Raw genomic sequence first — 115,343 nt, forward strand, 5'->3', positions numbered from 1 at the left:
CTTCCGATTTCCTGTTTTTATTTCCCGTTCCTTCCGAACAGGGTTGCAAAAGTAAGAAGATCTTTTCACCCCGCAAGAGAAATCTGAAAATATTTTTTTTTCTTTTTCCCTCCCCGAATTCCAGAATCAGATTCTATTCCTTTTCCAAATCTCTTCTACTCCCGATTTTCAATCTTACCCCCGTGCCGTTCGCGTCGTTTGGGAGTGCAAATATCTCCCTTTTTTTCTCCACAACAATAGCTAAGTAAGAAAAAACAGACATTTGCTTGTAATCAGTTGAAAATGATTGTGAAAAATTTCACAAAGACATTTAAAGATAATTGAAGGTTTTTCTGTTCTCTCATGACAAAAGTCACACAGGAAAATGAATAATATTTTGAAATACAATAGCTTGTCTAATACCTAAAGGAAGGAAGTGGTGAGTAATGCCTTTTTGCCTGATTTTTTGAAGAGAATACATACCGTATAGAAATTTCATGGGCTCCGCCGGTTCCATTTAATCCAAATTTTGATATCAGAAAATCAAAGCTGTAGCCCACATCCAAGCCTGATTCCAAACTAAGCCCAAGTAATGCAACCAAAGACTCATTGTTTGGCAATCCATATTTAGTGGGCAAGCCCCTATACCAAATCCCAAGGACTAGGGGTTCAAAGAAAAATTCGGTCCCAATATCCAATTGTGAAAATTGTCCCTGCATTTTGTAATTAAAACCTAGGGTAAAATACCTTTCCTGATCCGTATTGTTGAAAAAATCATTGATATCTCCCGGAGCAAGATCAAATCGATACCCACCATGGATCCCCGTTTTCATGGACAACTGATTAGTTCCCTCAGACAAATAACTTATTTCAGGCCTCAATAAATGAGCAACAGAAACACCGAACCAAACCTTATTCCCATAATAAATCAATCCGGCATTAGCGTCTGCAGCCCGAATTTGACTATCCCCTTCAAAGCTTTCCCCTGGTTGACCTATTATGATACCTTTATCAATATCCAATTGGCTACCTAAAATTACCTGATCAAAAAAAGCATCTCTTGACACAAAGCTGCCCTGTATACCTGCTTGTATAAAGTCGGTTTCAGATAGATTAAGACGATAACTGTACACTAACCCGATTTCTCTGGTGCTAGTCTGTGTGAAAGATTCGTTGGCTCCCTGAAGAATCAACCCAAACCCTGAATTAATTCTCTCTTCGTAGTGATCAAAATAAGCGGTATACGCTATAAATGTTTGGTCCAAACCTGGCCATTGATTTCTAAAATTGAGACCAAATCTACTTTTGTCTGTATTACCAGCCGTGGCTGGATTCAAATAGATGGGATTTGCATAATACTGACTGTATTGAATGTCCTGAGCTTCCGTCATCCCAAAAACCCAAATTGCCAATGAAAACAATAAAACTGATTTTTTCATCGGATTAACCTGAATTTACCACTCTCCCTGACTACCTCTCTGTCGATGGAGGTTCCGTTGAACCTAAAAAAATATACTCCTGCGTCTTGTAACTTTCCTTCAAAGGTTCCATCCCACCCTTTTGTCTCCAATTCATCGGATTGAAAGATAAGCTCTCCCCAAGTATTGAAAATCAATAACTCCAAATTTGCCAAGCCTTTCCATTTAGGCAAAAAAGTGGCATTTTGGGAGTCCAGTGGGGTAAATCCTGTGGGAAACATCACCCGATAACTTCGGTTAATGACTACTGTTTTTTCCACAGAAGCAGAACATCCCAGCGAATCCGTGACTGTCAATCTAACCCGAAATTCCCCTTTCTTACCAAAAACGTGAATGGGGTTTGCTTCTGTTGACGTTTTCCCATCTCCAAATTCCCAATTCCACTGGATAATTTCTGAATCTTCCAAAACTGAAAATTCGATGGGATCATCAGGAAAAATCCCTCCGCTTGAATCATCTTTGATATCTGTCCCTTCTACAGTAAAATCAAAATCAGCAATCAACTCCTCCTCTCTAATGACTACGGTCAATTGAACCGGTTCAGAATAGCAATCCAGACTTTTTAACTTCACCTGTAATTGATAAGTACCAGACCGATTTACTTTCCGCAACTCCAAATTGGAATAGCGTATTCCTTGTCCAGTCAATAAATAGTCATATTTCACAGGATCGAACCCAGGAATAATAGCTGTCACATCCAGTTCGGAGCCGGGAAGGCACGCCACCAAAGGATTGGAAAAAGTGAGCTCAGGAGTCTTAGGGTACTCCACCAGAATAGAGTTGGAAACCACCGGACAACCTTTAGCATTGAACGCACGAATTTCATAGCTCCCTCCTTCACTTACAAAGAGAGAAGAACCTGTTTGATTTGGTAGGATCTCCCCATTTTTCAACCATTCATACCGAACATACTCTTCCTCTCCAATACCCTCAAGAAAGGCGGTTTGGCTTGGACACAGTTGGACATTTTCTCTGATCTCATTTTCTCCCTGAATTAATAGGTTAATTGGCTTTGGAGATGCATTTATATCCAAGGTGATTGAATTACCCGAAGAAGTCTTACCATAATTATCCGTGATGGTATAATAGACTGTGACTTTCTTACCGATGAATTCTTCATTAGGGGTAAATGTAAATCCTCCCGCGTTGTCACTTGCCCGAAAAATACCCTCGGGTAAAACCAAAAATCTATTTTGCTCAAGACACCTTGCTTGGGTACAAACATCACCCTCATTGATCTCTATTTCCTCTTTAGACTTGAAAAACTGGAGGCATCTGATCGTACTGTTTTCATTAGGAAGAGTAACATCTTCATCTTTGATGAAAAACTGATTCTCCTGTCCGGCACAAGAAGTAAAATCCTGAAGATCGATACCTTGAGGATCCTTTAATTGATTATCGGCAGAAACCTCCACCTTTAGGTTTCTGATTTCATGAAAATTATTAAATCCTCCTGTTGATGCTGCAAATCCTATTTTCAAATTCTTAGGTGCAGGAAAGTAAAATGGCCTGTCAAAAATAGTGACCTCACGAGGGAGATTTTCTTGTGTAGTAACCAGCATCGACAATGACAAAAAAAATCCCACACCATCTGGATTGGGCTGGAGTTCTAGGTTTACCCTTCGGTATCCTGGAATCTTTGGGTCAGTCACTCGGGAAGTGCCTGATCCGCCTGAACTGATGGGGAATTGCGCCCCTGGATTGAAGCCATCTTTATCACTACCCACTTCCATGGTTTTTCTTCCCACAACAAAAGGATAACCATTAAGCCCGTTACCTGGACCTCGAAGTACTATTGAATTTGGAGCCCGGCCATTCTGATCCAAAGCGGAGAATCCACCTATCTTTCCTTCAATTGTGGTTCCAAAATTCCCAAATACATCAAATCCAACTCCCAAATAAGCATTTGACAAACCCGGTTCAGAACCTCTTTGAGCATAACCTAATGAACCACCAAATCCCCCTGGGAAAAAACTAGTTGCATCCCCGTCAAATAAAAACATCGAAAGCCCATCTGCCTGAAATAATCCAGTCCCTCCATAAATAAAAAACTCAAATTCAACTTTTAAACCATAAGTTGACGGAAAAGGAACATCAATATAAACAAAGCCCCGCTGGTCATTAATATTTTCTGTGAGCCTAAGCACTCCATTGATTAATCTGGCATTCCCCCCAAAAATTGTCTTGGCTTGAGTATTTGGAGTTTGAAAGCTCTCACAATAGGGAAACCCAATCTGAGAGAATGCCGGCGTCCCTCCAGCAATCCAAAAAATAATCCAGACGATAACTTTCAGTCCCTTCACTTCCTTTCAAAATATTTCTATAAATAAAATGAGAAGCCCTCTAAAAACAAAAGCTCTTGGACGTCATGGCCAAGAGCTTTCCTAGAAAATCGTGCTTTTACCTTATTTCATAATTGTCTGGACCCGATCTGGCCCTACTGAAACCAATTTGATCGGAACATTTAATTCACTTTCCAAATAAGAAACATATTCCTTTAATTCAGTTGGAAAATCATTATAAGATCTTACCTCCGCTAAGGAGCAATTCCATCCCTTCATAGTTCTGTAAACAGGTTTCACATCCATATCTGTGATTTCGAAGGTGAGCTTGTCAATTTTTTCACCATTGGGCAATTCATAGTGGGTACAAACCAGAATCTCTTCAAAAATATTCAGCACATCTGCTTTCATCATAAAGAGTTGGGTTACCCCATTGATCATGATGGAATATTTCAAAGCCGGCAGGTCAAGCCAACCACACCTACGAGGACGCCCTGTAGTACTTCCATACTCATTTCCCTCTTTCCGCATAGCCTCTCCGGTCTGGTCAAATAACTCTGTAGGAAAAGGACCGCTACCCACTCGGGTGCAGTAAGCCTTGAAAATCCCAAATACTTCTCCTATTCGCGAAGGAGCAACTCCTAATCCAGTACATGCCCCAGCTGTCATCGTATTGGAACTGGTCACAAAAGGATAACTACCAAAATCCACATCCAGTAAAGACCCTTGCGCCCCTTCGGCCAAAATCCTCTTATTGGAAGCTAAAGCTTCATTTACGACATATTCACTATCGATGAGGTTAAGGGTTTTGATAAAATCCACGGCTTCAAAAAACTGCTTTTCCATTTCATCCAATTGATCCGTGGGAAAATTGTAAAATGAAAGGGTAGTCTTATGTTTTTCAAGCAGAGCATCGTATTTTTCTCTGAACTCAGGGCTCAGGATATCACCAATTCTCAATGCAGAACGACCGATTTTATCCTGATAAGTGGGGCCGATTCCTTTTAAGGTAGATCCGATCTTTTTATCTCCTTTGGATTGTTCATAAGCAGCATCCAAAAGCTTGTGTGTAGGAATGATAATGGTGGCTTTCTTAGAGACCACCAGATTCTTCCTGTAATCAATGGAAAATTTCCCAAGTCCTTCAATTTCTTTTTTGAGAATAATGGGATCCAAAACGACTCCATTACCAATAATATTAAGGATTTGGGAACGGAAAATTCCGGAAGGAATCTGATGGAGCACGTGCTTGATTCCGTCAAACTCCAAAGTATGCCCTGCGTTTGGACCACCTTGGAAACGGGCAACCACCTCATATTGAGGAGCAAGCACATCCACAATTTTACCTTTTCCTTCATCTCCCCATTGGAGACCCAGCAATACATCCATCTTCATCTGATGTGAGATCTAAGCTTTTTATAAGAGTTTTTAAAGGCCGAAATTTGCGATAAGGGCAAAGAAAACCAAGTGAAAAACCCTATTTATTATATACGGTCTATATTTCCCATCAAAAAAGCCCCTTCCGGGGCTAAGATTAACTCTTGATTTTGAAATCTTCCACCGAATCAAAAACAGTGAAAATGTTATTTAGCTTGGTAATGATCAAAAGCTTTTTGACGTGGTCTGAAGGGGAAGTCAGATAAACTTCTCCACCCACATTACGCATTTTAGTAAGCATGGTGATCAAAAGCCCGATTCCACTGGAACTGATATATCTCACCCCGCTAAGGTCTATCACAAAGGTTCTGGCTCCTTCCTGAATGGCATCGGAAACCACTTCTACAAGTTTGGGGCCTACCTCATCTCCGATCAAATCACCTTGAATGTGAAGATAGTGTGCTTTTTCGTCTCTGCTTAGATCGTAAGTCAGTTTCATGCGAGTTCTTTTTTGTTTTGGCAATTTTCCTTGGTGCAGTTTCCATAGAGAATCAGAGAATGATGCAGCACCTGGAAGTTCAAAATCTCTCCTACGGTATTCTGGATGTTTTGGATACGCGGATCACAAAATTCCAAAACCTGATTGCAGTCCACACAGATCAAATGATCATGTTGCTTGTATCCATAGGATTTTTCAAACTGAGCCAAATTTTTCCCGAATTGATGTTTCGTCACCAAATCGCACTCTACCAACAAGTCCAAGGTATTATAAACAGTCGCTCTACTCACCCGGTAATTCTTGTTTTTCATGCTGATGTAGAGACCTTCTACATCAAAATGACCGGTCCTGCTGTAGATTTCCTCTAAAATCGCATAGCGCTCAGGGGTCTTACGGAGTTTTTGGGTTTCGAGATAAGCGGTAAATATTTTCTTAACTTCTTCGAAATGGGAGGTATTCAAAGACATGCTTTTGTTTTTTTCGAAATATAACTTTTATGATCAACAAAAGATTCAAGTTTAATCAAACCTGGTCACCTTAATGATTCCTTCGACCTGCTGAAGATTTTTGATCAAATGATCCAGATGCTCGGTACTGTTTACATAAAGCTTGATTGTGCCTTCGAAAATTCCAGCATCGGAATCTACTGTAATCGAACGCATGTTTACTTTAAGCTCATTGGAAATTACTTTGGTCACATCGTTGATCAAACCTACCCGATCTGTCCCAACAATCCGTAATCCTGCAAGGAAGGCGATTTCTTTTTGACTGGTCCATCTGGCTTTGATCACTCGATTTCCATGATTTGACAACAGTTCCAAGGCATTAGGGCAGGAAGTCCTGTGGATTTTGATTCCCTCATTCACCGTCACAAAACCAAAAACATCATCTCCTGGAATAGGATTACAGCACTTGGCCAGAATATAATCCACCACATCCATATCTTCCCCGATGAGCAGCTGGTCATGATCTGGACCTTTTAAATTCTTTATTTCCTTGGTAAAGGTAGATTCATCTTTAACCTTTTCTGTGGCTTTCGCCTTAAGCCTCTGGTTTTCCTTGAATTCCTTGAAAGATTTGATGGAAGTGGGATCGATGATTCCCTTGCCAACTCTGTAATAGAATTCATTGGCTGTTTTTAACTCAAAATAAGCCCTTAATTGTTCGACAACTTCAGATGTAAAATCCAACTTCATGGCTTTCAGCTTTCGCTGGACTATCTCTCGGCCATCCATGACAGCCGATTTTTTCTCCTCCCTTAATGCATCTTTTATTTTCGCCTTTGCCCGGGAGGTGACTACGTTATTTAACCAGTCTTCTGTGGGCTTTTGCTTATTGGAGGTAAGAATCTCAACCTGATCCCCATTTTTGAGCTTATGAGTAATGGGTACTAATCGTTGATTGACTTTGGCACCGATGCATTTAGCACCTATTTCAGTATGGATTTCAAAAGCAAAATCCAATGCTGTAGCTCCATGAGGCAGGACTTTCAGATCTCCTTTTGGAGTAAATACAAATACTTCATCGTGGAAAAGATTTCCGCGAAAGTCATCCATAAATTCAATTGCGTTGCCGTCATTGGACTCTAGCATACTTCTCACCTGATTGATCCATTCATCCAATCCCGAACCTGACTTTCCGGAGGAATCTTTATCCTTGTATTTCCAATGCGCGGCATATCCTCGTTCCGCAATTTCATCCATTCTAGTAGTTCGGATTTGCACCTCAACCCACTGCCCAGTATTACTCATTACGGTGGTGTGAAGGGATTCATATCCGTTAGATCTTGGCGTACTTATCCAGTCTCTTAACCGGTCTGGATTGGGACGGTAAAAGTCTGTAACAATAGAATACACCTGCCAACAGTCTGCTTTTTCATCATCGAGTTCACTGTCGAGAATAATTCGGATTGCGAAAAGATCATAGACTTCTTCAAAGGGAATCCCCTGCTTCTTCATTTTATTATAAATGGAGTACACAGACTTAGGACGTCCTTTGATGGCAAACTTAAATCCCTGCTTGGTCAACTCATCCTCAATAGGCTGGATGAAGTTCTTGATAAACTTATTTCGGTAGCTTTTCGACTCATTGATTTTTTTGACAATCTCCTTGTAGGTCTCGGTATCCGTGTATTTCAAATACAGGTCTTCCAATTCCGATTTAATGGCATATAAGCCAAGGCGGTGTGCCAGAGGAGCATATAAATACATGGTCTCCGAAGCAATTTTCAATTGCTTATTTCTAGGCATACTGGAGAGCGTTCTCATGTTGTTGAGTCTGTCGGCCAGTTTGATCAAAATTACCCTTACATCGTCAGAAAGGGTAAGCAGCATTTTCCGAAAGTTTTCTGCTTGCTGAGAGCTTCCATACTCAAACACTCCGGAAATCTTGGTTAAGCCATCAATGATGGTCATGACCTTATGCCCAAACTCCCTCTCAATATCCTCCAGCTCCATATCAGTGTCCTCGACCACGTCATGAAGCAAAGCAGATATAATTGAGGTAGTCCCCAAGCCGATCTCCTCCACACAAACCAAGGCAACTTCAAGTGGGTGATAGATGTAAGGTTCTCCGGATTTGCGCCGCATGTCCTTGTGTGCCTCCAGTGAAATGTTAAAAGCTTTTTTTATGAGCTTGGTATCTCCTGGTTTTAGGACTGGCTTTGCCTGACGAAGCAATTTTCGATAGCGTTTAAGAATCTCTTTTCGTTCTTCTTCGACATCCACTTGGATCATGTGAGGGAAATTTTAATTCAAATTTGGGGGTGATTGTACTTGATTCAACTTTTTCTGGAAATATTTTTTCACTGGCTTGCGAAAAATTAGAATATGTCTTTACCTTTGCAACCACAATTAGAAAGCGAGATCATTTGATCAAATAATCTCGGTCTGATTGAATCCAATGCGGATGTGGCGAAATTGGTAGACGCACTAGACTTAGGATCTAGCGCCGCGAGGCATGGGGGTTCGAGTCCCTCCATCCGCACAGCACAAGCCCTCAATCACTCCACTGTTTTGATCAGACAGGAAAGAGATTGGGGGTTTTTAGTTCAACATCTGTTTAATTCGATACACCTTGGAAATTACACTAGACAAGCATTCAGCAAATCAGGCTTCTATTAAAATTAAGCTAAATGAAGCAGATTATCAACCAAAGGTTGATGCCAAACTAAAGGACTATGCTAAAAAAGCCGTGATCAGAGGATTCCGACCCGGAAAAGCCCCTGTCGGAATGGTGAAAAATATGTACGGCGTATCTCTTTTGGTAGAAGAAATCAACACCATTTTGGGTGAGTCACTGAATAATTATCTGAAAGAACAAACTTTCAAAATCCTAGGTGAGCCACTTCCTGTAGAAAAAGAAGATAATTCAATTGACTGGAAAACTCAGAAAGAATTTGAATTTGAATACAAAATCGGATTTGTGGAAGGCATTTCTTTATCCTTGGACAATGCGACTAAGGGCACAAAATATTCCATCAAAGTCGATGAAAAATTGATTAATGAAACCATCGAGAACCTCAAATCTCAATATGGTGAAAGTTCAAATCCTGAATCGTCAGAGGCAGGAGATCATATCTATGGAGACCTGAAATCCATGGAAGGAGAATTATCCAAAACGCTTTCTTTAGATACCGACAAGGTATCAAAGAAACTTGCCGCAAAGTTCATAGGTGTCAGAAAAGATACTGTAGTTGAGTTTGAAGCAAAAGAAGTGAAGAAGGATGAGTGGTCAGAAGCATTCGGCCTTAGCGCTGAAGAAATTGAAAGCGCGAAAGGTGGATTTACCTTCACGGTAAAAAATATTAACAGAACCACCGAAGCTGAGCTGAATCAGGACTTTTTTGACAAGATCTTCGGACCTGACCAAGTTAAGTCAGAAGAAGAGTTCGTCAATAAGGTAAAAGAAACTCTTCAAAGCAGCTATGACCGTGAATCCAAGGTCTTCACTGAAGAAGAACTAAAGAAAGTACTCGTAGAAAAAGCCAATATTTCACTCCCTGATGACTTCCTCAAAGAATGGCTTCTCAGAGCAAATGAAGGAAAAGTGTCCCAGGCTGACGTAGAAAACGAGTATCCTATTTATGCGAAGCAACTGACTTGGTCTTTGATCTCCAATCAAATTGCAAAAGAAAATGGCATCCAGGCTGAGCATGCTGATGTCCTCGAAAAAACCAAAGAAATGATCCGAGAGCAGTTTGCATCTTCAGGACTTGGCTCCCAACTGGAAGCAAGTATGGATCTTTTTGTAGACAATTACCTAAAAGGAAACGAGGGCCAAAACTACATGAACATGCTTACTTCTGTGCAGAATGACAAAGTGCTTGCCCTAGTTCAGGAGAAAATCGATTTGAGCGAAAAGAGTATCACGATCGACGAATTCAAGGAACTTTTGGAAAAGTAAATCGATTATAGAACGTATATTAAAAAGTCCTTTTTTAAAGGACTTTTTTATTTTTGTTCACCACAACAAACTCAACAATGATCAACAAAGAAGAATTTAGAAAATACGCCATTCACAATCAAGGCGTAAGCGGGACGGCATTTGACCAATACACTACCCATATCGAAAACATGACCCGCGCGGTCATCGAGGAGCGTCCATCAAACTTTAGAGAAATCGATGTTTTTTCAAGACTGATCATGGACCGAATCATTTTCTTGGGAACTCCGGTGGACGACCATATCGCCAACATCATCATCGCTCAGCTCCTTTTCTTGGAATCGGTAGATGCTAAAAAAGACGTACTTCTTTACATCAACAGTCCCGGAGGGTCGGTAACAGCAGGTTTGGGAATCTATGACACCATGCAATACATCGGTCCTGATGTAGCAACGATCTGTACCGGAATTGCCGCATCTATGGGGGCTGTGCTCTTGGCAGGAGGAGCAAAAGACAAGAGATCTGCTCTTCAGCACTCTAGGGTAATGATTCACCAGCCATCGGGAGGAATGCAAGGCCAATCCAAAGACATGGAAATATCTCTAAAGCTGATTTTGGCTATGAGACAGGAACTTTATCAGATTTTGGCTAATCACACCGGAAAAACATTTGAAGAAATCGAGCGTGACTCCGACAGGGACTACTGGTTGAGAGCTCCTGAGGCCAAAGAATACGGCTTAATTGATGAAGTTTTGGTAAAAAAATCTAAATAATGGCTCAAGTTACCTGCTCCTTTTGCGGCAGAAATAAAAAAGATGTAGATCTGATGGTATCGGGCATATCTGCCCATATCTGTAATTTCTGCATCGAACAAGCTCATTTAATCCTTGGGGAAGAGGAAAAAACCAAGAAATCCACTTCAAAACCCAAGTTTAAACTCAAAAAACCAAAGGAGCTGACAGCCTACCTCGACCAATATGTCATTGGTCAGGAGGATGCCAAAAAAGTCCTTACTGTAGCGGTGTATAATCACTATAAGCGTCTCCAACAAAAGGAAGATCATGATGAAATAAAGATTGAAAAATCCAATATCATCATGGTGGGCGACACCGGAACGGGAAAGACCTATTTGGCGAAAACCTTGGCAAAAATCCTGGAGGTACCCTTCTGTATTGCCGACGCGACCGTTTTGACCGAAGCCGGCTACGTAGGTGAAGATGTGGAAAGTATTCTTACCCGTCTTCTACAGGCCGCCGACTATAATGTAGAAGCGGCAGAAAGAGGCATTGTCTACATTGATGAGATAGATAAGATCGCACGCAAGTCTGACAATCCTTCCATCACTCGCGATGTAAGTGGTGAAGGAGTACAGCAGGCTATGCTCAAACTGCTGGAAGGAACCGTGGTAAACGTACCTCCACAAGGCGGCCGAAAGCATCCTGATCAAAAAATGATCGCTGTAAACACAGAAAATATTCTATTTATCTGCGGAGGAGCATTTGACGGAATTGCAAGACATATCGGAAAGCGCCTGAACACCCAGCCTTTGGGATTCAGCAAAACTTCCGGAAGTTTGTCTGCAGACCGGGAAAACCTCCTTCAATATGTCACCGCACAGGATCTGAAGGCTTTCGGGCTAATTCCGGAATTGATTGGACGACTTCCTGTATTGACTCACTTAGATCCTTTGCACAAGGATGCTTTGAAGCGAATCCTCACTGAACCTAAAAACGCCTTGGTCAAGCAATACACCAAACTGTTATCTATGGAAGGTGTGACCCTGAAGTTTGAAGAAAGCGCTTTAGACTTCATCGTGGATAAAGCAGTAGAATATAATCTTGGTGCGCGTGGTCTCCGCTCTATTTGCGAAGCCATCATCACGGATGCGATGTATGAAGTCCCTTCAGATGAAAGCATCAAAGAGCTCGTAATCGACGAAGAATACGCAAAATCACAGTTTGATAAATCGAAATTCAAACGACTCCAAGTAGCCTAAAAACAGAAACCCCGGCATTGTCGGGGTTTTGTTGTTTTAGATCAGTTTTAAAGGAAGATTATTCAGCTCTTTTCCCTAAGATCAAGCTTGCCGTCGTATCTGATGCTGACTCCTCCCCTATTTTTTCTCTGATCAGATCATAACCTTGGAGCATTTCTCCTTTATATACCACATTGGTGAAAATCCGCTGAAGTTCGGCTCGAAGGTTTTCGATTGAAAAGTCATCTTGAATCAATTCCCTTACCACTTCTTTGCCCGCAATTAGATTGGGAAGTGAAATAAAGGGAACGCGAATCAGTCGCTTGGCAATCTGGTAAGAAATGGGGGAAGTCCTATAAACCACAATCTGAGGCACACGGAACAAAGCTGTCTCCAAAGTGGCTGTTCCGGAGGTCACTACCGCAGCAGTAGCATGAGAAAGCAAATCATACGTTTGGTCAAATACCAGCTTGATTCCTGCTTTTCTGGCAGGTTCATATACTTCTTTCGGCACACTGTCAACGCCAGCTACCACAAACTGGGAATTGGGAAACTCTTTAACTAAGGAAATCATTCTATCCAACATGGCATTAATTTCCTGCTTTCTGCTGCCAGGCAACAATGCGATAATAGGCTGATAGCTTAACTCATTCTTTTGAAAGAAAAAGTCATGGGGAGTAAACTTCCTGATTTCATCCAAAAGAGGATTGCCTACATAGTGAACCTTCATGCCAAACTTGGTAAAAAAATCAGGCTCAAAGGGTAGAATAGAATAAATCTGATCCGTAGTTTCTTTCAGCTTAAGTGCTCGCTTTTGGTTCCATGCCCAGACTTTAGGAGGAATATAATAATGCACCGCGATCCCATTTTTCTTCGCGAAAGCGGCAATTTTCATATTAAATCCTCCAAAGTCAACCAATATCAAGGTATTTGGCTTGTACTCTAAAAGGTCTCTTTTGACTAGATTGAGGTATTTCAACACTTTTCTAAACCCCAAAACAACCTCCAAAAAACCCATTAAGGCCACCTCTGAGTAATCTACAGCCAAGTCGACGCCTGCTTCACGGGAATAATTCCCTCCCATTCCACGAAACTTAATCGATGAATCTTGAGACTTAATAGCCCGAACTAGATTGGAAGCATGCAAGTCACCTGATCGTTCGCCTGATATGATGTAGATTTTGTTCATAGAACTAACCAAAATTGGGACTCTAAAAGAAAAGTAGGCTGAGGTGCCTACTTGAAATTAATCGTTACTCACCAAAATACTCTACAAAATTACGCGGAGTCTCATAGAGGGTCAATTTATACAATCCTCCCTGTTTGGTAATTTCTTTGACAGCAGGCGCGAGTATCTTCCAGAACTCCATAACCAAGGTCTCACAGCTGGCCAATTTCCCCTTCATAAAATCCACGTCCACATTCAGGTTTTTATGATCCACCTTGTCGATTACCAACAGTCTAATCAAGGTGCTTAATTTTTTTAAATCCACCACAAAACCCGTCTCTGGATCAGGAAGTCCTTTTACTGTCACAATCAGTTCGAAGTTATGACCGTGCCAATTGACGTTTGCGCATGGGCCAAAAACCTCAAAATTCTTTTCATCAGACCAACTGGGATTCCAAAGCTTATGGGCCGCGTTGAAATGTTCCTTACGGGAAACGTAAATCATCTTTTCTAAAACTAGTTGGCAAAAGTATAAAAAAAGTCCCTTAATGGAAATTAAGGGACTTGAGTATGAGAAAACAAGGCATTCTAATTCAGCTGTCTGATCAGCGCGACTACATCTGACTGGTTTTTTAAATTAAGTTTTTGGCTTTTGATGATCGTGTTGACTTTATCGACGTCATTGCCAAAAATCTTCTGCAGATCTTTTCCCTTGTTTTTCAAAAGGAAAATCTCTCCATCCTTTTCTATAAAGAACTCCTCTTGATTCTGAAAAACTTTGGCTCCCTGGGCTCCATAAGTAGCAGATACGTCATCCATCATCAATTTGTACTGATGAAGCAGCAAGGTATACTTGCCCTTTTCCAAAACCCTTAAAAACCGCTTTTTCGAAAGAGTCGGAATGGTAAATTCGGAGGTAAATTCAATCTTTTCACCTGATTCAGTTGAATAAAAAAATCCAGCTAATTTTTCCGGTGAGTAAGAAAACAAAGACCCTTCAAATTTATATTCCAGAGTGTTTTCATACCCATTCAATGCAATCTGCAAGCCATCGACAGTTTGACCATTGGGAAGAACCAAGGTTCCCATCCTGAATTCCTCAAAATATTGAGATCCTTTTACTTCTCTGTAAGCATTGGTCAAAATTGGATTACCTGTACCATTGTCTCTCAACACCGCAAGTTGGGCATTTGAAAGAACCGGCAAAAACAAAAGAAATGTAATCGTAATTATAAAACTAAATTTTCTCATGGTAGTAAGGGAAAAAAAGACCGGAAGAACCGGTCTTTTTGAATTAATAAAGATACAATTAGACCTTATGGATTTGGTCTGGTAATTCTGATTTGAACCTGATTGTGGTTTTGGCTGGATCCGATAGCAGCATTGCCATCCAATTGCAGCAACAAATCCACACTACCTCCAAGACGACCCGTATTGGCAATATTCACGGTCACTGTACCAAAGCTTGAGCCAGCTGGGATAGTCACAGTACCAGATGTGGTAAAGTCAGTCCCTGAAACAGCAGTAGTACCAGTTGGAACCACTGAATAAGCAATGGTTTCGTCACTTGTTCTGTGAGCACCGATCAAGTTAACTTGAAGACTCACTGTACCAACAGTATTGGCTACAGTAATTCTGGGATACTTTTGACCGGTAACTGGGGCCCTTACTACAGCATCCTGGAATTCAACCAAAGCACCTTCCCATACAGGGTAGTTCTGTTCAATACAGGAAGAGAAAACAAGAACTAAGGCCAGAGTTAATAAAGAAAATAACTTTTTCATGATTTCTGATTTTAGTAGCCTCTGTTTTGGTTAAGATTTGGATTACCGTCAACCTCTCTTTGTGGGATTGGAGGCAAGATTTTGAAGTCGTCGAATGGAAGATTCACAGCTGGAGTAGTCTTCACAATTGGTCTACCATTTCTTTTTAAATCAAAGAAACGCTGACCTTCGAAGGCGAACTCTTTAAATCTTTCCAAAAGGATCTCCTCAAGAAGCGCATCTCCGGAAAGGTTAACCGCTGTCAAACCTCTTAGGGCTTTGAATGCATTCAATTCATTAAGTGCATCGGTAGCATTACCCAATCTGAAATTAGCCTCAGCTCTGTTTAGATGCATTTCAGACTTTCTGATCACAGGCACATTGTCCGCATAGGCGAAACCTGATTTCGACATAAACTTGGTACACTCGATCTGACGGCCAGCACCTCTTACGGTGTTACCAGTAGTGTAAAGCTGTGCTCTTACGTCTGAGTTTCTGTTTACGTCCCAGTTGTTGTTATCTGAAGCTGGGTTACCAATCTGAAGTGGAGTCAATCCGAAGAAACCTCTAACAGTAGCATTTGGAATGAAATCACCCCAACCACCCTGAGAGTTCTTGTTTGACAAGTTCAATAGAGCAGTGTAGGAAGACTGAAGAGACTCATTCACACCAATGGATTCTTCTGCCAAAGCAAAACGAACTTCAAACATAGACTCTGGATTTACAGGAGTTCTCCATCCGTTTACGTAAGCAGAACCGGAAAGCACGGTGCCGACATTGCTGGAAAGAGCAGCAGTTGATTCAGCAACTACTTTTGCCCAATCACCTCTGTATAAAGCAACTCTTGAGAGCAATGCAGAAGCGGCACCACCGGATGCATACTGAACACCTCTTGATGTAAGAAGCCGTTTTGCATCTTCCAAATCGGTGTAGATCTGGGTATAAACCTGATCAATTGTGGCTCTTGGAGTCTGACGGTTAAGCGCATCTCCTGAGGTAATCACACCTTCTGTAACCAAAGGAATACCACCTTCATCTGTCACACCTGCCTGGAAAATAGCAGTTGGAATGTAAGAATATACCTTAACCAAATCGAAGTAGTAAAGCGCTCTTAAGAATTTCGCTTCACCTTCCCAACGGGCCAATTGTGCAGCAGAAGCACCCTGTACACCAGGTAATCCCGCTAAAATCAAGTTAATTTCATTGATAGCAAAGTAGGAGTTTTGCCAGAAACCTGCTTGAAAATGCGCGTTTGGTTGGTTGTTGTTCTCACCAATCAAACGTCCTGAGTTACTGGTCGTCTGACCCACATCTGCCAAGGCATCAGCCAAAGCGAACAAGTCTCGACCATAATTTCGAACAGATCTTAATCTCGCATAAACTGAGTTAAGAGCTGCATCTACCGCATCAGGGGTATTCAATGCACCATTGGCATCAATGGATTGCCTTGGATCTACCTGAAGCAGGCTATCGCAGGAACTAACCAGGAAAGTACCTGCAAGCGCCAGAGATAAGAAAGCTTTATTTATAAATTTCATGTTTTTTTTCCTTTAGGTGATTAGAAGCCTATTTGAACACCGATAGTGTAGTTCTTTGTCAAAGGGATCTGACCTGTACCTGCACCGGTAAATTCAGGATCATAACCAGGATAATCGGTGTATGTCCACAAATTCAGGCCTTGCGCATAAATTCTTGCTCTTGAAAGACCGATTTTGCTAACCAATGTAGGATTGAAGGTATAACCTACAGTCACCTGCGACAAACGGATGAAGTCTGCTTTAAGAAGGCCAGCTGAACCAGAGTTTCTACCTGCACCTCTGACTTCATTACCACCGTTAGTCTTTACGTCTCTTGGGATATCAGTAATTTGTCCAGGTTCAGACCATTTTCTGCTATCTACTTCTCTTAGAACGTTAAGCGCTAGTCGAGTACCATTTTCTCTCAAGAAACCATACTGTCCGTCGGATACTACAGCACCGTATTCATAAGTGAAGAACGCTGTCAATTCAAAGCCTTTGTAAGTGAACGTGTTGTTCAAACCACCAAAGTGAGTAGCAAGGTTAGAACCCTTGTATATTCGGTCCGCTGCCAAAGGAAGATACGTAATGTTTCTGTTGATATCATACCACATTGGACGACCGGTAGCTGGGTTAACACCTGCATATTCTGCCACAAACCATGCACCTGGCGCAGCAACCTGACCGTTAGGGTTACCTACCGGCTGGCCTACAGCAATACCTGGGTTAGCTGGAAGGAATTCCAAGCCATCATACAGGCTAATCACCTGGTTTTTAATGTAAGTGAAGTTGAAGCTAGTGTTCCATCTGAAACCGCTCTTATCGATATTCACAGTCGACACTTCAAATTCAATACCTTTGTTTTGGAGCTCACCCACGTTGTTAGCAATATCATTGAAACCGTTGGTCCACAATATTGGCTGGCTCAAAAGAAGATCTTTAGTTCTTCTGTCAAATACATCCACAGAGCCAGTTACTCTGTTTCCAAAGAATCCATAGTCCAAACCTAGGTTTAGAGTTGAGTTAGTTTCCCAACCCAAATTCAAGTTTGCAAGTGAAGTTGGACGGATACCGGCACTACCAGAGTAGTTACCTCCACCTCCATAAAGACCTCTTGCATCGAAGTTTCCGATTTGGTCGTTACCTGTCAAACCATAAGAGGCTCTTAACTTCATTTCAGAAACAACTGAGGAAGACTTAAGAAATTCCTCTTCTACCATGCTCCAACCTACTCTAATGGATGGGAACAAACCGTATCGGTTGTTTTCACCGAAGCGGGAAGAACCGTCATAACGAGCGGTAACAGTAGCCAAATACTTCTTCTTGTAGTCATAGTTTACAGAAGCAAAAGCTGAAGCTCTTCTGTATCCAGTCCAGAAACCGGTGATCGATTCAGGAGTAGCTGAAGATTGGATAGTTCTGAATTGGAAAGTTGGGAAACCGATACCTGCACCGGAAATACCTTCTCTGGTTTCAGACAAGTATTCCAAACCTAGAATAGCAGAAAGGTTGTGCACTCCATTGAAAGACTTATTCCAGTTCAAAGTCTGTGTGGTGATGAAACGAGTTCTCCAGTCAGACTGTACAGTGCTTCTACCTCTTACCCCTGCACCGTCTGGGGTACGTGGATCACGGTAGTTGTCACCCTGAAGCAATCTATAATCCAAACCGAACAAAGAACGGAATGAAAGATTGTCAAGGATTTTGTACGTTGTAATGATGTTACCTACCGCTGTGTTTGTTCTTTGAACACCTGAATTATATTCATTTACAAGCACAATATTTTGACCCAAAACACCGCGAATTGCAGTATTGAAGGTGCCATCTTCATTATAGATTGCGTTGTGAGGCAAAACAGCAGATGCGGAGAATGCAGGGTTACCCAAGAAAGCACCGTCTATTGAGAAAGGTACATTCTGCTGGAAGGTGGATAAGTTGATATTTGTCTCAATATTCAATCTATCGTTAGCCTGATGGGATAGGGCCACTCTTACAGTTCCTCTTTCAAAGTCCACAGGTCTGAAGGAAGATTCCTGATAGTTGTAAGATCCAGAAAGGAAGAAAGTCGTTTTGGCATCACCACCAGACACAGACATTTCATAGTTCTGAAGTCTACCTCTACCCATTACCTCTCTCTGCCAGTCATAAGTTGGAAGACCCAAACCGATATTATTCAATTCGTCTCTGGAAAGAGTCTGCCAGTTAGATGGCAATACACCCATACTATTTAGGGCATTAGCTTCTGGGTTTGCGTTTCCTGAGTTAATCCAAGCAGTTCTTTCTCTATCATACCACTCAGAACCGCCTAAAACGTCCAAAAATTTCATTGGCTGTGTTTCACCGGCGAAAGCATTGAATTCAAACTTAGCCTTTCCTTGCTTACCTTTTTTGGTCGTAATGATCACTACCCCGTTTGCAGCCTGAGAACCATAGATTGCTGCAGAAGCAGCATCTTTCAAGATCTCCATAGACTCGATGTCGTTAGGGTTCAAGAAGGCCAATGGGTTGGATTGAGTAAAGGCAGCATTGGACTGGTTGTTCAACTGTACACCATCCACAATAAAGAGTGGCTCGTTACCCGCGTTGATGGAGCCTACCCCACGGATACGGATGTTAACAGCACCACCTGGAAGACCGTTGGAAGATCTTACCTGCACACCTGCTGCCCGACCTTGCAAGGCACGGTCAAAAGATTGCAAAGGCAGGTTTTGGATGGCTTCACCTTTCACGGAAGAAACCGCACCGGTTACCTCACGCTTGGGTTGAGTACCATAACCTGTCACAATCACTTCCCCAAGAGCCGTTACATCGGATTCTAGAGCCACATTGATTGTGGTTCTGTTGCCGATGGTAACCTCTTGAGATCTTAGCCCCACAAATGTGAAGACCAAGACGTTGCTTCCGGCAGGGACGCTGATTGAATACTTACCATCAATATCAGTGGCAGTACCAATTGTGGTTCCCTTAACCAGAACTGTTGCACCTGGCACACCCAGACCATCTTCGGTCGAGGTCACTGTACCAGTGATCACGCGATCCTGAGCGAATGCCAACGCACCGGTCATGAAAAGCATGAGTCCTAGAAGTAAAACTTTCCTCATATTGGTTAAATTTTGGTTTAATAAACTCAATGATATTCCGAAATATTGAATATCTCAAATCGATTACCACGAACGGTGATGAAAAGTTTTAAGCATTGAAGGAGTCAAAAAACTCAGTTTTAAGATTAAAACAGAATAATATTTTGAATGGAAATTTAACACTATGTTAATCCTTTCATTATTCTGAGAAATCAACTTTTAACAAAAATTAATTTTTATATTTTTTTTTACTTTTTTTCTAAAAAAAATGGATTGAAATGAGGTGATTTTTCCTGTGTGCCTCAAAAAATCCTCTTTTTTTAGATTTTCTTTAATTATCAGGCCTTTTCTCTTTGATTAATTCCTATCCTTTTTTGAATCAGTAAAACAATATTTTTGAATCAATTATATAAACAAAAAAATATTATATCATTCAGCTATTGTATAATATTATAAGTCAAAAAAGGCTATTTGATCAAAATATTATTTCTTGTTTAAAGAACTTTAATAGTAATTCTCCTATTTAAAGCTTGATTTTCGGGAGTGGTATTTGGCACCATGGGTTCCTTGTCTCCTTTTCCCTCCACCAAGACTCTTCCAGGGTGCAATCCCTCCTTCACCAAAAATGACTGAACACTTTTAGCCCTTTGAAGACTTAGATTTTGGTTATAAGCAGGACTTCCTACATTATCGGTGTGACCAGAGATAAGAATATTCACATTGGGATTTTCCAAAAGGAATTTTTTTAGTCTTTTCAAAGAGGTAAGCGATTCAGGCTTCAGATCAAACTTGTCGAAATCAAAAAATACGTTTTCAAAAACAAACTCCTCCCCAGTGGAAACTGGGACCAACTCTACCTTCAGATCTTTCACATTTTTAATGTTGTCCCTTTCCACATTATAAATCTTTGGAAGGTAACCTTGTTTCTCCACGTAAAGCCCCGAAATAGCTTTATCCGGATAAAGCATCATAAACTCTCCTGTTTTACCGTCAGACTGAAACTGGTAAAGTGTGCTATCATTAGTCAATGAAACCAAAGAAAGAGTCGCGCTAATGGGCTGTCCCGTTTTGGCGTTGAGAACCTTCCCCTCCGTGACCGTGAGGTTTTCTCCTATATAGATGTCTTCTGGAAATTTAAAACGATAAAGAAATGACCTATCCTTTTCCCCATCAGTAGTATTGAGCTCGGTGTAATAGGCGTAATCCTTCTGTGCGGTAATGAAAAGTGCGACTTGATCTAGGTGATCATTAATCGGCAAACCCAGATTTTCGGGAGTCTGAAAAGCACCATTTTTCACTCTTGACAGAAAAATATCCATTCCCCCAAACCCCTGATGCCCATCAGAGGAAAAGAACAGAATCTCATTATTGAAAAACATAAATGGGGAAATCTCATCTTTTTCCGTATTCACAGTGTTTCCCAAATTTTTGGCTTCCGCCCAGGTTCCGTCATTTTGTCTTACGGTGTACCAAATATCGTTTCCTCCATACCCTCCTTTTCTATTGGAAGAAAAGAACAAAATCCTACCATCGGCTGAAAGAGATGGCTGGGAATCCCAAGACCTGGAATTTACCTTCGTTCCCATATTGGTGGGCCTTTGCCATGCCCCGTTCACTTTGTAAGCCACGTACAAGTCACAGCTTCCCTGTGAATCCGGAGCATCACAGGAAGTGTAGATCAGAATATTACCATCAGCAGTAATCGTACAGGTCCCCTCATTGTAGGGTGAATTGATTGTTTGGGCGATACTTTGAGGCTTAGTCCATTTTCTGTCAGGTGTCACATAAGCGGTAAAAATATCTTCCTTGTCAAAATTCCCCGTTCCATCTCTTTTGGTAAATAAAATCTGTTCTCCGTCTGCGGTCAATACCGGAAAGTATTGAAGTTGAAATTCATTCAGCGGAGACAAGAGCATCTCCTTTTGGATCGTTTGTGCTTTATCCAGCTGTGTACTTAAAAAATCAATTTGAGTCTTCATTTGTCCATAATACATAGACCTTTTGAAAGCCTCGTCAAATAGGGGATCCACTTCCTGAAACTGCCGATAGGCTTCAGTAAATCTCCCCTGCTTCAGGTAAAGATTAGAAAATAACCACCCATAGTCTGTGACATTTTTTGGTTTGGCGTTTTTTCCACTGAGTTTTGATTTTCCTTGAAGGGCGATCTTTTCTGCCTCCTCAAACTTTCCTTGAGTTATTAAAACCTGAGCGGCTTTAACATACGCCTCAAGGAATGAAGCTTCCCTAGTGATGGCCGCCTGATATTTTACCAAGGCCTCCTCATATCTCCTTGAAACAGAAAGCTCCTCCCCCTCCTGAAACAGTTTAATCGCCTTGCCATCTATGATCGAATAGGTTTGAGATTTGGCACAAAATGCCAGCAAACAAAATATTACAGCAAGGAAAATAGGACGCATGGACTCAGGGGATGTCCATAAATTTATGAGTTTGTAGGGATATTTTCCAAGTTGGGTGATTTTTCACATACTCGACAATCTCGGGAGTGAATTTAGCGGCCTTACTCCATTCGGGTTGAAGACGCAGTTCACAAGTAGGATTCACCAACTTTGCATGATCCTCCGCGAAATTAAAATCACTCTTATTATATATGACCACTTTAAGCTCGTCTGCTTCAGCATAGATGGATGGATGAGGCTTTTTGAATTTCTTGGGAGAAAAACACACCCAGTCAAAGTCCCCCGAAAATGGATGTGCACCCGAAGTTTCAATATTGGTCGTAAAGCCTTTTTCCTTCAACAGCTTAGTCAGCGGATCGAGGTTATACATCAAAGGTTCACCACCGGTGATGACCACCAGCCTTCCCGGAAAGGCCAAGGCATCCTCGACGATTTTCTCAATGGATAAAACCGGCCACTTGGCAGCTTCCCATGATTCTTTGACATCGCACCAGACACAACCCACATCACAGCCTCCCAGCCGGATAAAATACGCGGGGTTTCCGGTAAATCTGCCTTCTCCTTGGATGGTATAAAATGCCTCCATGACTGGAAGCTGAAGCCCTGAGGCTACTAATTCTTGGGTAGTCGGTGCTACCAAATCGAGTGTGTGCATGAATTTTTGGTAAAGCGGGTGATTCGACCGCTGAATGAAGCACAAAGGTAGGAGGAAATTACGATTTACGACATCACTGAGAACCTCAAACCTGATTCTTGGAAGTTACCCTTTTGAAATTAGGATTAAAGAGCAAAAAAAGTCGTAAATCCGAAATCGTCAATCGTAAATAAAACCTCACAACTCCTTCCACATCAAAATCCTATAATTCTCAAACCAACTTTAAAAAAACCAGCAGACTTTGAGGTAAGAAAAAGCTGGAGAAAAATCCCCTGCCTTACGCTCTAACTTAGAAATTCAATGATCTTTTTTCTGTTGAAATAAATCAATCCGGCTATTCCGACAATCTTAAACAGGATCGCCATCATAAGTAGGTAATCCCCATTTGGGTTTCCATTGATTTTAAAATAGGCACCTAGAAAAGCTCCCCAATAACTAAATAAAATCAGTTTTAACATCTGTTTATTACTCTTTCTCATAGTCATTTAATTCATTTCCAATTTTACCGAGGATCGTACAGTATTTAAATACCCTGGATAGGGTATTTTCCATAGTTTTCTTGGCAAAAAATCAGTGAATCAACTTTTTACGAAGTACACAAATCATAACTCCTTCCACATCACCACCCGATAATCCTCCACCCCACCCTTTGGGATAACCTCCATGATTTTAAAGCCTCGGCTCAATCCGAAGGTAATCATGGCCGGAAACCGGTTGCGGGTTTTGAAATAAATTGACTTGAAACCTTTTTCCCTCGCCCAATTCTCCTGATACTCTGCCAATGTATCTGCAATTCCCAGCTTTCGAAACTCAGGCCTGACCCCTCCCATCCAGGAATAAAAGGTATCAGGCGTATCGCTTTGATAGCCTACTTTAAAACCCAAAAGCTCTCCATCTTTTTCAGCTACCAAAGCCAAATGAAGTCGATGCTTCAAGCGTTCGGTATAAAAATCCAAAGACGCCTTCCCCGGAAACTCAGGAATCTGCTCGTGAACCCAGAGGAGCTCTGCGGGAGAAGCATGTCGGATTTTAAACTGCATGTTTTTTTAATTACGATGTATGAATGACGATTTTCGACGCCTTAAAGAACCTCAAGCCTAATTTCAAGTGGTAAATCTTTGGAATTTAGGATTGAGGAACAAAAAGGTTTCGTAAATCAAAAATCGTAAATCGTAAATAAGGTTCAATCTTTTTTCACTGTCGGATACGTAACCCCGAGCTGCTGCAAATAGGTATCGTACTTCGTTTCATCGTAGTAGAATTTCTCCAACTGTGGACGGAACTGCTTCATGATGCCTTCATTCAGGTAAATCGGAGGAGCGTCATCCTTAGTGATCATCGGCTTGTAGGTTTCTTCCTTGGTCTGCACATTTTTGAAATAATCCCAAGCCTGATCCACGAGTTCGGGCTGAAGCAAAAAGTCCAAAATGGTCATTGCTTCAGCTTTGGCTCCAGCTGTCACGCCTTTGTGCGCAATTGGTGTCGCCATCGCAATGGCATTGCTCCAGTGGTGACCAGGAAGTCCGGGGATATTGGAAGGAAATCTCAAAGTAACCGTCGGTACTACCCAAGACACATCTCCAATGTCATCCGAACCGCCGGAAATCGGTTCTTTCACAGGAAGTCCAAGGGTATCCAGCTTGGTTGGCATTCCTTCTTCTTTGGAACCCAACTCTTTTTGAATGGCTTTCGCCAAGGTCTGATCATTTTCATCCCATTCGGGAAGACCTACCTTGAGGATGTTTTGATACATTTTTTCTGCAATCACCTTATTAAAATGTCTCGGCCAGGCCGTTCCCAATACTTTGGAAGTCATCGTCGTACCCGTCATCAAGGCTGCACCTTTGGCAATGTCATTGGCTTGGGCATACATTTCCATGATCCCATCGTACTTCACATCGCGGAAATAGTACCAGATCGAAGCTTTGGATGGCACCACATTTGGCTGATCTCCCCCATCAGTGATCACAGAGTGCGACCGTTTCAGAGGATGCAAATGCTCCCGTTTGTAGTTCCAACCGATATTCATCAATTCCACCGCATCGGCAGCACTTTTTCCTCTCCAAGGGGCACCGGCTGAGTGAGCGGCGTCTCCCGAAAAGGTGTATTCCACCGAAATCAAACCCGTACCGCTAGCCTGACCCCAGCTTACTCCAAGGTTATTGGCCACGTGGGTAAAAATGCAAATATCCACTCCGTCAAACTTCCCATCTCTTGCAAACCAAGCTTTCGCAGCCACCAATTCTTCTGCAATCCCTGGCCAAAGCACCAGCGTTCCGCCGATTTTTTCGCGTTCCATGATCTGCTTTACGGCCAAGGCAGCAGTGATATTCAGCGGAATCCCTGCATTGTGACCTTCACCATGTCCAGGTGCTCCTTCAACCATGGGTTTGTGGTAAGCCACTCCTGGATACTGGGAGGCTTTAGGGATATTATCCACGTCCGAACCCAAAGCAATCACAGGTCCTTCACCATTTTTCCAAGTTGCAAACCATGCGGTCGGAATTCCTGAAACACCTCTTTCGATGGTAAACCCATTTTTCTCCAAAATCCCGGTCAGGTACTTCGATGACTCGATTTCCTGAAAGCCAAGCTCAGCGAAGGAGAAAATCTTGTCCACCATCACCTGGCTTTGCTTGTGATTGGCTTGGACAATTTGAGCAGCTTCGGCTTTGAGCGCCTCGATTTGCTTGGGGGTGTATTTTTTCTGGGGAAAAGCCGAAAGACAGATTCCTCCGGCCAGGGCAAGTGTAATCAGTAAGTTTTTCCTCATAAGGTTGGTTGGTTAGGTTTCTGAAAGTACAAAAAAGTGCCAAGGGCCTCAAACAAAATTGATCAGTGGACAAAATCCCGATTTGGGAGGAATTGGTAATTTGACTACCAAAGCCGCCTGATTTTTCTATTTTTGCAGGCATTTAGTCAAAAAATCAAGAAAATTTCAATCATGGCGGAGTACAACTTCAGGGAAATCGAGCAAAAATGGCAAGGCTACTGGAAAGAAAAAGGCACCTTTAAAGCCGAAGTGGACACCCATCGTCCCAAGTTTTATTCCCTCGACATGTTTCCATACCCTTCCGGTGCCGGACTCCACGTCGGCCACCCACTGGGCTATATTGCTTCTGACATTGTCTCAAGATTCAAGATGCTGAAGGGCTTCAATGTCCTGCATCCGATGGGCTATGATTCATTTGGATTACCTGCTGAGCAATACGCTATCCAAACCGGGCAGCATCCCGCCATCACCACCGAGCAAAACATTACCCGCTATACAGAGCAGCTAAAGAATATCGGCTTCGCCTTCGATTGGGATCGTGAAGTCCGTACTTCGGATCCATCCTATTACAAGTGGACGCAGTGGATTTTCATGCAGCTGTTCAACAGCTACTATGACCAGGACGCGGACAAAGCGGTTTCGATCTCTTCGCTTATTTCGCGATTTGAAAAAGAAGGAAACGCCAATATCAAAGCGGTGTGTGATGACGACACCCCAACTTTTAGCGCAGCAGAATGGAATGCCTTTTCTGAAAAAGAAAAGCAGGAAATGTTGCTCAAATACCGACTGACTTTTTTGGCTGAGACTACCGTGAACTGGTGTCCTGCGTTGGGAACTGTTCTCTCTAACGACGAAGTGAAAGACGGATTTTCCGAGCGAGGTGGCCATCCTGTGGAGCGCAAAAAAATGATGCAATGGTCCATGCGAATCACAGCTTATGCCGATCGCTTGCTTCAGGGTTTGGAAAAAGTGGACTGGTCTGAGCCCATCAAAGAAATGCAGCGCAACTGGATCGGAAAGTCTATCGGTGCAGAAGTACTTTTCGATGTGAAGGGGTCGGATAAAAAAATCAAGGTCTTTACCACCCGGGTTGACACGATTTTCGGGGTAACCTATTTGGCGTTGGCACCGGAATCTGACTTGGCTGCCGAATTGGTAACCGAAGATCAGCGGGAAACTGCCGAAGCCTATATCCAAGTCGCCAAAAACCGCTCCGAGCGCGAGCGAATGAGCGATGTAAAGACCATTTCCGGAGCGTTCACGGGTTCCTATGCCATCAATCCCTTTAATGGGGAGGAAATCCAAATCTGGGTTGCAGACTACGTGTTGGCAGGCTACGGAACAGGTGCGGTCATGGCTGTTCCTGCTCATGATGAGCGGGATTACAACTTTGCGAAACACTTCGGCTTGGAAATCAGACAGGTGATCGAAGGCTCCATGGAAAATGGATCTTTCCCCGGAAAAGGCGGTTTAATCATTAATTCGGGCTTCATCTCTGGCCTTTATATGAAGGAAGCCATGCAGAAATGCATTGAATTCTTGGAAGAAAAAGGTATTGGAAAAGGTAAAATCCAGTACCGAATGAGGGATGCGATTTTCACCCGTCAGCGCTATTGGGGCGAACCGCTTCCGGTATATTTCAAAGACGGATTGCCTTACTTGATCGAAGAAAAAGACCTGCCCTTAGTTCTTCCTGAGGTGGACAAATATTTGCCTACCGAGGATGGCGAACCTCCACTTGGAAGAGCAAAAGATTGGACCTACAAAACCGCTGATGGTGAATATCCTTTAGAACTCTCCACCATGCCCGGTTGGGCGGGATCAAGTTGGTATTTCTTCCGATATATGGATCCAAAAAACGAGGCGGTTTTCGCTGATAAATCCAAAACAGACTATTGGGGTGCTGTGGACTTGTACATCGGAGGCTCCGAACATGCAACTGGCCACTTGCTATACTCCCGTTTCTGGACCAAGTTTTTGTACGACTTGGGTGTGGTGAACATCGACGAACCTTTCCAAAAAATGATCAACCAGGGGATGATTCAGGGAAGGTCGAATTTTGTGTATCGATTGAAGGGCAGTAACACTTTTGTCTCTTACGGACTAAAGGAACAATACGACACCTCTGCCATGCACGTGGATGTAAATATTGTCCACAACGATCAGTTGAACCTGGACAAGTTTAAAGCTTGGAGACCAGATCTAGCCGATGCGGAATTTATCCTGGAAGATGGTAAGTACCTCTGCGGATCGGAAGTGGAAAAAATGTCCAAGTCCAAGTACAATGTGGTCAATCCGGACGACATTATCGAACGCTACGGAGCTGACACCCTGAGATTGTATGAGATGTTCTTGGGACCTTTGGAGCAATTTAAACCTTGGAATACCAACGGGATTGATGGGGTATATAAGTTTCTAAGAAAGGTTTGGAACCTTTACCACAATACAGCCGGTGAGTTTGCGGTTTCTGATGAAAAAGCTAACAAGGAAGAACTCAAAGCCCTTCACAAAGCCATCAAAAAGATGGAAGAAGACATGGCCAATTATTCCTTCAATACTTCGGTATCCAGCTTTATGATCTGTGTGAACGAGCTGACGGCATTGAAATGCAACAAGCGGGAAGTGTTGGAGCCTTTGGCAGTTTTGATTTCTCCATACGCACCTCACATCGCAGAAGAACTTTGGTCTTTGTTGGGTCATTCAGGTTCAATCACCACTGCGAAATTCCCTGAGTTCAAGGAAGAGTACTTGGTCGAAAGCAACTTCGAATATCCGGTCATGATCAATGGCAAGATGCGGGCGAAGTTGGATTTGCCACTTTCATTGTCCGTTTCCGAAATCGAAAAGTCCGCTTTGGCGGATGCCACCGTTCAAAAATGGCTGGAAGGAAAAGCTCCTAAAAAGGTGATTATCGTACCGGGTAAGATTGTGAATTTGGTAGTATAAAGGCTGACCCCACTTTTCAAAAGGCTCAATTTTAAGGAATTGAGCCTTTTTTTCGTTTTTGGAGATTAAACCTATATTTGATCCATGAACCTGCTTGAGGAAAATACGGGAGCCATTAAAACCCTTTGTGAAAAACACAAAGTGGCTAAACTCTATGCATTTGGTTCGGTGCTTACTTCAGCTCTTAATGAAGAAAGCGATGTGGATTTTTTGGTTGAATTTCAACGAACTGAAATCCCTGATTTTGCAAGCAACTATTTCGAATTACTGTTTGCCTTGGAAGACCTTTTAGGAAGAGAAGTTGATTTAATCGAGTATTCAGCTATTCGGAATCCATATTTCAAAGAAGAGGTGGATAAAACTCGGAAACTGATTTTTGAAAGTCTAGAAAAAACTTTCTCATGAGAGGAAAAATGATCCTCTACACCTTCCCCGTCCGCACCGCATTTATCGACCGTGACCTGGAAATGATCCGTCCGGTGGCTGATATCAAACCTTTGGAGTTCACTCAAAGCCCGGTCAAACTTCCCTTTTACTTTATTCTCCAGTTTCTTCAACTGCTCTGGTTTCTGCCTCGCACCAGCCAATACCTCTGCTTTTTTGGAGGATATCACAGCGTCTTGCCGGTTTGGTTTGGGAAGGTGTTTGGAAAAAAATGCACCATCCAAGCCGGAGGCACCGATTGCATCAATATGCCTGAAATCGGCTATGGGAATTTCCGAAAGAAATGGCTTCGAAAAGCCACCGTATACTCTTTTAAAAATTGCTCTTTGATCTTGCCGGTGGCAGAGGCTTTGGTCAAGCAGGATTATTCTTTTGACCCACAGATCAATCCCAAGCAAGGATTGCTGAATTTGATTCCGGATCTAAAAACCCTGATTCAGGTTATACCAAATGGCTTTGACACGGATTTTTGGAGGGATTTAGGCAAAGAGCGCAAGCCATTCAGCTTTATCTCCGTGGCTACAGGAACATCAAACCCCTCTCGGGCAATCGTCAAAGGCTATGATTTGATCGAGAAACTGGCCGAGCGGCATCCCAATTGGAGTTTCACTTTAGTTGGCGATTCAGCTTATTTCTCTTCAAATAAGAATGTAACGGTTTTGGGAAAAATGAAGCCAATCGATTTATTAAAACTTTACAATTCCCATCAGTTCTATCTTCAGCTTTCGATTTCCGAAGGCTTCCCAAATGCACTTGGTGAAGCCATGGCTTGTGGTTGCGTGCCAGTTGGATCGGCAGTCGGGGCAATTCCGGAGATCATTGGGGATACAGGTATTGTGATAGGTCAAAAAGATTTCTCTGAATTGGATAATCAACTAGAAGAACTGGTGTCTACTCCTAAGACTCTTCCTTCTTCCCAGAACCGAATCAAAACTTATTTTTCCTTTTCCAATAGAAAAATAAATTTGCTAAAGGCACTCGCCTTGTGACTCCTATCACTGAACCGGCTTCTTTCTTCTTTTAACTTTCATTCCGCATTCTTTTCTTCCAAATTTCAAGCTCTCAAGGATGAGTGCATGTAACTAGAAAAAGGATTATGGATTAAAGGGTTAATTAAATGGGAAAGCCTTCGCGAAATTTTCGTGAAGGTTTTTTTGTTTTTGAGTCTAAAATCAGAATCTCTTGGAAATCGATTTCATTAGATCTTGAAAACCACTTTTTTGATTTTTTACATATTTTATACGAAAACAGATCATTTTTTAAACCTGTTTTTAAAAAACCAACAAAACATAGAAACAAACTGATATAAAAAAAGGGAGCCTTTTTGAAAACAGGCTCCCGAGTAGGGTTTATTGTTAATGGATTAAAACCATATAAACTTTGGCAAAGTGCTGGGTTGAGCAGTTATTTAGTTCGCTAAAGTTTCTTAAACCTATGAAAACAGAATAAATAATCAAAATTTCAGTAAAAAATTTCAGTAATATTTTTTTTTCACTTGAACTCCGATTTTAAATCATCTCCTTATTAGGCTTTCCATTTTTCTCTTAACTTGAGGAAAAGCCAGCATCCCATGAAGAAGTTTCTATTCTTTCTCCTTCTCCTGTTTGTCATTTACTTGATTGGGATCAATACGGTTCCCCAGTATATTGAATCCCAGCGAAATCCGGTTAAACTTTCGGCACCCTATACGGTCTCACCTGAGGCCCAGGCACTATATGACCGACTCGATTTTATTGCAGACCTCCATTGTGACGCACTCCTTTGGGGACGTAATTTAAATAAACGAGGCGATCGCGGACATGTGGATTTCCCAAGAATGAGAGAAGCCCATGTCGCTTTGGAAATGTTTACCATTGTATCCAAATCTCCTGCCGGGCAAAATATGCAAAGCAACAGCGAGGATACATTTGATAATATTACGCCTCTTACCATTGCAAAGGGAGAAAGTCCCTGGAATTGGTTTAGCCTGATCAACCGAACCCTTTCTCAATCCGAAGCATTGGCTGAATTCGTGAACAATGAGGGAGAAAAAGCCATTTTCATCAAAACAAAAGCAGACCTTGAAAACCTAATCGAAGCCAGAAAATCAGACAAACAAGTCATCGGTGCCATGCTGGGTATCGAGGGAGGCCATGCAATAGAAGCATCTCTCGAAAACCTGGAAAAAGTCCATGCAGCGGGAGTCCGAATGATCGGCCCGACACATTTTTTCGACAATGAATTTGGCGGTTCTGCACATGGTGAAAACGGCTTAGGACTCTCAGATTTTGGAAAATCCGCTGTCCAAAAAATGAATGAACTTGGGATTTTTATTGATTTGGCCCACTCTTCCCCTGCGATAGTAGACGACGTTTTGGAAATCACTACCAAGCCTGTAATGGTATCTCACACAGGTGTCAGAGCCGTCTTGGATTCTCAACGAAACCTCAGTGATACCCAAATCCAAAAAATCGCCGCTAATGGTGGAATCATCGGAATTGCCTTTTTTGGTATGGCAGTCGGGGAACCCGAACTTCCGAATATCATCGCCTCCATCAAGCATGTGCGTGACTTGGTAGGCATAGAATATGTCGCTTTAGGTTCTGACTATGACGGATCGGTAGCCGTACCATTTGACATCACTGGATTACCGTTGATCGTAGAGGGACTGATGAACGCCGGCTTCACTGAGGATGAAATCAGAGCCGTGATGGGCGAAAATGTCAAGAACTTTTTTCTTAAAAACTTAGAATAACTCATGGAATCAGAAATCCATCTAGAAAACAATCGGTTTGGGAAACTTCAGGAATACTTGAGAGAATTTGTTTATGGAGGAATAGACGGTGCAGTAACCACTTTTGCCGTGGTGGCAGGAGGATATGGAGCCAATCTCGATGCCGGAATTTTGATCATTCTTGGCTTTGCCAATCTTTTGGCTGACGGTTTTTCGATGTCGGTTGGTGCCTATCTATCTGCAAAAAGCGAAAAGGACAACTTCAGCAAGCACGAAAAGATAGAATACTGGGAAGTCGAAAATCTTCCTGAAATCGAGCGTACCGAAATCGAAGAAATCTACCGGGCAAAGGGTTTCAAAGGAGAGCTCCTCCAAAAAATAGTAGAACATATTTGCTCAGACAAAGATCTCTGGGTCGCCGAAATGATGAAGGATGAGCTCGGAATGATGAGGGATAGTAAAAGTCCTTTCAAAATCGGTTTGGCTACTTTGGTCTCCTTTGTTCTGGTAGGACTGATTCCTTTGTTGATCTATCTCTGGAATTTTTTCTTCCCTTCCGAAATCAATACGTTTCTTTGGACCAGTATTTTGACAGGTTTGGCTTTTCTGATCGTAGGGTGGCTGAAAAGCATAGTCAATCAAACTTCTGCACTTAGATCCATTTCTGAAACAGTAGCTTTGGGAGTGCTGGCCGCTATAGTTGCCTTTTATGTAGGTGATCTTTTGGAACAATTTTTCAAATAAATTTTATGAATACCATTGACGAGGTCTTGGTCCGAATGGATCATATCGTAGCGGAATGTAAATCCAATCAATCCCGAATAGGGTATTTCGCAGTGCTTTACCGTCAAGTCACTCGACGGGTTCGGGATGGAATTTTAGCCGGAGAATTTGAAGATAATCCCCGAATGGAAGTGCTGGATATCCTTTTTGCCAAGCGGTTTATCGATGCCTATGAACTCTGGAAAGCCGAAAAAAAACCAACCGAAAGCTGGAGGCTAGCATTTGAAGCCAGTAAAAACTCAGGACACCTTGTTATTCAGCATCTCTTTTTAGGAATCAACGCTCATATCAATTTAGATCTTGGAATTGCGGCATCTGAAACAATGTCAGGAAAAAATCTTGATGACATTAAAGGTGACTTTGATAAAATCAATTCGGTCCTCGCCGAATTGGTAGATGGAGTCAAGGCTAATATCAGCATGGTATCTCCGATTTTCGGATGGCTGATACCTCTGGCAAAAGGCAAAGACGAAATGCTCCTCAACTTCTCCATTCAAATCGCCCGTGACGGGGCTTGGAAATATGCAGGAGAATACCATGCCGACTTCAACAAAGACTTTCAGATTCAAGATCGGGACAAAAACATCTCCGCGTTAGCCAAAAAGTTAATTAATCCAGGAAAATTCTTGGGATTTCTAATCAAAATCGTGGCTTTTGCGGAGTGGAAATCTGTCAGCAAAACGATGGAGCAATTAGACTCAATGGTAAAATAAGTAGGGGTAGTATTTCCGATTTTGTATCTACTCAATCTCTACCCAAATTCGCCAATTCCCGATCTGTTTGTATTCGGTTTTTTCGATTGGTTTTTTCCTTTTTCAAGTCTGTCTCATAGAAGTGCGTATCCTGAAAATAGCCTACCCGAGCCTCAGATTCTACTTTGGCAATCGTCCATTTTTCTCCTTTAAACAACTTCACTTTCTCTTCATGAAGCTCCAAGAGCTCATCGTACGGTCCACGACTGGAGATCAATTTGACGAAAATCGGAGCAGTCTCGATCGCTATAAAAAGCAACATGATAAACACATTCGCCAGCGCCATGGCGGAGCTCTCTGTTGTCAATACCGAAAGTGCATCCATCCTTGCCGCCAAGCCATCAAATCCTTCGATTCCCGGTTGTTGCTTTTCAAACTCAGCCTGACGCAAAGCCATAAATTCCCTAATCTGGGCTTCTAAGGTGTCGATCCGAATTTGATTCCGCTTTTTCAGGTCATCCAAAGCAAGTTGAGCAGCATCGAGTTGCTGCTCCTTCTTTTTGGCATTAGTACCCAAGCCAACTATTCCGCTGGTGCCGGAGGTTTTCTCACCAAAACGCTCCGCATCATACTCCTTTTGAACCTGATCTCGAAAAGCCTCAGCCTGTGACACCTCTGATTTCAATGTGTCAATTTTAGCTTCCAATTCCTGGATTTCCGGGAAACCCTTGGCCAGATTGGCTTTGGACTGTGCAATAAACTCCGTCTTTTTTTCGTCCAACTTCCGGTTGATCTCCCGCTCAAACATCTTCAATTCCAGGGGCTTGGAAATCACCAAGGCCAGCAATACTGCCAAGACTAATCTAGGAATGGCTAATTTCCACTCTGCCCACCCATTTTCCTTTTTCCTCATACTAGAGACGATAAAGCGATCCAAATTGAAGATCATCAACCCCCAAAGCAAGCCAAAAAAGATAGCGGGTAACAGACTTTGAAACACCGTAAACAAGGCATATCCAGCTGCCAAAGCAGCCAAAACTCCCGTGAAAAAGACAGTGGCTCCGATTCCGAAATACTTATTGGACTCAGTTGGTGCTTTTCTAAGCAATGCGAAGTTTGCTCCACTGCAAAACCAAAAGAATTGGGTGACTTGCTGCATGTTGGGTAAGATTGGAAATGAGGTTGTAAACCCTTCGCCAAAACAATTCCAAAAAAAAGAAAGCCAATGAGAATAAAAGCTCGAAGAGCTAAAACGGGACAGAAACCCATTTTTATGGGGCAGATAACTATTCGACGCTCTCTCACTCGTGATGAACAGACCTAAAAAATGTCCGAAGTGTACAATTACGGGCACTGAAGTGATCGCTAATAAGTCAGGTTTTTGAAATCCTGAGATTCATCATGTTTTATTAAAAATCAAACTTTTAGCTTCATGAAAACCCTTTCTTATGAAGCAGTCCGACTCTTTATTCAGCATGGCCTTAAAGCCGGGAATTCACTGGCTCTTTGCGTTTATCCCTATCACCCTTTTTCTCGAAAATTCGCATGCATCAGCACCGATGATTTTCTTTTCAGCTGCCCTTTCCATCATTCCGATTGCTCGACTGATCAGTACTTCCACCGAAAACCTGGCCACCTACACCGGCGATGCCGTAGGAGGACTCCTAAATGCCACTTTTGGAAATCTTCCTGAACTCATCATTGCTTTTGTGGCATTAAAAGCAGGACTCCATGAAATGGTCTTGGCTTCCATAGCAGGAGCTATTTTGGCCAATTTGCTTTTGGCTTTGGGAGTGTCTTTTTTGGTCGGTGGCCTCAAATTCCACTACCAAGAATACAATTCGACCAGTATTCGCATGTACAGTTCGATGATGATGATTGCGGTATTGAGCTTAACGGTCCCAAGCGCATTCAACCGTTTTTTTGGGAGCACTGGATTTACCGAGGCAGAAAACTCCCTTAACATTTATCTGAGCATCGCCCTCTTGGCTGCCTATGGTTTGTATTTGGTTTTCATGCTAAAAACCCACCCGGATTTTTTCAAAAGCGAAAGCTCATCCCATGAAGAAGAACATGAAAACCGATGGTCCCTACCCAAGGCTATAGGATTTTTGGTATTTGCATCCGTTTTGGCGGCATTTATGAGTGAAATATTGGTAGGTGCTGCAGAGGAAACCGGAGAAGTGATGGGAATGTCCAGTATTTTTATCGGCTTGGTATTTTTAGCAGTGATCGGAGGGGCTGCTGAAAGCATTTCTGCCATCGTGATGGCTTCCAAAAACAAAGTGGACCTAAGCATCGGGATTGCATTGGGAAGCTCGATACAGATCGCCCTATTCATTGCTCCTTTACTGGTTTTGGTAAGCTTATTTGTAGGCCCGGAGCAAATGAACCTCACTTTCAACCGGGCCTTGATTGGCGCATTATTTCTGGGAGTAATCCTCGCTGCAATGATCTCCGGAGACGGCCGTTCAAACTGGTATAAAGGCATTCAACTGATTTTGGTCTATTTTATTTTGGGAATGATGTTTTACTTTATCCCAGAAACTGCAACTTAATTCATGAAATCGGTACAGATTTTTACTCTCCTCTTTCTTACTTTCCTTTTCCGTGTGGGGCAATCCAATGCTCAACAGGTTCCTTTTGAGCAAGAAGTAAGACAAATTTCAGCCAAGTACGACAGCTTAGGTTGGAGGACTGGTTCTACGGTATTTACAGGAAGCTCCACAATTCGAATGTGGAGCAATCTGGAGGAGACTTTTCCTCATGAAAATCTGATCAATACCGGGTTTGGAGGTTCCAAAGCTTCTGATTTGGAGCGTCATCTTTTTCCACTGGTAATCAAGTTTGAGCCTTCACGGATATTTATCTATGAGGGAGATAACGATATCTGGGCAGGCATAGAAGTCGCCGACATTATGACTAGCTTGGATAATATCGTGACGCGCATTCATCTGATCAATCCTGACATCGAGATTTTCCTGATCGGTGCCAAGCCGAGCCCTTCTAGATGGGAGAAAAAGGCGAACTATCAGATTTTCAACCAAAAACTATCCGAATACTGCCTGACAAAGGAAAAATTAGAGTTTGTGGATACTTGGGCAGCCCTTACCAACCCTGATGGCAGTCCGAGACCCGAACTATACATTCAAGATCAACTTCACCTGAATCAGGATGGGTATGTGATTTGGGCGGGGATTTTTAAACCCTACTTGGTAAAGTAAGAAACTAGGATGTCGCTTTTCTCTGACGCTTGAGCTGTTGATTCAATACCTTAAGTGGGATTTTGTATCCTAAATCAATCATGAATCCATTGATATTACCAAAGCTTTCCACAGATACTTGGGTACCTTCGATGAGGTAACTCCCATTGATTTTTACAAAATCGGGTGATGCAAAATTCCTCGAAAGCTTAACAGTTAGGAAACTGGAGTTAAAAACAGACATTTCAGCGAAAATGCCGGCATTGAACACAAAACGTCCATGATTTAACTCCCTATCAGATGCAACCACGCTTGTGTATTCGTACTTTTTCTGATCCAATTCTACAGAACCATCGCCTCGAGAAAAAAACCAATACTTACTCTGATCCCTCAAAGTAAAGTAGGCACTAAAACTGGGACCAAATCTGACAGTATTTTGGTCTTTCAAGGGAATATGATATTTGAAAGTAAGAGGAATAACAGGCATGCTGTAATGCTCCCACCTCATAATTAATGCCTCTATTCCATCAAAATCGATTTGATAATTGGCATTGTAACTGAAATTACCATATCCGGTCTCAATTGAAAAATTTTCAAAATTGTATCCAAGTACGGCTTGAAACTGTCCACTCAGGTTGCTATAGACAAAGTCATTGGAGAGAGGAGATTCTCTCCCTCTAAAACCACCATAAAGCATGGCATACAGTCCATTTTCCAGTGAAAGATCATGTTTTAGGAGCTTTGCATCATTATACAATCTTTTCGGAGCTCGACTTCCAAATGAATTTAAGTTATGGCCATTTATTCCGTAACCAAGAAACATCCCAAAGTAGGATCCTCTACTTTTTGCAGATAAAAGATGCTCCAACCGTTCATTGTACCGTACTGCGGCGTTCATTTGATCCATCAAAATAAGACCTTTTTGATACCTCAACCCGGCTAAAAAAAAGTTACCCCTCCGATTGTATTTTTTAAGTCCACCTTCTATTCTAACTCCCAAACCTAAGTCAGACTTTGAAATGACGCCGAGGGGAATATCATTCCACATCCGATTTCTACCATATCTATCCAAATCAGAAGGACTTCTCATCAGACTCACACTTGGCTGGAGGAAAATATTTCCCCAGCTTTTACGAGCTCCCAAGGCCAAAAGTGGTATCCCATGCGTCGAGTAACCTGTAATTTGGAGTGTATCCTTCGCCATTGAAAATCCATGAGTTCCTAATTCTCTCTTAAAAAACTCCAGCTGCGCGGTCAGCTGCCAATCATTTTTCATCCCCCATAGAAACGTCGTCCCGAAATGGTACCTAAGTTCATTTGAGGTAGAAACAAAGTCATTTCGAGGAACCAACTCATAAGGCAGGAAGGCTTGGGATGGTCCTCCGTAAAATTCCCAGGCAAATTTTTCTTGAGAATAGGAGGAGAAAGAAGTGCAGAAAAGGATAAGGCCAGAAAATAAAAATATTTGCTTCGGCATAAGGCTTGGTTGTAAGGTCTAATCCCTTAAACTAAACCTTTTTAAATTTATTTTACCTAGGTCAAACTATTTTTTACTCACCTCTTTCCTACTCCAAAAAGTAGCCAAAACCGACCCAGTCACATTTTGCATCGGCCCAAAAACAGCAGGGGCTAAACCCACAGTGGCGATTTTGCCAAGAATATTTGAAAGACCGGAAGCCAAACCGGCATTTTGCATCCCGACTTCGATGGCAATGGTCCGTGCATCTTGCTCTTTCATTCCTATCAATCTGGAAAAACCATACCCAACTCCATAGCCCAGCAAATTGTGCAGCAATACCAGTACAATCAAAATCGGACCTATCGCCAGCAAACTATCCCTTCCTGCAGCAGTAATTACCAAAATTATTAAAGCGATTCCCAGCATGGATACCACTGGAAGTGACTTTTCTATAAACGAGGATTTTCCTCTCAAAAGGTGATTAACCACCAAACCCGCTCCTACAGGAAGCAGGATAATCTTGAAAATATCCCACATCATTTTCAAGAGGTCAATTTCAATAAACTGACCCGCCAAGAGTTTCATCAAAATTGGCATGGTCAAAGGAGCAAGCAAGGTCGAAATCGAAGTCAACGTCACCGAAAGCGCCACATTAGCCTTCGCCAGAAAAGCCATCACATTGGAAGCAGTACCACCTGGGGCACACCCTACCAAGATAATTCCAGCTGCGACTTCCGGATCCAAACCACTGACGTTAGCCAATCCAAAACCCACCAATGGCATAATCATAAACTGAGCAAAGATTCCGATCCCCACTGATTTGGGGTTTTGGGCGACCGCCGCAAAATCTTTCCAACTTAACGTAGCGCCCATGCCAAACATGATAACCTGGATCAAGGGATTGATCAACTGAGTGAGCTTGAAGCCTTTGATTTCCTGAAAATAGGTTGGGAAAAACATGGCTAAAGCCACCACGCCTAAAATGGAAACCGGAAAGCTAAAGGCTTTAAATTCTGATTTGTAGCGAAGTCCTATCCCTAAAACCAGCCAGAAAAGAACCAAAATCCATCCAGAGGACTCCAGACCAAAAATCCCAACCACTCCCAACCAAATCAAGAAAACAAAAGGGGCAATTCGCAGGAAGTGTTTGGACATAAGAGCGGGATTGTAGCCTTGAATTAGCTGTTTTTTCTTCAGTCTATCAAGAAGAAAAATCGCTAACTCTCTACTGCTTCGCCTTTTGCAATGTCAGAAACTTCATAGGCCGATAACTTTACTCCCAAATTTTATTCCTACTTTTGCACCCTCAATAAGGCAAACCATGCAGAATATTCGGAATATCGCGATCATCGCGCACGTTGACCACGGTAAAACAACCCTCGTGGATAAAATCATCCACGCTTCAAAAATTTTCAGAGAGAACCAGCAATTTGACGACCTGATTCTTGACAACAACGACCTGGAACGTGAACGCGGAATCACCATTCTTTCCAAAAACGTATCCGTACGCTACAAAGACCACAAAATCAACATCATCGACACTCCCGGTCACGCCGACTTCGGTGGTGAAGTAGAGCGTGTATTGAAGATGGCTGATGGCGTGATTCTCTTGGTAGATGCCTTTGAGGGCCCCATGCCTCAGACTCGATTTGTATTGGGAAAAGCACTCGCATTGGGACTTACACCAATCGTAGTAGTCAACAAAGTCGATAAAGAAAACTGCCGTCCGGATGAAGTACACGAGGCGGTTTTTGAATTGATGTTCAACTTGGACGCTACCGAAGAACAGTTAGAATTCCAAACACTCTATGGTTCGGCCAAGCAAAACTGGATGGGACCGGATTGGAAAAACCCAACCGACTCTATTCTTCCGCTTTTGGATGCCATTTTGGATCACATCCCTGCTCCAAAAATCAGCGAAGGAACACTACAGATGCAGATCACTTCTTTGGACTATTCCAACTTCGTAGGCCGCATTGCGATCGGACGTGTAGCCCGTGGTACGATCTCAGAAAACCAACAAATTGCACTTTGCAAAGCGGACGGTTCTATCAAAAAAATGAGAGTAAAAGAACTTCATACGTTTGAAGGTCTTGGAAAAAATAAAGTTCAGACCGTAACTGCAGGTGATATCTGTGCCGTGACTGGGATTGAAGACTTCGAAATTGGAGATACTATTGCCGACGTAGATAATCCGGAGCCGCTTCCTCGTATTGCGATCGATGAGCCCACAATGAACATGCTCTTCACCATCAACAACTCTCCTTTCTTCGGCAAGGAAGGCAAGTTTGTGACTTCACGTCACCTAAGAGACCGATTGATGAAGGAGACTGAAAAAAACTTGGCACTTCGCGTGGAGCCAACAGATTCGGAAGACCGATTCTTGGTGTATGGCCGAGGCATTCTTCACTTGTCTGTCTTGATCGAGACCATGAGAAGAGAAGGTTACGAACTTCAGGTAGGTCAGCCACAGGTAATTTTCAAAGAAATCGACGGTGTAAAATGCGAGCCAATAGAAACTTTGGTGGTGGATGTTCCTCAGGAGACCGCCGGAAAAGTGATTGAACTGGCGACTCAGCGTAAAGGTGAGCTTTTGGTCATGGAACCCAAAGGTGATCTTCAGCACTTGGAGTTTAAGATTCCTTCCAGAGGCCTGATCGGATTGAGAAATAATGTGCTTACGGCCACTCAGGGTGAAGCGATTATGAATCACAGATTCACTGCCTATGAGCCGTTTAAAGGACCTATTCCAGGAAGAATCAACGGTTCTTTGATTTCTATGGAAGGAGGACAGTGTACAGCTTATGCCATCGACAAGCTTCAAGATCGTGGTATTTTCTTCATAGAGCCAGGTGATGATTTATATACAGGACAGGTTATCGGGGAACACAACCGAGACAATGATATCGTGGTCAACGTTCAAAAAGGGAAGAAACTGACCAACATGCGTGCTTCGGGCTCAGATGACAACGTAAGGATCGCACCTCCAAAAAGATTCTCTTTGGAAGAATCCATGGAGTACATCCAGAAAGACGAATACCTTGAAATCACTCCAAAATCCATCCGAATGAGAAAAATCTACTTGGATGAAAATGAAAGAGCCAGAATGGCTAAAAAAGAGGATTGATAACTAAAAACCCTATTCTTACAAAGCCCTTCATCACTTGGAGGGCTTTTTTCTTGTAAAAAGCCGAAAATTTCCCAACCTTATCAAGAATCCTTCGTGGGTATAATAAAAAATTATCATTATGATTAAAAAATCAATTCTTTATCTAGCCTTTTTCATCACTAGTTTTACCGTTTACTCTCAATCCAACTCTGACACGCTTTTCCTTTTGGAAGGTCAAATGGAAGTGAAAATCAAAGAAGTGGGTTTGAATAATATCAAATATACCTATCCCGATGAAGAAACAGTCTACACCATCAGTAGGTATCAGGTTTCCAAGATAGTATTTGCTTCTGGAAGGGAGGAAGTTTTCGAAAGCCCAATCAAACCTGTAAAAGGGCTGGATGATTTTGAAAAAGTATTTATCACCTACAATCCTGAAGACATATCAGGACTCCAGTCCAAAGGAGAATTATTTAGCAAAGCAACCGGTGTCACCACACTTTCCAGTATCAATCAGGTAAAAAATCGTGCTTTAGACAAACTGAAAGCAGAGGCTGCCATGACTGGAGCTAATATCGTTTTTATAGGAAATATCTATCAAAGGGGAAATCAATACGGAGGCGAAAATCAAGCTGGAAATTCCACCCAGACTACCTTCAGCGGAGTGGGCTATTCCACAAAAAAAATCAAACTAGAGACTGTAAAGTCTCAAATCGAATCAAGGACTTTTCACCACTACCAAACGCACAAACTCAATCGTAATTCTTGGTCACCGGAGCGAAGCATCACTACCCAATACGGACCAGATAGAAAGCCGATCATGTTTAAAATCAATGAAGTAGTTGAAAAAGAAGGAGAACTTTTTGTAAAAACAGATGGCCTCCCTACCAAAACCCGGGAGCTCCAAATCATTCATTGTGATGATGAGGCACTTATCTTGATGGAAAGAAATGAAAAAGTAACCATCAATTACTACTTGATAACCGATCAAAATAAGTACTTCAAAAATTTGGCTTCTAGGGTTATCCTTTAGGCAAAAGGGCTGGAACTTGATTTCCAGCCCTAATTTTACCACTGATGATGAATTTCTTCTTTGATAAATTCTTCGTAAATCCTTTTGGCTTCCTGCATCTGATGAGGACTAAGGGGAGGCAATTGGGCCGCTCTCACATTTTTCTCCACCTGCTCTGCCGAGGATGCTCCTGGGATCACTGTACTTACCTGCTTAAACATCAAAATCCAACGAAGGGCTTGAGCACCCAAATCATGTCCGTCGGAAAAATCCTTTTTTAATTCTTCAATAGCAGGAAAAGCCAAGTCAAGCGGCACACCTGAAAAGGTTTCACCTTTATCAAAGGCTTTACCTTCTCTGTTGAAAAACCGGTGATCGTCCTTCGAAAATACGGTCTCGGAAGTAATCTTTCCTCCCAAAAGTCCGCTGGCTAATGGCACTCGGATAATCAACCCTATTTTTTTCACTTCTGCGGCACCAAACAGTTTTTCAATTGGCTTTTGGCGAAAAAGGTTGAAAATCACTTGAACAGAGGAAACAATATCATACTCGATAGCTTGAATCGCCTCGTCGACCCGCTCCACACTTACTCCCATAGCGGCAATTTTTCCCTCAGCCTTCAAATCCTCAAACAGTCTGAAAATTTCCTCTTGACCATAAACCGGAGTTGGCGGACAATGAAGTTGGATAAGGTCGATTTGCTCTAATCCAAGATTCCTGAGACTATCTTCCACATATTTTCGAAGTCTGTCCGGAGTGTATCCTTCCTTGACATGAGGCTGAATCCTCCTGCCACATTTGGTAGCGACATAAATTCGCTCACTGCGTTCTTTCACTGCCCGACCTACGGCTGCCTCACTTAAGCCACCATCGTAAACATCTGCCGTATCCACAAAATTGATTCCTTGATCAAAGGCTTTATGGAGAATTTCCTCGGCTTTTTTTGGATCAAAAGGTTTACCCCAGCCTCCGCCTACTTGCCAAGTCCCAAGTCCGATTTCGGATACATTCCAATCGGTTTTACCAAAAACTCTGTATTTCATTAAAACTTCCTTATCATTTGAAGCAATCCTGAAGGTTTTTCAAATTACCCTCCTATCGAAAAGCAATTTATATTTTTATCTTTATTGCCCTTCTAGAGACAGTCCGGATTACCCAAAAAGACTGCAATAAAAAATGAATTCACGAAGAAATTTCATCAAAACCCTCAGCGTGGCAGGTGCTGCGTCTGTTTTACCTATTAATCTTAGCTTATCAAACACCATGGCATCACAAAAGCTGATTCACCAAGTCTATTTTTGGCTTCACAAAGAATCTGATCTAAAAGAATTTATGACCGATGCAGCCCCGATGCTTGGACGCTGCAAGGATGTTGCTCAGTTTATCATGGGCACTCCTGCCCCTACAGAAAAAAGAGAGGTGGTAGACCACAGCTTCCATGTATCCTGCACCCTGTTTTTTGATTCTTTGGAAGCACAGGCAGCCTATCAGGTCGATCCACTGCATCTCGAGTTTATCAAAAAGTATTCTCACATGTGGAAAACTGTAAAAGTTTATGATATCGCAATTTGAAAAAACCAAAATGGGGTTGATTTACGTTGATTTGGAAAAATTCTAAAAATGAAAAAATTCTATTGGATTTTAGGGATCGTGTGGCTGGGATTGTGGGCTTGTGATCCAAGTGAAGACCCAACCACTCCCCGCTCTCCTGAGCAGGATGTAAAAAAAGCAATCTTAGATACCATGCGAGAATGGTATTTCTGGAATGGTAGAATACCGACTTCGGTTGATATCACGAAATTTAATTCAAATGAGGAATTGCTGGATGGGATCATTTTCAAACCTCTGGATAGGTTTTCCTATCTGACGACTCAGGAAGCTTTCAACAATTCCTTTGTCGGCAGGAATGCGGGGCATGGTTTCGGATTTGCATTTACTGCAGATGAGAGACTTTTCATTTCCTTTGTCTTTAATGAATCTCCCGCCGGAAAAGACGGGTGGAAAAGAGGTTGGGAAATCATCCAAATCAACGGCAAGCCGATAGCTGAATACAAAACATCCTCAGGAGGGTACGACTTCCAATTAGGCGGACCTGACCCTGGAATCAGCAATTCGTTTACATTCAGACTTCCTGACGGAACCACCACTACCCGGACCAATGTAAAAGCCGAGTACCAATCCAATTCGGTTTTGGATCAAAGGATTTTTGAGGTAGGAGGAAAAAAAGTGGGGTATTGGGCCTATCAAAGTTTTCGGGCTACGGCGGGTCTCAGTCCTACCCGAAGTACAGAGGTTCAAAATTCAATGGAATTCTTCCAAAGTCAGGGAGCTCAGGAATTGATCATCGACTTGAGATATAATGGCGGTGGTTCGGTAGCTGTTGCAGAGCAAATTAGCAACTACCTAATTCAAGCTTCCAATTCAGGGAGATTGATGTATACCAATAAGCTTAACGACATGAAATCGGGAAGCAATTCTTCAGTTAACTTCAGTAAAATAGGAAACCTCAATTTCAGCAGGTTAATATTTATTACTTCTAGAAGTTCTGCTTCCGCATCTGAATTGGTCATCAATAACTTGACTCCGTATATGCAAGTCGTGATTATAGGAGACAATACCTTTGGAAAACCGGTAGGTTCATTTCCGCTGTCCAGATATAGCAGAACACTTCAAACCAATAACGTAGAGCTAGTCCCTATCACCTTTGCAACAGCCAATGCCCAAGGAAAAGCAGAATATTTTGATGGATTCCCGGCTGATTTCCGTGTCGGAGACAGTCCACAGTTCCCTTGGGGAGACCCAAGAGATCTTCGGCTAGCCGCAGCCCTGCAATATATCCAAACAGGAAATGTGAGCGGTAGAATGGCAGATACCTATTACAAACCCAAATGGGAAATCATTGATGCCTTTAAAGGGCTACAACAGGAATTCCCTGCATACTAAAACCAAAAGCCCGATCGATTGACCGGGCTTTTGGTTTTTTTACTTTTTATGCCGCTCTATCAATACTTCCATCACCTCATCCAGTTCATAGCCTTTGGCTTCGAGAAGCACGAGGTAATGAAAAAGCAGATCGGCTGCCTCGCCTAAAAACAGCTCCTTGTTGTTGTCTTTGGCTTCGATCACAATTTCCACAGCTTCTTCCCCTACTTTTTGGGCTATTTTATTAATTCCTTTGGCAAAAAGAGATGCCGTGTAGGATTTGTCATAAGGGTTGTTTTTTCGATCCTTAATAATCTCCCGAAGTTGGTCAATGAAGCCTGTTTTTGATGAATTGATTTCAGCAAAACAAGTGTCTGCTCCTGTGTGGCATACGGGTCCTTTGGGATTGGCTTTCACCAAAATCGAATCTCCGTCACAATCCACTGCGATTGATACCAACTCCATAAAATTGCCTGAAGTCTCGCCTTTGGTCCAAAGACGGTCTTTGCTACGGGAGAAAAAAGTCACCATTCCCGTCTCCTGCGTTTTGGCCAATGCTTCCTCGTTCATAAAGCCCTGCATCAGGACTTTTCCAGTCACGGCATCTTGCACAATGGCAGGGATGAGGCCGTTCATTTTCGTGAAATCGATATTCATGTTTTCTATTTCTTTGAAATACAATAAGATAGCTGCGCAGATATTTTAAAAGATAAGGCTAAAGCTGAGATATGTAATTCGCTGTTTAGCAGCCATCTCGCTTTGCACATCTTAATTCATTATCTCGCAAAGCATATCTTCATTTTTATCTCGCAGGGCATTTCTATAATTCATTCTCAATTATTTCCTAATACTAATCCCCTCTCCAATCAAATATTCCTTCAACTCCGGAATTCCGATTTCCTTGAAGTGGAAAATACTCGCCGCCAAGGCTGCATCCGCTTTTCCAAAGGTAAACACATCCTTGAAATGCGGCATATTTCCTGCTCCTCCCGAAGCAATCACGGGAATGGACAAAGCTGATGAAATCTCCGCTGTGAGTTCATTGGCAAAACCCGCCTTGGTCCCATCATGATTCATAGATGTAAGCAAAATCTCTCCCGCACCCCGATCGGCAACTTCCTGGGCCCAAGCTTGGGTTCTGAGCAAAGTGGCTTTTCTTCCCCCATGCGTATGGACAAAATCAATCCCGTCTACATTCCGGGTATCGATAGCCACCACAACACACTGCGAACCAAATTCTCTGGCCATTTCGTCAATCACTCCTGGATTTTTGACTGCTGCGGAATTGATGGAAATCTTATCCGCCCCTGCTGCCAAAAGTACCTTCACGTCCTCCACGGTGGAAATCCCTCCTCCTACGGTAAATGGAATATTGATCGCCTTGGCCACTTTGGTTACCAATTCGGCGAGGGTTTTTCGCTTATCTACCGTCGCGGTGATGTCCAAAAATACGAGTTCGTCCGCCCCTTCGTCCGAGTAGATTTTGGCCAACTCGACAGGGTCTCCGGCATCCCGAAGCTGGACAAAATTGACCCCTTTGACCGTGCGGCCGTCTTTGATATCTAGGCAAGGGATGATTCTCTTTGTTAGCATAAAATGGAAATACTGTTGAAATAAATCCCGATAAATCGGGAAGAAATAAATAGAAATAGTTTAGTCATAATGTTGGAGTAAATATTTCGCGAAGCGTATTTCAACGTATCTCGCGCAGCATATTTCAATCATCCAAAACTTGCTAACTCCTCTAACGTCACTCTTCCCTCGTAATAGGCTTTGCCTACAATCGCTCCGTAGACCCCAACTTTCTCGAGTTCTTCGAGGTCTTTGACGGAAGACACTCCTCCACTGGCGATGAGCTTCAACTCGGGAATTTCCTGCAAAATCTCCCGATACAAGTCCACAGAAGGTCCTTGCAGCAAACCGTCTTTGGCCACGTCCGTGCAGATCACATAGCGGATTCCTTTGTCGAAATAGCTTTGGATAAAAGGAATCAATTCCACGGATGTGGTCTCTTCCCAACCACCCACGGCGATTTTCTTGTTTTTGGCATCAGCACCGAGGATAATTTTCTCCGAACCATACTTCGTAATCCACTCATCGAATAGAGTTGGATTTTTCACCGCGATGCTTCCTCCGGTCACTTGCTTGGCTCCTAGTGAAAAGGCTTTTTCAATCTCCTCATCGGCCTGAATTCCTCCACCAAAATCCACCTTTAGACTTGTTCCGGAACAGATGCGCTCCAAAACATCTCCATTCACGATTTTTTTGGCTTTGGCCCCATCGAGATCTACTAGATGTAAACGGGTGATTCCAGCACCTTCGAAACGCTTAGCCATTTCGAGTGGGTCGTCGTGGTATTCTTTTTTGCTGCTGTAGTCACCTTGACTGAGGCGAACGCACTTTCCTCCGATGAGGTCAATTGCTGGTATTATATACATGATAAGACTTTAGATGCAAGACCTAAGACACAAGACTTGCGGGATTTAAGGTTTGAGATTCTATTAGGCCAATTCCGCGTTCGAAAGGGGCTGGGGGGGATTAATTTACGATTTACGAATGACGATTTACGACCTCCTCCTGAACTTCAATCATTTCATTGAAGCCTTAACCTTTGGAATTTAGGTTTGATGTTCCTCAAAATGTCGTAAATCAAAAATCGTACATCGTAAATTCGTTAGATGCTTAAGAAATTAGATAACAGCTTCTCCCCGACCGTACTACTTTTCTCCGGGTGGGCCTGGATCGCCCAGTAATTATCCCGATGGAGAATAGCGGTAAAGTCATGGATATAATGAGTAGTAGCAATCGTAGCCTCGCTCAATTCTGCATAGTAGCTATGGACGTAGTACAGAAACTTCGGATCGGGTAAGTCTTTCAGCAGGACGTTGTCTGCCAAGTTTTCGAGTTCGTTCCAACCGATGTGAGGCACTTTGAATTCCTGAGAATTCTCTGGAATAAAGCGTTTCACTTTCACCGGAAAGATCCCCAAGCACTCGGTGTCATTTTCCTCGGAGTGCTCGCAAAGCAACTGCAATCCCAAGCAAACCCCCAAAAAGGGCTGTCTAATGTCCTTTATTACTTGGTCAAGTTGGCGGGCCTTGAGATAGGTCATTGCCGAGCTCGCCTCACCCTGACCGGGAAAGATGACCTTGTCGGCGGCATGAATTTCCTCCGGATCGTCCGTCAATACCGCATCTACCCCCAATCGCTCCAAAGCGTAAAGGACCGATTGAACATTGCCGGCGTTGTATTTGATTACTGCTATTTTCATTTATTGAAGTCCGGTGTCCGATGTCCGGTGTCCGATGAATTACATCCGACATCGGTCATCCGACATCCAACCGTTTTCTTGTGTCTTGTATCTAGCTTCTTGCTTCTTTCTCAGCCAGCATCTCCTCCAACACTTCCTCAATCTCAGGAAGGGAATTGAAAAGCTGTTCGTAGCTGTCGATCACCCAGTATTTATCCTGGAAGCGATCTTTCCAGTACTCGGTACTCATGATGTGGCGCACATCGTAGGGGAAATGCTTGGGTTCGTCAGAAAGTGAAAACTTCGTTTCTCCTGCCGAACTCAAAATCCCCGCGCCATACACTCTCAGTTCTCCATCCTCTCGAATCAATCCAAACTCAATCGTAAACCAATAAATCCGGCTCAGCAACTGAATCGCCCAAGGGTCCTGAATGTGCTTCAAGGCAATTCCGCTGAGCTTTTCCAGAAAATCCACATAATGCTGATTGGTCAGCAGCGGCATGTGGGCAAAGGCATCGTGAAACATATCCGGCTCCTCCAGGTAATCCAGCTGTTCCATTTTGCGGAGCCAGGTAGATGAAGGAAAACGCTTGTTGTTCAGCAAGCCAAAAAACAAATCGTCATCGATCAATCCGGGAACTACCTGAACAGCCCATCCGGTGTTTTTCAAAAGGATCTCGTTTAGTTCCTCAAAATTTGCAATGCGATCCGCAGTAAAGTTTACTGTCTTCACCCCTTTCAAATAGGCCTTAGAGGCAGCTTTGGGAAGGTTAGGCATTTGCCTTTCGAAGAGAATCTTCCATACTTTAAAATCCTCCTCGGTGTATGCAGCGTAATCCTGCCTCATTTCTTTCAGTCTCGGGTCGGAAAAGACCCAGTCTTTGGCTTGGTTACTCATTTTCTATTTGGGTTTATAACTGTTCTTTTTTACTTCTAAAACTGCAAAAGGCCTAAACCGGTTACGGAATAGGCCTTTTTATATCTTCAGCAAAAACCAAAGTCATCCCTATCCCTCATTGGAGGAAGTGATAAGAATGATGCACGTAGGTTCTCGGTGTCGGATTCATGCTTCGAATTTAAGCAGGGTTTTGACTAGGTACAAAGGTTTTTTACAGAAGGTCGAAAGTTTTCCTCTTTGCGAAAATCTCTCTGATCCAAGTGGCTAGTCTTGCACTTTGAGCAAAGTCCAAGGTTTTGAATTGGTTATTAATAATGGTATCGACAGGCAATGATCAACAAATCGGAATTTTGAAAGGAATAAACCAGTCGGTGTTCTCCATCAATCCTTCTTGACCAAAAGCCTTGTAGGTCATGCTTTAACGGCTCTGGATTGCCGATTCCTTTAAATGGATCACGAATGATCGCCTTGACCAGTTCGTTGATGCGCTTGAGTTTCTGCTTGTCGATCGTCTGCCAGTACAGGTAATCCTCCCAAGCTGTGAGGGTCCAGGCGATCCTCATTCCTCAATCAAAGGCTTTTCAACCACTTTCCCAGCTTTCGCTTCCTCCAGTGATTTCATCAAAACCTCACGGTTTTTTCCGGAGAGCAAATAGCTGGTTTCCTTGAGCGCATTGTACTCCTCTAACGAAATCAAGACCAAATCCCTGTTGTCCTTTCGCTTGATAATGACCTCTTCCATATCATCCACTACCAAATCAAACCATTTCTTCAAATTGACTCTCAGGTCCGTGTAATTCACCACTTTCATCGCTGCAGAATTTTATCAAATGTACCTTTTTCTGTACGTAATCAAAAACTCTTTGGTTTGAATAGCCTTTCAAACAAGATTTGATTAAAGCAACTCAAACGTTTTCCTTTTCGCGAAAATCTCCCGGATCCAAGTGGCTAGTCTCGCACTTTGGGCAAAATCCAAGGTTTGCTGACCGTCGGAATAGGCTTTCTCAGGAACTTCATGAGATTCGTAGATGATGCCATCTGCACCGGCCATGACTCCTGCCAATGCCATCTGCGGCACATAGGCTCGAATCCCAATCCCGTGTGAAGGATCAACGATTACCGGCAAGTGAGATTTGGCTTTTAAGATCGGAATGGCGTTGAGGTCAAGCGTATTTCTGGAGGCGCGCTCGTAAGTTCGGATGCCTCGCTCGCAAAGGATCAGCTTCTCATTTCCTCCGGAAAAGACATATTCCGCAGACTGAAGGAGTTCTTCGATGGTTCCAGAGATTCCCCTTTTGATCATCACCGCTTTGTCCACCTTGCCGAGTTCGTCCAGCAAATTGAAGTTTTGAGAGTTTCTCGCTCCAACTTGGTAAATGTCCACATAAGGGTACATTTCCTCGATTTGGGAAGTTTGCATCACTTCGGTGACGATCTTCACACCGGCTTCGGAAGCGATCGAATGCCACAATTTCAGTCCGTCGATGCCCATCCCTCGGAAAGCGTAAGGGGAAGTTCGCGGCTTAAATACACCTCCACGCATCATGGTGATGCCATTTTCCACGCAGTGGTTGACCACTTTTCGGATTTGCTCTTCGGATTCGATTGAGCAAGGGCCGGTGATGATGGCCATTTCTCCGTCCTTGATAAACACACCATCACCAAGATCGACGGAGGTAGGCTTGGCTTTCCACTTTTTGGACACGAGCTTGTATTCGTCAGAGACGATGTGAATGTCCTGAATGCCGTCCATCTGACCGATGCCGCGGATGTCAAATTCATTTTTGCCGATACCGATGATGTAGTCGCCAAGTTGGGTTTTGACCTCGGTGGTTTTGTAGCCGCTCTCATTGACTTTGGAGATCAGTTTTTCTTTTTGGGAATCGGTGATATCGGGTTGAAGTTGGATAATCATGGGGAAGTACGAATTACGATTTTTGATTTACGCCATTGTGAGTAGTGTTGAAACTTTTCCAAAGTTTGAAACTTTGGAAAAGTTCCTATCGAATAACTGACTGAATGTAGTCTTGGATATCCTGATTGAGGTTTTGAGCATCTTTGATCTTTTTGATAAAGGCGGAACCGATAATCGCTCCATTACTGTATTTAGAGGCGGTTGTGAAGGTCTGTGCATCGGAAATACCGAAACCGATCAGTCGGGGATTTTTGAGGTTCATGGCTTTCACCCGCTCGAAATAGGCAATCTGCTCTTCTGAAATATCCGCCTTGGCTCCCGTAATCGAATGGGAAGACACCATGTAGATAAACCCGTCGGTATTTTCATCGATTTCCCGAATACGCTTTTCGGAAGTCTGAGGAGAGATTAAAAAAGTATTGACCAAACCGTAGGAGTCAAACAGGCTTTTGTATTCATCCAAATACTGCTGCATGGGTAAGTCAGGTACGATGAGTCCATCCACGCCCACTTCCTTGCACTTCTTGCAAAACTCCTCCATCCCAAACTGCATGATCGGATTCAGATATCCCATCAAAACTACCGGAAGGTGTACTTTGGCACGGAAACCCTTTAACTGTTCAAAGAGCTTTTTCATGCTCATTCCATTTTCTAAAGCGATCATATTGCTGTCTTGGATCGTGGGACCATCGGCAATCGGATCGGAATACGGAATCCCGATTTCGATGATGTCTGCTCCTCCCGCTTCGATGGCTTCCATGACTGGAATGGTGTCTTCCAGCTTGGGAAAACCTGCCGTAAAGTAGATCGAGAGCACCCGATCCTGTTTGGTATTGAATAAGTAGTGAATTCTATTCATCAGTGTAATGGCTATTTTTTGCGTAGGTATTGAAAAGTACGATTTACGAATTACGATTTATGAGATGGTGAGTGGAGTTGAGCAATTAACCAAATTCAACCCTCTATTGGATTTAAGGATTGAGGTCCATATCCATGTCGTAAATCTGAAATCCGAAATCTCAAATCCGAAATCAATATCCTCCCCACTTGATATACGTTTCCAAATCCTTATCACCTCTGCCGGAAAGGTTGATCACGATTACATCGTCTTTTCGGTACTCGATCATGTTGAGGGCATGGATGGCGTGGGCAGTTTCGATCGCGGGGATGATTCCTTCTGTACGGCTAAGTAAAATTCCGGCTTTCATCGCGTCTTCATCCTCCACTGCTACAAACTCTGCCCTTCCGATGTCAAACAAATGGGCATGAACCGGTCCGATCCCTGGATAGTCCAAACCAGCAGAAATGGAATGAGGCTCCACCACTTGTCCGTCTTCGGTCTGCATCAAGATAGTCTTCGAACCATGCAAAATCCCGGGAGTACCGAGCGCGGTTGTTGCCGCTGACTTCCCGGAATACACACCCAGTCCAGCAGCTTCTGCTGCGATCAGGCGAACTTCAGGGGTATTGTAGTAATGGTAAAAAGCTCCTGCAGCATTCGATCCACCACCGACACAGGCGATGACCGCATCGGGATTTTCACGTCCTTCTTTTTGCTTCAGCTGCCACTTCATTTCTTCTGAAATCACAGATTGGAATCGGGCCACCATCTCCGGATAAGGATGTGGACCGACGACCGAACCGATGATGTAGTGCGTACCGACAGGATCATTGATCCAGGCACGCATGGCTTCGTTGGTGGCGTCTTTTAGGGTTTTGGAGCCGGAGGTAGCGGGGACGACTTTGGCGCCGAGGATTCGCATCCGCTCTACATTGGGACGCTGACGCTGAATGTCCAACTCGCCCATGTACACCGTGCAATCCATCCCCATCAAGGCGCAGACGGTAGCAGTCGCCACTCCGTGCTGACCGGCACCGGTTTCGGCGATGATTCGCTTTTTGCCCAGTCTTTTGGCCAAAAGGATTTGCCCTACTGTATTATTGACTTTATGCGCGCCGGTGTGGCAGAGGTCTTCCCGCTTGAGGTAGATTTTAGCGCCGTATTTTTCCGAAAGACGATTGGCGAAATAGAGCGGTGTCGGACGACCCACAAAGTCCCTCAACAAGGTCTGAAACTCCTGCTGGAACTCCGGACTTGCCACAATCGCCTCGTAGTTATCCCTCAGCTCCTCAATATTCGGATGGAGCATTTCGGGGATATACGCCCCGCCAAACTTTCCGTAAAATCCCTTTTCATCTACACGTATCATCGGTTACTAGTTATAAGGTGGTTAGTTATTCGTGCCTGATTGAATCAAGCGACTTTTGAAATTCTTCAATTTTTCAATGTTTTTCACTCCGGGAGCATCTTCAAATTTGGAATTGAGATCCACGCCTTTGAGTTGGGGGATTTGCTGTCGCAAAGCCAAGACTTCCTCAGCACTTTCTCCATCCAATCCTCCACTCAGCAGAAAGCCTTTGTCAAAGGGATAAGTTTCCAAAACTTTCCAGTCAAAGCGCTTTCCCGAACCTCCATGGGCCGCTGTAGCGGTATCGAAAAGAAACTTGCTCACAAATGGCAGGTAGCCTTCCAGACTTTTCCAATCGATCTCGGTTCCTACTGAAACTACTTTCCAGAGTTCGGCCTCGGTTTTTTCAGCAAGACTTTTCACAAAATCAGGCGACTCGCTTCCATGTAGCTGAATGGCAGAAAGCCCAAATTGATCTACTTTTCTCAGGATTTCCGCTTCACTTGCATTGACAAAAACCCCAACTTTTTTCACTGGCTGTCCCTTCAATTCAGCAGCTTGTTCATCTGGGACATAGCGAGGCGACTTGGGATAAAAGATCAATCCCATCCAATCCGGATTCACTTCCGAAATCAAACTTCGGATATTCTCCGGTTCCCGCATGCCACAGACTTTGAGTTCCATCAGGCTTTGGTGAATTCGGTTTCTAGCAGCATTCGAAATTCCTTAATGAAATTGTAAGCAGCCTGCTCCGGACGGCTGGATTTCATGAAGTTTTCCCCGATCAAGAATCCGTCAAAACCCGCTTTTTTCAACTGAATCAAGGTAGCTGGATCAGAAATCCCGCTTTCGGAAACCTTCATAAAATTGGACGGAATCCGATCAACCAAGGCAAGAGAAGTATCAATGGACACCTCAAAGGTCTTCAGATTCCGATTGTTCACCCCAACCAGATCCAGACCATCACAAAGGCTACGGTCCAGCTCCTCGCCATCATGCACTTCCATCAGTACCTCAAGTCCAAGACTCTTGGCGAAATAGGCCAAAGACTTGAGTTTTTCCGGTTCCAAAGCTGCTGCAATCAGCAAAATGCAATCCGCCCCGATGGATTTGGCTTCTAAGATTTGGTATTCATCCACGACGAAATCCTTTCGGAGAATGGGGCAGAAATTGAATTTTCGGGCAATTTTGAGATCCTCATTGGTGCCGCCGAAGTATTCCTTGTCGGTCAATATCGACAAAGCAGAAGCGCCAGCCTGCATATAGCCGATACTCACCTGCTCCACAGAGGCGGAGGCATTGATCCAGCCTTTGGAAGGAGACTTTCGCTTAAATTCTGCAATGATTCCTGACTTGTCAGGATGCGTCACGTACTTTTTCATGGACACGGTAGGACCTGAGAAAAAAGTACTTTTCTCCAGCAACTTGACAGGAACCAAGCTTTTTTTCTCCTCGACTTCCTTGTATTTGTCCGCGATGATTTTCTCTAAAATATTCATAATCAATAATTAGGCTAATGAAATGGTAGTTTGGGGATTGACGAGGCCATTGAAAACCTTGAGGGCTTTGCCACTCAGTAAAACCTCCTCGGCTTCGAGGACGGCATCTGAGAAAGTCAATCCCTCACGGGCTGTAACCAAAGCCGCTGCTGCATTGGCAATGACCACTTCGTTTTGGGCTTTTTCGCCTTTTCCGCGAAGGATATTTTCGAAGATCTTAGCCGATTCTTCCACGGTATCTCCACCTTTGATGCTTTCTGCTGTGAGTTTGGAAAGGCCGATATTTTCTGGATTGTAAAGCTTTTCTCCCGAGTTGGAAATCATTTTAAAAGGACCCGTAAGCGAAATCTCATCGTATCCATCCAAGGCATGCAGAATGGAGAATTTCCCTTCGGTCTCCTGATACAAATAGCCATACAAACGCGCCAGTTCAAGACTGAAAACCCCAACCAATTGTTTTTTGGGAAAGCTTGGGTTTACCATCGGGCCAAGCATATTGAAGAAGGTTTTCACCCCAAGCTCTTTTCGGATTGGAGCCACATTTTTCATTGCAGGGTGAAAAAGAGGGGCATGCAAAAAGCAAAGTCCGACTTCATCCAGAGAGCGTCTGATTTCTCCGATGTCGTTAGTAAACTGGTAGCCAAAATACTGAAGCAAATTGGACGAACCGCAGATGGAAGATACTCCTGTATTGCCATGTTTGGCAACATTTTGACCTGCCCCTGCTACGATAAAGGAAGAAAGTGTAGAAATATTAAACGTATCCTTGCCATCACCGCCTGTACCACAAAGGTCCATAGCATCGTATTCGTCGATTTCCACGGGAATACATAACTCAAGCATGGCCTCACGGAAACCCCGCAATTCCTCCACCGTGATACTTCGCATCAAGTAAACCGTCATGAATGCGGCTATTTGGCTCGTATTGTATCCTCCTGTTGCAATATTTTTGAGCACTTCGCGAGCCTGATCTTGCGATAGGGTCTGATGTGCGATCAATTGGTTTAAAATCTCTTTCATGTTAAGGCTAGTGGTGGGGTGAACTTCAAATTTAAGATTCTAACCAGTTTTGCATGATTTTGACTCCATTTTCGGTCAAAATACTTTCGGGGTGAAATTGAACTCCACGAACATCGAACTGCTTGTGGCGCACCGCCATAATCTGTCGATCGGGCGTCCTTCCAATGACTTCCAAGTCTGGAGAAAGCGTTGATTCATCGATCACCCAAGAGTGGTAACGACCGATTTTGAAGGTTTTCGGAATGTCTTTGAATAACAAATCATCCTGCACCGTTACCTCGGAGGCTACTCCGTGAAGCACCTCAGACAGATTGATGAGGCTTCCGCCAAATGCTTCCCCAATCGCCTGATGTCCCAGGCATACCCCAAAAATCGACTTGGTGGCCGCATATTTCTTCAATAACTCCGGCATAATGCCAGCTTCGGAAGGAACACCCGGTCCGGGAGAAAGGAGAATCTTATCGTAGTTGGCGACTTCTTCCAAGCTGATTTTATCATTTCGGAAGACATCCATCTGCGCTCCATAGCCCAGTTGCCGGACGATATAGACCAAGTTGTAGGTGAAGGAGTCGTAATTATCTAATACCAATATTCGCATGGTTCAATAGGTTTAAATTTGTTCAGCAGCCCGTAAAGCCACTCTCAGCGCCTCCAGCTTATTCGCCACTTCCTGCAACTCTGAGGGAATCGAGCTTTTCGCTACCACTCCTGCTCCAGCTTGGAATCTCAGGTGATTATTTTCGGAGACAAAAGAGCGGATCAAGATGGCGTGATTAAAATCTCCATTGAACCCCAAGTAGCCGATCGCTCCGCCGTAGAATTGGCGGCTGACATTTTCGAGTTCGTCGATCAGTTCCATCGCCCGGTATTTCGGAGCTCCGGAAAGCGTACCCGCCGGAAAAGTATCCGCAACCAACTGAAGGGGATTAGCCCCTTGCGCCAGCTGACCGGTAACTTTGGAAACCAAGTGAATCACATGGGAGTAATATTGAATTTCTTTGAAAACGTCTACCTCAACCAAATCAGAAGATCGGGAAAGGTCATTTCTGGCCAAATCCACCAGCATCACATGCTCAGAATTTTCCTTGGGATCGTCAAAGAGCTTCTTAGCCAATTCGGCATCCTCGATGTCATTGCCTGTTCTCCGGAACGTACCCGCAATCGGAAAAATGGTCGCTTTACGGTTTTTGACCACAATCTGTGCCTCGGGCGAACTACCAAAGACTTTGAAAGAACCATAGTCGAAATAGAACAGATAGGGTGAAGGATTAACTGAACGGAGTGCACGATAGACGTTGAATTCATCGCCTTTAAACTCGGTGGAAAAGCGTCTCGAAAGCACAATCTGAAATACATCTCCTCGGAAGCAATGCTCGCGGCCTTGGTTGAGAATCTTCAAAAACTCCTCATCGGTGTAATTGGAAACTTCCTCGCCCACGGTTTTGAAGGAATAAGCCGGGATGTTCTTATTGTTAAGAAGCGTTTCGATCTCAGCAATGTATTCGGCATTGTTTGCTCCTGCCACTCGGTGTTCAAAGAGGTGCAATTCGTTTTTGTAATGATCCACTACGATGATGTTTTGATACATCGCATAGTGCATCATAGGGATCTCATTGGGCGAAGTTTTGCTCAGTTTGATATCCTCAAACCAGCCCACCGTATCGTACTGAATGTATCCAAAAAGCCCGTTGGTACTGAACTTAAACTTGTCCGGAGTCGGATCAAATTTATTCCCAAAAGCCCGCAGACAGTCCATCAGACGCTTTTGTGCGGTGACTTCGTAGACTAGTTCTTTCCCATCGGGAAGCTTCTCGGTGACCTGCCCGGCATTGAAGTCAAAAGTCGCCAAAGGATTGAAACAGATGTAGGAATAGCTGTTTTCCTGTCCGTGATAGTCTGAAGACTCGAGCAAAATCGGATTGGCAAATCGGTCCCGGATCTGCAGGTAAATGCTCACCGGCGTGATGGTATCTGCCAGTCGCTTGCGGTAGGTAGTGAGAATCGGATACTTGACGTGGTTCATCAGGGATTATTTTTTGGCATAAAAAAAGGCTTACCGGGAAATCCAGTAAGCCTTCTGTGATATGTGCTGCGCAAAATTTAGGCAACGGCTTTCTGAGCTTTCCCTTGGAAAGTTGAAGAATGCCACCACCAGTATTTGTTTGCGATTGTTTTCATAATAGGTGAGCAAATTTAGAAAGGGATTGGAAAAGACAAAGCATCATTTCGGATTTTTCAAAAAAAATAATTTTTATCTGCCATTTTGATAAATGAATGGGTCGAATTTGCTTTCAAAGCAACTGAACCTCAACCAAATGATTTCGTTAAGGCTAACAACTAACAGCCACTCCCATGAAAACCCGTTCTATTTTTCTGCTTTTCGGACTGATGATCCTCTCCTTCCAAGTCAAGTCTCAATCAGCCGCGTCCTGGGAAGTCCCGATGATTGAGGTGAAATACCAGGAATCCGGAGGTGAAAACACGCTGTTGAAAATCGATCCCGGATTTCAATATGCAGATCTTCATTACGATGGGCGTGTTTTCCGCATGTTCTACAATAATGCCAATGGAATTCTAAAAAACGCAAGAATTGTTGACCAAGACTCCAAACTGCAAGTGGCAAGAGGAAAAGGAAGTTACTTTTGGGGAAATGCCCGATTTGAATTTGTGGGAGGAGAAGTTTTCAAATTGAAACGAACACGAAATCGGAATGGGCTTGAGATCATCGGACCTTTTGGGCCTGTTTTCATTGTAGAGAATTTCGGGATTAATCCCGTGAAGCCCCTAAATGAACAAGATTTTCTTGCCCACACCTTTTTTGTATTCGATCAGATAAAAGCTACCCAAAAGCCACCTGCTGATGTGATCTACTACGCAGCACCTGTCACCTCTTTCAATAACAGGAAATGATTGATTAGCTTCGCATAAAAAAGTATGGCCAAAGCAATTTCACAGTATTTCAAGCGGGTATTTGACGATTATCAGGTTTTGGTCATGGTAAACCCGACAGATTTCACCGGGATCGAACTGATTATTCATCCGGATGGCAAAATCGAAAAGACGGATATTCAGGCCGATGAAGAGATTTTTGAGGATTTGGCCGCCGATGAATTCCAGCCTTGCAGCCCATTGGAGTTTCAACTGACGCTGGCGAAGGCTTGATTTAATTATTGGGTACTGCTAGGAGAGTATTACTTTCAACAATCATGAATAAGTCTGACAAAAAAATTTTCTTATTGGAAATTGAAGGTAAAAAGACTGAGTTTGTCTTGGAACTTCTCCAGCACTTCAAATTTGTCAAAGTCAAGTCACTTTCTAAAGATGACGCCAAATTAGTAAAGAGCTTGAAACGATCTTTCGAAGAGCTTAAATTGATCCAAGAGGGTAAACTCAAGGCTACAGACATCAAGGACCTGCTTAATGAATTGTAGAATTACATTTATTAAAGTACCCTGCCTGATAGGTTCAAGTGAATTACTTTTTTAGACTTTCCTTAAGATTTTTCAAAATCAGACTGGACTCAACTTTGTTTCCCACGACATTTTCCTCCAAAAATCAGTCAATCCCTTGACTTGATTCCAATCCTATTGTTTAATTTATAAACATTAAAATGTTTAAATTATTGACATTTTAATGTTTGATGACCTTTGAGGTTTCCAAAAACCTTGAAGGTCTTTACTGCTATGCTGATTCTCTAGAAACAGCATTCACATCAATCCAGTCAGTCCAGCGTCTGGAGACGCAGGACAGCGATGGCTGCACTATCTCGCAACCACAGGGAGCGTATTTCGCGAAGCGTATCTCACGGAGTGTATCTCGAAACCTTCGAGGTGTCAAAAACCTCAAAAGTTTTACCCAATTATAAATCGTACATGTTTATCAACTGCCATTCTCACTTCAGCTTCAAATACGGGACGATGTCTATGGAAGCGCTGATCGCTGAGGCGAAAGGCAAACGACTCGACTCCCTCGCCCTGACCGACATCAACTGCACGGCCGGTGTATTTCCTTTTATCCGTGCTGCACAAAAAGCCGGCATACACCCCGTCATCGGCATCGACTTCCGCAACGGGGTACAGCAGCAATACATCGGCCTGGCGCAGAATCAGGAGGGTTTTTTCGAACTCAATAAACACCTTTCCGAGCATCTGACCCGCAAGCGGGAGTTTAAGTCCAAGGCCCCGGCTTTTGAAAATAGCTTTGTGATCTATCCCTTTTCGGAGAAGGCCTTTCCCCTGCGGGAAAATGAATACGTCGGGGTGCATCCCGCACAGCTCAATAAAGTACTTAACTCACCTTGGTACCGACGAAAGGAAAAACTCGTACTCCTGCAGCCGGCTACTTTTAGCTCCAAGCTCGAGTTCAACGCCCATCGACTTTTGCGCAGCATGGACCTGAATACCTTGCTAAGCAAACTTCCGGCAACAGAACAGGCTGATCCTACGGATCAATTCTATTCCTATGCCGACCTGATTGCCCGCTGCGAAAGCCATAGCTACCTCCTCGTCAATGCCCAAAAACTCCTCGAGCAATGCCAGTTTTCCTTTTACTTCCAAGCGGTCAAAAACCGTAGGGATATTCTCGGCTCGGACTGGGAAGACTTTGACTTTCTCCGACAAGAGACCTTCAAAGGGGCCCTCAATCGCTACCCGAATTTTTCTCCGGAAATCAACAAACGGATAGACAAGGAACTCGAACTCATCCGGCAAAAGGGCTTTGTCTCCTATTTCCTGATCAACTACGACATCGTGACTTTTGCGCAGCACCGCAACTTCTACCACGTGGGCCGGGGCTCGGGTGCCAACAGCATCGTGGCCTACTGCTTGGGCATCACGGACGTGGATCCGATCGAGCTGGACTTGTATTTTGAGCGCTTTATCAACCTGTATCGGGAAAATCCCCCCGATTTCGACATCGACTTCAGCTGGACGGATCGGGATGAGGTGACAGATTATATTTTCCGCAAATACAACGGAAAGCAAGAAGAGCATGTGGCCCTGCTGGGATCTTACAGTACTTTTCAGTACAACTCCATGTTGCGAGAACTCGGTAAGGTCTTTGGCCTGCCCAAGACCGACATCGAGTCGCTGATCCATCACGCCGATAAGGAAGGCTATGAACCCGATCAGTTTGGCAAGTTGATTATCAAATACTCGAAGGTGCTGCACGACATGCCTTCGCATCTGACGATTCACGCCTGCGGAATTTTGATTTCGCATAGGCCGATCCACTACTTCACGGCGACGGATATGCCTCCGAAGGGGTTTCCGCTCGCACATATCGACATGCACACGGCCGAGGACATTGGGCTGCACAAGTTTGACATCCTGAGTCAGCGAGGGCTCGGCCACATCAAGTCGGCTCTGGAAATCATCTACCAAAACCAAGGAGTGAAAGTGGATATCCGCGAAGTGGAGAAATTCAAAAAAGATCCCAAAATCAAGGAACACCTCCGCACCGGACACACCATTGGTGCCTTCTACGTGGAGTCGCCCGCCATGCGCATGCTGCTGGCAAAAATGAAAGCCGACACTTACCTGGAACTCGTGGCTGCCAGCTCCATCATCCGCCCGGGTGTGGCCCGATCGGGAATGATGCGGGAGTATATTTTGCGGCACATCGATGAAGAGAGGAGAAAGCAAGCTCATCCCGTGATGGCAGACATCATGCCTGAGACCTATGGCATCATGGTCTATCAGGAAGACGTGATCAAAGTGGCCCATTATTTTGCAGGGCTGAGTCTGGGCGAAGCGGACGTGCTGCGCAGAGGGATGAGCGGAAAGTCCCGCTCCAAGGATGAATTCCAGCGAGTGAAAGAGAAGTTTTTCGAAAACTGCAAGAAGCTGGGCCGTGAGGAAAAAGTCGCCGCAGAAGTCTGGCATCAGATCGAGAGCTTTGCGGGGTATTCCTTCGCCAAAGGACACTCGGCCTCCTTTGCGGTGGAGAGCTATCAGAGCCTGTACCTCAAGGCCTATTTTCCACTGGAGTTTATGGTCGGCGTGATTAATAACTTCGGGGGATTTTACCACACCGAATTCTATGTGCACGAGCTCCGCATGAACGGGGCCGACATCCAGGCTCCGCATCTGAACGAGAGCGAATACCTGACCCGAATCACAGGAAAAACTGTCTTCCTCGGCTTTATCCACATGAAATACCTGGAAAAAGCCACCGTGGAAAAACTGCTTTCGGAGCGAAGAGCAAATGGGCCTTTTCTGGGTTTGGCAGACTTTGTAGCCCGGGTGGAGATCGGGCTGGAGCAGCTCCTGATTCTGATCCGGATGACCTGCTTTCGGTTTACCGGCAAAACCAAGCAGGAACTGCTATGGGAGGCACATTTTCTTCAGAACAAGAGAAAAGCCGTAGTGAGCACGAATGAGCTTTTCCGCTCAGCCACGACAGAGATCAGCTTTGGCAAAAAGCCTCCACAAGTCCCTGACCTCGACGAAACCGACATTCGACAGGACATCCTCGATCAAATCGATATTTTGGAGTTTCCGCTTGACTCCCCTTTTTACCTGGTCAAGGACCAAAGCGTCCGAGGCATCAAAGCAAGGGAAATGACTCAGTACCTAGGGAAGCAAGTGATGATCTTAGGCTATCTGGTGACTGTGAAATACACCAGAACGGTCAAAGGCGATGTAATGAACTTCGGGACCTTTCTGGATCGGGACGGAGACTGGATCGATACGGTACACTTCCCGCCTGTGGTGAAAAAATATCCATTCAAAGGCCGCGCAATCTACCGGATCGAGGGGAAAGTCGTGGAAGAATTCGGCTTCTACTCGATCGAAGTGGACAAGCTGGAGCGGATGGCGTATTGGAATGCCGCGGATTGAGTTTTTTGCCACAAAGAACACGAAGAATAAAGGAGAGGACTCAAAGGTTTTTGAACAGAGAGTCGTTCAAGAGAAAGAGGGCGCTCACAAAGGGTTTCTTACTTGTAGCCTGTAAGCCACATAGAAAAAGGTTTCCAAGGCGAAAAACTATGTATTTCTATGAGTTTAATGTGGTTTAAAAAAAAGTCCTTTCCCAATGCATAAACATGAATAAAAAAATTGAGGGACAAAGATAAAAATAGGACAAATTACATTATATTAAGAGACAAATTTCCGAAAATCATCATGGCTAAAAAGACCTTAAAAGTAAGCGAGCCCGTAGCAGCCCTTTATCAAAAAGCCAAAATGAGTGTGGAGGACATTCTCCGCCTAGATTTGGCGGACTTGGACGAGCCGCTATCACGGGTGGACACCTTTCGCAGTGGCCTAAACAAAAGTTCCTTCGAGAGTTTTAAAGCACTATCAGGTCTTGACTATGAGACCCTGGCGGATGCTTTGGGTGTCTCCGCCAAGACACTTCAGCGCAAGGAAGTGTTTGACACCGGACAGTCAGAGAAGCTCTACGAGTTGGCAGAGCTGTATGCCATGGGCATTAATTATTTTGGAAGGGAAGGATTCAGACGATGGATGGAAAGGCCGCTTTTTTCCCTCGGCAATCGTACTCCGCTAGATTTGATTGATGTATCGACGGGCATTGACTTGCTCAAGGCAGAGATCATGCGCCTACATCACGGGATCGCTATTTGAGCCGGATGAAAGTCTACAGACTTGCACTAACGCAGTATTGCGATCTGAGCGGCGAAGGTGCCAAAATCTACGGAGGCAGATGGAATCTCCCTGGTCATCCAGCCATCTATGCCGGAGCGAGCATTTCTGCTTCACTTTTAGAAAGGTTAACTATTGATTCTGAGTTGCTTTCATCTGAGCGTTATTTACTTTACTCGGTCATGGAATTCAACATTCCGGAAACTTTGATCTCCTTTCCCAAAATAGAAGAATTACCGATGGACTGGAATCAGATCCCGGCTGTTCGGGGCTCGATGGAGTTTGGAACGAAGTTGTTAAAGACAGGAATTCTCTGCTTTGCAGCTCCCTCGGTGGTAGACCCGAGTTCAGTTAATTTCGTCATCAATCCTCTATCGGAAAGATTCCATACCTTGGAATATAGAATTTACGGGCTCGAACTGGACAAGTGGATTCTAAGATCCACCTAGACTTTTGCAGTCAAAAAGAATGACAGTCAAATTTGGAAACTTTTTATATTGAATTAATTTTCAAAATAAATGCACCAAAATGAAGATCATCCAGACTGCTCTCATTCTCATTTTTACCCTTCTTGTTGTTCCAGTTTTCACTTATTTTTTCGGAATTCCTTTGGGAGAAAAAGAGTGGGAAACGCTTAGCACTCTCATCAAAATTTGCGGTTTTTCCATTGCCTATTGCTTCCTAGTCGGGGAACTCACAAACAACAACAGCCAAGTTGACAAGTATTGGAGTATTCTGCCCATTATCTACGCTTGGGTGATGGCCTACTATGGGGATTTCAGTCCGAGGATGATCCTAATGGCATTTTTGGTAACGGCTTGGGGAGCGAGACTCACCTACAACTTTGCCCGAAAAGGTGCCTATCGATTGAAATTCTGGGAAGGAGAGGAAGACTATCGCTGGGAGATTTTACGAAAAAAACCGGAGTTTCAGCCCCGATGGAAATGGACTTTATTCAACCTGTTTTTTATCTCAGGTTATCAAAATGTTTTAATCCTGCTTTTTACTCTGCCGATGCTCGTGACGATGCAGTTTGATGGGATCCCGTTGGGAGTTTGGGATTTGGTTGTGGCGGCTGGAGTTTTATTCTTTTTGGTAATAGAAACTATCGCTGATGAGCAGCATTGGAAGTTTCAAAGTGAAAAATGGAGACTCATCCGAGAAGGAAAACTACTTCATGGAGATTTTGCCAAAGGCTTTTTGGATAAAGGGCTGTGGGCCATTTCCCGTCACCCCAACTACCTTGGTGAGCAGGGGATTTGGGTTTGTTTTTACTTTTTCTCTGTCGTAGTATCTGCACAGTGGCTCAATTGGTCGATTGTTGGTGCCATGCTCCTGCTGATTCTTTTCCAAGGCAGCTCAAACTTCAGCGAAGAAATCAGTGCCTCCAAATATCCCGAATACAAAAAGTATCAGGCTAGAGTACCTCGGTTTATCCCCGGAACCAAAGGCGAACCTCAACCCAATCCTGCACCGACTGCCTAATCAAGGCCTAAGAGAAGTCAACATCAATCCTTTAAATTCGACCTCTGCCCCTTCTGCCTGAATGGCGATTTGTCCTCTTTGTGCAGTAGCTCCGTAGCCGTCATTGACCAAATCCCCATTGACCCAAACGGTAATTCGGTCTCCCTCACATTTGATTTTCATTCGGTTCCATTCTCCTAGCGGCTTTTCGGAGTCATCGGTAAGGTTGATAATTCTTCGCTCTTTCCCCTCCGAAATGCCCCAGTTTTCTTTTGGACCACGACGCTTTTCCATGTCATCAACTTGGATATCCTCTTGAATACACCAAAAATCCCCGGCATTGCTGTGCATCATTTGGACTTCAATCGACTTGGGGAACATGTCATAAAGGGCTCTTGGTGTAGAAGCATGAACCAAAACTCCACAGTTTCCCGGCTTTCCTGCAAAACGATATTCAAACTCCAGGATATAGTTTTCATAGGTTTTCTCTGAAATCAAATGACCTCCAGGTGTGCCTAAACTTACCAAAAGTCCGTCCCGAACGATGAAGGGTTTTCTCAAACTGCTGTCTTTTTGCAAATCGGGTACATCCATGTACCAACCCTTTAAAGATTTTCCATCAAAAAGTGATACCTGACCAAAGGTCTGAACCGAAAAACATAAAATCAAACAGACAGGGAGTAAGTATCTTTTCATATGCTGGAGGAGTGACTCAAAAGACTAAAAATAGCCTTTTTCTTCAAGTCATCAAGCTAGGGCTTTGCTTTTGAATGCGTTAATCACATCCAATGGAGACTGAATAAGAATGTTTTCCTCATCCTCCAACAAAACTCCCAGCCGGCTCTCCAGTTCAAACAAAATACCTTCCACATAAAAACGGTCTACCGGTATTTCTGAATAAAACTGCATTAATTTTCTTTTCCCAGTGAGAGGAATGCCAAACTCCTGAAATACAGAGATCAATATTTTGGTCTTTTTAATATAGCTCTTCATAAACCTCATTTTTAAAATCAGAATTACGGTCAATCCACACTAGTTGGATTGGGAAAAAGACAAAAAAAATCAGTATCAAAAATGAAGATTAGGGAGTGGGCTCCTTTCTCTTTGGGAAAGAAATAAAAAACAAGGTATCTAAAAAATCACCCTTATGTCGATTTGTAATTATTGACAGAACATGTTTTGAAATTAGGAAATAGAAGAAAAAAGCCTTCTGATATTGAGTCAGAAGGCTTTTTTAAGTTTGGTTAAATTCCCTAAGTTTTTGTCAACAGCTTTATTCGATTTGCAAATTCTGCAACTTCACTTTAATACAACTTTAATATTAGGAAAAACTGCAAAAATCAGAATGAGTAAGTTCCGTCAGGTTTTCTGCATGAATCGACTACTTTCTGCTGAAAGAGCTTATCACTTTTTAGTATATCGTAGAACTCCTTGATAAAAGCCCTCACAGATTTCGCATCAGATTCTGAGAAATACATTTTAGTATCTTCAATTGTCTGAAAGATGGTGGCTTCTTTTTCCAAAAACTCTTTCCTTATTGACTGAAATATCTCCGGATTTCTACAAAAACCCCGATACATCCGATCTGTTATCTTCTCAATACCTACTGCCGAATTAACTTGTGCATACGGAGGATTGACCAATCCAGTCATGTCAAAATCATAAGCCAAGGGAATAATCGTCTTTTCCCCAATAACCATTGCCTTTTGATTATGCTGATACAATCCAGACCAATCGGTATTGCCAATCATCATCTGAAAAAGGTCATGCCTCACCGTGGCAAAGTCTTCCATGATATTTGGCGGGATCTTCTTATTGAGAATCTCTCCGTCAAAGCGTTTGGCAACTTCGTCATCATCTTCTATCAAAATACCCAAAAGTAGGACAGGTTCCGCTTTTTTATCATCCAGATTTGTGAATTCCACGTTTACTAAACGGGTATCAAACGTGTATTCAGTCACTTTTTCGTATAGCTTATAAGCAAGGTATTCTTTACCGAGGAAGCTGTCCGCGGTTTTTGATTTACTGCATGGTAAAACCAGTTTTAGGCTCCTGTTCCCCTGAAAAATCGTCCCCTTTGCTTCATCCTTTTTGAGCTTGATTCGCATGGGGGGATAGAAACAGTTTTCTAATCTAAAGTTCCCTCTTGTTCTTATTTCAAATGGGAAGGTTTGCCAATTTCCCGGTGAAGTCTCAACCGATATCTCAGAATCCATAAAAGTGGAATCATTGGTCTTAGCTTTAATTTCCTTGATCGAAAAACTCATTTTGATGCTAATCGGGGACTCAGAATCGAAGAGCTTTTCTTGAGCTTGAGGAAAAGCTTGTAAGAGACCCAGGAAAATTAAACTAACCGAAAGCAAAATCTCCTTTCTCATATTTCTATTTGTTTGGGTTTTAAAAAACTCTCCTTCAGAAGAGTCCAATCGGCATCTTCCATAAACTTAGTAGAAAACCTTCTTGAAAATTTAACCAAAAATCCCAGCTTTTTAAGTCTATCAAATAAAATCTATGAAGACGCTCAGTTTTTTGGCCTTGCCTCCCAGATTCTCATAAAAAGCATATGTGCCATCCTTCTCGCATGTTCTTTTGCATATTCAGCAACCTCACCTTCGAAAAATCGGTCAATTGTCGAAAACCAAAGTTCCAACCAATTGCCGAAATGTACCTGATCAACAGAATAATCAACTTTTGCATCCACTTCCCGATGCACCTTAGTGGGATTGAATTTGCCTGCGCCGGGACCAGTTTGGAGAAGAATCATCTCCCAGAAATCAGACAAGTGAGCCAAATGAAGATCCCAATCTTCCACGATTTGGTTAAATACCGGCCCTAACAAGTCATGCTGTCTTACTTGATCATAAAATCTTCTGACCAAGAAATCAACCTCTTTTCGGGATTGGATCGGGATTCGGTTCATTTCAATACAGGAGCTAAAACTTCAAATTTGCCGTCAATATTTTCGGGAATGGGTAAGTCCAAAATCTGACATAGGAGCGGATAAATATGAATATTTTGAAAAGGTTCGATCTGAACATCGGATTTAATTTTTGGTCCTTTGGCATAGAAAATACCCCACATTTCCTGATATCTGGGACTAAACCCATGTTCCCCAAATACCTCAGTCTTAAATCTTGATGAATTATTTTGATATCTCATCATACCCCGCTCATCAGCCAAGTAATTGCCTAATTTGGGAAGAATAAGCAGATCCCCTATTCTCTGGGGAAACTTGCTGACATCTGTATAATTTTCATTTTTACTCAGATCATCGATGGTAATGTCTGGAGATCTATCCAAAAGGAGGCGGATCACGCTCGCTTTATCCTCAGGATTTTTCAGATGAAGGTGAGCCAAAGCACCATTGTTGACCACCCTTGCCTCAATCCCTTGAGTCAACTGATCCAAATTAATCAGCTGCTCTTTTTTGACATCAGCCATACCATGGTCGGATACCAAAATGACATGAATCTCCTCCTCAAAGCTTTTTAGCCCTTCAAACAAAGCTCCAAGTTCACGATCCAGACGTGTTAGGGTCTTTTTCAACTCCGCATCATTAGAGGGACCAAATCGGTGACCCGTATCATCCATGTCAGAAAAGTAAAGGGTGATCATGCGCGGGCGATCTTCCTCCGGCAACTGCAACCATTCAAAGACTTTGGCAATGCGCGTTAGGTTGGAAACACTCCCATCGTAATCATAATAATAGGTCGGCCGCACTCCCTGCACTGGTGCTTCCGAACCCACGAAAAAGTAACTGGCGGACTTTATGCCATGTTGCTCTGCCCACACCCAAATCGGTATACCACCATACCAATAGCCATCCTGCACCACCTCGCGATTGCCCATCGTGTAGACTTGATTTTTGAAAGGTTCGTAGAAGGCATTGTCTACCAAACCATGGTGTTCAGGCAGCATTCCTGTAGCAATGGTGTAGTGATTGGGAAAAGTTTTGGATGGGAAAGAAGGAATCAAACCCTTGGCAGCAGTGCCCTCAGCAATAAATCGGCTGAGATTCTCGGGCTGAAAGCGCTCTACGTAATCGTATCGAAAGCCATCGAGTGAAATCAAAATCACGACAGGTTTCTTTTCTTGCGAAAAGGCTATCGAAGCCTGAAAAAGCCAAAACAGAAGTAAGATCCTTCGCATTTTTTATTTCAAAATTACCTATCAAACCTTGGGATGCAATCCTTTTTTTGGAGATTAAGGACAAGTTTCTTCCCCAATGAAAAATATCCCAATCCTGATTCTATTGCTTTTTGGTTCCTGCGTCCAAGCTGAAAAACCTCCTCGCCCCAAGGTGATCCTCACCGATGAGCAGCTGCTTGATACGGTGCAATACTACACGTTCCAATATTTCTGGAAAGGCGCCGAACCCAACTCGGGTATGGCACCGGAGCGGATTCATATCGATGGTGTGTATCCTGACAATGACGCTCATATCATCACCACTGGCGGTACAGGCATGGGCTTGATCGGAATTCTGGGAGCCATTGAGCGCGGCTGGATCAGTCGGCAAGAGGCAGTGGGAAGATTTCAAAAAATGCTGACTTTCCTGGAAAAAGCCGATCGCTGGAATGGCATTTGGCCACATTGGCTGGATGGGAGAACGGGCCGAGTCAAACCCTTTTCTCCAAAAGACGACGGTGCTGATCTGGTTGAGTCAGCTTTTTTGATGCAAGGTCTGCTGGTGGTGAGAGAATATTTCAAAAGCGGAAATGAAGCCGAAAAATCCATTGCAGCAAGAATCGACAAACTCTGGAAAGAGATGGACTGGACCTTCCATACCCAAGGAAAAGATGTCCTTTATTGGCACTGGTCGCCAAGGTATGGTTGGGAGATGAATTTTCCCCTCGAAGGTTACAATGAATGCCTGATCGCCTATGTACTTGCAGCGGCATCTCCAACTCACTCTATTTCCAGCCAAGCCTATCACAAAGGCTGGGCAAGATCAGGTGGAATCCGCGCGACTAACTCAGGAGGTTATGGTTTTCCTTTGCAGCTGAGACACAATGGTGCCGAGCAATTGGGAGGGCCGCTTTTTTGGGCTCATTATTCTTACCTGAGCCTCAATCCCAAAGGACTGAAAGATCAATATGCCGATTATTGGCTGGAAAACGTGAACCAAACTTTGATCAATCGGGCTTGGTGCATCGAAAATCCAAAAAAATTCAAAGGGTATGGAGAAAATCTCTGGGGATTGACGGCTTCGTATTCGATCAATTTCTATGACGCCCATCGCCCAGGAAATGATACGGGAGTCATCTCTCCTACAGCGGCAATTTCCTCGATTGTCTACACGCCCGAAGAATCCATGAAAGTAATCCGAAACCTATACGAAAACTATGGAGAAAAAGTCTTTGGCCCGTATGGATTTTACGACGCAATGAGTCCGGAACATAACTTCTTCCCACAGCGGTATTTAGCGATTGACCAAGGACCGATGGTTTCGATGATTGAAAACTACCGAAGTGGCCTAGGCTGGAAGTTATTCATGCAAATCCCTGAAATTCAAAATGGGCTCGAGAGACTAGGTTTTAGCTATCAAAAGCCCAATTAATCTTGAAAATCCAGACGCATCAAGAAATCATTCTGAATCTCATCTCCAAATGGAAAAGGATGGCTTCCGAAGATCCGGAGGCCATTTTTTTCATAAAATCGGATAGCTCTGGCATTGTGCTCCCAAACGCCCAGCCAGAGGTATTTTTTCTGATGTTGTTTCGCAAAGTAAATGGCCGTATCGAGAAGCTTTTTCCCCAATCCACTTCCCAAATACTCTTCTAAGACATACAACCGAGCAATCTCCAAACTATCCGGATCGTGCACATCTGTCTGCGCAGGCACCAGATTGACTTTGGTGTAGGCGATGATTTCTCCCTCGAGTTCGGCCACAAAAAAGGTGGAAGCAGAATTGGCCAGTTCCTTTTCAAACTGGTTTAAAGTAATAGCTTCCGCAAGGTAAGCGGCTACATTTTCGGGTTTGTTTCCAGCCGTAAAAGCCTGTAAAAAGGCAGTTCGAGCCATATGGAGCAAGTCACCAAGGTCAGCTTGAGTCGCTTTTCGGATGACAGGTTCGGTACTTGGATTTTCCATGTTAGAGTTTCTTGAGTGCTACATCGATTTGGGAGGTGGGAAATTCACCCAAGATAGCACGGTAATTCCCTTTTGGGCTGATCACCACAAAGCTTCTGCAGGGGTAAGGATATTGGAAGAAATTGGACTTGAACACTTCCTCCGGGTCAGGAATCCAGGTCATGATTTCCTTATACTTTTCAAGTCCGTGGGGATTATTGTAAATATATACGGGCGCAGAGGCATTGTGCTTTTCGGCGTAGCGAAGGATGGCTTTGTGGTCATTTGCTAGGTTTTTGGGATCATTTGCCAAGCCCGTGGAATTGCACTCGTCCTTACCTGGATAGTAAACCACAATGAGCGGTCGGCCAGCAGCGAAGTCAGCCTCCCGACCCAACTTTTGATAAAAAAGCCTGGCATCCGTCAAGCCCGACGGCATCCGGTGAACCAGCTTCATGTCCCCTTCCTGATCACCCGGTACACCAAAATACGGCCCGTTCAGGATTTTGTCTTCGTACTCGGTCTTGACAATCCTTCTTCCAAACTCATTGAAATAGGATTGGGAAAACGCCTCACCCACCAAGCAAATCAGCAGAAAAAACAGTAAACACGTTCTTTTGATCATGCTCGCAATTTGAAATGAAAATCCAAGAAAAAAATATACCTCAGTTTCTTATGTATATAAGATTTTGATATATTCGAATTCAAACTTAACACCATGTCAAGCAACGCGCTAATCAAAGGAAGCCTTCAGACCATCATCCTCAAGCTACTCGAGGAAAATGAAAAGATGTACGGCTACGAAATCACCCAAAAAGTGAAGGAGCTCACCGCCGGCGAGATCAAAATCACCGAGGGCGCCCTCTACCCTGCCTTGCACAAGCTAGAAGCCGAAGGACTCCTGACCACAGAAATCCAGCAAGTAGACAATCGGGTGAGGAAATACTACAGCCTGACCAAAGACGGGCAAAAGGAAGTGAGCTTCAAGCTGGCCGAGCTCCAGTCATTTGTAGAAAGCATGCAGCGCATCATCAATCCGGGATTGAAGCCGGAATTGGGAATTTAATTTTTGAAAAATGAGGCAATTGAACCAATCAGAACTTAAGGAAATCCAGCTAGCGATTTTTCATAAAGAAATCACGTCAGCAGAAGTATTGGCTGAAGTCTACGATCATTACGTCAGCCACTTACAAGGATTCACGGAAAAGGAATTCGCCTCCCAACTTTGGGAGTTGGAGCAAAAGTTCACCTATGCCTACTGCCATGCCCTTCAATCCAAGTATAACAAGATGGTAAGAGAGGACATTGGCAAAACGCAGTGGCAGGTGCTTCGGAAATATTTCTGTACCTCTCGGTGGATTTATGCAGTTGGTATTTTGGCTGTGCTTTATTTCATCGCAAATCAAACCCAGTCTGAAAAAGAAGTCGGAATCCTTATCCTCTCTCCGTTGATTTTGCTGACCATGATCTGGTTTGTGTTCATCTGGCGAGTGGCCCAAAAAATCCGGCCAATCAAGCGAACGTTCAAAGGAATAGCTATTCCTATAAATTCATCCTCTGCAACACCGTTTTCTGAGCGAATCTACCTGCCTGTCCTGCTTGCCCAAGTTCTGATCTATTTCCCGAGACTTTTCGATTTTGGGATAGACTTCAATCCTATTTTGCCGGGTATTGCCGCAGTGATTACTGCTGTGATGACCCTATATATGCTGTCTTTACTTGAAGTCTGGAAAATCAAATCTAAAACTGCTTTGCTATGAGAAAACTGACAGAACAAGAACTCAAGCTGGTGCAGCAGACAATGATCAAAAAACACATTACCTCCGCCGAACTTTTAATGGAGATTTACGACCACTATATCAGTCATTTAGAACGTTTTTCGGCAGAAGATTTTGATAAGGAGTTAATAGAGCTGAATAAACATTGGACTTGCATCTACTGTGAAACCCTTGAAAAAGAGCTTTTCAAAAACATTAATAAGTCCATTCGAAGAAGCCAATGGGGACTAATCAAAAGTTTTTTTTCTTGGCCCAAATTGGTATTTACATTTTTCTTAATCACAACTATTACCCTCTTGGCTAATTCCCTAGAAGCAAAATTGCAACGCATGCTTCTAGTGATGCCACCCCTATTTTTCTTGCTCGCATTAATAGTTTTTGTTGGGGCTACATCATTGCTCAGAATAAGAAGAATAAAACGTCTATTCAATGCCATTGAATTAAAAATCGACTCAACCTACAGCAGGTACTTTGTAACTTACCTTTTTCTGCCTATTTCATTTTTCAACTTGGGAATTTACACGCCCAAACTACTCGGAACCGACAACTTCTTACCGGAATATTTATCAAATTTTTCGGTAGTGAGCTTTAGCTTTTTCCTTTACATCTATTCGATTTCGGCCTACGAAGCTTGGAAAATCAAATCTAAAACTGCTTTGATATGAGAAAGCTATCCGAACAAGAACTCAAGCTGGTGCAGACCGCCATCATAGCCAAAGAAATCTCAGTGATGGAAATCTTGGCGGAGGTGTATGATCACTACATCAGCCATTTGGAGGGCTTCTCTGAGTCCGAATTCAAAAATGAGCTAGCGGTTTTGGATTCGAAATGGACTTATCTCTACTGTCGAGTTTTGCAAGATGATTTTATCAAAAACAGTGATAAAGCGATCCTAAAGCTTCATTGGCAGCTGATCAAAGGGTATTTCACTTGGCCTAAAATTCTATCAACCGTAATTTTATTCGGATTTTTGTATGGATTGAGCCAGATTCTAACACCTGCAGTGTTTGCTTTTTCAACCATTCTGCCTGCAATTATTCTTTCTCACATTTTCAACTTTTCCCTTGTCTATTCTTCCAGAAAAAAATTCAAGGCTCTAAGGAGAATCTTCAATTTGGATTCAAAAAAATTCAAACTCAATTACGCTGAGTCAAACAGCCTGATTGCTGCTTTTGGAACTCTTTTGGCTTTACCCAGCATCTTAATTAATGGTCCAAAAATGCTAGAAAACAGCACTCCAGAGGGTAGCGTTAATTGGATATTAATGATCCTAATTCTTATCGCTTTCCTGATCTCTCTTGTCTCCTTTTCCGCCTACGAAGCCTGGAAAATCAAATCCAAAACCGCTTTGCTATGAGAACTCTTTCACCTCAAGAAATCAACCGAATCGATCAGCGCCTGGAAAGTCTGAAAATCCAGTATCTGGAAATCTTCCACGAATTAAGAGATCATTATTTCACCGAGTTGGAGAAAAAGTCGGAAGAGGAGTTTGACGCTTCTTTCCAGCAGCTCAATGAGGCCTTTGCTTGGTCGGTGGTGAAGAAGATGGAGAAGGAACTTCGAAAAGCCACCAATCGGCAAATTGGTCATTTACAGCTGGATTCTCTGAAATTCTGGAATCTTGGCTGGGAAGAAAACTTGGCCTATGCTTCATGGTCGGTATTATTGATTCTAGCCTTTGTGAATTTTGGAGTGACAGGCTTACTGTTCACCACTTCGATTCTTGCATTTATGGTCATCTTAGGAATTTGGTACAAGCTTGGTGTTAAGGACGCTTTGAATCTATCGATCTCACGACACAAGCCATTAAACAGCTTGAAAGTTGGAGTTTTCTCAAGGATTGGATTTGCTTTTGGAATGCTCACTTGGATTCACTTTGGAACCAAGCTAAGTTCCGATGATGCTATTTTAGATAGCTCTCAGTTCATTTTAGGATTTATCATACTCTTGGCTTCACTATACCTTTTGTCATTAGTCAAAGTCGCTTTTGACCAAAAATTAAAAACCAATTGAACCTCTCCCTCGACCAAATCATCACGCTCAAAAAACTTATCTCCTCCAAAGGTTATGAAGAGATTGATGTGCAGTATGAGATTCTCGATCATGTGGCCTGTCGAATCGAAGTACTGATGGCCGAAAACCCCAAGTTGACTCTGGATGAAGCCTTCCGGAAAACGCATTCGGAATTCGGGATTTTTGGCTTTGCTGACTTGGCAGATTCCTATCGGGAAAGCATCCGGAAGAAGTTTTGGAACCGCTATCGGACAAGCTTGAAAAACTTTTTGACGTCCTATCGGGTGATTTATCTATTCCTTCTTGGTTGGACTTTTTATTTCCTCAGTGAAAACTTCACCCTATTCGGTGAGCAGATGACTGCACCCGGTTGGGGTGTGATTGCTTTATTCGTAAGCACAGTGTTTTTGGTGATTTATTACCATTGGGTGGGCAAGGGATTCCGTCATTACGCCACATTCAAACATGCCCTGAGCTTTACAGGCGGGATGCATTTGATTATGCAGTTTGCCCTCCAAGGATCAAAATATCTGACTGGTCCCGAAATAGTATTGGAATTTACTTTTCAGGGAGTATTCGCCTCGCTAGCGATCATTTCCATGCTTATCGGCTGGATTTCCATTTTTCTTTTACCCAAAATCATCCAAGAAGCTGCAGCCGAAACCCAGCGATTGAAGTCGATTTACGAACCCTAAGCTTTGCTTTTCGCCCCGGTGAGTGCCTCCTCTCACCGGAACCAATCCAACTTCAAGAACTTGGAACTCTTTTATTCCCCCACAAAATGACCGCAGCAGCAGTCCCAAACATGATCAGGCTGTAAATCGCCGAAGGAATGGTCATGACCGAATTGACGATGAGGGTAGCGGCAATGGTGATTCCCAAAGTTCCGTTTTGGATTCCTGACTCTACAGCAATGGTGAGACTTTGTCTGAAATTCAATCCAGCCATCTTCGCAATGCCATACCCCAAGCCCAATGTAGCTAAGTTAAGCGCCAAGGAAGCCGGACCTGCTTCCACGAAAAACTGCAAAAGGTTATCCTTTTCTTTTACAATTGCCGCGATAATAATAATCACGAAAAATATCGCTGAAATCTTCCGAAAGGGAGCATCCCATCGCTTGGCCAGTTCAGGAGCTTTTTTCAATACCAACATCCCAATCGCCACAGGAATGATCGTAATCGCCAAAACTGCCACCACGGTTCCCAAGATCTCCAGCTTTAACTCTTCTCCTCCCGGGATAAAGTAGCCGATAGAAAAATTGACAATAAACGGAATCGTCACCACGGTAATCAAGGAAGAAAAGGCCGTCAAGGTGATCGAAAGCGCCGAATCGCCTTTTGCCAAATGAGTAATCAAATTGGAAGTAGCGCCACCGGGACAAGCTGCCAAAATCATCAAACCTACAGCCAGTTCAGGGGGAAGCTGAAGCGCAATGGCGATCAAAAAAGCCACTGCCGGAAGCAAAATGATCTGATTAAACAATCCCAAAGAAACGGCTTTGGGGTAGATCAATATCCGCTTGAAATCTGCCGGAGTGAGGCTAAGCCCCATGCCAAACATGATCACGGCCAATGCCAAAGGCAGAAATAACTCGGTAAGAACGCTGGATTCCATGGTATTTTGGGTTAGGTTGGTATTGGGTTATTGGTTAGTCAGTCTGATGTCTTTGTCGCGTCCAGTTTACTTCGATATTCAGAGTTCGACATTCGGAATTTTTATTGTTCACTCATTCTCTCTTTCCTCAGCATTTGGATCAATATCGATTGAGGAAGTTTACTCCTCAAATCTTGAGTACAATGTCTTGTTTCTAAAATCTAGTCTCTCAGTTCTTATGTCTTAAGTCTAGCGTCTTGATCCCAGATACTCAAAGCATTCCTGCCACCGCAAATCCCACATACGTTCCCAGCGCATTCCCCAAACTTCCCACCAGCACACCGGGAATCAATAAATCAGGCCGGTTTAGACTTTCAGCAGCTGCAATTGCTGTCGTATTTCCACCCACATTGGCCTGAGAGGCTACCGCAATCACATCCCAATCCATCTTCAGCATCGCCCCTACTCCAAAAATCACCAGCCCATGAATCAGGACCAACAGTCCCACAAACAGCATCAATGTGCCCGCCAACTCTCCCGTCTGGGCCAGTGCCCCAAAATCACACAGCGTCCCAATCACCGCCAGAAAGATCAAAATCATAAAGAATCCGATCGTATGCTTTCCATACAATTGCTGCACAGCGGGAAACTGGGCAAGAATCAAGGCCAAGGTGGTGAGAAAGATGATTTCTGGCACCTGAGGAAACCAGCCCACCAAGACTTTACTTACCGTAATTCCCAGGAGACCGAGTGCCAATAGTGAAGCCAAAGAAGAAATGGACACATACTCGATTCCTTGTGATTTTTCGACTGTATTTGCTGATGCGAGCTTTTTTCGAGGAAAAAACTTTTGCAAATACTTGGGTAAAATCAAAGTAGCAATGATCCATGGCGTACCAATCAAATTATCCACCACGGTAGCCGCTGCATAGAGATTTCCACTTTGATTGACCTCATAGTGCAAGGCAATCGCATTGAAATTGATTGATCCCCCGATGTAGGTTCCGGTAAACATCCCCGCCACAGCGGGTGCCAAATCACCGATCTGAACAGCCGGATTGACCAAAAACCACGAAACCAGTACTCCGATCACTGTTGCCAAAGAACCCAACAAGAACATCAAGAGAAGTGGCAAACCTGCCTTTTTCACACTTTTCAGATCCACCTCCAGCAAGGCAATAAAAATTCCCAAGGGCGCGAGATACAGAAATACCCCATCATACACCGGGCTTCCCTCCATGGCGCTCGGAATCACTCCCACGTTGGAGAGCAAAGCACAGATCAAAATTACCCAAATCGGTGTTCCGACCGTTTTTCCCCAAGGAAAGCGCGTCAGCCAATTGGCAAAAAATACAGCAATACAGAGGGTTCCGGCAATGAAGAGTGGCTCTTGGGTGAAAGTCATTGTGGAAAATAGAAAAAATCAGACAAATCCACCTAAAGTGAAAGTCTCATCTGAAAAAATTACAAACCGAATCAATCACAAATCCCAACTCCGCCTCTTTCAAATAAGGATTCAGCGGCAAAGAAAGCCCCTGATTGGCTAGATTTCTGGCATTTGGAAAATCACCTAGTGAAAAATAAGGCTTCATATCCGGCAAAATAGTCGGGTAATGAATTGCTGTTCCGATTCCTTTTTCAGCCAAAAACTTTTTCAGTTCATCTCTCTGCCTCGTCTGAATCACAAACAAATGGGCATTGTGATCTTTGGCTAAAATCCCTTCAGGCAAGGTCAACTCCGAAATTCCCGAGAAACCCTCAAGATAACTCTCGGCAATCTCCTTCCTTTTAGTTTGGTTTCTCTCAAAATCTTCCAGCATCACATTCAAAAAAGCTGCCTGAACCGTATCAATCCTACTGTTTCTTCCGACCAATTCGTGTTGATCTCGGATAGGCTGACCATGGTTAAGAAGGAGTCTGATTTTTTCTGATATCTCAGCATCTTGAGCCAAACACATGCCTGCTTCGCCTAATGACCCAAGGTTTTTGGTAGGGTAAAAGCTCAGGCAACCCACATCCCCCCAAGTTCCGGCAGCCTTTCTATTTTGAAAAGAACCAAATGCCTGAGCAGCATCTTCGATCACGAATAGGTGATGCTGTTTGGCTTTTGCCATCAACGAATACATGTCCACCATTTTCCCATAGAGGTGCACCGGAATCACCGCTTTGGTTTTGGGTGTGACAGCTTTTTCCCAATCCGGTCTTAACAGTCCGTGCTGATCGGTATCCCAAAAAACGAGCTTAGCCCCCACTAGCACCACCGCCTCCGCAGTACTCACCCAAGTCATCGCCGGGACGATCACTTCATCGCCGGGGCCGATTCCCAAAGCCCGCAAAGCCAGCTCAAGTGCATCGGTACCATTGGCACAGGCGATGGAATACTTGGATTTAAAAAAATCAGAAATGGATCGTTCCAAGGCCTCCACTTCCTTTCCTCCGGAAAAAATCCCAGCTTCCAACACTTCCGAAAAACGTGATTTCAGCCTTGATTTCAGGCTTTCTTCCATTCGGCTGAGATCAAGAAAGGGTATTTTCATCGAGGATTCGGGCAAGTTGATGACTCAGGTTTTGACGGGAGTATTTTTCGAGATCTTTTGGATCAACTTTTTTCAAAGAAGAATCCATCAAGGTCCTAAGTTGAGCTTTGATGGAGGCAGCATCTGTATGAGCAATCACTTGCCCGGCACCTGCATCTTTCAGGATTTTGGCAGAATCTCCTTCAGGATCGCCCAAAGCCAAAACCGGAATTCCAGTGGCCAAGTATTCAAACAGCTTCCCCGGAATATTCCCCTTTGCATTTTTGGTATCTGTCAGGATTAAAACCAAGGCATCCGCTTTGGCATAAAATCCAAAAACCTCCCCATGCGAAACATAGCCGGCAAAGTAAATCCGCTCGCTTAGCCAGGCATCCTCCTTGACATAAGCCTGAACCTGTTCACTGACTTTCCCTACAAAAGTCCATTTCACTTCTTCGGTACCATGTTGAAACTCGGCCTTCAAGGCTTCCATCAATGGAATAGGATTTCTAATCGCATCGATGATTCCGGAATAGACCAAATGGAGCTTTCCTGCTTCTTTTTCTTTCGGAGAAAAACCTGCGGGGATATCAGCCGGATCGTAGCCGTTGGTCAGCAGGTTGATTTTTCGACGGGCGAGCTTTTCCAGATCCCGCTGGAATGTCGGGGAAATGGTCAGGACAGCATTGGCTTCTTTTAGTACGGTTTGCTCCAACTGCTGATGTTGTTTCCGGATAAAGGAAGTCATTGGAAGCGTGTCCAAAAACTCCCATTGCGACCAAGGATCCCGGAAATCAGCGATCCAGGGCAATCCAGTCTTTCGCTTCAATTCTCGCCCAATCAAATGCATGCTATGCGGTGGACCCGTGGTAATGACCGCCTGAAACTGCCCACTCTGCGCCAAATCTGTCAAAAATTTCACCGAAGGTTTAACCCAAAATACCCTCGGATCCGGCACCAGCAGATTGGCTCTTGCCCAGATGGCTACTTTTTCCAGGAATCCCTTTTCCTTCTGCTCCATCAACCTTCCCGGATGAGTTTTGGATTTACCTTTTACTTTAGAAAAAAGCTGATAGGGTTCCCAAATCGGGAACTTGATCACTTCCAGCTGCTTGGGCACCTCTTTCTCCAGACTTTCGTCCCGGAGATCAAAATCCGGATTTTCGGGGGCGAATATCACCGGTTCCCAGCCTGCATCGGGCAAATACTTGGCAAATTTTAACCAACGCTGCACACCCGAACCTCCACTTGGTGGCCAGTAATAGGTGATGATAAGAACGCGTCGGGTCATTTGCAGAGTTGAAATTAGATCAAGCCTGACAAAGTAAATCAAACCGTCGAGGTTTTGAAAACCTCAACCGACTCCAAAAAAAGAAAGGGGAAAGTTTCCTCTCCCCTTCTTCAAAATTCATTATTCAACATTCGGCATTCGATATGAATCCAAACCTTCGAGTACGCCGCGGCGCACTTAAAGGTTTTATTCGCCTTGCGCCAAGGAATAGCCTCTTACTCCGTCGAAGGTGTACAGATGCTCGGTCTTGATAAAGTCAAAACCCAACTTTTCGATCTGCTGAAGTAAATCCAAAACTTGCGAATGAGTCACCACGCTTCCGTCATCGGTCTTGAATCTGCATCTCCAGTGATCTGTACAGAAAGTTTCTTTCAAGCCTTCAGGAAATACCTTTACGCCCCTGTTGGTAATCAGGTGAAGCTGAAGTCCGCTGGCATTGGCTTGACGGAGTTTTTCTCCGATCACATTCGGATCTCTTCCATCCTGATCCCAGTCGATAAACACATCCACTCCAGTAAGCTCTTTTTTAGCTTTGGTCTTGGGTGAAAGCTTGATGTTCATCGGCTTGGTATCTTCTTTGTCAAAAGAAGCTGGAGTCATCTTTTCAGGCTTCTGTCCGAGTCTTTCGATCACCGCCTGAGCAAATTCCTGGGTTCCTACTTTCTTGGCAGAAAGTCCTTCCTGATAGATGTCCCCAGTATGGATTCCGTCTTCCAGGGTTTTCATCCAGGCATTGGAGATTTTCTCTGCGACTTCAGGCTGACCGATATGTACCAGCATCATGATCGCACCATTGAGCAAGCCGGACGGATTAGCGATATCCATGCCTGCAATGTCCGGAGCGGAACCGTGAATCGCCTCAAACATGGCCACTTCCTCGCCCACGTTGGCAGAACCACCAAGACCAACCGAACCGGTTACCTGTGCGGCCACATCAGAGATGATATCGCCATAGAGATTCAGCGTCACGATCACGTCAAATATCTCCGGCCGCTCAGCGATCAATGCTGTCCCGATATCGATAATCTTATGGTCTGTTTGGATTTCTGGGTACTCTTTGGCGATTTCGTCAAAGGTTTTGTGGAAGAGACCGTCGGCCAACTTCATGATGTTGTCTTTGGTCATACAGGTCACCTTTTTACGCCCGTATTTTTTGGCATATTCGAAGGCATATCTGATGATTTTCTCAGAACCTGGCTGAGATATCACTTTCAGACACTGGTATACTTCGTTGGTCTGACGGTGTTCGATTCCTGCATAGAGGTCTTCTTCATTCTCCCGGATAATTACCAAGTCAGTCTTAGGAAAGTGTGTCTTGATAAAAGGAGAATACGCTTTACAAGGTCTTACGTTGGCATACAACCCGAAAGACTTTCGGGTGGTCACATTAAGAGATTTGAAACCTCCCCCTTGTGGAGTGGTGATTGGCGACTTTAAAAAAACCTTGGTTTCTCTCAAGGAGTCAAATGATTTGGGCTCCATCCCTGAACTGATCCCTTTGAGATAAACCTGCTCTCCAATTTCAATTACATCGTACTCCAATTGAGCGCCGGCAGCTTCCAAGATTGCCAGGGTTGCTTTCATGATTTCAGGGCCGATTCCATCGCCGTAGGCTACGGTAATTTTTCTTTTGGAGGACATATAAGTAGTTGTTTTAGTTGATAATTAGCTGGCGCAAAAGTAAGGAAATTTGGTTCAAGGGGCTCGGTTTACCTTCAAAAAATACCTTATGGTTTGGATTAAAGAAATTCGAAAACAGCCTCCAAAGAAGCCTTTTTGGATTTTTCTAAGTCGCCGATTTGCCAAAGTTGACCTCAGACTTATATTTGTTCGCACCTAATCGAATGTTTATGTCTGAATTTGTCAACATCCTCACCGAAGAAAGAAACGGAATCCTCTACCTTACGGTCAACCGTGAGGACAAAATGAATGCGCTCAATTTTGCAACCTTAGAAGAACTTAAGGAAGTTTTCGAGCAGGTGATCGACAATAAGTCTATTAAGGCTGTGATCATTTCAGGGGCCGGTGAAAAGGCCTTTGTGGCAGGTGCAGACATCAACGAAATCGCGACCTTGAATGAGGTAAACGCCAGAAAATTTGCGGAGAACGGTCAGGAAATCTTTTCCATGATCGAGAACTGTCATAAGCCTGTCATTGCGGTCACCAACGGCTTCACGCTTGGCGGTGGTTGCGAACTGGCGATGGCTTGCCATATGAGAGTGGCGTCAGCAAATGCCAAGTTTGGACAGCCGGAAGTGAATCTCGGAATCATTCCCGGATATGGCGGAACTCAACGACTTACGCTTCTAGTCGGTCGTGGGAAGGCAAATGAACTCATGATGACAGGTGATATGATTACTGCAGAGGAAGCTAAATCCCTCGGATTGGTGAATCATGTCCTACCTACCAAAGCTGAGGCCATCGCCAAAGCCGAAGAAATCGTCGCTAAAATCATGAGCAAAGCACCTTTGGCGATCGGAATGATTGTGGATTGTGTCAATGCGGCTTTTTCAGAGGAAAATGGGTATCAGACAGAAGCCAATTCCTTTGCCCGCTGCGTGAAATCCGGCGATTATAAAGAGGGCACCTCGGCATTTTTGGAAAAGCGAAAGCCTGTCTTCAGAGGAGAATAAGAACCTCCCCACTCCATGAGCCAATTAAAAAAACTTGCCGGACAAACGGCCATTTATGGACTGAGTAGCATTTTAGGCCGGTCTATCAACTTTTTACTCATCATCGTCTACACTGCATACCTGGACAAAGCTGCCCTTGGAGCTTTCACCGGTATTTATGCCTTGATTGGCTTTTTAAATGTTGTTTTTACCTACGGCATGGAGACGGCCTTTTTCAGGTTTTCGACAGGCAAAAATCTGGATCCTGCTCGAATTTACCATACTTCCCAATCCCTTCTCATCACCACAACAGTTTTTTTGGGAACAGGAATTTACTTAATGGCTCCTTGGATTTCTGAGGTCATGGATTATCCCGGCCAAGCGTATTTATTTCGTTGGACGGCTCTGATTCTTTCTTTCGATGCTTTGTTGGCCATTCCCTTCGCCAAACTAAGACTCGAAAACCGAGCGATAGCATTCGCAGGAGCGAAGTTGATCAACATTTTAATGAATGTCTTATTCAACCTCTTACTGATCGTATGGATTCCCTCCTGGATAAGTGAGGGAGTTTTAGAACAAGGATTTTTGGGTTTTCAGCAAGATTGGGGGGTAGAATACATTCTTCTTTCAAATTTGCTGGCCAATGGTCTGATCATCCCCTACGTATGGTGGAGAGCTGGCTTTTTCCGTTTTTCACTTCAAAAAGAAATCATCCGCCCCATGTGGAAATATTCCCTGCCCCTACTCTTCATGGGTTTGGCAGGGGTCACCAATGAACTGGTTTCCCGAATGCTTTTTGAATACGTTTTACCTGAAAATTACTTTTCTGGTCTGAGCTCAAGGGAGGCTGCAGGAATTTTCGGGGCAAATTTCAAATTGGCTATTCTGATGAATCTTGTCATTCAGGCTTTCAAATACGCTGCTGAACCTTTCTTTTTCAGACAGTCCTCCGACAAAAATTCCCCGCAGCTCTATGCCAGGGTGATGCATGCCTTCATCATTTTTTGTTCCCTGTTGATGGTGGCTATTTCTGTCAATCTGAACTGGATCGGACCCTTGTTTCTGAAGGGAGATGACTATTCATCAGCCTATTATATCGTACCCGTCCTCCTGATGGGCTACTTATTGCTCGGTATCTATTTCAACCTTTCCATTTGGTTTAAAATCACCGACAAGACCAACTACAGCTTCTGGATTACCTTTGTCGGAGCTCTGGTAAGTATCGTGGTGATTGTAGGTTTGGTACCGGTTTGGGGTTTTATGGGAGGCGCATTGAGCACGCTGGCCTGTTATCTGGTCATGACGGTGATATGCTTTTGGTTTGGACAAAAATTTTATCCTATCCCTTACCAGACCGGAAAAGGGCTCTTGTATTTAAGCTTGGCTTTTGGACTGAGCTATGGAGGATTTTACTTGGTTTTAGAATCTGGAATGGCGAGTTTTTTTGCCAAAAACACCATTCTTCTCATTTTCTTGGGAATTGTCCTTTTGCTAGAAAGGGATCTTTTGATCAAGCTTTTCCCCAAAAAGAAATCTTCCTAAAAAACTTACTCTGTAGGCTTGCCGTAAGCTGGATATGTTCAGCCAATTTGAACAAAAGGCATTATGTTTGTGAATTGGTGCTGCAATCCAAAACTCCAGTGAGATTTATTCCCTACCTCTTCTTCACCTGCTTTTTTTTAGGCGCTTCTTTTTCTGGCTTATCACAGTCCATGCTTTCCAAAAAAGAAAGCAAGGCTCAGGAAAATCAGACAAAAGCCAGCCGATATTTTATCGAAGGCGAAAAATCTTTGGTTCTTGGCGACTTGGACAAAGCATATTTTTACCTACAGAAAGCCTTGGAATTTTCGCCCGAGGAACCGGCCATTTCCTACAAAATTGCAGAGGTCTTAATTAGATCCAACCAAGCAGAAAAAGCCCTTCCTTACGCTGAAAAGGCAGTTAAAAAAGACCCTGACAATAAGTACTATGCCTTGATGGTTGCTGAAATTTATTCCAACCTCAAGCAACCTCTCAAAGCAGCAGAGATTCTGGACAGACTGACTACTGAGTCGGATAAAAACCAACAGTATAATTTGGACTTGGCTTCAATATACCTCAGTGCCAATGAATTTGACAAAGCATTGGTGGTATTGGACAGAGCTGAAGAATACTATGGAATCAGAGAACCCTTTACTGTCCAAAAGCAACGGATCTACCTTAGGAAAAACGATCTTCCAAAGGCCATTGAGGAAGGTCAGAAGTTAATTGACGCCTTTCCGGGAAACCCAAATTATGTCCTCAATCTGGTAGAAATCCTTTACAACAATGCAAAAGTGGATGATGCCCTTCAACTTGTCATGGGCGAAATCAATAAGTATCCCGACCAAGCCGAGCTCCAAATGGCCGCGTATACTCTTTTGAAAGAGAAAGGCCAAATTCAGGAATCTAATGAGTTTTTAACTCGGGCCTTTAGAAGTCCTGATTTGGATCCCGAAGTAAAAACCAAAACCTATCAATCCATACTCCGGGAAATCAAAACCTCCGAAAGAGAGGCAATGCTCAATCAATTGGAACTCATCTTACTGGAAGTCAATCCAAATGATGCATTTGTTTATGCTGCATTGGGCGAACGGAAAAAAGCTGAGAAAAATCTTCAGGACGCTATTTCATTATTCAAAAAATCACTTGCCATACAGCCCAAAAACGCTCCGCTATTGGAAGAGGTTATTCTAAATTCCTTCGGTGAAAAAGCTGATTTTGAAGAACTGGAAACCTACACTGTCATGGGAGTGGATGAGTTTCCCAATTCGGCAGAATTTTGGTTTTATGACGGAGTGGTCAAATCAGCTCGAAAAAAAGATTCTGTATCAGTAGTTTCTTTGGAAAAAGCCCTTGAACTGAATGCAGGGAAAAACCCCCAATTGGATCAAGTTGCCTTTGGAGCCTTAGGAAACAGTTTATATAATTTGGGACAAAAAGATTCTGCGTTTTCAAATTTCGAAAAAGCACTTCAACTCAATCCCAATGATGATCAAGTATTGAATAATTACGCTTACTTTCTGTCGTTGGAAAAAAGAGACCTTGAAAAAGCCAAGACCATGGCAGAAAAGGTGGTGAAAAAAAATCCAAAAAATGCCACCTACTTAGATACATACGCGTGGGTTCTTTTCCAGATGGGAAACTATGAGGAGGCGTCCAATTTCATGGACCAGGCGATTAAGAACGAAAAAGAACCAAGCGGGGTGATGCTTGAGCATTATGGTGATATCTTGTATCATCTGGGCAAGGTGCAAGAAGCGATTTCTTGGTGGAAAAAAGCTGAGGGATCCTCCGAAGCTTCAGACAAACTGGCGCAAAAAATAAAAGATGGAAAATACCATGAATAGATTTTTTTTAGGTTTTGTGATCACAGGAATGCTTTTCCTGACGAGTTGTGCAAAAAAAACTACCCTTTTTGAAGGAGATGGAAAAATGGAGGAATTCTCTCCTATAGAGGTGAAGTACGACTACTTGAATGCAAAAGCAAAAATTGTAATCGAAGAAGAGTCAGGGAAAATCACACGTGGCACCTTAAGTGTCCGGGCAAAAAAAGATAGTGTGCTCTGGTTTACTATGTCTCCCGGAATGGGGATGGAGGCTATTCGAGGCCTATTTACCCAAGAAAAAATCCAAATCAGGGACCGGGTGGGAAGAGATGATGTCAACCTGACTTACTTAGAATTTGAACGGCTCTATGGCTTGAAATTATCTCTTGAACTATTCCAAAACGTCATCTGGGCTAATATTCCTTACCCCGTTTCTTATGAGGACCGATTAGTAAGAGTGGGTAAAAAATTTGAATTGACTCAAGTCAGAAATAACGTCCGGTATTTCACCAAAGTGGAAACAAGCCACGGTAAAGTCTCTGAATTTTCCAGTAATTCTCTGGATGACAGAGGCTCGGTTCTCGCCAGCTTTCCAAAGTTCCAGGACATCAACTCCCAGCCTTTCCCCTCTGAAGTATTGTTCAAAATCGCCTTTCAACTTCCTGAAGGGAGCCAGAATACAAGAATTCATGTTAATTGGACTTCCATTGATCCCAATTCAGGTCCTTTAAGTTTCCCATTTCGATTCTAACTCATGAGAAGAATTACAATTATCTTCTTATTTTTTGTAGGCCTGCTTAGTTCATTTCCTCTTTTTTCTCAGGTTAAAAAAACCAGGGAAGAATTGGAGAGGGAAAAAATAGAAGTTCAAACCCGCCTAAAGGAGTTTGATGCCATTCTTAAGCAGACTACCGCTACGAAAAGAACCTCTATCGGAGAGCTGAACGCGCTTACCCGGCAATTTCAAACACAAAACAGACTGGTCAATACCCTCGACAGAGAGGTGAAACTGATCAACAGCGAGATCTCGGATACCGAAAGAAAAATCGAAACTCTCGAACTACAACTGAAAGACCTGAAGGCTGAATATTCACGGATGATTTACAATTCATCCAAGCTGAACAGAGGACTGTCGATCATTGCTTTTGTGTTCAGTTCGGCCAATTTCAACCAGCTATACATGAGGCTGAAATACCTCAAGCAATACAGCGATAGCAGGAAGCAACAAGCTGCACAAATCGAAAAGCTCACCTCAGAACTAGCCAACCAGAGAATTCTTCTTGACGAAAGAAAACAAGACAAAGAAAAAGTTCTGGTCGAAGAAAAAGCCGAGAAAGAAAAGCTCGAACAAATGCGAAAGGAGCAACAGGGACTTGTCAATACACTTTCGAGAAAAGAAAGGGATATCCAGCGGCAAATCGCAGCCACCAAAAAACAGCAGGAACAGCTCAATCGAATGATCAAAGCGGCCATTGAAGAAGAAATCAGAAGGGCTGAAGCCGAGGCTAACAAATCCAATTCTACTACGACTAAGAGAGCTGGGACCTCCATGCCAATGACTCCGGAGGCAGCTGCTCTGTCCAGTTCCTTCGCCGGAAACAAAGGAAAACTACCCTGGCCGGTAGAGACAGGCTTCATCTCTCTGGGCTTCGGTACTTACCCACATCCCACCCTAAAAGGGATAGTTTTGGAAAGCGATGGTTTAGAAATCCGAACCCAGCCCAATTCCAACGTGAGGGCGGTATTTGATGGTACGGTTAGCAAAATTTCAACTGTTCCCGGGTATGGATTAACTGTGATTGTGAAGCATGGCGAGTATTTTACACTCTACAGCCGATTGAAATCCGTTGCTGTAAAAGTTGGACAAAACGTTAAAGCCAAGGAGACTATAGGCCAAGTTTCCACCAATGCAGAAGGAATGGCTGAAGTGCACTTTGAAACCTGGAAAGGGCTCACCAATATGGACCCCGCAACATGGATTACATCCAAATAGTCAAAAAAATCGTACGTTCATAAAAAAGATGATCAGCTGAGGCCCGGAACCTTTGTCAAGCGAGCGACAGTTGTATCTTTGTAATTCTGTATATCCTTAAACACACACCATCATGACTACATTAGGTTTCATTCAAAACATGGGCGGAGGTTCTTTGATCTTGATCATCCTCGTTATCCTCCTTCTGTTTGGTGCTAAAAGGATCCCTGAATTGGCCCGTGGATTGGGTCGTGGCATCAGAGAATTTAAAGATGCTACCAAAGAAATTCAGAACGATCTGGAAGATGGGCTGAAAGACAAAAAGAAGTAATCCCGAAAGCCAATTGACATTGGAAAAATTTAGTTCCTTCGACGAAATCAAGAAATCGCTCGAAAAGAAAGAATCAGATTGCCGAGCGATCGTCAACCACTATTTAGAAAACATCCGGACGAAGGCGCACCTCAACGCCTTCGTCGAAGTTTATGGGCAATCCGCTCTTGAACAAGCCGATCGGATAGACGAAAAACTTGCCAAAGGCAAAGCCGGCAAACTCGCCGGAATGGTCATTGGGATCAAAGATGTCCTCAATTACAAAGGCCATGAATCCAATGCCTCCTCCAAAATCCTAAAAGGCTATATTTCCCAATTTACTACTACGGCTGTTCAGCGACTAATCGACGAAGATGCGATCATCATCGGGCGGCTAAACTGCGATGAGTTTGGTATGGGAAGCTCCAACGAAAACTCAGCTCATGGCAAAGTGCTTAATGCCTTAGATGAATCCAGAGTACCCGGGGGTTCCTCGGGAGGTTCGGCAGTAGCAGTCCAAGCCAATCTATGCACGGTTTCTCTTGGGACCGATACGGGTGGTTCAGTTAGACAACCTGCCGCATTTACGGGAGTAATTGGCATGAAACCAACCTATTCCAGAGTATCCCGTTGGGGATTAATCGCATACGCCTCCTCTTTCGATACCATTGGGATTTTTTCGAAAACTGTAAAAGACAATGCTCTGGTTATGGAAATCATGGCAGGGCATGACGAAATGGACAGTACCTCCTCACGAAAGCCGGTTTTTCATTACAGCGAACTGTTGCACTTTGACAAAAAAGCAAGGGTTGCCTTTATCCGCGAGACTCTTGATTCTTCAGCCTTGCAGCAGGAAATCAAAGAAAACACCATAGCCGTTTTGGAAAAATTAAAGGCTGAAGGACACGAAGTCCAAGAGGTGCAATTTCCACTGATGAACTATGCCCTCCCAACCTACTACATTCTGACCACAGCTGAAGCAAGCTCCAATTTATCCAGATTTGACGGAGTAAAATATGGCTATCGTTCTCCTCAGGCACATAATTTGGAGTCTATGTACAAGCTGACGAGAAGTGAAGGGTTTAGTGAAGAGGTGAAAAGAAGAATCATGCTGGGTACGTTTGTACTCTCAGCCAGCTATTATGACGCCTATTTCACTAAGGCTCAGAAGGTCAGAAGATTAATAAAAGACTATACTGAAAATCTTTTAAATGATTTTGACTATATTATCATGCCGACTACGCCATCTACAGCGTTTAAATTCGGTGAGCACAGCGATGATCCCGTAGCTATGTATTTGGAAGATTTATTTACCGTGCAAGCCTCAGTATCCGGTGTTCCGGCAATTTCTCTTCCCAATGGCAAAGATAAATACGGTATGCCAATAGGCCTTCAAGTCATCGCCAATTCCTTTAAAGAAGCGGAATTGTATGCCTTTAGTAATTATTTGACTGAATTAACCTCTTAAAACCCAAATCTCATGAAAATGACTTTGTCCAGATTTCTCGTACCAGCTCTGACTGTCTGCCTGTTGTCCCTGAACAAAGCATTTTCACAAGAACAACCCCTGGAAGCAGCGGTTACTTTTTCTGAGGAAGTAATCCCCAACTATCACTACGAATACATTCCTGATTTTACGTTTGATCAGGTGGCCAAACGAGTGAGAGCCATGAATACAGAAATGCCTTTCGAACTCAATGATCGGATTTTCTCATTCATTCAATACTTCACTGTTAGGAATAGGGATTATACCAAAATGGTCCTGGCTAGAAAGGATAAGTTTTTCCCCCTGTTTGAAGAAACTTTGGCCAGACATGAAATGCCCCGTGACATCGAATACCTGTCCATAATCGAATCTGCTCTAAACCCACAAGTCAAATCCAGAGTTGGGGCAATGGGATTATGGCAGTTTATGCCTGCTACGGGTAGGATGTATGGCATGTATGTCAACGAAGACATCGACGATCGAATGGATCCGGAAATGTCCACAGAAGCTGCTGCCAAATACCTGAAGTCTCTTTACCGTATGTTTGGAGATTGGGAAGTTGCGTTAGCTGCTTACAATTGTGGACCGGGCAATGTGCGAAAAGCAATCCGAAGATCGGGAGGAAAGAAAACGTTTTGGGGCATCTATGACTACCTTCCTAAGGAAACCAGAGGATATGTGCCCCAATTCCAAGCCATGATGTATGTTCTTAACCATTTGGAGGAACACAATTTGAATCTTGAAGAGCCAACCTATCCAATTGATTATGATAAAGTAAGATTTGATCGCGCCTTCAGGCTGGAAAAACTTGCAGAGTTGACCGACCTTTGTCTAAAGGACTTGGAAGAACTTAACCCTTCTATCAAAAAAAGAATTATCCCGGAAACTAATCGAAGCATGGCGATCAGGATTCCTAAGACAAAATCTCTTTATCTCAAAGAAAATTTGGCTTGGATAAGCGACTCTTTGGGCAATCGTCCAAATGTACTTCTCGCTTCCACTTCCGAATTGATCGAAATTACTCCTGTAGCAAAAGCAGTGACCACTTCCGCAGAGCGAATCACTTACAAAGTGAAATCCGGGGATGTATTGGGGAGCATAGCCGCCAAACATGGGGTATCCGTGAATCAGATCAAAGAATGGAATAACCTCAATTCAAATTTGATCAAAGTGGGACAGACCCTCTATATCAATTCCGGAAAGACATCTATCCCTAGCCAATCCAATTCATCCACGCTAGCGGATAACTCCAAACCTTCTACTTCAGGTCCAAAAACTTATACTGTGAAGCCGGGAGATTCCCTTTGGATCATTTCCCAAAAACATTCTCTTTCTGTAGAACAAATCAAGCGTCTCAACAATCTGAATTCCAACAACATCAAACCCGGACAACGGTTAATTATCGGATAGACCGATTTGTTTGATTAAACTCTCCTGTACTGGACTTCTTTTTAGTCGGGTAAAACACCCAAAATCTTACTTAATTACCGAGAAAATAGGTTATCCACAAACTGTTCCTTCTATGAAAATCACCTATAATACCCTGCTACTTGCTCTAATTTCTTTTTTGGCTTTTTCATGCAGTGAAGAATCCAAACAAAAAATGAGCAGTGCTAAACCAAAAGCACGAGGTTCGATCGGAGAAATAGTCCTTGCGATAGATTCCACCAAATGGGCTGGACCAGTAGGGGAAGAACTTAGAGGAATTTTTGAGGAAGACCTTCCAGGGATGTTTCGCTCAGAGCCTATGTTTAAGGTTCATAGGGTAGATCCGAGAGCGATGACCCGCATGCTTAAGATGTACACCAACCTGATCTACGTCACCACTTTTGATGATAAAAGTGGTGGTAGCCAGGTGATCAATGCACAATTCACCAAAGAATCTAAAGAAAAAGCTGCTTCAGATCCCAGCATATACTCTCTTCGTATGGAAGATGAATATGCTCAAGGGCAGGAGGTGTTGTACTTATTCGGAAACAATGAGAAAGAATTGATTGCCAACTTAAGAAAGAACAAGGACCGACTTCAAAATCTCTTTGAAGTCAGGGAACGCGGACGATTGGAAAAAGCTCTTTTGGCGAGAAAAAATGCAGCAGCTCAAAATGAAGCACGAGTAAACTTGGGAATTGAAATAGCACCACCTGTTTCTTACCAAATTGCGAAATCCGAACCAGACTTTTTATGGCTCAGACAGCCCTCCCCTACTGAAAGAAGACCAGACATCAGCCTGTTTTTTTACGAAACTGACTACCTCTCTGAAGAGCAGACTTTTCCTGAAAACATCCTGAAACTGAGGGACTCCATTGCAGGAAAGCATATTTTCGGAGATCCGGACGTTCCGGAGTCTTTTATGATCAGCGAAAAACAAGTCCCTCCTGCCTTCAGAAACATGGTGATAAATGATAATTTTACCGTCGAAATAAGAGGCACCTGGAAAACCAACAACATCAGCATGGGTGGAACTTACCTCGGATACCTCATGATTGACGAGAAAAAGGGTAAGTTGTACTACATGGAAGGTTTCGTTTATTTCCCTAATGAAGTACATCGTGATGCACTTAGGGAAATTCAAACCATACTTTTGAATACTAATGTAAGTTGGACGGAAAGCCAGGGAGCCTAGACCCAGTATAACTATCCATTTATGGCGATTAAAATCAGAAGAGAGGACGCCCTTAATTATCACAGTCAAGGATCGCCCGGTAAGATTGAAGTAATTCCCTCCAAACCCGTTTCCAGTCAGCTAGATCTTGCCTTGGCTTATTCTCCAGGAGTAGCCGAGCCATGCAAGGAGATCGCAGCAGACAGTGAAAACATCTACAAGTACACCTCCAAAGGCAACTTGGTGGCTGTAATTTCGAATGGAACTGCAGTATTGGGATTAGGAGACATAGGTCCTGAAGCCTCCAAACCTGTCATGGAGGGCAAAGGAGTTCTTTTTAAGAAATTTGCAGGCATTGATGTTTTTGATTTAGAAATAGATGAAAAAGATCCAAAGAAACTGATCCAGATCATCAAGTCCCTTGAGCCTACTTTTGGAGGAATAAATCTAGAAGATATCAAAGCTCCCGAATGCTTTGAAATCGAACAGACGCTAAAACAACAAATGAAGATTCCTGTCATGCACGATGATCAGCATGGCACGGCGATTATCTCAGGAGCAGCCCTTCTCAATGCTCTTGAATTAGTCGATAAAAAAATCGAAAATATCCGGTTGGTAGTCAGTGGTGCGGGAGCAGCAGCTATTTCCTGCTTGAGGTTCTATGTGAGCCTTGGGGTGAAAAAGGAAAACATCATTGTCTGTGACAAAGACGGAGTCATCAAAACTGACAGAGAAGGACTCTTGGATATCCATAGGGAGTTTGCTACAGATAAAACCATTAACTCCATTTCTGAAGCATTACCCGGTGCGGATGTGTTTTTAGGACTTTCTGCAGGCAACATCATCTCCCCTGAGATGATCAAAAGTATGGCTCCCAATCCTATTGTATTTGCCCTTGCCAATCCAGATCCGGAAATCGCCTATGAAACAGCCATAGCCGCAAGAAAAGACGTAATCATGGCTACAGGGCGGTCAGATCACCCCAATCAGGTAAACAATGTCTTGGGATTCCCATACATATTTAGAGGGGCTTTGGATGTAAGAGCTACTGTGATCAATGAGGAAATGAAATTGGCTGCAGCCCGAGCCATAGCCAAATTGGCCAAGGAGCCTGTTCCGGAAATTGTCAACAAAGCCTATGGGGAAAACAATATGGCCTTTGGACGATTTTACCTGATCCCCAAGCCAGTAGATCCTAGACTGATCACTACTATTGCCCCGGCAGTTGCCAAAGCTGCCATAGAATCCGGAGTTGCTAAAAAGAAAATCCATGACTGGGAGGCCTATGAGCTTGAACTTCAAAAGCGTATAGGTATCGATCAGCGATTGATGTCAATAGTAATAGGAAGAGCTAAAAAGGATCCTAAACGGGTTGTATTTGGAGAGGCGGATAACCTCAAAATCCTTAAAGCTGCCCAAATCCTGCGTGATGAAAAAATTGCTATTCCGATTCTACTCGGAAACCGGACTAAAATCCTGGGATTAATTGCGGACAACTCTTTGGACCTAGCCCATGTCACCATCATTGATCCGGTGGAAGAGCATGATCGGATAGAGAAATTCGGAAAGATTCTATACGAGAAGCGACAGAGAAAGGGAATGACCATCTTCGATGCCAACCGGTTGGTAAGAGAACGGAATTATTTTGGTGCCTTGATGGTAGAAACAGGGGACGCAGACGCGTTTATCTCTGGTCTTACTCGGGATTATCCAAAAACCATCTTGCCTTCCCTTCAGACGATCGGCGTAAAAAAAGGAGTCAACCGAGTGGCAGGGATGTATATCATGAATACGCCTCGTGGTCCTTATTTCTTCGCTGATGCTACGGTCAATCTCAATCCGACTGCCGAAGAATTGGTAGACATTATCGGGTTGACTGCCAATGCGGTAAAGTTTTTCAATATGGAACCACGCATTGCACTTCTTTCCTATTCAAATTTTGGGTCAGCCCAAGGAGATATCCCCGCCAAAATGGCCAAAGCTACCGCTCTTGCCAAAGCCAAATATCCAGACCTGATCATCGAAGGGGAAATGCAGGCAAATGTGGCTTTAAACCAAGAAATACAAAGGGAAATCTATCCCTTCTCGGCTCTTGGGGATAAAGACAAGCCAGTCAACACGCTGATCTTCCCGGATTTGGCATCTTCAAATATTGCCTACAAACTATTGGCTGAACTGGGAAATGCAGAAGCTATAGGTCCAATTCTTTTGGGGATGAATAAACCCGTACACATACTCCAGTTAGGCAGTTCTATCAGGGAAATTGTGAATATGGTTGCCATTGCTGTTGTTGATGCACAATCCACTGAAATGAACTTATGATTGCATACCTGAGTGGCCGTTTAGTTTTCAAAGATCCCACCTACGTCATCATTGACGTAAGTGGGATTGGTTACCAGGTCAAAATTTCACTTCAGACTTACAGTAAAATAAAAGACGAGGAGCAAATCCGCTTACACACTTTTTTGCACATCAAAGAAGATGCACACACGCTTTATGGCTTTAAAGATGAAGAGGAAAAACGCCTTTTTTTACTTCTTATCTCTATAAATGGAGTAGGACCCAATACGGGATTGATGATTCTGTCATCCCTCTCTACCGAAGAAATCGAACAGGCTATCTTATCGGGAGATGTAGGAACCATCCAAGCTGTGAAAGGTATTGGAACCAAAACTGCCCAAAGGATCATATTAGAGCTCAAAGACAAAATCAGAAAATCGACAACCGAATTAGCCACGCCTTTAGGATTTCTTAAATCAAGTAATAAAACAAGAGAAGAAGCGTTACAGGCTTTAATTACTTTGGGTTTTCCTCGTGCAGTTGCAGAAAAAAATATAGCCCAGGTCCTTAAAAAAACCACGGGAGAAATTTCCTTAGAAGATTTAATTAAAGCATCTTTAAAGACACCATAATCGGAAGCTGGATTGAACTTTCAGGAGTTAACTATTTTTTGCTGGAGGAAATCTCGGAGTCATTTTCTGTTTTCTTTGTTTTTGTTGATTTCATATGTGGTTTTTTCACCCGCCACAGCTCAACAAACCTCAGAAAATAGAACCCGAACAGATTCTCTAAACCTAAGGAGACAGGCTCCCTCATTTTTGCTTTGGCAAAATATGAGAACGAACCCGCTATATCCTTACCGGAATCCTTTTCTGACTCCTCGATCCCCATTTATCCCCACTCCACCTGTAAACCAAAATGTACAGGTATTGATCGATTCCACCCTACGGTACAATATTGTAGATCAAATCGATTCCACTCGCATCGGAAACGAGCAAGAGTATGATTTTGAAAAATTTTCGCAGCTTCAGGAATACAAGGTAAGGCAAGACTATTGGAGGACTAGGGCCCGCGGAATGGATGGAGAAAGTGCTGTAGCCGGTAGAAATCTGATTCCACCACTGACAGTGAGCCCAACCTTCGATCGGATTTTTGGTGGCAGCGAGGTGAATATTACTCCCACAGGATACGTAAATCTGGACTTTGGGGGAATCTTCCGGAGAGTTGACAACCCTACCCTTCCCATCCGACAACAACAAAATGGAGGCTTCAATTTCCAGCAGCAAATCCAAATGGCTGTGAATGGCACATTAGGCCAAAAAATGAAATTGGCGGCCAATTTTGACTCCAATAACTCTTTTGATTTCCAAAATCAGTTAAAACTGGAGTATGATGGATTTGAGGAAGACATTCTTCAATCTGTAGAACTCGGAAATGTCAGTATGCCTGTCCAAAACCGGTTGATACAAGGAGCTCAAAATCTATTTGGGGTAAAAACCCAGATGCGATTTGGGAAGCTTAATGTAACAGCTGTGGCCTCTACACAGAGAGGAAGAAGAGACAATTTGGTCATTGATGCAAATGGTCAGGGAAGATCTTTTGACATTCAAGGATCTAGATATGATGAAAACAGACATTTTTTCCTGAGCCACTTTTACAGAGAAAATTATGAACGTTGGCTTCGGGGACTTCCTCAAATCCTCTCAGGCGTGAACATCACCAGGGTGGAAGTATATATTATGAACAGGGCGACCAATACAGAAACCCTGCGAAATTTTGCTGCCTTCATGGACCTTGGAGAAGGCAGGGTGTTATTAAATCCTACCAATCCCGCAATCGGCCCCGGAAATCCCCAAAGTCCAGCATCCAACCAAGCCAACCAATTATACGCAAGTATCAGTTCCAATCCTGCTTACCGCCCTTTCGATACAGGATCAAGGGCCATGGAATCTGATTTGGGACTGAGAAAAGGGGTTGATTTTGAGCAAATCAATGGAGCTAGAAAGTTGGACCCCAAGGAGTATTTTTTCAATCCCCAGCTAGGTTTTATCTCTCTTTTCAGAAGGCTTCAAAATGACGAAGTCTTGGCAGTATCCTATGAATACACGTACAACGGACAAGTTTACAAAGTCGGTGAGCTTACCGAAGATTACCAGGTCAGAAGAGAAGATGAACTGATATTCCTCAAATTATTGAGACCTGCAAGGATCAATACACGAGTGCCCACCTGGGATTTGATGATGAAAAACGTCTACAGTCTGAATGCAAGCCAGATTTTACGGGATGGTTTTCAGCTTCAAATCATTTACCGGGACGACCGAACAGGACTTGACAACCCTTCTTTGCTCGAAGGAGCCAATGTAAAGGATGTTCCTTTGATCCGTCTTACCGGACTGGATAACCTCAACCCTCAAAATGATCCGGCACCGGATGGGAATTTTGATTTTGTGGAAGGAATAACCATGTTATCCGATCGAGGCCTGTTGATTTTCCCTGTCTTGGAACCATTCGGATCAAATCTTGAAAAAAGGTTTAATCCAGAAGAAATTGTCCTGAAAGACAAATACGTTTTTGACACGCTCTACCGTACCACACAAGCAGATGCAGAGTTAGTCACCAGGCTGAACAAATATTTCATTAAAGGCAGATTGACTGCAGGGTCGGCCAGTGAAATTCAATTACCGGGTTTGAATATTGCCCCGGGATCCGTGATTGTGCAGGCAGGAAATATCCCATTAACCGAGGGGGTCGATTACACAGTGGACTACAACGTGGGCCGACTCGTAATCATCAATGATGCCATCCTTCAATCAGGAAAACAGATCAATGTAAGTTTCGAAAAAGCTGACTTGGTTTCTTTCCAAACCCGAAGTTTAATCGGAACACGCTTGGATTATCTGGCTAGTAAAAAGCTAAATATTGGGGGCACTTTCTTGTATCTGAATGAACGTCCCAATGTCACAAGGATTGCCACAGGGAACGAAACCCTAAGAAATAGCTTATGGGGTCTGGATCTCAATTTCAATGATGAATCCCGGTTTTTAACCAAACTGGCAGATGCCTTGCCTTTCACTGACACTAAGGAAAAATCCCTAGTGCAGTTTAATGCGGAATTTGCACATCTGATCCCGGGAACCTCCAATACGGTGAATGGAGATCCTGCCTCTTATATTGATGATTTTGAAGCTGCCGTTACTCCTTTTTATCTTGGAGCACAGGCCAACCAAACCTGGAAGCTTGCCTCCACTCCCAAAACACCTGACAACCGATTTGACTTAAGCAATCAAACGGAGGATAATTTGGGCAACGCTTACCGCAGAGCAAGGTTGGCTTGGTACAATATTGACAATATTTTTTACCGAGAGAGCGGGCCTGGGGTACCCACCAATATCACGGCTCAAGATCGCAGAAACCATTATGTTCGAAGAGTAATCCCTCAGGAAATTTTTAAAAACCAAGACAGGGATGTGATTGTGGTGCCACAACCGCTTTTTGAAATGGCTTTTTTCCCTCATGAAAGAGGGATGTACAATTACAATCCAAACTTGAATTCGGAAGGACTTTTGCCCAATCCACGTTTAAACTATGGAGGTGTGACCCGGGCAATCACCACCGAAGTGGATTTTGACCGCACAAACATTGAATACGTTGAATTTTGGTTGATGGATCCTTTCCTCCCAGGTGAAAATGGAAAAGTACTGGATGGGATTTTTAACCAAAACAACACCACTGGAGGAAAGCTATTTATCAACTTGGGGGATGTTTCCGAGGATGTAATGCGGGATGGAAGTCATTCCTTTGAAAATGGTCTTCCTGCGGACGGGGATCCAAGCGGTACCAATCAGAATGAATGGGGAAGAATTACCAGACAGCAATTCCTAATTCCAGCCTTTGACAATTCTGAATCCTCAAGGATCAACCAAGATGTAGGATTGGATGGATTGAAAAATGAGGATGAGCTCGGCTACTTCAAATCCAGATTTTTGGATAGATTAAACATCTCTCAAAATGCCCGAAATGCCATAGAGCAAGACGTATCTGCTGATGCCTTTCAGTATTACCTCGATTCAAGGTTTGACGAACAAAATGTCAAAATTTTGGAACGATACAAAAAATTCAATGGTACTGAAGGAAACACTCCTGTCTCTTCGGACCCAAGCCTTCCCTATACCCCTTCTGGAACCAACAACCCCGACAACGAAGACCTCAACTCTGACAACACCATCAATGAGTTGGAAAATTACTATGAATATGAGATTGATCTAAGACCAGGCCAGCTCAACGTAGGAGAAAACTACATTGTAGATCAAGTGACTCATACAGAAGGCGGGGAACAAATCAATTGGTATCTATTCCGAATTCCTGTTCGACAGCCAGACAGAGTCCAGGGAGACATTTCCGGATTCAAGTCCATCAGATGGATACGTACCTACCTTACAGACTTCCAACAGCCCGTAGTTCTTCGAATGGCGGAATTCCGAATGGTAGGTAGCCAGTGGCGGGTGTTTCAGGAATCTCTTTTCGAAAGAGGCTTTTTTGAAATTCCAGAACCTGACAACTCCAACGTCACCGTGGACGTGGTCAATATTGAGCAAAACTCCCAAGGCAGTGACAAATCCAGCCCTTATGTACTTCCACCGGGAATCCAGAGAGATCGGGACAATACCTCTACCGTAGAACGACGACTCAATGAACAATCGCTTCGGATTTGTGTAGAAGATCTGGCCCCCAAAGATGCCCGGGCGGTATTCAAAAATCTAACCATTGACTTGGTACAATATGAGCGAATCAAAATGTTTTTCCATGCCAATAGTCAGGACGCACAAGATGGAGAAGTCACTGCCTTCCTCAGATTGGGAACAGACTATACAGATAACTACTATGAAATAGAGGTTCCGCTCAAAATTTCCCCATTGGGAACAAATGATCCTACCATCGTGTGGCCCCAAGAAAATGAAATTGACATAGCTATACAAGAAATAGTAGGGGTAAAAGTGGATCGGGACAACACGCAATCACCCCTTACTTTACCATTTTCAAAAGCCATCAGGCAATATAAAGTTACCGTCGTAGGCCGACCCGAACTAAGCATGGTTCAGGGCATGATGATTGGGGTCAGAAATCCTGGAGGTGGTATCGGATCTTCGAAAACTGTATGTATTTGGGCAAACGAACTGAGGGTAACAGGATTTACAAAAAATAACGGTTGGGCTGCCAACGCATTTTTAAACACCAAAATTGCGGATGTTGCGGTCGTTTCTGCTTCGATTAGACACAATTCTATTGGGTTTGGAGGCTTGGAAACCAAATTATCACAAAGAGCCCGTCAAGCCACCACCCAATACGACATCTCTACCAATGTGGAAGTGGATAAGCTTCTACCCCAATCCTTGGGAGTAAGTATTCCCATGTATTTCTCTGTAGAAAATGCCAGTACAAAACCTGAATATGATCCTCTCAATCCGGATGTTCCATTTGAGGTTGCCTTAGGAAAATATGAGACCAGATCAGAAAAAGATGCCTATAGGGATATTGCTCTAGATCAGCTGAATAGGAGAAATCTGAGTTTCAATAATATTCGAAAATTGAAAAAGAACCCAGATGCCCCCAGCAGGTTCTACGACCTATCCAACTTAGCCTTCTCCTATGCGGTGGGCTCAGTTACCCAATCCAATGCTCAGCTCGAGAATTACAATTTTAAAACTAACCGAGGGAATATAACCTACAGTTTTCAACCCAAGGAATGGAAAATTGCACCCTTCCAAAACTCCGAAGGAATGAACAATCCATACCTGAGATTGATCAAGGACCTAAACCTGAATTTGGCCCCTACTCTCTTTTTGGCCAGAGTAGATGTGGATAGAAGATTTACCCGTTCCCAATACCGAAATGATCAACTGGGAACCTCAGGTGTAGATCCTCTTTTCCAAAAATCTTTCTTCATGAACAGGTCCTTCACGGTCAACTGGGATCTTTCCAACAGCCTCAGGGTAGACTTTACCTCAAGAGCCTTTGCCGTTGTAGATGAACCTGAGGGAGATTTGGATACGCAGGAAAAAATAGATTCGGTAAGAGCTAACTTTTGGAGATTTGGCCGGTCAACAAACTATAGCCATACCGCTACAGTCAATTATTCCATCCCGCTGGGTAAACTCCCTCTGACAGATTGGATTCAGGCAGATTACCGATACCTGACTACTTACACATGGCAAACAGGTGCAATTGGTCAAAAAGACTCCCTGGGAAATGTCATTTTCAACACCAGAGATCAGAACATTACCGGAAAATTTGATTTTGTAAAGCTTTACAACAAAAACAAAAAGCTAGCCGCTATCAATGCTCCCAAAAGACCTTCAATCCCAGGAAGAAACACTCTCAGCGCGACAGACACCATAGGAACACCGTTTAGCAATGGACTTCTTAAGTTTCTAATGATGCTAAAAGAAGTGACATTTAACTATGGAGTGGTGGAAGGGACGTTTTTACCTGGCTATATGCCCAATACGGGATTGCTGGGAATGGATCGAGCCTGGGAAAATCCAGGATGGGCCTTTGTATTTGGTGCTCAAAACCCGAATATCCGATTCGATTTAGCAAATAATGGAAATATGGCTCCTAGCCCGGAAATGACACAAAATTTCCGACAAAACAGAGCCATGAACTTAAGATTTACTGGCCTTGCAGAACCGGTAAGAGATTTCAGAGTCACACTTGAAGCTAGAAAGCGGGAAATTGGAGACTATTCGGAAATCTTCCGAAACTCCCTGGAAAATCCCGGAAGTTATCAATCCTTAAGCCCAAATCGTCTGAGCTCCTACTCCATCACTACGATCATGATCGGAACCACCTTCTCAAAAGATGATGTTCAGAACAGGTCTCCCTTGTTTACAGATTTTGAAAACTACAGATCCATCATTAAACAGAGATTAGATGGAGAAGCAGGAGGAACAGGAGAATATGGAATTAATGGGCAGGATGTATTGATTCCTTCTTTCCTCGCGGCCTATTTAGGAAAAGACCCCAATACCGCTAGTCTCAATCCCTTCCCAAAAACTCCCCTTCCAAACTGGCGAGTGGATTATCGGGGTCTTTCCCGACTGAAAGGACTCAGTGATATCTTCAGCAGCATCAATATTACCCACTCCTATTCTTCAACGTATGATGTGAGTAATTTCTCCAACTCCTTGCAATACCAGCAAGGGCTTGAGCTGTTTAATTCTCTTCAGCGAATACCCAGAGCAAGCCTTACCAATCTAGAAGGACAGTTCATTCCAATCTATGTACTCAATCAGGTTGTCCTTTCTGAACGGTTTGCTCCGTTTATTGGTGTGGATGTGTTAACCAAACAGCGAATGAATATTGCGATTAATTATAATCGAGAAAGAAACCTGGGAATGAATTTTTCAAATTCCCAAGTAACAGAACAACGGAGCAATGATTTTGGACTGACACTCTCGTATACCAAAGCTGGAATGAAAGTTCCCTTCAAAATTGATGGGGCTCAAAAAATCCTGAAAAACGATTTACAAATGAGACTGGATACCAAAGTGGTAGATACTCAGCAAGTACAGCGAAAAATTGAAGAAAAGGCCACCGTGACCAACGGAGCCTTAAACATCCAACTTAGGCCCACCATCAGTTATGTGATCAACAGAAACCTAAACCTTACCATTTATTTTGAGCGAACGATCAATGATCCTAAGGTCACTACGGCATTCCGGCGGTCCACCACTGCCTTTGGTGGACAGCTACGATTTAATTTATCCCAATAGATTTCAATCTCATCTGATTACTTGTAATTTTGACACACTGAAAAAACACCATTATGAATTTCCCACAAGAACTAAAGTACACCAAAGACCACGAATGGGTTAAAATTGAAGGAGATATCGCCACAGTAGGAATCACCGACTTTGCTCAAAAAGAACTCGGAGACATTGTGTATGTCGAAGTAGAAACAGTCGGAGAAACTATCGAAGCAGGAGAGGTTTTTGGTACCGTAGAAGCCGTAAAGACGGTTTCAGATCTCTTTATGCCTTTGACTGGAGAAATTCTTGAATTCAACAGCGAGCTGGAATCAGCCCCTGAAATGGTGAATGAATCTCCGTATGAAAATGGCTGGATGGTAAAAGTCAAAATTACTGGAGAGCTACCAGCTGACCTGCTTGAAGCAGATGCTTACAAAGCATTAATTGGAGAATAATTCTAGAGCCTTGAGATTGATCTTTGCTTTGGCATGGTTGATCTTTTTATCCCTAGCCATGCTTACTCCAGGCACGAGTTTTCCTGAAGTAGACCTATTTGATTTCCAAGATAAGTTCATCCATTTGGTTTGCTTCTTTGTCCAAACGTATTTATGGTGCGGAATAGGAGTAAAAAAAGAGAGGGACTTTGATGCCAAAAAGCAAGTCTGGATCAATTTCATGGTGTATGGAGTACTCTTCGGAATATTGTTGGAGACCGCCCAACAATTTATTCCTTACCGATCGTTTGACTGGATGGATATGATAGTCAATCTAATCGGAGGAATTTTAGGATTATTTGGATACTTGAAGTGGCCATCCATTAAATTCATTTTGGAATAATCTCCGATAATTCTTACACTTGTTATTCAAATCAGAAAAGATTAACCTGTATAAACCAAATTCACCATGGAAGCAAAAAAGACTCCTAGTGCTGACTTGACCAAGAGGGTGGGAATGTTCACCAATCTTGGGCTGGCAGTTGCTGTAGGTCTCACACTTGCTGCCTTCGAATACAAGTCTTACGACGACAGTGGTCTTAAGGATCTTGGCGGCGTAAATGACAACTTCGAAGAACTGCTTGATGTGCCTATTACTGAACAGCCACCACCACCTCCACCGCCTCCACCAATGGAACAGCCCATCATTGAGGAAATTCCGGATGAGGTAAAGATCGAAGAGAAAATTGAAGTAAACTTCGACGTGGATGTGAAAGAAACTACTGTAATCAAAGAAGTAGTCATTGCAGAAGCTCCAGTGGAAGAGAAAGCAGATGAAATCTTTGACGTGGTAGAAACTCAGCCAAATCCTCCAGGTGGTATGTCTGGATGGAATGAGTACCTCTCCAAAAACTTGAAATATCCTACTCAAGCTAGAAGAATGGGTATTGAAGGTACCGTAATCGTAGTATTCGTTATCAACACCGATGGATCTATTCAGGACGTAGAAGTACTGAGAGGTATCGGAGGTGGTTGCGATGAAGAAGCGATCAAAGTAGTACAAAACGCTCCAAAGTGGGAACCAGGTAAGCAAAGAGGTCGTCCAGTTCGTACTCGAATGAGACTTCCGATCCGATTCAAACTTGGATAAAATATCAAAGAGGCTGTTTTTCAACAGCCTCTTTTTTTTACAATTTAAACCAGAGATTTTTTCACCTTCCAAAAACACAGTGCCAAGACCATGGATAAACACTTTTTAATTAGTTAAAAGATGTTGCATGAGTAGGTATATTCAAAAGTAAAGGTTAAGTTCCTTAACACTTAAATCCTTACTGCCATGGAATTCAAAAAAAATCCCTCCAAGGATCTTTCAAAATGGAAAGGCTCCTTGACACATCTAGGATTGGCTATGTCAATCGGCGCAGTGTTGGTGGCTTTCGAATGGAAAGCTTATGAGGAATCTCCTCTTCTGACAATTACAAATCAAAACACCAATTGGGAAGAAGATTTCTTGCCCCCAATTACTTTTGTTACGCCTCCGCCTCCTCCGATAATACCTCCTCAGATCAAGGTAATCGATGATTCAGAAATAATTGATCAATTGGAATTTCCAACTATCGACATTGATTTAACTGAAAACGAGCCGATATCACCTATTGAACTTGAGGAGCCCCCCAAAGAAATCGCACCAGAGATTGTAGATTTTACTGAGGTAATGGCCTCATTTAAAGGGGGAATGGAAGCTTGGTACAATTACCTAAAACTTAACCTTAAATACCCTCGTCAAGAACAAAAGCTTGGGATTGAAGGAACAGTAATAGTAAGATTTGTGATCAATACTGATGGGTCAATCCAAGATGTTGAGATCGTAAGATCGGCAAGTGAAGGTTTGGACCAGGCAGCCATGACTGTCATCAAAAATTCTCCGAATTGGAATCCTGGAAAAAATGGAGGAAGACCTGTCAGGTCAAGAATGACCATCCCCATCAAATTCAAACTTCAATAAAACTGGGCTAAATGCCCAACATTAAAAAAGCCTCGATATATTATTAAACTATCGAGGCTTTTGTTTTTCTCCAAAAGGAAATTTACTTGAAAAACCGGCCAATCGGAATCTTATAGCCTACCTCCAATAGCCAGCCATCCAAAGTTCCTGTGAGCTCTTGATTAAGCGGGCGTCCATAGATCATACCACTGATGTTTTCTCTGCCTACAGCTGGACTTCCAAAATTTCTACTCAAATTGAAGGTGACCATGCCTGAGTTAAAGACAGGAAGCTCCCCAAATAGTCCTGCATTAAAAAATACCTTTCCCTCGGAAGTCTGCTCCAATGGAGTACTATTAATCTGATAGACAGTAAATCCATTCCCATTTCCTCCCGCTTGCCCTATATTGGACAAACCGTGGGTGCCAAGGGTAACCAATCCCGCTATAGACGAACCTAACCTCAATCTATTTTTTTCACCTATGATTTTGTGATATCGAACCCGAAGCGGTATCGCTCCCACAGAGTATCCTTGCTGAGTATGTACCACTTCCCCAGGAATATTCAGGTGATTATAGGCCAACTGCCTACTGTATCCACTTTCAAGGCTAAATCTACCTCGTGTGTATCCCAATAGATACTGATATCCGCTAGTTATATGAGAAAATTCCAAATAAGGAACTCGCTCATCCCTTGGTCTGAATCGTAACGAACCTGAAACAGAAAGATAAACGCCATCTCCCCAAGCCCTCTCTCTCCGAACTGTCTTCTGATCTAGCTTTTCAAGTTTAGCAGCTGCCTTTTCCTCTCTAGTCCTTCCTTTAAAATCGATCCCATAGCCGACAAACAAACCTGTGTAAGTACCTGAGCGCTCCACCAAAATCTGATTTTGCTGTGGAATCCCCCAGGATACTTCTGCAGTATTCAAAGCGCTTATTCCTGATTGATGTCGAATACCGAGAGTGACGTAATTTTTCCGACCTGTGTAAAATTTCACCCCTGCTTCCAATCCAAGATTTCCTGCGATCCGGGATTCTTTAGATGCCATAAAAAACGTAGTCGAATCAGCACCCGAAAAATCAAAGTAGTTATTGACAGTTATTCCCACGTTAGGTTGAATAAAAAAGGCTTTGGTTCCTTTTTCCCATGATTTTCTCAACCCTAGCCGAAAGTTACCAAAGGAATCAAAGTAAAAAGCCTTCAAAGCTGGATTGGTATTGGGGAAGTTTGGGTACCAATCGTAATTGAAGTTTGCCCTTGCTGATTCGGCTTGGAGGACTAATTGAAGATCATTGGTAATTCCATAAAGCATATTAATCCCCAAATGGTAATTGATTGGATTTCCAATCTGATCAGTAGAACGCTGATACATCAATTGAGGACCACCATAAAGCTCCATTTTCAATCGGCTCTGCGCCTTGAGTTCCAAACCGAAAGCGCACCAAAACACCACTACGAATAGAGTAAATTCAATTTTCATAAAATCCAACTTTGAAATGAACGAAAAACTAAGACTCCTATTTAGAGCCGACACAAAAAGTTCCGGCTCGATTATAAAAGTATGCGCTACAGAGATGCGTTGTCTGATTAGATATTAAAAGAATGTTAATAGACTTAGTTAAAAAACCTTATTCTAAAACCCTCTTTCGGAATGTTAAAGCACATTTAGAGATTGCTCTTTGATTTTTTCAAGTTCATCCTTCATCAGAATGACATGCTTTTGAATTTCAGCATCGTTCGCCTTTGAACCGATTGTATTGATCTCTCTACCGATTTCCTGACTGATAAATCCAAGTTTTTTACCTTGATTAACTTCCTGATCCATGGATTTCAGGAAATAATCCAGATGCGTCTCTAACCTTACAATTTCCTCCGTGATATCAATTTTCTCAAAATAGTAAATCAATTCTTGCTCAAAACGATTGGCATCAAACGAGTTTTCATCCATCCATTGGGAAAAATGTCCTCTTATTCTTGTCTGGATTTTTTCTTTTCGATTGGACTCATCTGCTTTGATTTTTGACAATCCAGTCCTGATAATCTCAATATTTTCTTTCAGCTTTTGAAAAAGGGAGGCTCCCTCATCTTTCCTAAAGTTGTCACATTTTTTCAATGCCTCTTCCAAAACCAGCTTCACCTGCTCCCAATCCTCACTTTCTTCCCTATCGATCGGAACACTGATCATCACATTGGGAGCTTGAAGCGATAATTTGAAAAGATCAGTAGATACCTCGCCTACCGATTCGGCTAGCCTTTTAAACTCCAAAAAATAGGTTTTGAACAAATCCTCATTAATACTGACCGGGAGGTTTTGAACTCCTTTTGCGACAAATTCAATGGAAATGCTGACTTTTCCCCGATCCAAAACAGACTGTACCAAGTTTCTGATTTCAGGCTCTTTATCGGAGAACTGACGAGGACTTCGGACTGCGAGATCCAAAAACTTTGAGTTGAGCGAGCGAACCTCTACTTGGATCACCATGTGCTCATTCTCAAATCCGGCAACCCCAAAGCCGGTCATAGATTTGATCATAAATAAATTAAGATTAGAAATTGTAGCCTAAAGTAAAATAAAACTTCAGGTCTTCAGATTGATAGTTTCGAACAGGCCTAGCTACATCAAATTTGACATAATAATTCAACAATACAGTTCTCAAGCCAGCCCCATAGCTCTGTAACCAAGGATTATTGAAATTATTCAATACGATAACAAATGGAGAGCCGGGAGTATTAATCACTTCAGTATTTTGATCATTCACCCTTTCCCAGGGTGCCGAATCGTTCCAAGCAGATCCGATGTCATAAAATCCAACAAGCTGGAAGTTTCTTACAAAATTGGAAGAAATATTTCCTCTTGTTAGGTAAGAAAACAAAGGTAACCGAAGTTCAGTCGTGAAGGTGAAAACATTTCTTCCCCTTATTTCATCGTAATCATATCCCCTTAAATCCACAAAGTCCGCAAAAAGTATGTTGGAGTTTTCCGTACCAGTTGGATTCCTCACAGGTGATGGTTCAGGTCTATTGCTTGGAGGATTGTAAAACTCATTAAACAACCAATTGTCCATGCCTCCGACCAAATAATTTTGAGGGTTTGGACCCATAAAAGACCCGTAATAAAGCTTGGATGCCAGTATGATGTTTTTGTGAATTTTTTGATAATTACGGATGTCTAAGTAAAAATTACTAAATGAACGATTGCCATGATTCATACCTTGGTAATGCATAAATCCGACTTTTCCTTTAGTGCCTGTAAAGGAATAAAGCCCCATGGGTTCTGTTCGGTCATAAACAAACTCAGCCTTTCCTCCTAAATAATTGACATCGAATCTGTTTTGCTCAGGTACTTGACCATAAATAATCGAATCAGGATTCAAATTAAAGTATTGTGATTTAGCCAAAAACGGTGCTGCATAGACCCTAGAATGAATATTTAATGGATAGGAAACCCCAGCCTCGACCTTGGTGAGCACATACTTTTGAAAAGTAATATCACTTTCTTGAACTCGGACCGTCTTCCTGTCAAATCTCCCTCTAAAGTCCAGCCTGGATTTCAAGTATTCATATTCAAACCACACATCTCCACCGGAATTGAAATCCAAGGAAGTCATGATCCCTCCCATGAATATATGATTGTCCAAAATATCAGTCATTTTACCGTTTAGGCTTATCCCAAAGCCTCTCAAAGGGTCAACTACAAAACGGGTATTGATATTATTGGTGAAAAATTGAGGTTCCATCTCACGTGGTCCTGAGACTCTTTTTTGGAGAGACTGTTTCCTGAATGACTCCAATAAATTAGTCCTATTCAAGTCGGGTCTGACATCTCCAGTCTGCTGTTGTTGAGCCACGCCTGTAGGAGGCAACGTATCAAAGACATAATTATCTGTATTAATACCTTTCCTGGATTCAAATCTCAACCTATCCAAATTAATGGATGAGGTTCTGGATTTGGTAGTATCCAAAACCACATTGGGTTTCGGTACTTCAGGGGCAGGTTGGACCGCAGTGGGTTGAGGAGTCTGGGTTCTTGATTCCAGCAATCTTCTAGCAGCCAATCTTTCGTTGAGATCTTTTGCCTGGGCCAATTGCACCCTTGGAGTACTAGGAGTGAACTGGTCAGCACCGCTATACCCCTCTACAAAAAGGTAAGATTCTTTACCGTTTCTTACGGCATAAGCAATTTTATTCATCCGACTAGTCACATCAAAAACCTCGATGCTTTTGTCAAAAGCTGTAATCTGATTAGAAATCTGACTACCCACATTATGCCTCATGACATTAGTGATCCCACTTAAATCACTGAGATACAGCAAGGTATTGCTATTTACCTTTCTTGGCCTCAGGTTCTTACTATTTGCATTGGTTATCTTGGTAAAGACCGTTGTGTCTTTAAGCACCTGTGCCATGAAGAGGTTGTACTGATTGGGAAGCACTTTAATGTCAGGGGTGGCGGTCAGTACGGAATCGGGGAGTTCCGTAAAGTTTGTCGAGTAGATTATCGTAGAATCATTAAGGAAAACAGGGGTATGGTCATCAAACAAATCATTTGTCAACCTTTTGCCCTGACCTCTAACATTTAAGGTATAAATATCCGTACGCCCATTGGAAATAGCAGAAAGCACCATATTCCTTCCAGACTCATTGAAGTCCAGGCTCAAAATCTGGGTAATATTTCTAAGAAAGATTTTATCCTGAGAAGTACCGTCGATGGAACGTTGTCTTAGTGTCGTGAACCCTCTTTTGAATGAAGCGATCGCAATATTTGCCGAGTCTCTCCAAGCAATCACAGGAGAACTCAGATTCGGAGGGAGTTCTTCGTGTTTGGCTCCTCCCTGAAAAACGGTCTGTTCTGTACCTGAGGACAAATCCCTTACTATGACCTTAAATTTACCCGCATTGTTGATAACATAGGCAAGCTGCAATCCATCCGGGCTGAATTTTATATCTGAAATAGCCCCATCTACTCTGGAGGAGGTCAGTGCGATTGCGTTTTGAGGATCTACCTGTTTAAAAGAGGCATAGACTGGCTCATTTATCTTTAAATAAAATTGCTGCCAATCCAAGAAGAAAGACTTAGCATTTAATCCAATCGTATTGGCAATACTATTTTCCTCATTTCTGTTAATTCTTGAAAGATTCAGAATACTGGAAACATATCTTCTACCATACTTTTCAGCGATGTAGTTCCATATAGATTGTCCTACCAAACCTGCTTCAACCCCAGTCAAATTTCTGATTTTAGGATTGGAATTATCCTTTAAAAAATCCCGAATAAAATCATCCATCTCCCTGCTCCAGCCTTTTGCCAAATAAAGAGCTACACCGTCCACATACCAATCCGGAAAATCATTGACCAAATTAGCTTGGAATGCATCAGCCACTGAGGCGCCGTAGAGCATTTCTCTGATAATTACTTTTGCCGTGGCATAAATGATATCTTCCTTAAACAGATCCATTCGACCCTTGTACGCTACTTCGGCAATTAAACGGGTGAACTTGGTCTGCCCCTCTTCTGTATACTGCTGGGCATTCAGATCCAAATTACTCTGAAGCCTTTCTTCGGGGGAATTGTAGATGTAAATCTTTGGTTTGGTGTAAGCCACATAACCAATGCTTTGTGTGATTTTATCAAACTCAGACTCCAAAAAATCAATCGCCATCTTGGCATTTGGCCCACCCCGGTCGTAGTAATAGACTTCAAAATTGTTGGAAGCATAAAAATACCACTTGATTTCTTTATGCTGCACCCGGTTTTTGCCAAATCGTTCCTGATCAAACTGAGCCCTAGCATGGGAAATCGTGAACAGTAATGTTAATAAGATTAGGTATCGAAAAACCAAAATTCGCATTCGAGAAAGAATTGATAAGTTTTAAATATACTTAAAATACCTTTTGATATCCACTTCTTTGACCAAAGGCTTTGAGTCTAGGAGGTATTCTACCATCTGCTGGCTAAAATACGGAATTAAAGATACCCCTTTAGCTCCAAAACCATTGAATATGTAAACGCTTTCCTCTGTTGGATGTTTTCCTAAAAATGGCTTTCTGTCTTTTGTAGCCGGACGGATTCCGAATTTATGAGAAGTCACTTCGTTTACCTCCACTTTTACTACCTCGGTCAATTTCTCAAGAAGTTCTTTTCTGGCGGTTTCAGTAGGGCCCTGATCCAAATCGTGCCAAGTATAGGTTGATCCTACCCGAAAGGTTCCATTTCCCAAAGGAACTCTAAACACGCCCCTGTTTACAATAAATTCAGGATTAAACGACTGTACGACCTCAAGAATCTCACCCTTTACCGGAGCAAAAGGTAAAAATGAAAAAAAACGAGAATTCTGAGCAGCAACCCCATTACAGTAAATCAACTTCTTAGCCTGAACACCCCTGTAATTCCAACCAAATGATTCTTGATTCAGAGCTTCTTCCTCAAATTCCTCTTTCACCAATCTATCTTGGAAAAATTCGGCCATTTTATCGAGAAGTTGGTTGATGTCCAGCCAACCTGACATTTTCAGCAAAACTCCTCCAAAAGGATCTTTAAGCTCAGGATATTGACTTTCTGTATAAATCTTTTCAATGAACTGCTGAATATCAGGATCACTGGAATGTCCCATCCACTCGTTTTGCTCTTCGATTGACAAAAAGGGTCTATAGATTTTCCTTGAATTTAAAAAACTGCTTCCTGTCAATTCTTCCAACTCTCTGTAAAATGGCTGGATCTCAGGAAAGAGAATTTCTCCCATCCAGGTTTTCACCATTTTCCTCCCGGTTACGGGATTGTACAGACCTGCCGCTATTCTGCTGCTTTTGTTCTGATCGGGTTGATCAAAAAGCATGACGCTCTTCCCCTCTTTGATAAGACGGTATCCCAATGCTGTACCTGCCAGCCCTTGTCCAATGATTAAAAAATCAATTTCCATAGTCCAAATTAACTCCAATATTCCTTACTTTGTCCAGATCACGAGGACTTTTGAGATGCTTCATATTAAGTGCTTCACCTTCAATCCATTTCAGGAAAACACCTATTTGGTGTATGATGATTCCGGAATCGCCGCATTGATTGACCCGGGCTGTCATACCTCAGGAGAGCGGAAAGAATTGGAAGATTTTATTCTATCTGAAGGATTGAAGGTCTCCCAACTCCTCAACACCCATTGTCATATCGACCATGTTTTGGGAAATGCTTGGGCTATCAGACAATTCCATGTCGACTTACAAATACATCCCAATGAGGTTTCTGTTTTAAAGTCAGTGGAAGTCTATGCTCCTACCTATGGATTCTTTGGATATGAATCTACAGAGGCAGGTAGATTTCTTGAAGAAGGCCAGGAAATCCAAGTCGGTGAAGAAATCCTAAAGACCCTGTATGTTCCCGGACACTCCCCTGGTCATTTGGTTTTCTACCATGAGAGCAGCCATCGTTGTATTGGAGGAGACACCTTGTTTAGAGGCAGTATTGGCCGGACAGATCTTCCCGGAGGCAACCATCAACTTCTTCTATCCAAAATAAAAAGTCAACTTTTCAGCCTTCCAGATTCCACCGTAGTTTTCCCAGGTCATGGTCCAGAAACCACCATCGGTTTTGAAAAAATCCATAATCCATTTGTCGGAGAAAGAGCAGTCTATTGAAAATCAAGGCCCATATACCAAATACTTTAACTCTCCTTAATCTTTTTTTTGGAGTGATGGGAATCATCCAGGTCCTGGATGGCAAGATTATGCATGGGGCATATTTTGTTTTGATCGCTGCAACATTTGATTTTTTTGATGGTTTTGTAGCCAGATTACTAAAAGTACAAAGTGCCATTGGTAAAGAACTGGATTCCCTTGCAGATGTGGTATCATTTGGAGTTTTGCCGGGGGTAATTCTTTTTTCAATGGCAAAATCCCATTCTGACCAGGAATGGTTACCCTATTTGACATTGATTGTCCCGATGCTTTCGGCCTACCGGCTGGCAAAGTTCAACTTGGACACTAGACAAAGCGATCGGTTCCTAGGTCTTCCCACTCCTGCTAACGCACTGTTTATTTCCACACTACCCTACTTGGCACTTCAATGGCCCGCTTTTGGCCAGTTGATCACCCAACCTACCAGCTTGGTCATCATTGCCTGGATTTTTTCAATCCTCTTGATTATTGAATTGCCATTGATCGCATTGAAATTCAAAAACTTTGGATTTGGGAATAACAAGTTTCGTTACCTATTGATTGTTACTGGAATTGTGTCTTTTGCTTGGATTCAACTTGCAGGTATCCCACTTTTAATTTTAGCGTATATTGCTTTATCGATTTTGGAGCAAGTCAGTGGAAGTGAATGAGTAAAAACGCCTTTTTATGTATTTTCAATTTATTTTTTGGAGTTATCCTAATTCCAGCTTTTGCTCAGAATTCTTTTGTGAAATTTTCCATTACTGAATCTGGGATTTACAGAATCACCTCTTCTCAAGCACAGCAGGCGGGTTTCGTCGGATTGGACGAGATTGCGGTTTTTGGGTATCCAGGAATGCTTCCCCAAGTCCTTGACTCCACACAGTTGAAACTCCAAGAAATTCCAGCCCTCCGTGATGGGGAAAATTTGTTTTTTTTCCTCGAGGGCCCCAACCAAGCCTACTTGACAGAACAGAAGACCATCCATTACGAACACCATCTTTATTCGGACTCACTCACTTATCTACTTGGAAGAAAAAATGCTCCTAAAAGGATAACCGAAATTCCCGGTTCAATGGATTCCGCCGATCCCAATCAGATTTGGTACGTGATCAAAAGCTTTAAGGAAGAAAAAACCAATCTGCTTAACTCCGGAAGATCATGGTATTCGGATCCAATCCGACAAGGACAAAGCCTTACTGTCAACTTTGGCATCACTTCTACCAGTAATGCTCCTTGGATATTGGCTACAAGGATAATGGCTCAACCCACTTCCGTTGCCCAAATGAGACTTTTCTCCTCTGCGGATCTCTTAACTGAAATCAATTTCAATCCAATACCAAATACCACTTATGGTATAAAGGGCCGCGAAGAACTTATTCAATTGGATTTTTTTCCGGTCAACAATAGGCTGAGTCAAATCAGATATACCTACCAAGGGACTGGGGCTGGTTACCTAGACTACCTATCAGTGGCCATTCCCTACCAAAATTCAACTCTAAGTGAAGGAGTATATTATGGGGAGAAAGAAGAAGCCATTCAATTTGCCATAGGGCGTAAAATGTGGGAAATCAGCAATTTCTTTTCTCCTATTGCCTATTCCTCCGGAAATTCTGCAAAAGGTAAAAAGTGGGTCATCTTTTCTCCCTCCACTGTAAAATCAATCGCCTCATTTCAGCCTGTCTCTTTGGACTTAAATCCCCAAAGCTCCCCCGAATTAGTCATTATCACCTCTCCTCAACTTCAATCGGTAGCTTCCAAACTTAGAGACCACAAAATCAGCAGAGGAGTCCAAACGGAAGTGGTGACAACTTCTCAGATATTTGATGCATTTGGTTATGGTAACCGTGATGTAACGGCCATTCGCAATTTTATCGCTTGGCGATACCATTGGGGTAAACAGTTAAAACATGTGCTAATCCTCGGAAAGGGAACATTTGATTATAAAAGAAAACTTGGGGGCAGACCCAATTTAGTCCCTATTTACACCAGCCGAAATAGCCTCGATCCTTTGCGTACCTTCAGTTCGGATGACTACTTCGCGTTGATCGAATGGGGACAAGGTCAATGGGAAGAATCAAGGGAAGGAGATGAAGCCCTCCAAATTGGAGTGGGAAGAGTGCCTGCAATCACATTTGAAGAGGCAAACTCATGGGTAGAGAAATTGATCCGCTATGAAAACGCCAGTTATTCCCTGCCTTTTAATCCCACCTTAAACTTCCTTGCAGATGACGGTGACAATTCCATCCACATGCGAGATGCAGAAGTTCATGCCCGATTTTTGACCAAAAATCATCCTTTTTACAAGCTTGAAAAGCTTTATTTAGACCGTTTTGAGCAGGAAAAAACAGGAAACTTCCAGCGATCGGCAGGGATGAGGGCAGCTTTGGAAAAGAACCTTGATTCTGGAACTTTGATCCTGAACTACATTGGACATGGCAATGAAACCACGCTAACTGCTGAAGAAATTTTCAACGTTCAAGACATAGAAAATTGGGCTCCTCAGGATCAATTGGCTCTTTGGATGACCGCTACCTGCGAATTTGGACGCCACGACAGTCCATTTATCCGTTCCGCCGCGGAAGAATTGCTTTTTGCCAAAGGCAAAGGAGCGATGGGACTACTAAGCACAGGCAGACCCGTCTTTAGTAGTGTCAATTTCACTCTGAACCAGGCATTTATTGAAGAGGTATTCAAAAAAGAAAACCATAAGTATCAAACTCTTGGTGCCATTTTTAAAAACACCAAGAATAAAAGCCTCAATGGATCTTTTAACAGGAATTTCTCACTTCTAGGAGATCCAAGCTTGAATTTAGCCCATGCGGAATTGGGTGTTAAGATTGAAAAAATAGAAGATCTTCAAACCGGTATCGAAGTTGATTCTGTTCGTCCTTCACAGGCAATCCAGCTATCAGGAACTGTCATAGACCCTATATCAAGCGCCCATATTCCAAATTTTAGCGGAGAATTTCAGCTTGAATTAAGAGACCAGCCTGAAGTAATCTCCACCTTGGGAGATGAAAATTCCCCTTTTGAATTTGAAGATGAAAACCGAATCCTTTTCAAAGGAAAAGGAGAAGTGAAAAACGGAAAATTCTCTGGTCAAATAAAAGCCCCTGTAGACCTGGGTGAAGAATTTAGGAAAGGTAATTTGAGAATCATAGCATGGGACTCGAATAACCGGATGCAAGCA

The 115,343-nt window shown here is 43.1% G+C and carries 100 protein-coding genes and 1 tRNA gene (1 of these 101 running past the window's edge); 49 read left to right on the plus strand and 52 right to left on the minus strand.

Annotated elements, in window-relative coordinates; genetic code table 11:
• Window positions 1-395: 395 nt before the first annotated feature.
• The 6 genes from DDT91_RS06885 to DDT91_RS06910 form a co-directional block, all read right to left on the minus strand.
• Window positions 396-1,418 carry a type IX secretion system membrane protein PorP/SprF gene (locus DDT91_RS06885; protein WP_187175417.1) on the minus strand — a complete coding sequence of 341 codons (1,023 nt, stop codon included), beginning with the start codon at window positions 1,416-1,418 and terminating at the stop codon, window positions 396-398.
• On the minus strand, window positions 1,415-3,760 hold the full coding sequence (locus DDT91_RS06890) for a PKD domain-containing protein (protein WP_370539298.1): 2,346 nt from the start codon (window positions 3,758-3,760) through the stop codon (window positions 1,415-1,417). The genes DDT91_RS06885 and DDT91_RS06890 overlap by 4 nt, the downstream gene beginning before the upstream one ends.
• A gap of 102 nt (window positions 3,761-3,862) precedes the next feature.
• Complete coding sequence (locus DDT91_RS06895; RefSeq protein WP_187175418.1) at window positions 3,863-5,134, minus strand: adenylosuccinate synthase; 1,272 nt, start codon at window positions 5,132-5,134, stop codon at window positions 3,863-3,865.
• A 139-nt stretch (window positions 5,135-5,273) separates the two neighbouring features.
• Complete coding sequence (locus tag DDT91_RS06900; RefSeq protein ID WP_187175419.1) at window positions 5,274-5,615, minus strand: STAS domain-containing protein; 342 nt, start codon at window positions 5,613-5,615, stop codon at window positions 5,274-5,276.
• The gene (locus tag DDT91_RS06905) at window positions 5,612-6,082 is read right to left on the minus strand and encodes a Fur family transcriptional regulator (RefSeq protein ID WP_187175420.1); all 471 of its coding nucleotides are present in this window, start codon (window positions 6,080-6,082) and stop codon (window positions 5,612-5,614) included. Before DDT91_RS06905 ends, DDT91_RS06900 begins: the two co-directional genes overlap by 4 nt.
• A gap of 51 nt (window positions 6,083-6,133) precedes the next feature.
• Window positions 6,134-8,350 (minus strand): bifunctional (p)ppGpp synthetase/guanosine-3',5'-bis(diphosphate) 3'-pyrophosphohydrolase, encoded by a 2,217-nt coding sequence (locus DDT91_RS06910; RefSeq protein WP_187175421.1) that lies wholly within the window; start codon window positions 8,348-8,350, stop codon window positions 6,134-6,136.
• Between the two features lie 168 nt (window positions 8,351-8,518).
• Between DDT91_RS06910 and DDT91_RS06915 the strand changes: the two genes are divergently transcribed.
• The 4 genes from DDT91_RS06915 to clpX all read left to right on the plus strand — a co-directional run bounded on the left by DDT91_RS06915 (window position 8,519) and on the right by clpX (window position 11,994).
• Window positions 8,519-8,600: transfer RNA gene (locus DDT91_RS06915), tRNA-Leu, on the plus strand.
• Between the two features lie 90 nt (window positions 8,601-8,690).
• A complete protein-coding gene (gene tig, locus DDT91_RS06920) occupies window positions 8,691-10,019 on the plus strand; it encodes a trigger factor (protein WP_187175422.1) in 1,329 nt (442 codons plus the stop codon).
• A gap of 77 nt (window positions 10,020-10,096) precedes the next feature.
• Window positions 10,097-10,771: an ATP-dependent Clp protease proteolytic subunit gene (locus DDT91_RS06925; protein WP_187175423.1), complete on the plus strand. Its 675-nt coding sequence runs from the start codon at window positions 10,097-10,099 to the stop codon at window positions 10,769-10,771.
• On the plus strand, window positions 10,771-11,994 hold the full coding sequence (gene clpX / locus DDT91_RS06930) for an ATP-dependent Clp protease ATP-binding subunit ClpX (RefSeq protein ID WP_187175424.1): 1,224 nt from the start codon (window positions 10,771-10,773) through the stop codon (window positions 11,992-11,994). The genes DDT91_RS06925 and clpX overlap by 1 nt, the downstream gene beginning before the upstream one ends.
• 58 nt (window positions 11,995-12,052) lie before the next feature.
• Here the strand turns inward: clpX and lpxB are convergent, their stop codons facing one another.
• The 11 genes from lpxB to DDT91_RS06985 form a co-directional block, all read right to left on the minus strand.
• The gene (gene lpxB / locus DDT91_RS06935) at window positions 12,053-13,162 is read right to left on the minus strand and encodes a lipid-A-disaccharide synthase (protein ID WP_187175425.1); all 1,110 of its coding nucleotides are present in this window, start codon (window positions 13,160-13,162) and stop codon (window positions 12,053-12,055) included.
• A 64-nt stretch (window positions 13,163-13,226) separates the two neighbouring features.
• Window positions 13,227-13,646 carry a 6-carboxytetrahydropterin synthase gene (locus DDT91_RS06940; RefSeq protein WP_187175426.1) on the minus strand — a complete coding sequence of 140 codons (420 nt, stop codon included), beginning with the start codon at window positions 13,644-13,646 and terminating at the stop codon, window positions 13,227-13,229.
• An 83-nt stretch (window positions 13,647-13,729) separates the two neighbouring features.
• A complete protein-coding gene (locus DDT91_RS06945; RefSeq protein WP_187175427.1) occupies window positions 13,730-14,392 on the minus strand; it encodes a hypothetical protein in 663 nt (220 codons plus the stop codon).
• Window positions 14,393-14,457: 65 nt separating this feature from the next.
• Window positions 14,458-14,925 (minus strand): DUF4843 domain-containing protein, encoded by a 468-nt coding sequence (locus DDT91_RS06950; RefSeq protein WP_187175428.1) that lies wholly within the window; start codon window positions 14,923-14,925, stop codon window positions 14,458-14,460.
• Between the two features lie 11 nt (window positions 14,926-14,936).
• Entirely contained in the window at window positions 14,937-16,442 is a 1,506-nt protein-coding gene (locus tag DDT91_RS06955) for a RagB/SusD family nutrient uptake outer membrane protein (protein WP_187175429.1), read from the minus strand.
• 20 nt (window positions 16,443-16,462) lie between these two features.
• Entirely contained in the window at window positions 16,463-19,522 is a 3,060-nt protein-coding gene (locus DDT91_RS06960) for a TonB-dependent receptor (protein ID WP_187175430.1), read from the minus strand.
• Between the two features lie 473 nt (window positions 19,523-19,995).
• Window positions 19,996-21,918: an OmpA family protein gene (locus DDT91_RS06965; protein ID WP_187175431.1), complete on the minus strand. Its 1,923-nt coding sequence runs from the start codon at window positions 21,916-21,918 to the stop codon at window positions 19,996-19,998.
• A 4-nt stretch (window positions 21,919-21,922) separates the two neighbouring features.
• Window positions 21,923-22,573: a 7-carboxy-7-deazaguanine synthase QueE gene (locus DDT91_RS06970; protein WP_187175432.1), complete on the minus strand. Its 651-nt coding sequence runs from the start codon at window positions 22,571-22,573 to the stop codon at window positions 21,923-21,925.
• Window positions 22,574-22,857: 284 nt separating this feature from the next.
• Window positions 22,858-23,052, minus strand: a complete 195-nt coding sequence (locus DDT91_RS06975; protein ID WP_187175433.1) for a hypothetical protein — start codon at window positions 23,050-23,052, stop codon at window positions 22,858-22,860.
• 123 nt (window positions 23,053-23,175) lie between these two features.
• Window positions 23,176-23,613 carry a GNAT family N-acetyltransferase gene (locus DDT91_RS06980; protein ID WP_187175434.1) on the minus strand — a complete coding sequence of 146 codons (438 nt, stop codon included), beginning with the start codon at window positions 23,611-23,613 and terminating at the stop codon, window positions 23,176-23,178.
• Window positions 23,614-23,756: 143 nt separating this feature from the next.
• Window positions 23,757-25,346, minus strand: a complete 1,590-nt coding sequence (locus DDT91_RS06985; RefSeq protein ID WP_187175435.1) for an amidohydrolase — start codon at window positions 25,344-25,346, stop codon at window positions 23,757-23,759.
• Window positions 25,347-25,517: 171 nt separating this feature from the next.
• Between DDT91_RS06985 and leuS the strand changes: the two genes are divergently transcribed.
• The 6 genes from leuS (at window position 25,518) to DDT91_RS07015 (ending at window position 32,945) form a co-directional block, all read left to right on the plus strand.
• Window positions 25,518-28,292, plus strand: a complete 2,775-nt coding sequence (gene leuS / locus DDT91_RS06990; protein ID WP_187175436.1) for a leucine--tRNA ligase — start codon at window positions 25,518-25,520, stop codon at window positions 28,290-28,292.
• 84 nt (window positions 28,293-28,376) lie between these two features.
• Window positions 28,377-28,697 carry a nucleotidyltransferase family protein gene (locus DDT91_RS06995; protein ID WP_187175437.1) on the plus strand — a complete coding sequence of 107 codons (321 nt, stop codon included), beginning with the start codon at window positions 28,377-28,379 and terminating at the stop codon, window positions 28,695-28,697.
• Entirely contained in the window at window positions 28,694-29,725 is a 1,032-nt protein-coding gene (locus DDT91_RS07000; protein ID WP_255502045.1) for a glycosyltransferase family 4 protein, read from the plus strand. Before DDT91_RS06995 ends, DDT91_RS07000 begins: the two co-directional genes overlap by 4 nt.
• A gap of 581 nt (window positions 29,726-30,306) precedes the next feature.
• Window positions 30,307-31,470: a dipeptidase gene (locus DDT91_RS07005; RefSeq protein WP_187175438.1), complete on the plus strand. Its 1,164-nt coding sequence runs from the start codon at window positions 30,307-30,309 to the stop codon at window positions 31,468-31,470.
• Window positions 31,471-31,473: 3 nt separating this feature from the next.
• Complete coding sequence (locus DDT91_RS07010) at window positions 31,474-32,193, plus strand: VIT1/CCC1 transporter family protein (protein WP_187175439.1); 720 nt, start codon at window positions 31,474-31,476, stop codon at window positions 32,191-32,193.
• 5 nt (window positions 32,194-32,198) lie between these two features.
• Window positions 32,199-32,945, plus strand: coding sequence for a DUF5995 family protein (locus DDT91_RS07015; protein WP_187175440.1), 747 nt, complete (start codon window positions 32,199-32,201; stop codon window positions 32,943-32,945).
• Between the two features lie 31 nt (window positions 32,946-32,976).
• Here the strand turns inward: DDT91_RS07015 and DDT91_RS07020 are convergent, their stop codons facing one another.
• Window positions 32,977-34,083 (minus strand): DUF4407 domain-containing protein, encoded by a 1,107-nt coding sequence (locus DDT91_RS07020; protein WP_187175441.1) that lies wholly within the window; start codon window positions 34,081-34,083, stop codon window positions 32,977-32,979.
• A gap of 289 nt (window positions 34,084-34,372) precedes the next feature.
• On the opposite strand from DDT91_RS07020, the gene cax reads away from it, so the two are divergent.
• Together cax and DDT91_RS07030 are read left to right on the plus strand one after the other, a co-directional pair.
• Window positions 34,373-35,482: a calcium/proton exchanger gene (gene cax, locus DDT91_RS07025; protein WP_222718616.1), complete on the plus strand. Its 1,110-nt coding sequence runs from the start codon at window positions 34,373-34,375 to the stop codon at window positions 35,480-35,482.
• A 3-nt stretch (window positions 35,483-35,485) separates the two neighbouring features.
• Window positions 35,486-36,148, plus strand: coding sequence for a GDSL-type esterase/lipase family protein (locus tag DDT91_RS07030; RefSeq protein WP_187175442.1), 663 nt, complete (start codon window positions 35,486-35,488; stop codon window positions 36,146-36,148).
• A gap of 4 nt (window positions 36,149-36,152) precedes the next feature.
• On the opposite strand, the gene DDT91_RS07035 is transcribed toward DDT91_RS07030, so the two are convergent.
• Both DDT91_RS07035 and DDT91_RS07040 read right to left on the minus strand, forming a co-directional pair.
• Window positions 36,153-37,604: a hypothetical protein gene (locus DDT91_RS07035; protein ID WP_187175443.1), complete on the minus strand. Its 1,452-nt coding sequence runs from the start codon at window positions 37,602-37,604 to the stop codon at window positions 36,153-36,155.
• 66 nt (window positions 37,605-37,670) lie between these two features.
• The gene (locus DDT91_RS07040) at window positions 37,671-38,741 is read right to left on the minus strand and encodes a bile acid:sodium symporter family protein (RefSeq protein WP_187175444.1); all 1,071 of its coding nucleotides are present in this window, start codon (window positions 38,739-38,741) and stop codon (window positions 37,671-37,673) included.
• Between the two features lie 166 nt (window positions 38,742-38,907).
• On the opposite strand from DDT91_RS07040, the gene typA reads away from it, so the two are divergent.
• The gene (gene typA / locus DDT91_RS07045) at window positions 38,908-40,713 is read left to right on the plus strand and encodes a translational GTPase TypA (protein ID WP_187175445.1); all 1,806 of its coding nucleotides are present in this window, start codon (window positions 38,908-38,910) and stop codon (window positions 40,711-40,713) included.
• A gap of 121 nt (window positions 40,714-40,834) precedes the next feature.
• Complete coding sequence (locus DDT91_RS07050) at window positions 40,835-41,728, plus strand: hypothetical protein (protein ID WP_187175446.1); 894 nt, start codon at window positions 40,835-40,837, stop codon at window positions 41,726-41,728.
• A gap of 35 nt (window positions 41,729-41,763) precedes the next feature.
• Here DDT91_RS07050 and DDT91_RS07055 read toward each other — a convergent pair whose 3' ends face one another.
• On the minus strand, window positions 41,764-42,750 hold the full coding sequence (locus DDT91_RS07055) for an aldo/keto reductase (protein WP_187175447.1): 987 nt from the start codon (window positions 42,748-42,750) through the stop codon (window positions 41,764-41,766).
• A 133-nt stretch (window positions 42,751-42,883) separates the two neighbouring features.
• On the opposite strand from DDT91_RS07055, the gene DDT91_RS07060 reads away from it, so the two are divergent.
• Window positions 42,884-43,279: a Dabb family protein gene (locus tag DDT91_RS07060; RefSeq protein WP_187175448.1), complete on the plus strand. Its 396-nt coding sequence runs from the start codon at window positions 42,884-42,886 to the stop codon at window positions 43,277-43,279.
• Window positions 43,280-43,327: 48 nt separating this feature from the next.
• Window positions 43,328-44,650: a S41 family peptidase gene (locus DDT91_RS07065; protein WP_187175449.1), complete on the plus strand. Its 1,323-nt coding sequence runs from the start codon at window positions 43,328-43,330 to the stop codon at window positions 44,648-44,650.
• Window positions 44,651-44,689: 39 nt separating this feature from the next.
• On the opposite strand, the gene hisIE is transcribed toward DDT91_RS07065, so the two are convergent.
• The 15 genes from hisIE to DDT91_RS07140 all read right to left on the minus strand — a co-directional run bounded on the left by hisIE (window position 44,690) and on the right by DDT91_RS07140 (window position 57,423).
• Complete coding sequence (gene hisIE / locus DDT91_RS07070; protein WP_187176121.1) at window positions 44,690-45,295, minus strand: bifunctional phosphoribosyl-AMP cyclohydrolase/phosphoribosyl-ATP diphosphatase HisIE; 606 nt, start codon at window positions 45,293-45,295, stop codon at window positions 44,690-44,692.
• A gap of 171 nt (window positions 45,296-45,466) precedes the next feature.
• Entirely contained in the window at window positions 45,467-46,222 is a 756-nt protein-coding gene (hisF, locus tag DDT91_RS07075; protein ID WP_187175450.1) for an imidazole glycerol phosphate synthase subunit HisF, read from the minus strand.
• Between the two features lie 128 nt (window positions 46,223-46,350).
• Window positions 46,351-47,067 carry a 1-(5-phosphoribosyl)-5-[(5-phosphoribosylamino)methylideneamino]imidazole-4-carboxamide isomerase gene (gene hisA, locus DDT91_RS07080; RefSeq protein ID WP_187175451.1) on the minus strand — a complete coding sequence of 239 codons (717 nt, stop codon included), beginning with the start codon at window positions 47,065-47,067 and terminating at the stop codon, window positions 46,351-46,353.
• A gap of 236 nt (window positions 47,068-47,303) precedes the next feature.
• Window positions 47,304-47,900 carry an imidazole glycerol phosphate synthase subunit HisH gene (gene hisH / locus DDT91_RS07085; RefSeq protein ID WP_187175452.1) on the minus strand — a complete coding sequence of 199 codons (597 nt, stop codon included), beginning with the start codon at window positions 47,898-47,900 and terminating at the stop codon, window positions 47,304-47,306.
• 91 nt (window positions 47,901-47,991) lie between these two features.
• On the minus strand, window positions 47,992-48,777 hold the full coding sequence (locus tag DDT91_RS07090) for a phenylalanine 4-monooxygenase (protein WP_187175453.1): 786 nt from the start codon (window positions 48,775-48,777) through the stop codon (window positions 47,992-47,994).
• Window positions 48,778-49,085: 308 nt separating this feature from the next.
• A complete protein-coding gene (locus tag DDT91_RS07095; RefSeq protein ID WP_187175454.1) occupies window positions 49,086-49,340 on the minus strand; it encodes a Txe/YoeB family addiction module toxin in 255 nt (84 codons plus the stop codon).
• A complete protein-coding gene (locus tag DDT91_RS07100) occupies window positions 49,337-49,588 on the minus strand; it encodes a type II toxin-antitoxin system Phd/YefM family antitoxin (RefSeq protein ID WP_111391976.1) in 252 nt (83 codons plus the stop codon). Before DDT91_RS07100 ends, DDT91_RS07095 begins: the two co-directional genes overlap by 4 nt.
• Before the next feature lie 84 nt (window positions 49,589-49,672).
• A complete protein-coding gene (aroF, locus tag DDT91_RS07105) occupies window positions 49,673-50,692 on the minus strand; it encodes a 3-deoxy-7-phosphoheptulonate synthase (RefSeq protein WP_187175455.1) in 1,020 nt (339 codons plus the stop codon).
• 85 nt (window positions 50,693-50,777) lie between these two features.
• Window positions 50,778-51,551 carry a tryptophan synthase subunit alpha gene (trpA, locus tag DDT91_RS07110; RefSeq protein ID WP_187175456.1) on the minus strand — a complete coding sequence of 258 codons (774 nt, stop codon included), beginning with the start codon at window positions 51,549-51,551 and terminating at the stop codon, window positions 50,778-50,780.
• Between the two features lie 172 nt (window positions 51,552-51,723).
• A complete protein-coding gene (gene trpB / locus DDT91_RS07115; protein ID WP_187175457.1) occupies window positions 51,724-52,902 on the minus strand; it encodes a tryptophan synthase subunit beta in 1,179 nt (392 codons plus the stop codon).
• 21 nt (window positions 52,903-52,923) lie between these two features.
• A complete protein-coding gene (locus DDT91_RS07120) occupies window positions 52,924-53,565 on the minus strand; it encodes a phosphoribosylanthranilate isomerase (RefSeq protein ID WP_111391970.1) in 642 nt (213 codons plus the stop codon).
• On the minus strand, window positions 53,565-54,380 hold the full coding sequence (gene trpC, locus DDT91_RS07125) for an indole-3-glycerol phosphate synthase TrpC (RefSeq protein ID WP_187175458.1): 816 nt from the start codon (window positions 54,378-54,380) through the stop codon (window positions 53,565-53,567). Before trpC ends, DDT91_RS07120 begins: the two co-directional genes overlap by 1 nt.
• Window positions 54,381-54,389: 9 nt before the next feature.
• A complete protein-coding gene (trpD, locus tag DDT91_RS07130; RefSeq protein ID WP_187175459.1) occupies window positions 54,390-55,400 on the minus strand; it encodes an anthranilate phosphoribosyltransferase in 1,011 nt (336 codons plus the stop codon).
• A gap of 31 nt (window positions 55,401-55,431) precedes the next feature.
• Window positions 55,432-55,998: an aminodeoxychorismate/anthranilate synthase component II gene (locus DDT91_RS07135; protein WP_187175460.1), complete on the minus strand. Its 567-nt coding sequence runs from the start codon at window positions 55,996-55,998 to the stop codon at window positions 55,432-55,434.
• Between the two features lie 12 nt (window positions 55,999-56,010).
• The gene (locus DDT91_RS07140) at window positions 56,011-57,423 is read right to left on the minus strand and encodes an anthranilate synthase component I family protein (RefSeq protein ID WP_111391966.1); all 1,413 of its coding nucleotides are present in this window, start codon (window positions 57,421-57,423) and stop codon (window positions 56,011-56,013) included.
• Between the two features lie 329 nt (window positions 57,424-57,752).
• Here DDT91_RS07140 and DDT91_RS07145 point away from each other — a divergent pair, with 329 nt between their 5' ends.
• From DDT91_RS07145 to DDT91_RS07175, 7 genes are all read left to right on the plus strand, one after another.
• On the plus strand, window positions 57,753-58,310 hold the full coding sequence (locus tag DDT91_RS07145) for a hypothetical protein (RefSeq protein ID WP_111391965.1): 558 nt from the start codon (window positions 57,753-57,755) through the stop codon (window positions 58,308-58,310).
• Window positions 58,311-58,334: 24 nt separating this feature from the next.
• Entirely contained in the window at window positions 58,335-58,562 is a 228-nt protein-coding gene (locus DDT91_RS07150; protein ID WP_187175461.1) for a hypothetical protein, read from the plus strand.
• A 44-nt stretch (window positions 58,563-58,606) separates the two neighbouring features.
• A complete protein-coding gene (locus tag DDT91_RS07155) occupies window positions 58,607-58,831 on the plus strand; it encodes a hypothetical protein (protein ID WP_187176154.1) in 225 nt (74 codons plus the stop codon).
• Window positions 58,832-59,272: 441 nt separating this feature from the next.
• Window positions 59,273-62,239 (plus strand): DNA polymerase III subunit alpha, encoded by a 2,967-nt coding sequence (locus DDT91_RS07160; protein ID WP_187175462.1) that lies wholly within the window; start codon window positions 59,273-59,275, stop codon window positions 62,237-62,239.
• 285 nt (window positions 62,240-62,524) lie between these two features.
• Window positions 62,525-62,986, plus strand: a complete 462-nt coding sequence (locus DDT91_RS07165) for an antitoxin Xre/MbcA/ParS toxin-binding domain-containing protein (RefSeq protein ID WP_187175463.1) — start codon at window positions 62,525-62,527, stop codon at window positions 62,984-62,986.
• 5 nt (window positions 62,987-62,991) lie between these two features.
• On the plus strand, window positions 62,992-63,453 hold the full coding sequence (locus DDT91_RS07170) for an RES family NAD+ phosphorylase (protein ID WP_187175464.1): 462 nt from the start codon (window positions 62,992-62,994) through the stop codon (window positions 63,451-63,453).
• 79 nt (window positions 63,454-63,532) lie between these two features.
• Window positions 63,533-64,489: a DUF1295 domain-containing protein gene (locus DDT91_RS07175; protein ID WP_187175465.1), complete on the plus strand. Its 957-nt coding sequence runs from the start codon at window positions 63,533-63,535 to the stop codon at window positions 64,487-64,489.
• Here DDT91_RS07175 and DDT91_RS07180 read toward each other — a convergent pair whose 3' ends face one another.
• From DDT91_RS07180 to DDT91_RS07200, 5 genes are all read right to left on the minus strand, one after another.
• Window positions 64,490-65,164, minus strand: a complete 675-nt coding sequence (locus DDT91_RS07180; protein ID WP_187175466.1) for a DUF1080 domain-containing protein — start codon at window positions 65,162-65,164, stop codon at window positions 64,490-64,492.
• Window positions 65,165-65,215: 51 nt separating this feature from the next.
• The gene (locus tag DDT91_RS07185) at window positions 65,216-65,461 is read right to left on the minus strand and encodes an acyl carrier protein (protein WP_187175467.1); all 246 of its coding nucleotides are present in this window, start codon (window positions 65,459-65,461) and stop codon (window positions 65,216-65,218) included.
• A gap of 347 nt (window positions 65,462-65,808) precedes the next feature.
• Entirely contained in the window at window positions 65,809-66,576 is a 768-nt protein-coding gene (locus DDT91_RS07190; protein ID WP_187175468.1) for a hypothetical protein, read from the minus strand.
• A gap of 413 nt (window positions 66,577-66,989) precedes the next feature.
• Window positions 66,990-67,388, minus strand: a complete 399-nt coding sequence (locus DDT91_RS07195) for a group III truncated hemoglobin (protein ID WP_187175469.1) — start codon at window positions 67,386-67,388, stop codon at window positions 66,990-66,992.
• Window positions 67,385-68,617 (minus strand): ectonucleotide pyrophosphatase/phosphodiesterase, encoded by a 1,233-nt coding sequence (locus DDT91_RS07200; protein WP_187175470.1) that lies wholly within the window; start codon window positions 68,615-68,617, stop codon window positions 67,385-67,387. The genes DDT91_RS07195 and DDT91_RS07200 overlap by 4 nt, the downstream gene beginning before the upstream one ends.
• Window positions 68,618-68,693: 76 nt before the next feature.
• Here DDT91_RS07200 and DDT91_RS07205 point away from each other — a divergent pair, with 76 nt between their 5' ends.
• Window positions 68,694-70,028, plus strand: coding sequence for a glucoamylase family protein (locus DDT91_RS07205; protein WP_187175471.1), 1,335 nt, complete (start codon window positions 68,694-68,696; stop codon window positions 70,026-70,028).
• Here DDT91_RS07205 and DDT91_RS07210 read toward each other — a convergent pair.
• Both DDT91_RS07210 and DDT91_RS07215 read right to left on the minus strand, forming a co-directional pair.
• Window positions 70,025-70,561, minus strand: coding sequence for a GNAT family N-acetyltransferase (locus DDT91_RS07210; protein ID WP_187175472.1), 537 nt, complete (start codon window positions 70,559-70,561; stop codon window positions 70,025-70,027). The genes DDT91_RS07205 and DDT91_RS07210 overlap by 4 nt on opposite strands.
• Before the next feature lies 1 nt (window position 70,562).
• Entirely contained in the window at window positions 70,563-71,165 is a 603-nt protein-coding gene (locus DDT91_RS07215) for a hypothetical protein (protein WP_187175473.1), read from the minus strand.
• A gap of 93 nt (window positions 71,166-71,258) precedes the next feature.
• On the opposite strand from DDT91_RS07215, the gene DDT91_RS07220 reads away from it, so the two are divergent.
• From DDT91_RS07220 to DDT91_RS07245, 6 genes are read left to right on the plus strand one after another with little or no spacing between them, the layout of a single operon-like run.
• Window positions 71,259-71,606 (plus strand): PadR family transcriptional regulator, encoded by a 348-nt coding sequence (locus DDT91_RS07220; protein ID WP_187175474.1) that lies wholly within the window; start codon window positions 71,259-71,261, stop codon window positions 71,604-71,606.
• Window positions 71,607-71,616: 10 nt separating this feature from the next.
• Window positions 71,617-72,300: a hypothetical protein gene (locus DDT91_RS07225; RefSeq protein ID WP_187175475.1), complete on the plus strand. Its 684-nt coding sequence runs from the start codon at window positions 71,617-71,619 to the stop codon at window positions 72,298-72,300.
• Window positions 72,297-72,983 carry a hypothetical protein gene (locus tag DDT91_RS07230; RefSeq protein WP_187175476.1) on the plus strand — a complete coding sequence of 229 codons (687 nt, stop codon included), beginning with the start codon at window positions 72,297-72,299 and terminating at the stop codon, window positions 72,981-72,983. The genes DDT91_RS07225 and DDT91_RS07230 overlap by 4 nt, the downstream gene beginning before the upstream one ends.
• The gene (locus DDT91_RS07235) at window positions 72,980-73,675 is read left to right on the plus strand and encodes a hypothetical protein (protein WP_187175477.1); all 696 of its coding nucleotides are present in this window, start codon (window positions 72,980-72,982) and stop codon (window positions 73,673-73,675) included. Before DDT91_RS07230 ends, DDT91_RS07235 begins: the two co-directional genes overlap by 4 nt.
• Window positions 73,672-74,331, plus strand: a complete 660-nt coding sequence (locus DDT91_RS07240) for a hypothetical protein (protein ID WP_187175478.1) — start codon at window positions 73,672-73,674, stop codon at window positions 74,329-74,331. Before DDT91_RS07235 ends, DDT91_RS07240 begins: the two co-directional genes overlap by 4 nt.
• Entirely contained in the window at window positions 74,328-75,026 is a 699-nt protein-coding gene (locus DDT91_RS07245) for a hypothetical protein (RefSeq protein ID WP_187175479.1), read from the plus strand. The genes DDT91_RS07240 and DDT91_RS07245 overlap by 4 nt, the downstream gene beginning before the upstream one ends.
• Before the next feature lie 52 nt (window positions 75,027-75,078).
• Here the strand turns inward: DDT91_RS07245 and DDT91_RS07250 are convergent, their stop codons facing one another.
• The 5 genes from DDT91_RS07250 to DDT91_RS07270 form a co-directional block, all read right to left on the minus strand.
• Window positions 75,079-75,945 (minus strand): bile acid:sodium symporter family protein, encoded by an 867-nt coding sequence (locus DDT91_RS07250; protein ID WP_187175480.1) that lies wholly within the window; start codon window positions 75,943-75,945, stop codon window positions 75,079-75,081.
• Window positions 75,946-76,195: 250 nt separating this feature from the next.
• Complete coding sequence (locus DDT91_RS07255; RefSeq protein ID WP_187175481.1) at window positions 76,196-77,329, minus strand: DUF819 domain-containing protein; 1,134 nt, start codon at window positions 77,327-77,329, stop codon at window positions 76,196-76,198.
• Between the two features lie 46 nt (window positions 77,330-77,375).
• Window positions 77,376-78,461: a DegT/DnrJ/EryC1/StrS aminotransferase family protein gene (locus DDT91_RS07260; RefSeq protein ID WP_187175482.1), complete on the minus strand. Its 1,086-nt coding sequence runs from the start codon at window positions 78,459-78,461 to the stop codon at window positions 77,376-77,378.
• A complete protein-coding gene (locus DDT91_RS07265) occupies window positions 78,442-79,731 on the minus strand; it encodes a glycosyltransferase family 4 protein (RefSeq protein ID WP_187175483.1) in 1,290 nt (429 codons plus the stop codon). Before DDT91_RS07265 ends, DDT91_RS07260 begins: the two co-directional genes overlap by 20 nt.
• 186 nt (window positions 79,732-79,917) lie before the next feature.
• On the minus strand, window positions 79,918-81,372 hold the full coding sequence (locus tag DDT91_RS07270; RefSeq protein ID WP_187175484.1) for an NADP-dependent isocitrate dehydrogenase: 1,455 nt from the start codon (window positions 81,370-81,372) through the stop codon (window positions 79,918-79,920).
• A gap of 209 nt (window positions 81,373-81,581) precedes the next feature.
• Here DDT91_RS07270 and DDT91_RS07275 point away from each other — a divergent pair, with 209 nt between their 5' ends.
• From DDT91_RS07275 to DDT91_RS07350, 16 genes are all read left to right on the plus strand, one after another.
• Window positions 81,582-82,364, plus strand: coding sequence for an enoyl-CoA hydratase/isomerase family protein (locus DDT91_RS07275; RefSeq protein ID WP_187175485.1), 783 nt, complete (start codon window positions 81,582-81,584; stop codon window positions 82,362-82,364).
• Window positions 82,365-82,379: 15 nt separating this feature from the next.
• Window positions 82,380-83,885, plus strand: coding sequence for a lipopolysaccharide biosynthesis protein (locus DDT91_RS07280; protein WP_187175486.1), 1,506 nt, complete (start codon window positions 82,380-82,382; stop codon window positions 83,883-83,885).
• Window positions 83,886-84,055: 170 nt separating this feature from the next.
• Window positions 84,056-85,711 (plus strand): tetratricopeptide repeat protein, encoded by a 1,656-nt coding sequence (locus tag DDT91_RS07285; protein WP_187175487.1) that lies wholly within the window; start codon window positions 84,056-84,058, stop codon window positions 85,709-85,711.
• Entirely contained in the window at window positions 85,704-86,441 is a 738-nt protein-coding gene (locus DDT91_RS07290) for a DUF4292 domain-containing protein (RefSeq protein WP_187175488.1), read from the plus strand. Before DDT91_RS07285 ends, DDT91_RS07290 begins: the two co-directional genes overlap by 8 nt.
• A 3-nt stretch (window positions 86,442-86,444) precedes the next feature.
• A complete protein-coding gene (locus DDT91_RS07295; protein ID WP_187175489.1) occupies window positions 86,445-87,683 on the plus strand; it encodes a murein hydrolase activator EnvC in 1,239 nt (412 codons plus the stop codon).
• Window positions 87,684-87,795: 112 nt separating this feature from the next.
• On the plus strand, window positions 87,796-87,993 hold the full coding sequence (gene tatA / locus DDT91_RS07300; RefSeq protein ID WP_026951369.1) for a twin-arginine translocase TatA/TatE family subunit: 198 nt from the start codon (window positions 87,796-87,798) through the stop codon (window positions 87,991-87,993).
• A gap of 19 nt (window positions 87,994-88,012) precedes the next feature.
• Window positions 88,013-89,440, plus strand: a complete 1,428-nt coding sequence (gene gatA, locus DDT91_RS07305; protein ID WP_187175490.1) for an Asp-tRNA(Asn)/Glu-tRNA(Gln) amidotransferase subunit GatA — start codon at window positions 88,013-88,015, stop codon at window positions 89,438-89,440.
• Between the two features lie 12 nt (window positions 89,441-89,452).
• Entirely contained in the window at window positions 89,453-90,868 is a 1,416-nt protein-coding gene (locus DDT91_RS07310) for a LysM peptidoglycan-binding domain-containing protein (protein WP_187175491.1), read from the plus strand.
• A gap of 112 nt (window positions 90,869-90,980) precedes the next feature.
• A complete protein-coding gene (locus tag DDT91_RS07315) occupies window positions 90,981-92,081 on the plus strand; it encodes a DUF4837 family protein (RefSeq protein ID WP_187175492.1) in 1,101 nt (366 codons plus the stop codon).
• Window positions 92,082-92,102: 21 nt separating this feature from the next.
• The gene (locus DDT91_RS07320; protein ID WP_187175493.1) at window positions 92,103-94,382 is read left to right on the plus strand and encodes an NADP-dependent malic enzyme; all 2,280 of its coding nucleotides are present in this window, start codon (window positions 92,103-92,105) and stop codon (window positions 94,380-94,382) included.
• Window positions 94,379-94,972, plus strand: coding sequence for a Holliday junction branch migration protein RuvA (gene ruvA / locus DDT91_RS07325; RefSeq protein WP_187175494.1), 594 nt, complete (start codon window positions 94,379-94,381; stop codon window positions 94,970-94,972). The genes DDT91_RS07320 and ruvA overlap by 4 nt, the downstream gene beginning before the upstream one ends.
• A gap of 201 nt (window positions 94,973-95,173) precedes the next feature.
• Window positions 95,174-102,112: a cell surface protein SprA gene (sprA, locus tag DDT91_RS07330; protein WP_187175495.1), complete on the plus strand. Its 6,939-nt coding sequence runs from the start codon at window positions 95,174-95,176 to the stop codon at window positions 102,110-102,112.
• A gap of 53 nt (window positions 102,113-102,165) precedes the next feature.
• The gene (gene gcvH / locus DDT91_RS07335; protein ID WP_187175496.1) at window positions 102,166-102,543 is read left to right on the plus strand and encodes a glycine cleavage system protein GcvH; all 378 of its coding nucleotides are present in this window, start codon (window positions 102,166-102,168) and stop codon (window positions 102,541-102,543) included.
• Between the two features lie 10 nt (window positions 102,544-102,553).
• The gene (locus tag DDT91_RS07340) at window positions 102,554-102,925 is read left to right on the plus strand and encodes a VanZ family protein (RefSeq protein ID WP_187175497.1); all 372 of its coding nucleotides are present in this window, start codon (window positions 102,554-102,556) and stop codon (window positions 102,923-102,925) included.
• Window positions 102,926-102,991: 66 nt separating this feature from the next.
• Window positions 102,992-103,672 carry an energy transducer TonB gene (locus tag DDT91_RS07345; RefSeq protein ID WP_187175498.1) on the plus strand — a complete coding sequence of 227 codons (681 nt, stop codon included), beginning with the start codon at window positions 102,992-102,994 and terminating at the stop codon, window positions 103,670-103,672.
• Window positions 103,673-103,858: 186 nt separating this feature from the next.
• Window positions 103,859-104,527: an energy transducer TonB gene (locus tag DDT91_RS07350; protein ID WP_187175499.1), complete on the plus strand. Its 669-nt coding sequence runs from the start codon at window positions 103,859-103,861 to the stop codon at window positions 104,525-104,527.
• 82 nt (window positions 104,528-104,609) lie between these two features.
• Here the strand turns inward: DDT91_RS07350 and DDT91_RS07355 are convergent, their stop codons facing one another.
• The 4 genes from DDT91_RS07355 to DDT91_RS07370 all read right to left on the minus strand — a co-directional run bounded on the left by DDT91_RS07355 (window position 104,610) and on the right by DDT91_RS07370 (window position 111,423).
• Entirely contained in the window at window positions 104,610-105,986 is a 1,377-nt protein-coding gene (locus DDT91_RS07355; protein WP_187175500.1) for a hypothetical protein, read from the minus strand.
• Window positions 105,987-106,160: 174 nt separating this feature from the next.
• Window positions 106,161-107,039, minus strand: coding sequence for a YicC/YloC family endoribonuclease (locus DDT91_RS07360; RefSeq protein ID WP_187175501.1), 879 nt, complete (start codon window positions 107,037-107,039; stop codon window positions 106,161-106,163).
• A 13-nt stretch (window positions 107,040-107,052) separates the two neighbouring features.
• Window positions 107,053-110,355: a biopolymer transporter Tol gene (locus DDT91_RS07365; RefSeq protein WP_187175502.1), complete on the minus strand. Its 3,303-nt coding sequence runs from the start codon at window positions 110,353-110,355 to the stop codon at window positions 107,053-107,055.
• A 21-nt stretch (window positions 110,356-110,376) separates the two neighbouring features.
• Complete coding sequence (locus tag DDT91_RS07370; protein WP_187175503.1) at window positions 110,377-111,423, minus strand: FAD-binding oxidoreductase; 1,047 nt, start codon at window positions 111,421-111,423, stop codon at window positions 110,377-110,379.
• On the opposite strand from DDT91_RS07370, the gene DDT91_RS07375 reads away from it, so the two are divergent.
• The 3 genes in view from DDT91_RS07375 to porU are tightly spaced (each overlapping or abutting the next) and all read left to right on the plus strand, a layout consistent with a single transcriptional unit that may run on beyond the window.
• A complete protein-coding gene (locus DDT91_RS07375) occupies window positions 111,401-112,132 on the plus strand; it encodes an MBL fold metallo-hydrolase (protein WP_370539299.1) in 732 nt (243 codons plus the stop codon). The two genes, DDT91_RS07370 and DDT91_RS07375, sit on opposite strands and share 23 nt — an antisense overlap.
• Window positions 112,129-112,821 carry a CDP-diacylglycerol--serine O-phosphatidyltransferase gene (gene pssA, locus DDT91_RS07380; protein WP_187175504.1) on the plus strand — a complete coding sequence of 231 codons (693 nt, stop codon included), beginning with the start codon at window positions 112,129-112,131 and terminating at the stop codon, window positions 112,819-112,821. Before DDT91_RS07375 ends, pssA begins: the two co-directional genes overlap by 4 nt.
• Window positions 112,818-115,343, plus strand: partial view of a type IX secretion system sortase PorU gene (gene porU / locus DDT91_RS07385; RefSeq protein ID WP_255502046.1) — the 5' portion only. Its footprint extends 708 nt past the window's final position; the window shows 2,526 of its 3,234 coding nt (coding positions 1-2,526); it begins with the start codon at window positions 112,818-112,820; its stop codon lies beyond the right edge, outside the window. The genes pssA and porU overlap by 4 nt, the downstream gene beginning before the upstream one ends.

Source organism: Algoriphagus sp. AK58, assembly GCF_014324365.1.
In the GTDB taxonomy this organism is placed as follows: Bacteria; Bacteroidota; Bacteroidia; order Cytophagales; family Cyclobacteriaceae; genus Algoriphagus.

Excerpts from the sequence above, each read along its gene's own strand:
- DDT91_RS06885 (WP_187175417.1), bottom strand. The coding sequence starts at position 1,418 with ATGAAAAAATCAGTTTTATTGTTTTCATTGGCAATTTGGGTTTTTGGG.
- DDT91_RS06895 (WP_187175418.1), bottom strand. The coding sequence starts at position 5,134 with ATGAAGATGGATGTATTGCTGGGTCTCCAATGGGGAGATGAAGGAAAA.
- DDT91_RS06900 (WP_187175419.1), bottom strand. The coding sequence starts at position 5,615 with ATGAAACTGACTTACGATCTAAGCAGAGACGAAAAAGCACACTATCTT.
- DDT91_RS06905 (WP_187175420.1), bottom strand. The coding sequence starts at position 6,082 with ATGTCTTTGAATACCTCCCATTTCGAAGAAGTTAAGAAAATATTTACC.
- DDT91_RS06910 (WP_187175421.1), bottom strand. The coding sequence starts at position 8,350 with ATGATCCAAGTGGATGTCGAAGAAGAACGAAAAGAGATTCTTAAACGC.
- DDT91_RS06925 (WP_187175423.1), top strand. The coding sequence starts at position 10,097 with ATGATCAACAAAGAAGAATTTAGAAAATACGCCATTCACAATCAAGGC.
- clpX (WP_187175424.1), top strand. The coding sequence starts at position 10,771 with ATGGCTCAAGTTACCTGCTCCTTTTGCGGCAGAAATAAAAAAGATGTA.
- lpxB (WP_187175425.1), bottom strand. The coding sequence starts at position 13,162 with ATGAACAAAATCTACATCATATCAGGCGAACGATCAGGTGACTTGCAT.
- DDT91_RS06940 (WP_187175426.1), bottom strand. The coding sequence starts at position 13,646 with ATGATTTACGTTTCCCGTAAGGAACATTTCAACGCGGCCCATAAGCTT.
- DDT91_RS06945 (WP_187175427.1), bottom strand. The coding sequence starts at position 14,392 with ATGAGAAAATTTAGTTTTATAATTACGATTACATTTCTTTTGTTTTTG.
- DDT91_RS06950 (WP_187175428.1), bottom strand. The coding sequence starts at position 14,925 with ATGAAAAAGTTATTTTCTTTATTAACTCTGGCCTTAGTTCTTGTTTTC.
- DDT91_RS06955 (WP_187175429.1), bottom strand. The coding sequence starts at position 16,442 with ATGAAATTTATAAATAAAGCTTTCTTATCTCTGGCGCTTGCAGGTACT.
- DDT91_RS06960 (WP_187175430.1), bottom strand. The coding sequence starts at position 19,522 with ATGAGGAAAGTTTTACTTCTAGGACTCATGCTTTTCATGACCGGTGCG.
- DDT91_RS06965 (WP_187175431.1), bottom strand. The coding sequence starts at position 21,918 with ATGCGTCCTATTTTCCTTGCTGTAATATTTTGTTTGCTGGCATTTTGT.
- DDT91_RS06970 (WP_187175432.1), bottom strand. The coding sequence starts at position 22,573 with ATGCACACACTCGATTTGGTAGCACCGACTACCCAAGAATTAGTAGCC.
- DDT91_RS06975 (WP_187175433.1), bottom strand. The coding sequence starts at position 23,052 with ATGAGAAAGAGTAATAAACAGATGTTAAAACTGATTTTATTTAGTTAT.
- DDT91_RS06980 (WP_187175434.1), bottom strand. The coding sequence starts at position 23,613 with ATGCAGTTTAAAATCCGACATGCTTCTCCCGCAGAGCTCCTCTGGGTT.
- DDT91_RS06985 (WP_187175435.1), bottom strand. The coding sequence starts at position 25,346 with ATGAGGAAAAACTTACTGATTACACTTGCCCTGGCCGGAGGAATCTGT.
- leuS (WP_187175436.1), top strand. The coding sequence starts at position 25,518 with ATGGCGGAGTACAACTTCAGGGAAATCGAGCAAAAATGGCAAGGCTAC.
- DDT91_RS06995 (WP_187175437.1), top strand. The coding sequence starts at position 28,377 with ATGAACCTGCTTGAGGAAAATACGGGAGCCATTAAAACCCTTTGTGAA.
- DDT91_RS07000 (WP_255502045.1), top strand. The coding sequence starts at position 28,694 with ATGAGAGGAAAAATGATCCTCTACACCTTCCCCGTCCGCACCGCATTT.
- DDT91_RS07005 (WP_187175438.1), top strand. The coding sequence starts at position 30,307 with ATGAAGAAGTTTCTATTCTTTCTCCTTCTCCTGTTTGTCATTTACTTG.
- DDT91_RS07010 (WP_187175439.1), top strand. The coding sequence starts at position 31,474 with ATGGAATCAGAAATCCATCTAGAAAACAATCGGTTTGGGAAACTTCAG.
- DDT91_RS07015 (WP_187175440.1), top strand. The coding sequence starts at position 32,199 with ATGAATACCATTGACGAGGTCTTGGTCCGAATGGATCATATCGTAGCG.
- DDT91_RS07020 (WP_187175441.1), bottom strand. The coding sequence starts at position 34,083 with ATGCAGCAAGTCACCCAATTCTTTTGGTTTTGCAGTGGAGCAAACTTC.
- cax (WP_222718616.1), top strand. The coding sequence starts at position 34,373 with ATGAAGCAGTCCGACTCTTTATTCAGCATGGCCTTAAAGCCGGGAATT.
- DDT91_RS07030 (WP_187175442.1), top strand. The coding sequence starts at position 35,486 with ATGAAATCGGTACAGATTTTTACTCTCCTCTTTCTTACTTTCCTTTTC.
- DDT91_RS07035 (WP_187175443.1), bottom strand. The coding sequence starts at position 37,604 with ATGCCGAAGCAAATATTTTTATTTTCTGGCCTTATCCTTTTCTGCACT.
- DDT91_RS07040 (WP_187175444.1), bottom strand. The coding sequence starts at position 38,741 with ATGTCCAAACACTTCCTGCGAATTGCCCCTTTTGTTTTCTTGATTTGG.
- typA (WP_187175445.1), top strand. The coding sequence starts at position 38,908 with ATGCAGAATATTCGGAATATCGCGATCATCGCGCACGTTGACCACGGT.
- DDT91_RS07050 (WP_187175446.1), top strand. The coding sequence starts at position 40,835 with ATGATTAAAAAATCAATTCTTTATCTAGCCTTTTTCATCACTAGTTTT.
- DDT91_RS07055 (WP_187175447.1), bottom strand. The coding sequence starts at position 42,750 with ATGAAATACAGAGTTTTTGGTAAAACCGATTGGAATGTATCCGAAATC.
- DDT91_RS07060 (WP_187175448.1), top strand. The coding sequence starts at position 42,884 with ATGAATTCACGAAGAAATTTCATCAAAACCCTCAGCGTGGCAGGTGCT.
- DDT91_RS07065 (WP_187175449.1), top strand. The coding sequence starts at position 43,328 with ATGAAAAAATTCTATTGGATTTTAGGGATCGTGTGGCTGGGATTGTGG.
- hisF (WP_187175450.1), bottom strand. The coding sequence starts at position 46,222 with ATGCTAACAAAGAGAATCATCCCTTGCCTAGATATCAAAGACGGCCGC.
- hisA (WP_187175451.1), bottom strand. The coding sequence starts at position 47,067 with ATGTATATAATACCAGCAATTGACCTCATCGGAGGAAAGTGCGTTCGC.
- hisH (WP_187175452.1), bottom strand. The coding sequence starts at position 47,900 with ATGAAAATAGCAGTAATCAAATACAACGCCGGCAATGTTCAATCGGTC.
- DDT91_RS07090 (WP_187175453.1), bottom strand. The coding sequence starts at position 48,777 with ATGAGTAACCAAGCCAAAGACTGGGTCTTTTCCGACCCGAGACTGAAA.
- DDT91_RS07095 (WP_187175454.1), bottom strand. The coding sequence starts at position 49,340 with ATGAGGATCGCCTGGACCCTCACAGCTTGGGAGGATTACCTGTACTGG.
- DDT91_RS07100 (WP_111391976.1), bottom strand. The coding sequence starts at position 49,588 with ATGAAAGTGGTGAATTACACGGACCTGAGAGTCAATTTGAAGAAATGG.
- aroF (WP_187175455.1), bottom strand. The coding sequence starts at position 50,692 with ATGATTATCCAACTTCAACCCGATATCACCGATTCCCAAAAAGAAAAA.
- trpA (WP_187175456.1), bottom strand. The coding sequence starts at position 51,551 with ATGAATAGAATTCACTACTTATTCAATACCAAACAGGATCGGGTGCTC.
- trpB (WP_187175457.1), bottom strand. The coding sequence starts at position 52,902 with ATGATACGTGTAGATGAAAAGGGATTTTACGGAAAGTTTGGCGGGGCG.
- DDT91_RS07120 (WP_111391970.1), bottom strand. The coding sequence starts at position 53,565 with ATGGAACTCAAAGTCTGTGGCATGCGGGAACCGGAGAATATCCGAAGT.
- trpC (WP_187175458.1), bottom strand. The coding sequence starts at position 54,380 with ATGAATATTTTAGAGAAAATCATCGCGGACAAATACAAGGAAGTCGAG.
- trpD (WP_187175459.1), bottom strand. The coding sequence starts at position 55,400 with ATGAAAGAGATTTTAAACCAATTGATCGCACATCAGACCCTATCGCAA.
- DDT91_RS07135 (WP_187175460.1), bottom strand. The coding sequence starts at position 55,998 with ATGCGAATATTGGTATTAGATAATTACGACTCCTTCACCTACAACTTG.
- DDT91_RS07140 (WP_111391966.1), bottom strand. The coding sequence starts at position 57,423 with ATGAACCACGTCAAGTATCCGATTCTCACTACCTACCGCAAGCGACTG.
- DDT91_RS07145 (WP_111391965.1), top strand. The coding sequence starts at position 57,753 with ATGAAAACCCGTTCTATTTTTCTGCTTTTCGGACTGATGATCCTCTCC.
- DDT91_RS07150 (WP_187175461.1), top strand. The coding sequence starts at position 58,335 with ATGGCCAAAGCAATTTCACAGTATTTCAAGCGGGTATTTGACGATTAT.
- DDT91_RS07155 (WP_187176154.1), top strand. The coding sequence starts at position 58,607 with ATGAATAAGTCTGACAAAAAAATTTTCTTATTGGAAATTGAAGGTAAA.
- DDT91_RS07160 (WP_187175462.1), top strand. The coding sequence starts at position 59,273 with ATGTTTATCAACTGCCATTCTCACTTCAGCTTCAAATACGGGACGATG.
- DDT91_RS07165 (WP_187175463.1), top strand. The coding sequence starts at position 62,525 with ATGGCTAAAAAGACCTTAAAAGTAAGCGAGCCCGTAGCAGCCCTTTAT.
- DDT91_RS07170 (WP_187175464.1), top strand. The coding sequence starts at position 62,992 with ATGAAAGTCTACAGACTTGCACTAACGCAGTATTGCGATCTGAGCGGC.
- DDT91_RS07175 (WP_187175465.1), top strand. The coding sequence starts at position 63,533 with ATGAAGATCATCCAGACTGCTCTCATTCTCATTTTTACCCTTCTTGTT.
- DDT91_RS07180 (WP_187175466.1), bottom strand. The coding sequence starts at position 65,164 with ATGAAAAGATACTTACTCCCTGTCTGTTTGATTTTATGTTTTTCGGTT.
- DDT91_RS07185 (WP_187175467.1), bottom strand. The coding sequence starts at position 65,461 with ATGAAGAGCTATATTAAAAAGACCAAAATATTGATCTCTGTATTTCAG.
- DDT91_RS07190 (WP_187175468.1), bottom strand. The coding sequence starts at position 66,576 with ATGCGAATCAAGCTCAAAAAGGATGAAGCAAAGGGGACGATTTTTCAG.
- DDT91_RS07195 (WP_187175469.1), bottom strand. The coding sequence starts at position 67,388 with ATGAACCGAATCCCGATCCAATCCCGAAAAGAGGTTGATTTCTTGGTC.
- DDT91_RS07200 (WP_187175470.1), bottom strand. The coding sequence starts at position 68,617 with ATGCGAAGGATCTTACTTCTGTTTTGGCTTTTTCAGGCTTCGATAGCC.
- DDT91_RS07205 (WP_187175471.1), top strand. The coding sequence starts at position 68,694 with ATGAAAAATATCCCAATCCTGATTCTATTGCTTTTTGGTTCCTGCGTC.
- DDT91_RS07210 (WP_187175472.1), bottom strand. The coding sequence starts at position 70,561 with ATGGAAAATCCAAGTACCGAACCTGTCATCCGAAAAGCGACTCAAGCT.
- DDT91_RS07215 (WP_187175473.1), bottom strand. The coding sequence starts at position 71,165 with ATGATCAAAAGAACGTGTTTACTGTTTTTTCTGCTGATTTGCTTGGTG.
- DDT91_RS07220 (WP_187175474.1), top strand. The coding sequence starts at position 71,259 with ATGTCAAGCAACGCGCTAATCAAAGGAAGCCTTCAGACCATCATCCTC.
- DDT91_RS07225 (WP_187175475.1), top strand. The coding sequence starts at position 71,617 with ATGAGGCAATTGAACCAATCAGAACTTAAGGAAATCCAGCTAGCGATT.
- DDT91_RS07230 (WP_187175476.1), top strand. The coding sequence starts at position 72,297 with ATGAGAAAACTGACAGAACAAGAACTCAAGCTGGTGCAGCAGACAATG.
- DDT91_RS07235 (WP_187175477.1), top strand. The coding sequence starts at position 72,980 with ATGAGAAAGCTATCCGAACAAGAACTCAAGCTGGTGCAGACCGCCATC.
- DDT91_RS07240 (WP_187175478.1), top strand. The coding sequence starts at position 73,672 with ATGAGAACTCTTTCACCTCAAGAAATCAACCGAATCGATCAGCGCCTG.
- DDT91_RS07250 (WP_187175480.1), bottom strand. The coding sequence starts at position 75,945 with ATGGAATCCAGCGTTCTTACCGAGTTATTTCTGCCTTTGGCATTGGCC.
- DDT91_RS07255 (WP_187175481.1), bottom strand. The coding sequence starts at position 77,329 with ATGACTTTCACCCAAGAGCCACTCTTCATTGCCGGAACCCTCTGTATT.
- DDT91_RS07260 (WP_187175482.1), bottom strand. The coding sequence starts at position 78,461 with ATGAAAATACCCTTTCTTGATCTCAGCCGAATGGAAGAAAGCCTGAAA.
- DDT91_RS07265 (WP_187175483.1), bottom strand. The coding sequence starts at position 79,731 with ATGACCCGACGCGTTCTTATCATCACCTATTACTGGCCACCAAGTGGA.
- DDT91_RS07270 (WP_187175484.1), bottom strand. The coding sequence starts at position 81,372 with ATGTCCTCCAAAAGAAAAATTACCGTAGCCTACGGCGATGGAATCGGC.
- DDT91_RS07275 (WP_187175485.1), top strand. The coding sequence starts at position 81,582 with ATGTCTGAATTTGTCAACATCCTCACCGAAGAAAGAAACGGAATCCTC.
- DDT91_RS07280 (WP_187175486.1), top strand. The coding sequence starts at position 82,380 with ATGAGCCAATTAAAAAAACTTGCCGGACAAACGGCCATTTATGGACTG.
- DDT91_RS07285 (WP_187175487.1), top strand. The coding sequence starts at position 84,056 with ATGCTTTCCAAAAAAGAAAGCAAGGCTCAGGAAAATCAGACAAAAGCC.
- DDT91_RS07290 (WP_187175488.1), top strand. The coding sequence starts at position 85,704 with ATGAATAGATTTTTTTTAGGTTTTGTGATCACAGGAATGCTTTTCCTG.
- DDT91_RS07295 (WP_187175489.1), top strand. The coding sequence starts at position 86,445 with ATGAGAAGAATTACAATTATCTTCTTATTTTTTGTAGGCCTGCTTAGT.
- tatA (WP_026951369.1), top strand. The coding sequence starts at position 87,796 with ATGACTACATTAGGTTTCATTCAAAACATGGGCGGAGGTTCTTTGATC.
- DDT91_RS07310 (WP_187175491.1), top strand. The coding sequence starts at position 89,453 with ATGAAAATGACTTTGTCCAGATTTCTCGTACCAGCTCTGACTGTCTGC.
- DDT91_RS07315 (WP_187175492.1), top strand. The coding sequence starts at position 90,981 with ATGAAAATCACCTATAATACCCTGCTACTTGCTCTAATTTCTTTTTTG.
- DDT91_RS07320 (WP_187175493.1), top strand. The coding sequence starts at position 92,103 with ATGGCGATTAAAATCAGAAGAGAGGACGCCCTTAATTATCACAGTCAA.
- ruvA (WP_187175494.1), top strand. The coding sequence starts at position 94,379 with ATGATTGCATACCTGAGTGGCCGTTTAGTTTTCAAAGATCCCACCTAC.
- sprA (WP_187175495.1), top strand. The coding sequence starts at position 95,174 with ATGAGAACGAACCCGCTATATCCTTACCGGAATCCTTTTCTGACTCCT.
- gcvH (WP_187175496.1), top strand. The coding sequence starts at position 102,166 with ATGAATTTCCCACAAGAACTAAAGTACACCAAAGACCACGAATGGGTT.
- DDT91_RS07345 (WP_187175498.1), top strand. The coding sequence starts at position 102,992 with ATGGAAGCAAAAAAGACTCCTAGTGCTGACTTGACCAAGAGGGTGGGA.
- DDT91_RS07350 (WP_187175499.1), top strand. The coding sequence starts at position 103,859 with ATGGAATTCAAAAAAAATCCCTCCAAGGATCTTTCAAAATGGAAAGGC.
- DDT91_RS07355 (WP_187175500.1), bottom strand. The coding sequence starts at position 105,986 with ATGAAAATTGAATTTACTCTATTCGTAGTGGTGTTTTGGTGCGCTTTC.
- DDT91_RS07360 (WP_187175501.1), bottom strand. The coding sequence starts at position 107,039 with ATGATCAAATCTATGACCGGCTTTGGGGTTGCCGGATTTGAGAATGAG.
- DDT91_RS07365 (WP_187175502.1), bottom strand. The coding sequence starts at position 110,355 with ATGCGAATTTTGGTTTTTCGATACCTAATCTTATTAACATTACTGTTC.
- DDT91_RS07375 (WP_370539299.1), top strand. The coding sequence starts at position 111,401 with ATGATTAAAAAATCAATTTCCATAGTCCAAATTAACTCCAATATTCCT.
- DDT91_RS07370 (WP_187175503.1), bottom strand. The coding sequence starts at position 111,423 with ATGGAAATTGATTTTTTAATCATTGGACAAGGGCTGGCAGGTACAGCA.